The organism is Duganella sp. CF458 (genome assembly GCF_900113115.1).
Lineage (GTDB): Bacteria > Pseudomonadota > Gammaproteobacteria > Burkholderiales > Burkholderiaceae_D > Rugamonas.
Genome location: NZ_FOOF01000001.1, coordinates 285,983 through 399,968, shown reverse-complemented (window position 1 = coordinate 399,968; position 113,986 = coordinate 285,983). Strand labels below are relative to the sequence as shown.

102 protein-coding genes, 2 tRNA genes and 1 pseudogene (2 of these 105 cut by a window edge) are annotated in these 113,986 nt (G+C 63.5%); 65 read left to right on the top strand and 40 right to left on the bottom strand.

What is annotated here, in order from left to right; translation table 11 throughout:
• The 4 genes from accB to BM269_RS01760 form a co-directional block, all read right to left on the bottom strand.
• A protein-coding gene (accB, locus tag BM269_RS01775) for an acetyl-CoA carboxylase biotin carboxyl carrier protein (RefSeq protein WP_090435075.1) crosses the window boundary here: on the bottom strand, window positions 1–248 show its 5' portion. It extends 208 nt beyond the left edge of the window; 248 of the gene's 456 nt are visible here — the first part of the coding sequence; it begins with the start codon at window positions 246–248; its stop codon lies beyond the left edge, outside the window.
• Between the two features lie 94 nt (window positions 249–342).
• Window positions 343–780: a type II 3-dehydroquinate dehydratase gene (aroQ, locus tag BM269_RS01770; RefSeq protein ID WP_090435072.1), complete on the bottom strand. Its 438-nt coding sequence runs from the start codon at window positions 778–780 to the stop codon at window positions 343–345.
• A 115-nt stretch (window positions 781–895) separates the two neighbouring features.
• Window positions 896–1,441: a TlpA family protein disulfide reductase gene (locus tag BM269_RS01765; protein ID WP_090435069.1), complete on the bottom strand. Its 546-nt coding sequence runs from the start codon at window positions 1,439–1,441 to the stop codon at window positions 896–898.
• Window positions 1,438–2,049, bottom strand: coding sequence for a hypothetical protein (locus tag BM269_RS01760; protein WP_090435066.1), 612 nt, complete (start codon window positions 2,047–2,049; stop codon window positions 1,438–1,440). The genes BM269_RS01765 and BM269_RS01760 overlap by 4 nt, the downstream gene beginning before the upstream one ends.
• Window positions 2,050–2,192: 143 nt before the next feature.
• Here BM269_RS01760 and mpl point away from each other — a divergent pair, with 143 nt between their 5' ends.
• From mpl to pbpC, 14 genes are all read left to right on the top strand, one after another.
• Entirely contained in the window at window positions 2,193–3,560 is a 1,368-nt protein-coding gene (mpl, locus tag BM269_RS01755; protein WP_090435061.1) for a UDP-N-acetylmuramate:L-alanyl-gamma-D-glutamyl-meso-diaminopimelate ligase, read from the top strand.
• A complete protein-coding gene (locus BM269_RS01750; RefSeq protein WP_090435059.1) occupies window positions 3,560–4,141 on the top strand; it encodes a YqiA/YcfP family alpha/beta fold hydrolase in 582 nt (193 codons plus the stop codon). Before mpl ends, BM269_RS01750 begins: the two co-directional genes overlap by 1 nt.
• A complete protein-coding gene (locus tag BM269_RS01745; RefSeq protein ID WP_090435054.1) occupies window positions 4,138–4,722 on the top strand; it encodes a chorismate--pyruvate lyase family protein in 585 nt (194 codons plus the stop codon). The genes BM269_RS01750 and BM269_RS01745 overlap by 4 nt, the downstream gene beginning before the upstream one ends.
• Complete coding sequence (locus tag BM269_RS01740; RefSeq protein WP_090435051.1) at window positions 4,719–6,752, top strand: RNB domain-containing ribonuclease; 2,034 nt, start codon at window positions 4,719–4,721, stop codon at window positions 6,750–6,752. Before BM269_RS01745 ends, BM269_RS01740 begins: the two co-directional genes overlap by 4 nt.
• Window positions 6,753–6,797: 45 nt before the next feature.
• Entirely contained in the window at window positions 6,798–7,679 is an 882-nt protein-coding gene (locus BM269_RS01735; protein WP_090435048.1) for an energy transducer TonB, read from the top strand.
• Window positions 7,679–8,500 (top strand): shikimate dehydrogenase, encoded by an 822-nt coding sequence (gene aroE / locus BM269_RS01730; RefSeq protein WP_090435045.1) that lies wholly within the window; start codon window positions 7,679–7,681, stop codon window positions 8,498–8,500. The genes BM269_RS01735 and aroE overlap by 1 nt, the downstream gene beginning before the upstream one ends.
• Window positions 8,497–9,189 (top strand): monofunctional biosynthetic peptidoglycan transglycosylase, encoded by a 693-nt coding sequence (mtgA, locus tag BM269_RS01725; protein ID WP_090435042.1) that lies wholly within the window; start codon window positions 8,497–8,499, stop codon window positions 9,187–9,189. The genes aroE and mtgA overlap by 4 nt, the downstream gene beginning before the upstream one ends.
• Window positions 9,186–9,563, top strand: a complete 378-nt coding sequence (locus BM269_RS01720) for a hypothetical protein (RefSeq protein WP_090435039.1) — start codon at window positions 9,186–9,188, stop codon at window positions 9,561–9,563. Before mtgA ends, BM269_RS01720 begins: the two co-directional genes overlap by 4 nt.
• A gap of 103 nt (window positions 9,564–9,666) precedes the next feature.
• Window positions 9,667–10,632 carry a magnesium/cobalt transporter CorA gene (corA, locus tag BM269_RS01715; protein ID WP_090435036.1) on the top strand — a complete coding sequence of 322 codons (966 nt, stop codon included), beginning with the start codon at window positions 9,667–9,669 and terminating at the stop codon, window positions 10,630–10,632.
• Between the two features lie 166 nt (window positions 10,633–10,798).
• On the top strand, window positions 10,799–11,491 hold the full coding sequence (locus BM269_RS01710; RefSeq protein WP_139232643.1) for a hypothetical protein: 693 nt from the start codon (window positions 10,799–10,801) through the stop codon (window positions 11,489–11,491).
• Window positions 11,492–11,493: 2 nt separating this feature from the next.
• Window positions 11,494–12,354 carry a hypothetical protein gene (locus tag BM269_RS01705; protein ID WP_090435029.1) on the top strand — a complete coding sequence of 287 codons (861 nt, stop codon included), beginning with the start codon at window positions 11,494–11,496 and terminating at the stop codon, window positions 12,352–12,354.
• 298 nt (window positions 12,355–12,652) lie between these two features.
• Window positions 12,653–13,771: a sensor histidine kinase gene (locus BM269_RS01700; RefSeq protein WP_090435026.1), complete on the top strand. Its 1,119-nt coding sequence runs from the start codon at window positions 12,653–12,655 to the stop codon at window positions 13,769–13,771.
• 72 nt (window positions 13,772–13,843) lie between these two features.
• Window positions 13,844–19,717 carry an alpha-2-macroglobulin family protein gene (locus BM269_RS01695; protein WP_090435023.1) on the top strand — a complete coding sequence of 1,958 codons (5,874 nt, stop codon included), beginning with the start codon at window positions 13,844–13,846 and terminating at the stop codon, window positions 19,715–19,717.
• Window positions 19,717–22,008, top strand: coding sequence for a penicillin-binding protein 1C (gene pbpC, locus BM269_RS01690; RefSeq protein ID WP_090435020.1), 2,292 nt, complete (start codon window positions 19,717–19,719; stop codon window positions 22,006–22,008). Before BM269_RS01695 ends, pbpC begins: the two co-directional genes overlap by 1 nt.
• Window positions 22,009–22,094: 86 nt before the next feature.
• On the opposite strand, the gene hemL is transcribed toward pbpC, so the two are convergent.
• Entirely contained in the window at window positions 22,095–23,378 is a 1,284-nt protein-coding gene (gene hemL, locus BM269_RS01685; RefSeq protein WP_090435017.1) for a glutamate-1-semialdehyde 2,1-aminomutase, read from the bottom strand.
• Window positions 23,375–24,184 carry a bifunctional hydroxymethylpyrimidine kinase/phosphomethylpyrimidine kinase gene (locus BM269_RS01680; RefSeq protein ID WP_090435014.1) on the bottom strand — a complete coding sequence of 270 codons (810 nt, stop codon included), beginning with the start codon at window positions 24,182–24,184 and terminating at the stop codon, window positions 23,375–23,377. Before BM269_RS01680 ends, hemL begins: the two co-directional genes overlap by 4 nt.
• Window positions 24,185–24,280: 96 nt before the next feature.
• Between BM269_RS01680 and BM269_RS01675 the strand changes: the two genes are divergently transcribed.
• The 6 genes from BM269_RS01675 (at window position 24,281) to BM269_RS01650 (ending at window position 34,529) form a co-directional block, all read left to right on the top strand.
• On the top strand, window positions 24,281–24,433 hold the full coding sequence (locus BM269_RS01675; RefSeq protein WP_090435011.1) for a rubredoxin: 153 nt from the start codon (window positions 24,281–24,283) through the stop codon (window positions 24,431–24,433).
• A gap of 148 nt (window positions 24,434–24,581) precedes the next feature.
• Complete coding sequence (locus BM269_RS01670; protein ID WP_055929366.1) at window positions 24,582–24,980, top strand: response regulator; 399 nt, start codon at window positions 24,582–24,584, stop codon at window positions 24,978–24,980.
• Between the two features lie 25 nt (window positions 24,981–25,005).
• Entirely contained in the window at window positions 25,006–25,371 is a 366-nt protein-coding gene (locus BM269_RS01665) for a response regulator transcription factor (protein WP_055929369.1), read from the top strand.
• A 3-nt stretch (window positions 25,372–25,374) separates the two neighbouring features.
• A complete protein-coding gene (locus tag BM269_RS01660) occupies window positions 25,375–25,923 on the top strand; it encodes a chemotaxis protein CheW (protein WP_090435008.1) in 549 nt (182 codons plus the stop codon).
• Window positions 25,924–25,980: 57 nt separating this feature from the next.
• The gene (locus BM269_RS01655) at window positions 25,981–28,308 is read left to right on the top strand and encodes a methyl-accepting chemotaxis protein (protein ID WP_090435005.1); all 2,328 of its coding nucleotides are present in this window, start codon (window positions 25,981–25,983) and stop codon (window positions 28,306–28,308) included.
• Between the two features lie 35 nt (window positions 28,309–28,343).
• Window positions 28,344–34,529 (top strand): hybrid sensor histidine kinase/response regulator, encoded by a 6,186-nt coding sequence (locus BM269_RS01650; RefSeq protein WP_229204456.1) that lies wholly within the window; start codon window positions 28,344–28,346, stop codon window positions 34,527–34,529.
• 47 nt (window positions 34,530–34,576) lie between these two features.
• On the opposite strand, the gene BM269_RS01645 is transcribed toward BM269_RS01650, so the two are convergent.
• Window positions 34,577–35,941, bottom strand: coding sequence for a cryptochrome/photolyase family protein (locus BM269_RS01645; protein WP_090435003.1), 1,365 nt, complete (start codon window positions 35,939–35,941; stop codon window positions 34,577–34,579).
• A gap of 184 nt (window positions 35,942–36,125) precedes the next feature.
• Here BM269_RS01645 and BM269_RS01640 point away from each other — a divergent pair, with 184 nt between their 5' ends.
• From BM269_RS01640 to BM269_RS01610, 7 genes are read left to right on the top strand one after another with little or no spacing between them, the layout of a single operon-like run.
• Window positions 36,126–36,701 carry a YqgE/AlgH family protein gene (locus BM269_RS01640; protein ID WP_229204455.1) on the top strand — a complete coding sequence of 192 codons (576 nt, stop codon included), beginning with the start codon at window positions 36,126–36,128 and terminating at the stop codon, window positions 36,699–36,701.
• Window positions 36,702–36,753: 52 nt separating this feature from the next.
• Window positions 36,754–37,092 carry a Holliday junction resolvase RuvX gene (gene ruvX / locus BM269_RS01635; RefSeq protein ID WP_229204454.1) on the top strand — a complete coding sequence of 113 codons (339 nt, stop codon included), beginning with the start codon at window positions 36,754–36,756 and terminating at the stop codon, window positions 37,090–37,092.
• Window positions 37,079–37,600, top strand: coding sequence for a bifunctional pyr operon transcriptional regulator/uracil phosphoribosyltransferase PyrR (gene pyrR / locus BM269_RS01630; protein WP_090434997.1), 522 nt, complete (start codon window positions 37,079–37,081; stop codon window positions 37,598–37,600). Before ruvX ends, pyrR begins: the two co-directional genes overlap by 14 nt.
• Entirely contained in the window at window positions 37,593–38,558 is a 966-nt protein-coding gene (locus BM269_RS01625; protein WP_090434994.1) for an aspartate carbamoyltransferase catalytic subunit, read from the top strand. The genes pyrR and BM269_RS01625 overlap by 8 nt, the downstream gene beginning before the upstream one ends.
• A gap of 2 nt (window positions 38,559–38,560) precedes the next feature.
• Window positions 38,561–39,865, top strand: coding sequence for a dihydroorotase (locus BM269_RS01620; protein WP_090434991.1), 1,305 nt, complete (start codon window positions 38,561–38,563; stop codon window positions 39,863–39,865).
• Window positions 39,846–40,643, top strand: coding sequence for a lysophospholipid acyltransferase family protein (locus BM269_RS01615; RefSeq protein ID WP_229204453.1), 798 nt, complete (start codon window positions 39,846–39,848; stop codon window positions 40,641–40,643). The genes BM269_RS01620 and BM269_RS01615 overlap by 20 nt, the downstream gene beginning before the upstream one ends.
• Complete coding sequence (locus BM269_RS01610) at window positions 40,640–41,125, top strand: hypothetical protein (RefSeq protein ID WP_090434988.1); 486 nt, start codon at window positions 40,640–40,642, stop codon at window positions 41,123–41,125. The genes BM269_RS01615 and BM269_RS01610 overlap by 4 nt, the downstream gene beginning before the upstream one ends.
• Here BM269_RS01610 and BM269_RS01605 read toward each other — a convergent pair.
• Window positions 41,122–41,967, bottom strand: a complete 846-nt coding sequence (locus tag BM269_RS01605; protein WP_090434986.1) for a symmetrical bis(5'-nucleosyl)-tetraphosphatase — start codon at window positions 41,965–41,967, stop codon at window positions 41,122–41,124. The genes BM269_RS01610 and BM269_RS01605 overlap by 4 nt on opposite strands.
• Window positions 41,968–42,179: 212 nt before the next feature.
• On the opposite strand from BM269_RS01605, the gene BM269_RS01600 reads away from it, so the two are divergent.
• The 8 genes from BM269_RS01600 (at window position 42,180) to BM269_RS01565 (ending at window position 50,939) form a co-directional block, all read left to right on the top strand.
• Complete coding sequence (locus BM269_RS01600; protein WP_090434983.1) at window positions 42,180–43,277, top strand: MraY family glycosyltransferase; 1,098 nt, start codon at window positions 42,180–42,182, stop codon at window positions 43,275–43,277.
• Window positions 43,278–43,327: 50 nt separating this feature from the next.
• Complete coding sequence (locus tag BM269_RS01595) at window positions 43,328–43,642, top strand: H-NS histone family protein (protein WP_090434979.1); 315 nt, start codon at window positions 43,328–43,330, stop codon at window positions 43,640–43,642.
• Between the two features lie 41 nt (window positions 43,643–43,683).
• Entirely contained in the window at window positions 43,684–45,063 is a 1,380-nt protein-coding gene (locus BM269_RS01590) for a phosphomannomutase/phosphoglucomutase (protein WP_090434976.1), read from the top strand.
• The gene (waaC, locus tag BM269_RS01585; protein ID WP_090434973.1) at window positions 45,064–46,029 is read left to right on the top strand and encodes a lipopolysaccharide heptosyltransferase I; all 966 of its coding nucleotides are present in this window, start codon (window positions 45,064–45,066) and stop codon (window positions 46,027–46,029) included.
• Window positions 46,030–46,031: 2 nt separating this feature from the next.
• Window positions 46,032–47,315, top strand: coding sequence for a lipid IV(A) 3-deoxy-D-manno-octulosonic acid transferase (gene waaA, locus BM269_RS01580; protein ID WP_090434970.1), 1,284 nt, complete (start codon window positions 46,032–46,034; stop codon window positions 47,313–47,315).
• 93 nt (window positions 47,316–47,408) lie between these two features.
• The gene (locus BM269_RS01575) at window positions 47,409–49,205 is read left to right on the top strand and encodes a CIA30 family protein (protein ID WP_090434967.1); all 1,797 of its coding nucleotides are present in this window, start codon (window positions 47,409–47,411) and stop codon (window positions 49,203–49,205) included.
• Between the two features lie 10 nt (window positions 49,206–49,215).
• Window positions 49,216–50,337 carry a sensor histidine kinase gene (locus BM269_RS01570; RefSeq protein ID WP_090434964.1) on the top strand — a complete coding sequence of 374 codons (1,122 nt, stop codon included), beginning with the start codon at window positions 49,216–49,218 and terminating at the stop codon, window positions 50,335–50,337.
• Window positions 50,334–50,939: a response regulator transcription factor gene (locus BM269_RS01565; RefSeq protein ID WP_090434961.1), complete on the top strand. Its 606-nt coding sequence runs from the start codon at window positions 50,334–50,336 to the stop codon at window positions 50,937–50,939. The genes BM269_RS01570 and BM269_RS01565 overlap by 4 nt, the downstream gene beginning before the upstream one ends.
• Here BM269_RS01565 and BM269_RS01560 read toward each other — a convergent pair.
• Genes BM269_RS01560 through glyQ form a run of 6 tightly spaced genes read right to left on the bottom strand, consistent with a single transcriptional unit; the run spans window position 50,936 to window position 56,849 of the window.
• Entirely contained in the window at window positions 50,936–51,640 is a 705-nt protein-coding gene (locus BM269_RS01560) for a phosphodiester glycosidase family protein (RefSeq protein ID WP_090434958.1), read from the bottom strand. The two genes, BM269_RS01565 and BM269_RS01560, sit on opposite strands and share 4 nt — an antisense overlap.
• Window positions 51,640–52,578 carry a M48 family metallopeptidase gene (locus BM269_RS01555; protein ID WP_090434955.1) on the bottom strand — a complete coding sequence of 313 codons (939 nt, stop codon included), beginning with the start codon at window positions 52,576–52,578 and terminating at the stop codon, window positions 51,640–51,642. The genes BM269_RS01560 and BM269_RS01555 overlap by 1 nt, the downstream gene beginning before the upstream one ends.
• Window positions 52,524–53,264 carry a lysophospholipid acyltransferase family protein gene (locus tag BM269_RS01550; RefSeq protein WP_090434953.1) on the bottom strand — a complete coding sequence of 247 codons (741 nt, stop codon included), beginning with the start codon at window positions 53,262–53,264 and terminating at the stop codon, window positions 52,524–52,526. The genes BM269_RS01555 and BM269_RS01550 overlap by 55 nt, the downstream gene beginning before the upstream one ends.
• A 13-nt stretch (window positions 53,265–53,277) precedes the next feature.
• On the bottom strand, window positions 53,278–53,835 hold the full coding sequence (gmhB, locus tag BM269_RS01545; RefSeq protein WP_090434951.1) for a D-glycero-beta-D-manno-heptose 1,7-bisphosphate 7-phosphatase: 558 nt from the start codon (window positions 53,833–53,835) through the stop codon (window positions 53,278–53,280).
• A gap of 1 nt (window position 53,836) precedes the next feature.
• Complete coding sequence (gene glyS / locus BM269_RS01540; protein ID WP_090434948.1) at window positions 53,837–55,939, bottom strand: glycine--tRNA ligase subunit beta; 2,103 nt, start codon at window positions 55,937–55,939, stop codon at window positions 53,837–53,839.
• 13 nt (window positions 55,940–55,952) lie between these two features.
• Window positions 55,953–56,849, bottom strand: coding sequence for a glycine--tRNA ligase subunit alpha (glyQ, locus tag BM269_RS01535; RefSeq protein ID WP_090434946.1), 897 nt, complete (start codon window positions 56,847–56,849; stop codon window positions 55,953–55,955).
• 173 nt (window positions 56,850–57,022) lie between these two features.
• Between glyQ and BM269_RS29335 the strand changes: the two genes are divergently transcribed.
• On the top strand, window positions 57,023–58,072 hold the full coding sequence (locus tag BM269_RS29335; RefSeq protein ID WP_090434943.1) for a Yae1 family protein: 1,050 nt from the start codon (window positions 57,023–57,025) through the stop codon (window positions 58,070–58,072).
• Here BM269_RS29335 and lnt read toward each other — a convergent pair.
• The 3 genes from lnt to BM269_RS30095 form a co-directional block, all read right to left on the bottom strand.
• Complete coding sequence (gene lnt / locus BM269_RS01525) at window positions 58,069–59,607, bottom strand: apolipoprotein N-acyltransferase (RefSeq protein WP_090434941.1); 1,539 nt, start codon at window positions 59,605–59,607, stop codon at window positions 58,069–58,071. The genes BM269_RS29335 and lnt overlap by 4 nt on opposite strands.
• Window positions 59,607–60,485 carry a CorC family transporter gene (locus tag BM269_RS01520; RefSeq protein ID WP_090434938.1) on the bottom strand — a complete coding sequence of 293 codons (879 nt, stop codon included), beginning with the start codon at window positions 60,483–60,485 and terminating at the stop codon, window positions 59,607–59,609. The genes lnt and BM269_RS01520 overlap by 1 nt, the downstream gene beginning before the upstream one ends.
• A 70-nt stretch (window positions 60,486–60,555) precedes the next feature.
• A complete protein-coding gene (locus BM269_RS30095; protein WP_307152298.1) occupies window positions 60,556–60,894 on the bottom strand; it encodes a hypothetical protein in 339 nt (112 codons plus the stop codon).
• Here BM269_RS30095 and BM269_RS30090 point away from each other — a divergent pair.
• Window positions 60,860–61,030, top strand: a pseudogene (locus tag BM269_RS30090) (CorA family divalent cation transporter); the annotation flags it as partial. The gene BM269_RS30095 and the pseudogene BM269_RS30090 overlap by 35 nt on opposite strands.
• Here the strand turns inward: BM269_RS30090 and ybeY are convergent.
• From ybeY to miaB, 3 genes are read right to left on the bottom strand one after another with little or no spacing between them, the layout of a single operon-like run.
• Entirely contained in the window at window positions 61,027–61,485 is a 459-nt protein-coding gene (gene ybeY, locus BM269_RS01510; protein WP_090434932.1) for an rRNA maturation RNase YbeY, read from the bottom strand. The pseudogene BM269_RS30090 and the gene ybeY sit on opposite strands and share 4 nt — an antisense overlap.
• Window positions 61,469–62,536, bottom strand: coding sequence for a PhoH family protein (locus tag BM269_RS01505; protein ID WP_090434929.1), 1,068 nt, complete (start codon window positions 62,534–62,536; stop codon window positions 61,469–61,471). The genes ybeY and BM269_RS01505 overlap by 17 nt, the downstream gene beginning before the upstream one ends.
• Window positions 62,533–63,867, bottom strand: a complete 1,335-nt coding sequence (gene miaB, locus BM269_RS01500; protein ID WP_090434926.1) for a tRNA (N6-isopentenyl adenosine(37)-C2)-methylthiotransferase MiaB — start codon at window positions 63,865–63,867, stop codon at window positions 62,533–62,535. Before miaB ends, BM269_RS01505 begins: the two co-directional genes overlap by 4 nt.
• A 94-nt stretch (window positions 63,868–63,961) precedes the next feature.
• Here miaB and BM269_RS01495 point away from each other — a divergent pair, with 94 nt between their 5' ends.
• Entirely contained in the window at window positions 63,962–64,264 is a 303-nt protein-coding gene (locus tag BM269_RS01495) for a hypothetical protein (protein WP_090434924.1), read from the top strand.
• A 205-nt stretch (window positions 64,265–64,469) separates the two neighbouring features.
• Complete coding sequence (locus BM269_RS01490; protein WP_055929479.1) at window positions 64,470–64,814, top strand: hypothetical protein; 345 nt, start codon at window positions 64,470–64,472, stop codon at window positions 64,812–64,814.
• 13 nt (window positions 64,815–64,827) lie between these two features.
• Here BM269_RS01490 and BM269_RS01485 read toward each other — a convergent pair whose 3' ends face one another.
• Together BM269_RS01485 and BM269_RS01480 are read right to left on the bottom strand one after the other, a co-directional pair.
• Window positions 64,828–65,673, bottom strand: a complete 846-nt coding sequence (locus BM269_RS01485; RefSeq protein ID WP_090434920.1) for an HDOD domain-containing protein — start codon at window positions 65,671–65,673, stop codon at window positions 64,828–64,830.
• Complete coding sequence (locus BM269_RS01480; protein ID WP_090434917.1) at window positions 65,670–66,008, bottom strand: hypothetical protein; 339 nt, start codon at window positions 66,006–66,008, stop codon at window positions 65,670–65,672. Before BM269_RS01480 ends, BM269_RS01485 begins: the two co-directional genes overlap by 4 nt.
• Before the next feature lie 118 nt (window positions 66,009–66,126).
• On the opposite strand from BM269_RS01480, the gene BM269_RS01475 reads away from it, so the two are divergent.
• The 3 genes from BM269_RS01475 to BM269_RS29330 are packed head-to-tail and all read left to right on the top strand — an operon-like array spanning window position 66,127 to window position 68,553.
• Window positions 66,127–67,722: a sensor histidine kinase gene (locus BM269_RS01475; protein WP_090434914.1), complete on the top strand. Its 1,596-nt coding sequence runs from the start codon at window positions 66,127–66,129 to the stop codon at window positions 67,720–67,722.
• 52 nt (window positions 67,723–67,774) lie between these two features.
• A complete protein-coding gene (locus BM269_RS01470; RefSeq protein WP_090434911.1) occupies window positions 67,775–68,320 on the top strand; it encodes a DUF1697 domain-containing protein in 546 nt (181 codons plus the stop codon).
• 59 nt (window positions 68,321–68,379) lie between these two features.
• Window positions 68,380–68,553 carry a hypothetical protein gene (locus tag BM269_RS29330; protein WP_170860251.1) on the top strand — a complete coding sequence of 58 codons (174 nt, stop codon included), beginning with the start codon at window positions 68,380–68,382 and terminating at the stop codon, window positions 68,551–68,553.
• On the opposite strand, the gene BM269_RS01465 is transcribed toward BM269_RS29330, so the two are convergent.
• Together BM269_RS01465 and BM269_RS01460 are read right to left on the bottom strand one after the other, a co-directional pair.
• Complete coding sequence (locus BM269_RS01465) at window positions 68,548–68,757, bottom strand: tautomerase family protein (RefSeq protein ID WP_090434908.1); 210 nt, start codon at window positions 68,755–68,757, stop codon at window positions 68,548–68,550. The genes BM269_RS29330 and BM269_RS01465 overlap by 6 nt on opposite strands.
• A gap of 14 nt (window positions 68,758–68,771) precedes the next feature.
• A complete protein-coding gene (locus BM269_RS01460; protein ID WP_090434905.1) occupies window positions 68,772–69,503 on the bottom strand; it encodes an SDR family NAD(P)-dependent oxidoreductase in 732 nt (243 codons plus the stop codon).
• Between the two features lie 101 nt (window positions 69,504–69,604).
• Here BM269_RS01460 and BM269_RS01455 point away from each other — a divergent pair, with 101 nt between their 5' ends.
• The gene (locus BM269_RS01455; protein WP_090434902.1) at window positions 69,605–70,504 is read left to right on the top strand and encodes a LysR family transcriptional regulator; all 900 of its coding nucleotides are present in this window, start codon (window positions 69,605–69,607) and stop codon (window positions 70,502–70,504) included.
• On the opposite strand, the gene BM269_RS01450 is transcribed toward BM269_RS01455, so the two are convergent.
• Window positions 70,501–71,049 carry a CGNR zinc finger domain-containing protein gene (locus BM269_RS01450; protein ID WP_229204452.1) on the bottom strand — a complete coding sequence of 183 codons (549 nt, stop codon included), beginning with the start codon at window positions 71,047–71,049 and terminating at the stop codon, window positions 70,501–70,503. The genes BM269_RS01455 and BM269_RS01450 overlap by 4 nt on opposite strands.
• Before the next feature lie 103 nt (window positions 71,050–71,152).
• Here BM269_RS01450 and BM269_RS01445 point away from each other — a divergent pair, with 103 nt between their 5' ends.
• The 6 genes from BM269_RS01445 to BM269_RS01420 all read left to right on the top strand — a co-directional run bounded on the left by BM269_RS01445 (window position 71,153) and on the right by BM269_RS01420 (window position 76,157).
• Window positions 71,153–71,992 (top strand): alpha/beta fold hydrolase, encoded by an 840-nt coding sequence (locus tag BM269_RS01445; protein ID WP_170860250.1) that lies wholly within the window; start codon window positions 71,153–71,155, stop codon window positions 71,990–71,992.
• 31 nt (window positions 71,993–72,023) lie between these two features.
• Complete coding sequence (locus BM269_RS01440; RefSeq protein ID WP_090434892.1) at window positions 72,024–72,842, top strand: ChaN family lipoprotein; 819 nt, start codon at window positions 72,024–72,026, stop codon at window positions 72,840–72,842.
• A gap of 41 nt (window positions 72,843–72,883) precedes the next feature.
• Window positions 72,884–74,461 (top strand): aldehyde dehydrogenase (NADP(+)), encoded by a 1,578-nt coding sequence (locus BM269_RS01435; RefSeq protein WP_090434889.1) that lies wholly within the window; start codon window positions 72,884–72,886, stop codon window positions 74,459–74,461.
• 32 nt (window positions 74,462–74,493) lie between these two features.
• Window positions 74,494–74,823, top strand: a complete 330-nt coding sequence (locus BM269_RS01430) for a thioredoxin family protein (protein ID WP_090435572.1) — start codon at window positions 74,494–74,496, stop codon at window positions 74,821–74,823.
• A gap of 70 nt (window positions 74,824–74,893) precedes the next feature.
• Window positions 74,894–75,232, top strand: a complete 339-nt coding sequence (locus BM269_RS01425) for an ArsR/SmtB family transcription factor (protein WP_090434886.1) — start codon at window positions 74,894–74,896, stop codon at window positions 75,230–75,232.
• A complete protein-coding gene (locus tag BM269_RS01420) occupies window positions 75,216–76,157 on the top strand; it encodes an acyl-CoA desaturase (RefSeq protein ID WP_090434883.1) in 942 nt (313 codons plus the stop codon). The genes BM269_RS01425 and BM269_RS01420 overlap by 17 nt, the downstream gene beginning before the upstream one ends.
• Here BM269_RS01420 and BM269_RS01415 read toward each other — a convergent pair.
• Window positions 76,149–76,225, bottom strand: a tRNA-Met gene (locus BM269_RS01415). The two genes, BM269_RS01420 and BM269_RS01415, sit on opposite strands and share 9 nt — an antisense overlap.
• 340 nt (window positions 76,226–76,565) lie before the next feature.
• On the opposite strand from BM269_RS01415, the gene BM269_RS01410 reads away from it, so the two are divergent.
• From BM269_RS01410 to BM269_RS01400, 3 genes are read left to right on the top strand one after another with little or no spacing between them, the layout of a single operon-like run.
• Window positions 76,566–81,746: a VCBS domain-containing protein gene (locus BM269_RS01410; RefSeq protein ID WP_090434881.1), complete on the top strand. Its 5,181-nt coding sequence runs from the start codon at window positions 76,566–76,568 to the stop codon at window positions 81,744–81,746.
• A gap of 25 nt (window positions 81,747–81,771) precedes the next feature.
• The gene (locus BM269_RS01405; protein WP_090434877.1) at window positions 81,772–83,478 is read left to right on the top strand and encodes a type I secretion system permease/ATPase; all 1,707 of its coding nucleotides are present in this window, start codon (window positions 81,772–81,774) and stop codon (window positions 83,476–83,478) included.
• On the top strand, window positions 83,475–84,815 hold the full coding sequence (locus tag BM269_RS01400; RefSeq protein ID WP_229204451.1) for an HlyD family type I secretion periplasmic adaptor subunit: 1,341 nt from the start codon (window positions 83,475–83,477) through the stop codon (window positions 84,813–84,815). Before BM269_RS01405 ends, BM269_RS01400 begins: the two co-directional genes overlap by 4 nt.
• A gap of 62 nt (window positions 84,816–84,877) precedes the next feature.
• Here the strand turns inward: BM269_RS01400 and BM269_RS01395 are convergent.
• The 4 genes from BM269_RS01395 to BM269_RS01380 form a co-directional block, all read right to left on the bottom strand.
• Window positions 84,878–84,954, bottom strand: a tRNA-Met gene (locus BM269_RS01395).
• A 47-nt stretch (window positions 84,955–85,001) separates the two neighbouring features.
• Window positions 85,002–85,955, bottom strand: a complete 954-nt coding sequence (gene miaA, locus BM269_RS01390) for a tRNA (adenosine(37)-N6)-dimethylallyltransferase MiaA (RefSeq protein ID WP_090434874.1) — start codon at window positions 85,953–85,955, stop codon at window positions 85,002–85,004.
• Between the two features lie 7 nt (window positions 85,956–85,962).
• Window positions 85,963–87,897 carry a DNA mismatch repair endonuclease MutL gene (gene mutL / locus BM269_RS01385; protein WP_090434871.1) on the bottom strand — a complete coding sequence of 645 codons (1,935 nt, stop codon included), beginning with the start codon at window positions 87,895–87,897 and terminating at the stop codon, window positions 85,963–85,965.
• Between the two features lie 119 nt (window positions 87,898–88,016).
• On the bottom strand, window positions 88,017–88,922 hold the full coding sequence (locus tag BM269_RS01380; protein ID WP_373994370.1) for a peptidylprolyl isomerase: 906 nt from the start codon (window positions 88,920–88,922) through the stop codon (window positions 88,017–88,019).
• Window positions 88,923–89,033: 111 nt separating this feature from the next.
• On the opposite strand from BM269_RS01380, the gene BM269_RS01375 reads away from it, so the two are divergent.
• Window positions 89,034–89,678, top strand: a complete 645-nt coding sequence (locus tag BM269_RS01375; RefSeq protein ID WP_090434868.1) for a VTT domain-containing protein — start codon at window positions 89,034–89,036, stop codon at window positions 89,676–89,678.
• A 66-nt stretch (window positions 89,679–89,744) separates the two neighbouring features.
• Entirely contained in the window at window positions 89,745–90,821 is a 1,077-nt protein-coding gene (locus tag BM269_RS01370) for a carbonic anhydrase (protein WP_090434866.1), read from the top strand.
• Here BM269_RS01370 and BM269_RS01365 read toward each other — a convergent pair.
• From BM269_RS01365 to tsaE, 3 genes are read right to left on the bottom strand one after another with little or no spacing between them, the layout of a single operon-like run.
• Window positions 90,805–91,545 carry a D-hexose-6-phosphate mutarotase gene (locus tag BM269_RS01365; RefSeq protein ID WP_090434864.1) on the bottom strand — a complete coding sequence of 247 codons (741 nt, stop codon included), beginning with the start codon at window positions 91,543–91,545 and terminating at the stop codon, window positions 90,805–90,807. The genes BM269_RS01370 and BM269_RS01365 overlap by 17 nt on opposite strands.
• A 9-nt stretch (window positions 91,546–91,554) precedes the next feature.
• Entirely contained in the window at window positions 91,555–93,024 is a 1,470-nt protein-coding gene (locus tag BM269_RS01360) for an N-acetylmuramoyl-L-alanine amidase (protein WP_090434860.1), read from the bottom strand.
• Window positions 92,988–93,473 carry a tRNA (adenosine(37)-N6)-threonylcarbamoyltransferase complex ATPase subunit type 1 TsaE gene (gene tsaE / locus BM269_RS01355; RefSeq protein ID WP_090434857.1) on the bottom strand — a complete coding sequence of 162 codons (486 nt, stop codon included), beginning with the start codon at window positions 93,471–93,473 and terminating at the stop codon, window positions 92,988–92,990. Before tsaE ends, BM269_RS01360 begins: the two co-directional genes overlap by 37 nt.
• Before the next feature lie 41 nt (window positions 93,474–93,514).
• Here tsaE and queG point away from each other — a divergent pair, with 41 nt between their 5' ends.
• A complete protein-coding gene (gene queG / locus BM269_RS01350) occupies window positions 93,515–94,603 on the top strand; it encodes a tRNA epoxyqueuosine(34) reductase QueG (RefSeq protein ID WP_090435569.1) in 1,089 nt (362 codons plus the stop codon).
• 52 nt (window positions 94,604–94,655) lie between these two features.
• Entirely contained in the window at window positions 94,656–96,080 is a 1,425-nt protein-coding gene (locus tag BM269_RS01345; RefSeq protein WP_211482647.1) for a GGDEF domain-containing protein, read from the top strand.
• On the opposite strand, the gene BM269_RS01340 is transcribed toward BM269_RS01345, so the two are convergent.
• The 4 genes from BM269_RS01340 to BM269_RS01325 are packed head-to-tail and all read right to left on the bottom strand — an operon-like array spanning window position 96,067 to window position 100,014.
• A complete protein-coding gene (locus tag BM269_RS01340; RefSeq protein WP_090434851.1) occupies window positions 96,067–96,909 on the bottom strand; it encodes a CPBP family intramembrane glutamic endopeptidase in 843 nt (280 codons plus the stop codon). The genes BM269_RS01345 and BM269_RS01340 overlap by 14 nt on opposite strands.
• Before the next feature lie 4 nt (window positions 96,910–96,913).
• Window positions 96,914–97,369 carry a MarR family winged helix-turn-helix transcriptional regulator gene (locus BM269_RS01335; protein ID WP_090434849.1) on the bottom strand — a complete coding sequence of 152 codons (456 nt, stop codon included), beginning with the start codon at window positions 97,367–97,369 and terminating at the stop codon, window positions 96,914–96,916.
• Window positions 97,370–97,428: 59 nt separating this feature from the next.
• Window positions 97,429–98,016, bottom strand: coding sequence for a response regulator transcription factor (locus BM269_RS01330; protein ID WP_090434845.1), 588 nt, complete (start codon window positions 98,014–98,016; stop codon window positions 97,429–97,431).
• Between the two features lie 21 nt (window positions 98,017–98,037).
• Window positions 98,038–100,014 carry a sensor histidine kinase gene (locus BM269_RS01325; RefSeq protein ID WP_090434842.1) on the bottom strand — a complete coding sequence of 659 codons (1,977 nt, stop codon included), beginning with the start codon at window positions 100,012–100,014 and terminating at the stop codon, window positions 98,038–98,040.
• Between the two features lie 122 nt (window positions 100,015–100,136).
• Here BM269_RS01325 and BM269_RS01320 point away from each other — a divergent pair, with 122 nt between their 5' ends.
• The 5 genes from BM269_RS01320 (at window position 100,137) to BM269_RS01305 (ending at window position 104,436) form a co-directional block, all read left to right on the top strand.
• On the top strand, window positions 100,137–101,129 hold the full coding sequence (locus BM269_RS01320) for a TRAP transporter substrate-binding protein (RefSeq protein ID WP_090434839.1): 993 nt from the start codon (window positions 100,137–100,139) through the stop codon (window positions 101,127–101,129).
• A 324-nt stretch (window positions 101,130–101,453) separates the two neighbouring features.
• The gene (locus BM269_RS01315) at window positions 101,454–101,978 is read left to right on the top strand and encodes a methylated-DNA--[protein]-cysteine S-methyltransferase (protein WP_229204450.1); all 525 of its coding nucleotides are present in this window, start codon (window positions 101,454–101,456) and stop codon (window positions 101,976–101,978) included.
• On the top strand, window positions 101,954–102,856 hold the full coding sequence (gene xerD / locus BM269_RS01310) for a site-specific tyrosine recombinase XerD (RefSeq protein WP_090434837.1): 903 nt from the start codon (window positions 101,954–101,956) through the stop codon (window positions 102,854–102,856). The genes BM269_RS01315 and xerD overlap by 25 nt, the downstream gene beginning before the upstream one ends.
• Window positions 102,857–102,913: 57 nt before the next feature.
• The gene (locus BM269_RS29325; protein WP_170860239.1) at window positions 102,914–103,087 is read left to right on the top strand and encodes a hypothetical protein; all 174 of its coding nucleotides are present in this window, start codon (window positions 102,914–102,916) and stop codon (window positions 103,085–103,087) included.
• The gene (locus BM269_RS01305) at window positions 103,087–104,436 is read left to right on the top strand and encodes a hypothetical protein (protein WP_090434834.1); all 1,350 of its coding nucleotides are present in this window, start codon (window positions 103,087–103,089) and stop codon (window positions 104,434–104,436) included. The genes BM269_RS29325 and BM269_RS01305 overlap by 1 nt, the downstream gene beginning before the upstream one ends.
• 51 nt (window positions 104,437–104,487) lie before the next feature.
• Here BM269_RS01305 and BM269_RS01300 read toward each other — a convergent pair whose 3' ends face one another.
• On the bottom strand, window positions 104,488–107,607 hold the full coding sequence (locus tag BM269_RS01300) for an efflux RND transporter permease subunit (protein WP_090434831.1): 3,120 nt from the start codon (window positions 107,605–107,607) through the stop codon (window positions 104,488–104,490).
• Window positions 107,608–107,618: 11 nt separating this feature from the next.
• Window positions 107,619–108,821: an efflux RND transporter periplasmic adaptor subunit gene (locus BM269_RS01295; protein ID WP_090434828.1), complete on the bottom strand. Its 1,203-nt coding sequence runs from the start codon at window positions 108,819–108,821 to the stop codon at window positions 107,619–107,621.
• A 201-nt stretch (window positions 108,822–109,022) separates the two neighbouring features.
• Between BM269_RS01295 and BM269_RS01290 the strand changes: the two genes are divergently transcribed.
• Complete coding sequence (locus BM269_RS01290) at window positions 109,023–111,455, top strand: sensor domain-containing protein (protein WP_170860249.1); 2,433 nt, start codon at window positions 109,023–109,025, stop codon at window positions 111,453–111,455.
• Between the two features lie 17 nt (window positions 111,456–111,472).
• Here BM269_RS01290 and BM269_RS01285 read toward each other — a convergent pair whose 3' ends face one another.
• A complete protein-coding gene (locus BM269_RS01285; protein WP_090434825.1) occupies window positions 111,473–112,432 on the bottom strand; it encodes an endonuclease/exonuclease/phosphatase family protein in 960 nt (319 codons plus the stop codon).
• Window positions 112,433–112,470: 38 nt separating this feature from the next.
• On the opposite strand from BM269_RS01285, the gene ybaK reads away from it, so the two are divergent.
• The 3 genes from ybaK to BM269_RS01270 form a co-directional block, all read left to right on the top strand.
• Entirely contained in the window at window positions 112,471–112,962 is a 492-nt protein-coding gene (ybaK, locus tag BM269_RS01280; RefSeq protein ID WP_090434823.1) for a Cys-tRNA(Pro) deacylase, read from the top strand.
• A gap of 88 nt (window positions 112,963–113,050) precedes the next feature.
• Entirely contained in the window at window positions 113,051–113,674 is a 624-nt protein-coding gene (gene plsY, locus BM269_RS01275) for a glycerol-3-phosphate 1-O-acyltransferase PlsY (RefSeq protein ID WP_090434821.1), read from the top strand.
• 6 nt (window positions 113,675–113,680) lie between these two features.
• Window positions 113,681–113,986: the start of a DsbA family oxidoreductase gene (locus BM269_RS01270; protein ID WP_090434817.1), read on the top strand. The gene runs 345 nt beyond the window's last position; 306 of the gene's 651 nt are visible here — the first part of the coding sequence; it begins with the start codon at window positions 113,681–113,683; its stop codon lies beyond the right edge, outside the window.

Here is a 113,986-nt window from a genome sequence, read left to right as displayed (position 1 = left end):
ACCATTGGGGACTTGACAACGTGGCCGGTTGGCTCGGCGGCAGCTGGGGCGGCGGCAGGCGCGGCGACCGGCGCGGCGACAGGTGCGTAATGGGTTGGCGCTTGCGGCGGCATCATCACCACCTGGTTTGGTGCCAGACCGCCGGACTTGACGATGCGAACCTTGCTTTCGCCTTCGGTCACTTCCAGTTCAGCGATGTCCGACTCTGCTACCAGGTCGATCAGCGTCTTCAGCTTGCGTAGATCCATTTGTTGGCTCCCTTGTTCTATCTATTATGTTGACGGTGTCTTTGATGTCGCCTTATGGGCGGCATCGCGTTAGATGCGCGCAGATCGCGGTAGATTACTTGCTTTTTAAGGCAAAGTCGATGGCGAGACGATATCCCTCGATACCAAGCCCGCAGATCGTCCCCTGTGCGATTGCGCTGAGATAGGAATGGTGGCGGAATTCCTCCCGCCGATAAATATTCGAAATGTGTACTTCAATAAAAGGGATTGCTACGCCGGCCAATGCATCGCGCAGTGCGACGCTGGTGTGGGTATAGCCTCCCGGGTTGATGACGATGAAATCCACGCCCTCGGTTCGGGCTGCGTGGATGCGGTCTATCAACGCTCCTTCGTGGTTGCTCTGGTAACAGGCGAGCCGGGCACCGGCTGTGTTGGCCTGTGCCTGCGCAGCCTGTTCAACGTCTGCCAGGGTGCTGGCGCCGTAGGTTTCAGGCTCGCGCGTCCCCAACAAATTCAGGTTGGGGCCATTGAGTAGCAGCAGGTTCGATGCCATGATTCCCTGACCATTTTCCGCGAAAGTTCCGCATTTTGCCGCCATCTACGAGCATTGGCAAGAGAAAATAACTTGGCGGAAGTTAATAGAACGGTCGTTCGGCGACCGGCTTCTACTAGTTTAAGGCCGCCAGGTCGGCCTTCAGGTCATCGAATTTCAGGCGTGCCAGGTAGGTCTTCTTGACCGTACCGTCAGCGCCGATCAGGACCGTGAACGGCAGGCCGCCTTGCGTATTGCCGAACTGGCGCGACAGTTCGGTGCCGCTCATGCCGGCCACGTAGATGGGGTAGGCGACCTTCACCTTCTGTGTGAATTCTGCAATATTGGAAGGCGAATCGATGCCGATGCCAAGCACCTGGACCTTCTTGCCGAGTTCGGAATTTTGTAGTTCCGACAATTCCGGCATCTCTTCCACGCATGGCGCGCACCAGGGGGCCCAGAAGTTGACCAGCAGGTTCTTGCCTTGCCATTTCGATAGCGCCTCCTTGACGCCTTTATCGTTTGGCAGCGATTCGGCCAGCATGGCGGCGACCGGGCCGCTGACGCCGGCCGGAGCGGTGGTGGTGATCGGTGCAGGCGCTTCTTTTTTATGGGTGCCGTACCAGGCGCCGGCGCCGGCAAACAGGACGGCGACCACGGCGTACATTGCAAATTTTTTCATTGTCGGGCTGGGTGAGAGCTGTTGGTGAGGATGGTGCGCAGTTCCTGGAGATCGGCACGCAGCAGCTTGTCGCCGCTTTTCTTTTTCGCGCCGCGCAAGTCGTCCTGCTCATACAGTTCGACGTGCACGCCCACGTTCTTCCACATGAAGCTGACCGTTTCGACATCGTCGAAACGGGGGCCGCGGAAGTGGGGCGATTCGGAAATCTCGATTTGCAGGTTCTTGTTCAATAGATAAATCTCCACTTCCTTGGCGCTGTCCACGAAGACTTGCAGGCGGATGTCGTCGTGCATGCCCGCCGTGCCGTGCAGTACGGGGCCGGTCAGGAAGGGTTGGTATTGTTCCAGCATTTCCATCACTTGCAAAGCCAGGCCGCGCAATCTGAATAAATGCGCTGGGTGGGTATCGGCGTTATATAGAGCGTGGTATAGGCGGACTTCTTCTTCGATCTGCTCGTTGTCGGGGAGGATGTCGGGCAGGTCGCGGGCCTGCGACTCGCCCAGTATCTGGCGGGCTGCCTTGCGTTTGGCGCTGCCGTAGTCGGCGCCATCCTGCGCGATCATGCGGGCGGCGGCGGCGGCGATTTCGGTCTTGATCTCGGGGTTCATGATTGCATCATACCTAAAACCGGTAATTCGGGGTCTGACCCACAGGCCTGGAAACCATTGGGGGTCTGACCCTGCGGGTCAGACCCCGGTTTCCCGGTTCTAATCAGGTAAAATCCGGCTCTTGATTCTTTTCTATCTGCACCATGCACATCCACATCCTAGGCATTTGCGGCACCTTCATGGGCGGCCTTGCCGTTCTGGCAAAGGAAGCCGGCCACCGCGTAACGGGTTGCGACGCCAACGTCTACCCGCCGATGAGCACGCAGCTGGAAGCCCAGGGGATTGAGCTGATCCAGGGTTTCGGCCCCGAGCAGGTGGCATTGAATCCCGATCTTTATGTGATTGGCAACGTGGTCTCGCGCGGCAATCCCCTGGTCGAAGAGATCATGAACCGCAACCTGCCGATGATCTCCGGCCCGCAATGGATCGGCGATCACATCCTGAAAGACAAATGGGTGCTGTCGGTCGCCGGCACGCACGGCAAGACCACCACCTCGGCCATGGTGGCCTGGATCCTGGAGCACGCCGGCTACGCGCCCGGTTTCCTGATCGGCGGCATTCCGCAGAACTTCGGCATTTCGGCGCGCCTGTCCGGCCCCGGCGCCAACTCGGAATTCTTCGTCATCGAAGCGGACGAATACGACACCGCCTTCTTCGACAAGCGCAGCAAGTTCGTGCACTACCACTCGAAGACGGCCATCCTGAACAACCTGGAATACGACCACGCCGACATCTTCCCGGACATTGGCGCCATCGAAACCCAGTTCCACCACCTGGTACGCACCGTGCCGGGCATCGGCCGCGTGATCGCCAATGCCGACGAGGCGAGCCTGCAGCGCGTGCTGAAACGCGGCTGCTGGAGCGAGAAGGAAACCTTTGGCGGCGCGCAGGGCGCCGACTGGACCATGGCAGAACATGCCGACGGCAGCTTCGACGTCATCTTCAAGGGCGCCAAGGCCGCCACCGTGCACTGGCAGTTGACCGGCAGGCATAACCGCAGCAACGCGCTGGCCGCGATTGCCGCCGCCCGCCACGTGGGCGTGCCGATCGACGTCGCGGCCCAGGCGCTGGACAGCTTCCAGAGTGTCAAGCGCCGCATGGAAGTGCGCGGCACCGTCAACGGCGTGACCGTGTACGACGATTTCGCCCACCACCCGACTGCCATCGAAACCACTGTCGGTGGCCTGCGCCAGAAGATCGGCAAGGATGTGCGGATCCTGGCCGTGCTGGAGCCGCGCTCCAACACCATGAAGCTGGGCACCATGAAAGATGCTTTGCCGGGCAGCCTGCAAGAAGCCGACCTGATATTCGGCTTCGGCAGCGAAAAAGCCCTGGGCTGGAACCTGGGCGAAGCGCTGTCGCCGATGGGCGACGTCGCCTCGGCCTACGAGGACCTGGACGTGATGGTGCAAGCCATTGTGGCGCGGGCCAGGACGGGCGACCATATTATTGTGATGAGCAATGGCGGCTTCGGCGGCGTCCACCAGAAATTGCTGGAGGCGTTGAAGTAATGATCTTGTACCTGCATGGCTTCCGTTCCTCGCCGCTGTCGATGAAGGCGCGGCTGACAGGGGAGCGGATGGCGCAGCTTGGCCGCAGCGATGAATTCCTTTGCCCGCAATTGCCGGCCAGCCCCAAGCTGGCGATGGAACTGGCATTCGGCCTGGTCGAAGGCGTGCCTGCCGAGACGCTGACCATCGTCGGGTCTTCGCTGGGCGGCTATTACGCCACCTGGATGGCGGAAAAGCTGGGCTGCCGCGCGGTCCTGCTGAATCCCGCCGTGGTGCCCATGCTGGACCTCGACCAGCACGTCGGCGTCACCACCGCCTACCATTCGGACCAGCCGTTCGAGTTCAAGCGTGAATATATAGAGGAGTTGCGCGCCCTGGCAGTGCCGCAAGTCGCGCAGCCTGGGCGCTACTTCCTGCTGGCCTGCACTGGCGACGAAGTACTGGACTACCGCGACATGGTGGCCCATTATGCCGGCGCGCGGCAGAAGGTGGTGCAGGGCAGCGACCACGCGATCAGCGAGTACGCCGACTACCTCGGCGAAGTGCTCGCGTTCTGCGGTGTCACGGGCGAGGTTCAATGAAAGGTCAATCGCTGCGCCAGGCCAACTGGCATGGTCACGTGCTTGCGACGAACGCCCCGCACCCTTACCGCCACTGGCTGACCAGCGGCGGCTCGCTGACCAATAAGCTGAAAGCGCACAGCAATGCCTTCCGCGTGCAACTGCTGCACCAGGACACGGCAATCTGCCTGGCCGACGAAGCCAACATCATCGGCTATCATCGTCCCGGCCGCGTGTGGGAGAGGGAAGTCCTGCTGCGGTGTGATAATACGCCTGTCGTCTTCGCCCACACCGTGGTGCCGCTGTCGGCCGATGCCTCGGACTGGCCGTTGTTCAGTGCCCTGGGCGAACGCTCGCTTGGCAGTACACTGTTCGGCGACCCGCAGGTGCGGCGCGGCGAACTGGAATTTGCGCGCCTGCGCGCGACGCATCCACTGGCGCGGCGCGCCCGCAGCGCCCTGGCGGCGCGCGGCGCCGACGTCCCGGATGAGGCTTTACTGTATGCACGGCGCTGCCTGTACCGGCGCCACGAAGGAACTTTGCTGGTGACCGAGGTCTTCCTGCCCCCGGTCCTCAAGCTTGAACGGAATAATGTGAAATGAATGTATTTTTTGAAGAATCCGGCGATTTCAAAGTAGGCAGCGTGCTGTCGCAAGCAGGCGAGGCCTACCAGGTTGAAATGGCCAGCGGCAAGCGCAACAAGGTCAAGACCAAGGATGTGATGCTGCAATTCGACAAGCCGGCGCCGGCTGAATTGATGGAGCAGGCCAAGGCCATCGCCGCCGACGTCGACCTGGACTTCCTGTGGGAAGTGGCGGGCGAAGAGGAATTCGGATTTGCCGAACTGGGCGCCGAGTATTTCGGCCATGCCCCGCAGCCGGCCGAGGCGGCCGGCCTGATCCTGAGCCTGCATGCGGCACCGATCTACTTCCACAAGAAGGGCCGCGGCCGCTACAAGAAAGCGCCGGAGCAGACCTTGAAGGCGGCCCTGGCCGGCATCGAAAAGAAGAAGCAGCAAGCCGTCATCCAGGGCCAGTACGCCGAGGAACTGAAGGCGGGCACCCTGCCGGCTTCGATGCACAACATCGTCAGCCAGCTGCTGTTCAAGCCGGACAAGAACACCATCGAATACAAGGCGCTGGAGCAGGCCGCGAACGAGGCGCACACCACGCCGGCGCGGCTGATGCTGTCGGCCGGCGGCATCAAGTCGCCGAAAGAGCTGCATATGGCCAAGTTTCTGTTCGAGAACTTCCCGAAAGGCCATGGCTTCCCGGAACTGCCGGTGCCGTCGGCGCCGGCCAACCTGCCGCTGGCGGCAGTGGAAGCGTTCTCGATCGACGACGTGACCACCACCGAGATCGACGACGCCTTCTCCGTGGTGCACCAGGCGGACGGCAAGGTGCGCGTCGGCATCCACATCGCCGCGCCAGGCCTGGGCATCAAGCCGGACGACGCCATCGACAAGATCGCGCGCGGCCGCATGTCCACGGTCTATATGCCGGGCGACAAGATCACTATGCTGCCGGACAGCATCGTCGATGCGTTCACCCTGGCCGAGGGCAAGACCTGCCCGGCGCTGTCGCTGTACGCCGTGCTCGATCCAGCCGACTGGACGGTGATCTCGACCGAAACCAAGGCCGAGCTGGTTCCGATCGCCAACAACCTGCGCCACAACACCCTGGACGAGCTGGTCAACGAGGAAACCCTGGCCAGCGGCGCTGGCGACTACCCGCGCAAGGCGGAACTGACCCTGCTGTGGGGCTGGGCCCAGCACCTGGAAGCCGGCCGCATGGTCAAGCGCGAGGCGTTCGGCCTGAAGCCGGAGCAGAACAACCGGGTCGACTTCAACTTCTACGTGGAAGACGACGTGGTCACCATTTCCCGCCGCAAGCGCGGCGCGCCGCTGGACAAGATCGTGGCCGAGCTGATGATCTTCGCCAACAGCACCTGGGGCAAGCTGATGCACGACCATGGCGTGCCGGGCATCTACCGCACCCAGGGACAGGGCGCTGGCGGCTGGGCCGCCAAGATGCAGGTGCGCATGATGACGCAGGCCGCGCCGCACCAGGGCCTGGGCGTGGACCAGTACGCCTGGTCGACCTCGCCGCTGCGCCGGTATACCGACCTGGTCAACCAGTGGCAGATCCTGGCCTGCGCCTCGCATGGCGTGACCGCGCCGATGGTGGCGCCGTTCAAGCACAAGGACGCCAACCTGTTTGCCATTGTGTCGGCCTTCGATGCGGCTTACGCGGCCTACGCGGACTTCCAGTCGAATATGGAACGCTACTGGTGCCTGCGCTGGCTGGGCCAGGAAGACGCCAAGGTTGTCGAGGCCGTGGTGCTGAAGGATGAAGTGCTGCGCCTGTCCGATATTCCGCTGATCGTGCGTATGCCGGGCATGCCGTCTGTTGCGCGTGGGTCACACGTGAAGCTGGACGTGCTGCGCTGGGATGAAGTCGACCTGGCGCTCGAGACGCGGCTGCAGGAAGGTTCGATTACCCTGCCTTCCGAGCCCGAGGCGGAACTGGACGAGGAAGAGGCGCCGGCCGACCCGGCGCAGCCGACCGAGGCCGAGGCGGAGGAGGCTGCGCTCGCCAGCGAGACGGTTGTTACCGAACCCGGCCCACAGTGAAGTAGAATTCAAGATTCTCAAAAGCATCATTTCTGATTCCAGCGCGTGAAGTATTTCAAAGAAAACCAGTTCCTTGTCATCGCCTCCGCCGTCTCGGTGGTGTTCCACGCCGTGGCGCTGACGGTGCATTTCGTCGCCCCCAAAGACTTCAAGGTCGAGCCAACCGACCCTGGCCTTGAAGTCATCCTGGTCAATGCAAAGCATGCCTCCAAGCCGCTGAAGGCCGATGCACTGGCGCAGGCTGACCTGGACGGCGGCGGCAATGCCGATGCCGGCCGAGCCAAATCGCCGCTGCCCGACATGCGCCGCATGGAAACCGGCGAAAGCATCAAGGCCTCCCAGCGTTATATGCAGGAGCTTGAAGAGCGCCAGAAAAACCTGCTGACCCAGGTGCGGAAGAGTCCTTTGTCCGCCGCCCCGGTGACGGAAAAGAACCAGACCGACCCGAGCCGCACTGGCGCCGACCTGATTGAGAGCAGCAAGGCGATCGCGCGCATGGAAGCGGAAATCACGCAAACCATCGAGGACCAGAACAAGCGGCCGAAGAAGACGTTCCTGTCGCCGAGCACGCAGGGCGTCGGCTACGCCATGTATTACAACGCCTTCCGCCGCCGGGTGGAGGATATCGGCACGCTGAATTTCCCGCAGAAGGATGGGCGCAAGCTGTACGGCGTGGTGGTGCTCAGCATTCCGATCTTCCAGGACGGTAGCGTGTATGAAAAAGAAGGCGGCACCGTGGTCGAGCGCAGCTCCGGCAACCCGGCCCTGGATGCGGCGGCCATCAGCATCGTGCGCCGCTCGGCGCCGTTCGGCAAGTTCCCGCCGAATATGCGCTCCAAGGATCGCGACGACCTGTGGGTGATCGTGCAGAAGTTCGTATTCACGCGGGAAGAGAAGGTCCAGGTCTCCTACGGAAGCCCGGAATAATGGACAGGTACTGCGTCTTCGGCAATCCGATTGCCCACAGCAAGTCGCCTGACATCCACGCGGCTTATGCGGCGCAGACCGGCCAGCAACTGAGTTACGAAAAATCGCTGGCAGCACTGGACGGCTTTGGCGCCGCAGTGCGGGCCTTCATTGCCGCCGGCGGCAAGGGTGCCAATGTCACCGTGCCGTTCAAGCTCGAAGCGCACAAGCTGGCCACATCGCTGACCGTGCGCGCCCAGGCTGCAGGCGCGGTGAATACCCTGGTGTTCGACAGCGACGGCAGCATCACGGGCGACAATACCGATGGCGCCGGCCTGGTGGCCGACATCGTGCAGAACGCCGGCGTGCCGATCACCGGCAAACGCGTGCTGCTGCTCGGTGCCGGCGGCGCGGCGCGCGGCGTGGTGCTGCCTATCCTGGAACACCGTCCCGCCGCACTGGTGATCGCCAACCGCACCGTCGCCACGGCGGAAGCGCTGGTCGACCAGTTCGGCGCGCTGGCCGGCACCGGCGTGCTGTCGGCCTGCGGCTTTGCCGACGTGCTGGGTGCGTTCGACATCGTCATCAACGCCACCTCCGCCAGCCTGAGCGCCGACCTGCCGCCCGTACCGGCCACGGTCTTTGCGCCGGGCGCGCTGGCGCTGGACATGATGTACGGCGCCCAGCCGACTGTCTTCATGGCGTTCGCCGCCAGCCACGGCGCTGTCACGCGCGACGGCCTGGGCATGCTGGTCGAGCAAGCGGCCGAAGCCTTCCTGGTGTGGCGCGGCGTGCGCCCGCAGACGGCCGAAGTGCTGCAGCAGCTGCGCGCCAAGCTATGATCAGGAAGTTCAAGTGGTTCATCATCGTGCCCATCGCGATCTTCCTCGCGGTGCAGCTGTATTTTTTCGTGCAGATCTGGTGGTGGGTCGACCATAACCCGACCATGACGGCCTTCATGCGCGAGCAGCAGGCGGCCATGCAGGAAAAAGACCCGAAAGCGCGCGTGCAGCAGGCGTGGGTCGGCTACCAGGCCATTTCGCCCAACCTGAAACGCGCGGTGATCGCTTCGGAAGATGCCAACTTCGCCGAGCACGAGGGGGTGGACTGGGAGGCGATGCAGAAAGCCTACGAACATAACCAGGAAAAGAAGAAGGGCAAGAAGATCCACGGCGGCTCGACCATTACCCAGCAACTGGCCAAGAACCTGTTCCTGTCCGGCTCGCGCAGCTACCTGCGCAAGGGCCAGGAACTGATCATCACCTATATGCTGGAAACGCTGATGGACAAGCGCCGCATCTTCGAGATCTACCTGAACGTGGCGGAATTCGGGCGCGGCATCTACGGCGCGGAAGCGGCGGCGCGCCACTATTACCGTATTCCGGCGTCGAAGCTGGGGCCGGAACAGGCGGCGCGGCTGGCGGTGATGCTGCCGCGCCCTAAATATTATGATGCGCACCGCGAATCGGCCTACCTGGCGCGGCGTACCGGCATCATCATGCAACGAATGAACTCGGCGGACCTGCCATGAAAAAATATCAATCCGGCATCAGCTTGATCGCGGTGGCGCTCATCATGGGCGTGCTGGGCGGCATCGCGGCCTTCGCGCTGATCTCGATGCGGCAAGAGCGCAACCTGTTTGCCGAAGGGCTCAACCAGGTCGGCGCCAAGGCGGCGGCGGCAGCTGCGCCCGTGGTGGCGACGGTGACGCCGCCGGCGGCGCCGATGCGCAAGTGCGTCATCAATGGCAAGACCATCATTTCCAATACCGAGTGTGGTGAAAAAGGCAAAGTGATCGAGATCCACGACTCGCGCGGGATCGAGGCGCCAAAGGAGCCGCCCAAGCCGCCGCCACAGGCGCTGCCGGGCCCGAAAGAGCGCGCCATGGAGCAGGCGACGCGTTAAAAAATATGCAGCGCCGGGGTGGCAGGCGCCACCCCTTTGCGGGTACACTTGCGAAGTTTTTTAGAACCCGCGCTCTACACCTCCTGTCCGGCTGAGATTGCCTATGATCAATGTTTTCGTTTTACAAAATGGCCGGCTCAACCAGGTGCCTATTGAGACGCGCGAAGACCTTGAACAAGCGGCGCCGGTCTGGGTCGACCTGACCGATCCGACGGAAGACGAACGCGCCTGGGTCAAGTCCATCTATGGCGTGATCCTGCCTGGCGAAGACGAAGTCAAGGACATCGAAGCCTCCGCCCGTTACTACGAAGCGGAAAACGGCGACCTCCACCTGCGCACCGACTTCCTGCTGGAAGAAGATGAAGGTCCGTCGCGCGTGGTCACGGTGGCGTTCATCCTGGCCAAGAAGATGCTGTTCTCGGTGCATACCGACGACCTGCCGGTGTTCCGCCTGGTGCGCATGCGCGCCCGCTCGCGCCCCGGCTCGATCGCCGACTACATGGATGTGCTGCTGGACCTGTACGCCACCGACGCCGAGTACTCGGCGGATGCGCTGGAAGGCATCTACCAGAACCTGGAAGAAGTCTCCGGCCGCGTGCTGCAGGAAGAATTCACCGACAAGGACGCGGCCGACGCCCTGAGCGCCATCGCGCACGAGGAAGACTTGAACGGCCGTATCCGCCGCAACATGATGGACACGCGCCGCGCGGTGTCGTTCCTGATGCGCGGCCGCCTGCTGAATTCCGACCAGTTCGAGGAAGCGCGCCAGATCCTGCGCGACATTGAATCGCTGGACGGCCACACCTCCTTCCTGTTCGATAAGATCAACTTCCTGATGGATGCCACCGTCGGCTTCATCAACATTAACCAGAATAAGATCATCAAGATCTTCTCGGTGGCGTCGGTGGCCTTCCTGCCGCCGACCCTGATCGCCTCGGTATACGGCATGAACTTCGACTTCATGCCCGAGTTGAAGTGGCAACTGGGCTATCCATGGGCCTGGGGCCTGATGATCGTCAGCGCTGCCGCGCCATTGTTGTATTTCCGCCGCCGCGGCTGGCTCAGGTAAGCCAAAATGCCGCGGTGCGGCCCCAGGGCGCGAAGCCGGGCCGGTAGCGGCGATGCCTGGCGTCGTTGACGTTGAGCAACATATTTATTTGCCAAGTCCCTTTTGATAGGTAAAATTTCGCCGCAACTCCCGGTTGCGGAAATTTTAATGACACGAAAGGGCTGAGATGAGATTCCGAGTTGGATTGCTGGTTGCCGTTGCCGCAGCATTCCTGGGCGGCTGCGCCACCACGCCTCAAGCACCGGTATCGATGCCATACAGGCCGTTTGCGGAACCGGGCCTGCGCATCGGCGTCGCGATGAGCCAGTTGCCCAAGGTCGAAACCAGCTTTCCCGGTGCCGAGTGGCCGCTGTGCCGCGCGGCCGCCGCGCTGGCCAACGCCAAGCTGACGGCCCACACCCGCACGTTGCCGGCGGACGAGCTGGCCGGCCTGAAGGACGACATTGCCGACGTGCTCAAGCGGAAGCGACAGGTAGCGGTCGTGATCGACGAGCCGATTGCCGTGGACCAGCTGCCCAAAGCGAGCGGCACTGCGCGCAATGCGCCTGCCAGGGATTATGCTTCGCTCAAGGCGCGCTACCAGTTGGATAAGTTGCTGGTGGTGGAGGTGACGGAAGTGGGCATCAGCCGTCCCTATTCTTCGTACATTCCCATCGGCGAACCGAAGGGAATCGTCAACGCCACCACCTATATGATCGACTTCAGGGACAACTCCTACGATTGGTACGTGCCGGTGGTGCAGCAAAAGAGCGCGCAGGGCGACTGGGATGAGGCGCCGGCTTTCCCTGGCTTGAGCAATGCCTATTTCCAGGCGATCGAAGCGGCCCGCCAGGCCATCCTGCAGCCGCTGGCGAACTAAACATGGCCCGACATCACTTCATTACGCTGGCTTTGCTGCTGGCTTGCATGCCGGCCGCGCAGGCGCTCGAACCGGCGCCGGCCGATGCGGCCTGGTCGCTCAGTTTGCCGGCCAGGGAAAACGTCGACTTCCGCGGCCAGGTCAATTTTGACAAGGCGGGACAGGAGCCTGGCACCATGTTGTACCCGACGCCAGGCCTGGCCGGTTTTATCGTGGCCTTGGCCACGCACGCCGCCGTGGTCAAGGGCCAGATGAAAGAGCAGCGCAGCGAGATCGAAGCGGATGCGGAGCGGATCCTGGTGCCTTTCCGGAAGACGCTGGAGACCTTCAGCCATGGCGAACTGGCTGAGCGGGCCTTTCCGGCGGCATCGGGCGTGCCCTGGCTCGGTAGCGGTGGCCGGCCGCAGTCAGGATGGCTGATTGCCAGTTCACCGGTGTTTTACATGACGCAGGACCAGAGTGCGCTGATCGTCGACAATACCGTGTCCGTGTTCCAGGCGGGCAGCCAGCAGCCGGTCTACAGCAATACGGTGCGGGTCGTGTCGCGCGCCGTCGAGGTGGAGAACGAGGCCGTATTCTGGCTGTGGAATGGCGGGGCGCGGTTGCGCGAGACGAGCGCCGCGCTGTTCCGCGCCTCAGTCGAAATCGCGCGAGCGCATGCGCTGGCGCCCGCGGCAGCGGCGGCCGGCGGCCAGCGCACTTTCCGCTACCTGGAAGGCAAGAGCGACGCGGTCGAGCGCGCCGAGCCGATCAGCGAGCACTGCGGCCGGGCGCTGGTCAGGAATTTGCGGGGCTGGTTGATGTCGATCCCGCTCAAGCGCGCGCGCCCGGCAGCGCCCGGCTGCGAGGCGCCAGCGCTGTAGCCAGCCCGAGCGGGCGCAATCAGCAAATATGCAACAGCGGATGTAACCAAAAGGTTCAAGCGCGAACAGGGATTCCGGTGGCCCGGCGGCTGGCGCCGCCTGCGCCCAGGGTCCAGGAGGACGCCCGGAGCGCCGCCGCGCAGCAGTGTAAACCGCTGGTGGCTGCCTACGTTGCGTCCCTGGGCCGATTCCAGGAATTGTACTTGTCAATCATAGAAGGCATTTGTGCCACGTATTGACACGAAAGTCTCTGCGTAACATTCTTTCGATTCACAATTCACATTTTCCCGGAGGCTGAATGACTGAGGTCGGTTTGTCTCCTTCATCGCACGCTATGCTGGCCCTGCGCGACCAAGTGATCGGGGCCTGGTGCCAGGCGGCGCGGCAGACGCTGTGCAAGGCCGGCGAGCTGCCCGATCCGATCTTGCTGAACACCTTGCCGACTTTCTACGAGCACCTGGCGCGCCTGCTGACGCACGAGTATTACCAGGCCAGCGGGGTCGACGTGGCGGTGATCGCCCAGGAGCATGGCGGCGAACGGGCGCGCCTGAGCGGCTACGACACCACTACCCTGATCCGCGAATACCAGTTGTTCCGGCAAGTGCTGTTCAAAATGCTGCACCAGGGCGGCGTGTCGCTGACGCATGAGCAGCACGAAGCGATTGCCACCTCGATCGACAGCGCCATCCGCGAAAGCGTGACGGCGTTTGCGCTGATCCAGTCGGCCCTGCGCGAGCAGTTCATCGCGGCGCTGACCCACGATTTGCGCACGCCGCTATCGACTGTCAGCGTGGCGGCGCAAGTGATCGAGTCCAAGGCGCCGAGCGAGGATATCCGCCGGCTGGCCGAGCGCATCGTGGTGAACGCGCAGCGCATCGAGACCATGACGCGCGACCTGCTTGATTGCATGGTGTTCGAAGGCGGCCAGCGCCTGCCATTGCACCTGGAGGAGTTCGACCTGGCCCTGTTGGCCTATGAGGTCGCGCAGCAGACCATGGAGCGCAGCATGGTGCAGGTGCAGGTGAAGTTCGAATCGGCGGTGGGGCATTGGTGCCGTGCCTCGCTGCAGCGGGCGCTGGAGAACTTGCTGGGCAATGCCATCAAATACCGCGCACCAGCCACCCCGATCCTGGTATCGGTGGAGAGCCGCGGCCAGCGCGTGCAATTATCGGTGCATAACGAAGGCGAGCAGATTCCGCCGGAAGAGCTGGAATCGATCTTCCAGGTCTATCGCCGCGCGCGCGGCGGCAAATGCACCAAGGACGGCTGGGGCGTCGGGCTGCCGTATGCGCGCCGGGTGGCCGAGAGCCACGGCGGCAGCATCATCGTCACCAGTTCGGCGGCGCTGGGCACCACCTTCCGCATCGACATCCCGATGGACGCGCGGCCTTTCAGCGGCGCGCCGGTGGCCGGCTAGCGCACTGGATGAAATAGCCCGCTCCGTATAGAATCCCCGGCAAATCTTATCAATTTGTCTAAGGGGAGCCGGATGAAGCGCATCTGGAATCTGCTCGTACGCGTCGCCGCCACCGTTTTCGGCAGTGTGTCCTGGTCTCCTCCCGCATGGCTGCGCGGCATCGGGCAGCGCTTGTTGCCGCTGCGCGCCTGGGCCGGGCGCCATCTGCGCGTGATGGCGGCGCTGGCCGTGGTGATGGTGGCCGCGCTGGCCGCCTCCCCCTATCTCAAGAACCGCATGCCCTATCTCAAGCCGGACAAGGTCGCCTCCAGCGATGCCGGCGTGCGCATCGTTGCCCCCGGCCGCACCGAACTGGAAAACGAGGGGCTGCCGCAGCCGCTGCGCATTGAATTCAGCGCATCGGCCGCACCGCTGGCGCGGGTCGGGCGCGAGGCGACGGACCTGCAGCTGTCGCCTGCGATCGCCGGCAAATGGACCTGGAACAGCGACCATGAACTGTCGTTCCAGCCGGCCCAGGATTGGCCGGTCGGCCAGAAGTTCACGCTCAGGTTCGGCCCCAAGGCGCTGGCCGCCCAGGTCAGGACGGACAAGGAATACGCCTTCGAAACCGCGCGCTTTGCCGTCACGCTTGCCAATGGCGAGTTTTACCAGGACCCCACCCAGTTCAACCTGCGCAAGGGCGTGTTCGAGGTGAAGTTCACGCACCCGGTGGCGCCGGCCGAATTCGAAAAGCGCATGCGCATGGAGCTCGATGGCAAGCCGGTCAAATTTACGCTGACCTACGATAAGTGGAAAGTCGGCGCCACCGTCCAGTCCGAGCCGCTGGCCATTCCGCAGGACACGGCGGCGCTCACGCTGCGTATCGATGCCGGCGTGCGGGCTCAGCGCGGCGGCGATGGTACGCCCGAAGAAATTGCCAAGGCGGTGTCGGTACCCGGCCTGTTCGGGCTGGAAGTGCAGGCGATCGAGACGCAGATCGTCACCGGCCAGACCGGCGACATGGAAAACGTGCTGCGCATCGCCACCGGCATGTCGGTCACCGAAAAGGAGGCGGCGCGCACGGTCAGCGCCTGGGCGCTGCCGGCGGCCAGCAATGAAACGAAGAGCTGGGACGATCCGGCCGAGGTCACCGAGGCAGTGCTGAAAAACGCCAGGCGCCTGGCGTTGACGGCGTTGCCGCAGGAGCGCGACAACAGCGAGCTGCATGCCTTCAAGTTTGACGCCGAGCCGGGCAGCTTCATGTTCGTGCGCATCGCAGCAGGAATGAAGTCGGTCGGCGGCTACCAGCTCGGCCAGAAACGGGAAGCGATCCTGCAGGTGAAGGCCTCGGCGCCGGAATTGTCCATCATGGGCAGCGGTGCGCTGCTGGCGCTGAATGGCGAACGCAAGCTGCCGATCATGGTGCGCGATATCCCGGGCGTGAAGATCGAGATCGGCCGCGTGCTGCCGCACCAGTTGCATTTTTTGGCGACGCATTCGGCCGGCAGCTACGCCAGGCCTGAGTTCTACCAGGGCCTGGCGCCGGACAGCCTGACCGAGCGCTTCGAGAAGAAGCTGCCGTTGCAACTGGCGCCCGGCAAGACGCATTTCGAGACCATCGATTTCGCGGAGTACCTGAAAACCGACGGCGGCGAGCGGCGCGGCATTTTCCTGGTCAAGATCAATGGCTACGACCCGTCCAGGTCGGACGACGGCCGGCCGCCTGCCGCGCAATACAACCAGGAAGAGGGCGCGGGCGAGGGCATGCCGGAGGAGCAGTACGACGGCGAAGCGGGCGCGCTGTCGGACAGCCGCCTGATCATGCTGACCGACCTCGGCCTGGTCAGCAAGCGCGCGCTCGACGGCTCGCAGCAGGTGTACGTGCAGTCCATCGCCGGCGGCACGCCGGTGGCTGGCGCCACGGTCGAAGTCTGGGGCCGCAACGGCCTGGTGCTGCATAGCCAGGCCACCGATGCCGGCGGCACGGTGCGCCTGCCGGACTTGCGCGGCTACACCCGCGAAAAGCAGGCGGTGCTGCTGGTGGTGAAGAAGGCCGGCGATACCGCCTTCATGGCGTTGAACCGCAACGACCGCGCGCTGGACATGTCGCGTTTCGACGTGGGCGGCACCCATAGCGGCGGCCTGCCGAACCAGATGCGCGCCTACCTGTTCTCGGACCGCGGCATCTACCGCCCCGGCGACACGATCCAGGCCGGTATCATCGTCAAGAGCGGCGACTGGAGCCAGAACCTGAAGGACCTGCCGGTGGAAGCCGAGGTGGTCGATGCGCGCGGCCAGACCGTGCGGCGCGAAAAGCTCAAGCTGGGCCCGGCCGGGATGGCGGAAATCGCCCACCCCACGCTCGATAGCGCGCCAACCGGCAACTACACGATTTACCTGAACCTGCCGCGCGATGGGGCGCAGGGGGAAGCGCTGCGGCTGGGCTCCACTACCGTCAAGGTGCAGGAATTCCTGCCCGACCGCACCAAGGTCGCGCTCAAGCTGTCGGCCGATGCCGGCGAGGGCTGGATCAGCCCGCAGTCGCTGACGGCGCAGATGAATGTGCAGAACCTGTTCGGCACGCCGGCGCCCAACCGCAAGGTGGAGGCGGTGGTGACCCTGGCGCCGGCCTATCCGGCTTTTGCGTCCTGGCCGGGCTACAGCTTCTACGATCCGCAGCGCGCCAAGGAGCGCTTCAGCGACACCATCGCGGACCAGAAGACCGACGACAAGGGCGATGCCAGTTTCGACCTTGGGCTGCACCGCTACCAGTCCGCCACCTACCAGTTGCACGTGCTGGCCAAGGCCTTTGAACCGGAGGGCGGCCGCAGCGTCAGCGCGGAAGTGCAGGCGCTGGTGTCCGACGCGCCCTACCTGGTCGGCTACAAGGCCGATGGCGACCTCAATTACATCAACCGCGGTGCGGCGCGCGGCGTGCACCTGATCGCGATCGATCCGAAAGCGCGCAAGATGGCCGTCCCGGGCCTGACGCTGGAGCGCTACGAGAACCGCGTGCTGTCGGTGCTGGTCAAGCAGGCCAATGGCCTGTTCAAGTACGAGTCGCGCGGCAAGGACGTGCTGCTGAAGAGCGAGCCGTTTGCCATTGCGGCCGCCGGCGCGCAGCTGGTGCCGGCCACCGATACGCCGGGCAACTTCACCTATGTACTGAAAAATGCCCAGGGCGCGGCGCTGGCCCAGTTCCGCTACAGCGTGGCCGGCACCGGTAACGTCACGCGCAGCCTGGACCGCAACGCCGAGCTGCAGCTGACCTTGAACAAAAAGGATTACCAGCCCGGCGAGGAGATCGAGATCAGCGTGCGCGCGCCATACACCGGTTCCGGCCTGATCACCATCGAGCGCGACAAGGTGTATGCCTACAAGTGGTTCAAGGCCGACAAGAACGCCTCGGTGCAGAAGATCACGCTGCCCAAGGACTATGACGGCAACGGCTACGTGATGGTGCAGTTCACGCGCGACCCCTCGTCCGACGAAATTTACATGAGCCCCCTGAGCTATGGGGTGGCGCCGTTTGCCACCAGCCTGGAACGGCGCACCACCCGCTTCGCGCTGAAGGCGCCGGCGCTGGTCAAGCCGGGGCAGACGGTGCAATTCCACCTCGATTCGGCCAAGCCGGTGCGGGCCGTGGTGTTCGCGGTCGATGAAGGCATCCTGCAGGTGGCGCGCTACCAGACGCCCAACCCGCTGCAGTACTTCTTCCAGAAGCGCGCGCTGGAAGTGACGACGGCGCAGACGCTGGACCAGATCCTGCCGGAGTTCCGCAAGCTGATGCAGGGGGCGGCCCCCGGCGGCGACGCCGACAGCGAAGCTGGCAAGCACCTCAATCCGTTCAAGCGCAAGCGCGACAAGCCGGTAGCCTATTGGTCGGGCATCGTGGACGTGCAGGGTGGCCGCGATTTCAGCTACACGGTGCCGGAATACTTCAACGGCAGCCTGCGTGTGATGGCGGTGGCGGTGGACGATACGTCGGCTGCCGCGGCCAGTGCCAGGACCACGGTGCGCGGCGACATCGTGCTGCTGCCGAACGTGCCGGTGGCGCTGACGCCGGGCGACGAGGCGGAAGTGGGGATCGGCGTGGCCAACAACGTCAAGGGTTCGGGCAGGGGCGCCCCCGTGGCGCTCACGCTGCAGGTGGCGCCGGCGCTGGAGGTGCTCGGCAAGAGCCAGGTGACGCTGGCCATCAACGAAGGCGGCGAGGCGACCGCACGCTTCCGCGTACGTGCCCGCAGCGGCGCCCAGGCGCAACTCGGGTCGGCCAGCGTGGTATTCAACGCGCAATACCAGGAGCGCAAGGCCAGGCTGTCGACCGACCTGTCGGTACGGCCGGCATCGGCGCTGGTCACTCTGGTGCAGAGCGGCCGCTTCAAGGGCGGCGGTGAAATCGCGGCGCAAGGCCAGTTCTATCCGCAGATGCAGCGCAGCGAACTGTCGGTGTCGGCCACGCCGTGGTCGTTGGCCTCGGGCATGCTGCGCTACCTGCAGGAGTACCCGTACGGCTGCACCGAGCAGATGGTCAGCCAGATGATGCCGACGGTACTGCTGGCCAACCGGCCGGATCTCGCCAAGGAATTGCAGGCGGCCAAGGCCGCTGGCGGCGCGGCGATCGATCCGAAGAAAGGCTTCGAGCGCACGCTGGCCGTGCTGCGCTCGCGCCAGACCGGCGATGGCGGCTTTGGCCTGTATGCGCCGGGCGAGTCGGCGCATCCATTTGCCACTGTGTATGCGGCGCAGATGCTGCTGGAAGCGCGCGAACACAAGCTGCAGGTGCCGGAGGACATGCTGGCGCGTTCGCTGGCCTGGCTGCAGAACTACGCCGCGCGCGGCAGCGATGACCGTTACAGCTGGCGCACCCGCGCCCAGGCGGCCTACCTGCTGACCCGCAGCGGCGCGGTGACGACGGCGGCGCTGGTGAACCTGCGTGGCGCGACGCCCAAGGATGCGCGTGCAGGGCAGGCGGCCGATGTCGACATCGGCAACGGCTACCTGGCGGCCAGCTACCAGATCCTGAAGCAGGACCAGGTGGCGGGACAGCTGATCGACCCGCTGTGGAAAGACATGCTGGCGCGGCTGGCGAAGAAGGAACAGTTCAAGAGCTGGGGCTGGTATTACGACCCGCTGGTGCATGACGCCACGCTGGTGACCCTGGTGGCGCGCCACTTCCCGAACCGGCTCAATGAATTGCCGCCGGAAGTGTTCGACCGCCTGGCAGCCTGGATGAGCGAAGGCTGGTACAGCAGCCTGTCGTCGGCCGCCGTGGTGACGGCCGTCGATGCCTACAGCAACGCGGCCGCCAACGGCGCCGCCGGCGCCATCACGGCCAGGGCGATCGACCGCCAGGGCAAGGAAAAGGCGCTGGAACTGGGCGCGTTGAAGCTGATCGCCAAGGCGGCGGTGCCGGCCGATGCCGCGCGGCTCAAGATCGGCAGCAGCGGCGGCCTGCCGCTCTACTACTCGCTGGCGGAGACCGGCTTCGAGCGCAATATTCCCGCCACGGCCGCTTCCAACGGCATCGAAATCATCCGCGAATTCGTCGATGGCGCAGGCAAGCCTTTGGCGGAAGTCACGCTGGGCGATGAAGTGACGGTGCGGGTGCGGGTGCGTGCCGTCGGCCGCAGCGAAGTGCAGCAGGTGGCCCTGGTGGACGTGCTGCCGGGCGGCCTGGAACCTGTGCTGAGCAGCCCCTCGGACGAAGACTCCGACGCGCCGCTGTGGCAGCGCCGGGTCGGCACCAAGGGCTGGAGCTGGAACGTCGATTATGTCGACATGCGCGAAGACCGCGTGATCATTTTCGGCAACGTGGGCAGCAGCCAGACCGAGATCACCTACAAGGTGCGCGCCACCAACGTCGGCGAATTCGTGGTGCCGGGCGCATTCGGCGAAGCGATGTACGAGCGCAAGGTGTTCGGCCGCTCGGCCGGCTCCAGGCTCGCGATCCGGGACCGCAAATAATGTGGCCAGGGCGGCAAGGCCTGCGCGCCCTGGCCGGCGCCTGTGCGCTGGCCATGCTTGCATTACGCGTCTGGCCGCATGAGCCTTTGCTGGCCGGCCAGGCCTGGTCGCACGCCGTGCATGCCAGCGGCGGCGAGCTCCTGCGCCTGACGTTGGCGGCGGACCAGCAGTTCCGCCTGCCGTTGCGGTTGGCGGACATGCCGGCCGCGCTGCCGGAATCGGTGCTGCTGTATGAAGACCGCTGGTTCTACTGGCATCCCGGCGTCAACCCGCTGGCGCTGGTGCGCAGCGCCTGGGCCAGCGCCACCGGCACGCGGCGCCAGGGCGGCTCCACCATCACCATGCAGCTGGCGCGCCGCCTGTACGGCATCGACAGCCGCAGCGTGGGCGGCAAGCTGCAGCAAGCCGCGGCCGCGCTGTGGATCGAAGCGCGCTACAGCAAACGCGACATCCTGGAAGCCTACCTCAACCTCGCGCCCTACGGCGGCAATGTGGAAGGCGTGGGGGCGGCCAGCGTGGTCTACTTCCGCAAGAGCGCCGGCGCACTGGTGCTGCCGGAGATGCTGGCGCTGGCGGTCATCCCGCAGAACCCGCGCCAGCGGCTGGCGGGCGTTGCGGCCCCGCTCGCGCTGCGTGCCGCGCGCGCCCGCCTGTGGCAGCTCTGGCAGGAGCGCCATCCGGACGACCGCCGCTGGCAGGCCGACATGCAGCTCGCCCTGCACACGCAAGGCAAGGGCAGCCTGCCGTTCCTGGCGCCGCACCTGGTGGACCTGCTGTTGCGCGAACAGCAGCAGGCGCAGGATGTGCAGGGCGTCATCGATTCCAGCCTCGATTTGCGCGCGCAGCGCGTGCTGGAGCGCGTCATCGGCGATTACCTGCGCTCGCGCGCCGAGACCGGCGTGGTCAACGCCAGCGCCATGCTGGTGGACAGCGCCACCATGCAGGTGCGGGCGCTGGTGGGTTCGGCCGATTACGGCAACGCTGCGATTGCCGGGCAAGTCAACGGCACCCTGGGACGCCGTTCGCCCGGCTCCACCCTCAAGCCCTTCATCTACGGCCTGGCGCTGGACCAGGGCCTGCTGCACCCGAAAACAGTGCTGCGCGACACGCCGTCCGCCTTTGGCGCCTTCACGCCGGAAAATTTCGATGGCCGCTTCGCGGGGCCGCTGCCGGCGGAAGACGCCTTGATCCGCAGCCGCAACGTGCCCGCCGTCGCCGTGGCGGCCAGGCTGTCGCGCCCCGACCTTTACGACTTCCTGCAGCAGGCCGGCGTGGCGCACATGGACACGCGCGAGCATTACGGCCTGGCGCTGGTGCTGGGCGGCGGCGAGGTATCGATGGAAGAACTGGTGCAGATGTATGCCATGCTGGCCAACGGTGGCCAGTGGCGTCCCGTCACCTATCGCGGCGCGGCGGCGCCGGAGCAGCAGCGCCGGCTGCTCAGCGAGGAGGCCGCCTACATCACGCTCGACATGCTGCGCCGCAATCCGCGCCCCGACACCGCCGTCCCCGGCCAGCCGGCGATCGCCTGGAAGACCGGCACCTCATGGGGCTTTCGCGACGCCTGGACGGCCGGCGTGTTCGGCCGCTATGCGCTGGTGGTCTGGCTGGGCAATTTCGACGGCGCCGGCAACCCGGCGCTGGTAGGCGTCGACATGGCCGCGCCGCTGTTCCTGCGCATGGTCGACGCCTTGCGCGCCGAACGGCTCGACCCTGGTCCGGTGCCGCGCGCGCTGCCGGCCGACCTGCGCCTGGTCGACGTCTGCGCCGCCAGCGGCGACCTGCCGGACCAGGCCTGCCCGCGTGTCGTGCCTTCCTGGTTCATCGCCGGCAAATCGCCGATCAAGCGCAGCACGCTGCACCGCCAGGTCTGGATCGACAAGGACAAGGGAACGCTGGCTTGCCGGCAGGGGCCAAATACGGTGGCCAGGACGGTCGAAGCCTGGTCTTCCGACGTGCAGCAGCTGATGCGCCAGGCCGGGCTGCCCTTGCGCGACAGCAGTGCCTGCGGTCCGACCGATACCGACAGCGCGCCGCGCATCCTGCAACCGCTGCGCGGGGTGCGCCACCTGCTGCGCGCGGCGCACCCCGAACCGATCCTGCTGGTCGCGCAGGCGGCGGGCGAGGTGCGTGAATTGTTCTGGTTTGTCGATGGCGCCCTGGTGGGGCGCGCCGCGCCCGGCGCAACCCTGGCCTGGAAGCCGTCCGGCCCCGGCCACTACACAGTGCGCGTGGCCGACGGCAACGGCCACGCCGACACGCGCGAAATCGACATCGACCTGGTGCCTTGAGCTTAGATGATGAAAGTCGGGGTCAGCTCTGGCAATCGGACATTTCGCTTGCGAAATGTCCGATTGCCAGAGCTGACCCCGACTTTTTAAATGGAAGCGAAGACTTTTTTGGCGGCGGCGATGGTGGCGTCGATCACGGCGTCGTCGTGCTGGGCGCTGACGAAGCCGGCTTCGAAGGCGGCGGGGGCGAAGTAGACGCCTTCGTCCAGCATCTTGTGGAAGAACAGGTTGAACTTGTCGCGGTCGCCGGCCATCATTTCAGCGTAGTTGTTGGGCGGGGTGGCGCTGAAGTAGAGGCCGAACATGCCGCCTTCGGCATCGGCGCAGAAGGTCACGCCGGCTTCTTTCGCCGCGGCGGTCAGGCCGTCGGCCAGGCGGCGTGCGCTGCGGGCCAATCCTTGGTAGAAGCCCGGCTGCTGGATCAGCTTCAAGGTGGTCATGCCCGCTGCCACCGCCACCGGGTTGCCGGACAGGGTGCCGGCCTGGTACACCGCGCCCACCGGCGACATCTGCGACATCAGTTCTTTGGAGCCGCCAAAGGCCGCTACCGGCAGGCCGCCGCCGATCACCTTGCCCAGCGCGGTCAGGTCGGGCTTGATGCCGTACAGTTCCTGCGCGCCGCCCAGGCCGACGCGGAAGCCGCACATCACTTCGTCGAAGATCAGGATGGCGCCGTGCTGGGTGCACAGCTCGCGCAGCGCGCCCAGGAATTCCGGGCTGCCCTTGATCAGGTTCATATTGCCGGCTACCGGTTCCACGATGACGCAGGCGATCTGGTCGCCGAATTCGGCAAACGCGGCGCGGATTGCCGCCACGTTGTTGTAGTCCAGCACCAGGGTGTGCTTGACGAAGTCTTCCGGCACGCCGGCCGAGGTCGGGTTGCCGAAGGTGAGCAGGCCGCTGCCGGCCTTCACCAGCAGGGAGTCGGCGTGGCCGTGGTAGCAGCCTTCGAACTTGACGATCTTGTCGCGGCCGGTGGCGCCGCGCGCCAGGCGCAGTGCGCTCATGGTCGCTTCGGTGCCGGACGAGACCAGGCGTACCTGCTCGATCGAAGGCAGCAGGCGGCAGATCTCTTCCGCCATCTCGATTTCCGCTTCGGTCGGGGCGCCGAAAGACAGGCCGCGCGTGGCGGCGTCCTGCACTGCCTTTACCACTTCAGGATGGGCGTGGCCGACGATGGCCGGGCCCCAGGAGCCGATGTAGTCGATATAGCGCTTGCCGTCCGCATCCCAGAAGTAAGGGCCTTCGGCACGGGTGATGAAGCGCGGCGTGCCGCCCACGGAGCGGAAGGCGCGCACCGGCGAGTTGACGCCGCCCGGGGTGGATTTCTGGGCGCGCTCGAACAGGATGTCGTTTTTCGAAGTAGTCATAGCTTGAAGAAGCGATTGGGGACAAAGCGCCCCATGCCATAGCGTTGGGCATGGAGCAGGGTCTGGTAGGTGTATTGCTCGGCGCGCTCGACCGCTTCCGGCACGGCCAGGCCGTGCGCCAGCCAGGCGGCGATGGCGGCCGACAAGGTGCCGCCGGCGCCCACGAAGGGGCCCGGCAGGTGCTGCCATTTATCGTGGCGCAGCACGCCGTCGGCGCTGTACAGGGTATTGGCGCGCTGGCCGCTGCCGGCATTGGTGCCGGTCACCAGCACGTATTCGCAACCGAGGTCGATCAGGTGTTCGGCGTCGTCGGCCATGGTTTCGCCGTTGCCCAGCTCGCGCCAGGTTTCGGCCATGCGCGCCAGTTCGACTTCGGACAGCATCAGCAGCGTGCCCTGCGGCACCAGCAGCTGGCGCAGCACGGTCAGCAGTTCTTCGGGATCGTCTTCGTCGCCCGGCGGCGGCAGCTGGCTGCCGAAGGGGTCGAGCACCAGCGGCGCATCGGGGTAATCGGAGACGATTTCGGCCAGGGTGGAGACATGTTCCAGGTGGTCCAGCGCGCCGACCTTGAAGGCTTGCACCGGCACGTCTTCCAGCACCATGCGGGCCTGGTCGGCCACCCAGTCGGGATCGACGTGCTGCTGGTCTTCGACGCGCGCGCTGTCGCCGACCAGCAGGGCGGTGGTGGCGGCCAGGCCGCGGCAACCCAGGGCATGGAACACGGCCAGGTCGGCATGCACGCCAACCGCACCGACCGGATCGGCCACGCCAAATGTCAGGATCAAGGGAGATGTTTGGTTTTGCACGGCGGGTAGATTAAGATACCTAATTCAGCATTTTACTTGATTAGAAGGTGACTCAACGTGAGCAGCAATGAACCAAGCCAGGAATTCCAGAGTTGGATGTGCCTGATCTGCGGTTGGATTTATGACGAAGCCGCCGGCTTGCCGGAAGAAGGCATTGCGCCGGGCACCCGCTGGGCCGACGTGCCGATGAACTGGACTTGCCCCGAATGCGGCGCGCGCAAGGACGATTTTGAAATGGTGGCGCTGTAAAGTTATTTGAGTGGAAACTGAATTACTTATCAATTAATGAATGTTTCCAAGTTTTCAAATAAATAAGTGTTTCTTTTCAGCAGCATGATCTGCCACAGGCCCTCCCCCTGTGCTATCGTAGCGAGACTATTGAGCGAATACTTTAGAAATGACGAATAAACCGCAAGGAACCGGACTGAAAATCATGGTGATCGACGATAGCAGCACCATTCGTCGGTCTGCAGAAATTTTCCTGACCCAGGCGGGATACCAGGTAATCCTGGCCGAGGATGGCTTCGACGCGCTGGCCAAGATCAATGACCAGCAGCCCGCGCTGATCTTCTGCGACATCCTGATGCCGCGGCTGGATGGTTACCAAACCTGCGCCCTGATCAAAAAGAGCGCCAAGTTTCATTCCACTCCAGTGCTGATGCTCTCATCCAAGGATGGCCTGTTCGACCGGGCGCGCGGCGCCATGGTCGGTTCGGCGGCCTACCTGACCAAACCGTTCACCAAAGACAGCCTGTTGGCTGCGGTGCGAGAGCACACCGCCGCTGCCAGTGCATAAAACATCGTAATACAGAGAGTAAAGCATGGCTATTCAACGAATCCTGATCGTAGACGACTCGCCTACCGAGCGTTATTACCTGACCGACATCCTGGTGCGCAGCGGTTTCACCGTTTCCACCGCTGAAAACGGCGAAGAGGCGATGGCCAAGATCAAGGCCGACAAGCCGCAATTGATCCTGATGGACGTGGTGATGCCTGGCCAGAACGGCTTCCAGGTCACCCGCGCCATCGCCAAGGATCCTGAGCTGCAGGACGTGCCGATCATCATCTGCTCGTCCAAGAACCAGGAAACCGACCGTATCTGGGGCATCCGCCAGGGCGCCAAGGATTACCTGGTCAAGCCGGTCGATGCGGCCGAGCTGTTGGCCAAGATTGCCGCACTCGGTTAAGCGATGACGACCGAACAGCAGGCGCCGACCGGCGCTGAACGCCGCAGCCGCCTGCGGCAGTACCAAGTGACGCTGCTGGAGCGCATGCAGGCCGCCAAGGCCGGCACGGGCAATGCCGGGCGTGAGCTGGGCGTGCTGCTGGGCGGCCGCCGCTGCCTGCTGGACCTGACCCAGGTTGGCGAAATCGTGCCGTTCCAGGCCGTCACGGCGGTGCCGCTGTCGCAGGACTGGTATCGCGGCCTGTCCAATATTCGCGGCAACCTGGTCGGTGTGGTCGACCTGGCGCGCTATATGGGCGAGGCGGGCACGCAGCCGGGGCCGGACAGCCGCCTGGTGACGTTGGCCACCCACCTTGGTTTCAACGTTGCCATCCTGGCCGGGCGGGTGCTCGGCTTGCGCAACCTGGACGAAATGGTGGAACAAGCAGTGGCTGACAACGGGCAGGCCGCCTGGGGTGGCCAGCAATTCCAAGACCGTGACGGGCAACAGTGGACCAGGCTGGACCTGGGTGGACTGGTGCACGATGCGCGGTTCCTGCAAATCGGCCTGTAATCACGCGCTGCCATCGGGCAGGCGCAACTCTATCGAAAGCTATCGGGGGACGTAGTAATGGCATTTAAATTCTTGTCGCGCTCCGCACCGGAGGCCAGCGCCGAGCTGGGTTCCAATTCGGAGTTTGCCAGCTTTAACAATTCTCAGTACGAGGGCACGCCGCCGGATGCGGCGCTGGCCACTGCTGAACAACCGGCTGCGACCGAAGGTGTCACCCCGGAAGCGGCGGAAGGCACCCGTGGCCTGCTGCAGCGCCTGCGTACCAGTTCGGTGGGCGAAGCGGCCGCCAACGTCAAGCTGCCACTGATCGGCCACCTGCCAAGCGCACGCCAACTGAGCCTGCTGTCGACCACGCTGGGTGTGTCCCTGCTGCTGTCGGTGGTGTTCGTGGCGTGGAACGCGTACAACAGCGGCGTGACGTCGACCCGTACCCAGATCGCTTCGGACGTGCTGATGCACTCGCAGCGTATCGGCAAGGCGGCGCCTAACGCGATTAAGGGTAACCAGCAAGCGATCAAACAGCTGGAGGACAGCCGCAGCGAACTGAATCGCGCGCTGCTGGCGCTGGCCGACGGCGGCCGCTATGCCGGCCACTCGGTGCTGTCGGCACCGGGCGCGGTGCTGCCGACCCTGAACGATGCCCGCAAGAAGTGGACCGCTTCCGACAAGGCCGCTGCCACGATCGCCAAATACAAGTGGGACTTGGCGGGTCTGGACGAGACCTTGCAGAAGCTGAACGCCATGTCGCCTGACCTGCTGTCGCTGACCGAGGAAGTCTCGTCGGCGCGCCTGAAGCAGGGCGGCAGCGCCAAGGAACTGGCAGCGCTGGGCAAGCTGGGCATGCTGACCCAGCGCATGAGCCGTAGCGCTTCGGCGTTCCTGACCGAGGGCGGCATTTCTTCGTCCGAGACCGCCTTCCAGCTGGGCCGCGACGCGACCGTGTTCCGCCAGACCGTGGACGGCTTCCTGGCCGGCAGCGACCAGCTCGGCCTGCCCGCCGTGAAGGATGGCGAAACCCGCGAAAACCTGCAGGCGCTGAAAAAAGGCTTCGAAGACTACGACAAGCTGGTCAAGTTCATTCTGGACCGTCTGGAAAAATTCTCCGCGGCGAAGAGCGCGGAACGACTGCTGTTTAACGAGAATGAAGACGTGCGTGCCAGCCTGGCGACCCTGCAGACCAAGCTGCGTGAGCAGCAGGACTCGCTGGGTATCTCGTTCTGGCTGATGGTGGTCGGCCTGGTGGTGACCCTGGTCTCCGCCGCGGCGATCGGCCGCGTGCTGCTGCTCGATTCCCAGAACCGTGGCCGCGCTTCCGAGCGCCGCCGCCAGGAAGCGGAAGCCATGCGCCAGAAAGCGCAGCAGCAGGAAGAAGAAACCAAGGCCATTAACGAGCAGAACCAGGCCGCAATTTTGCGCCTGATGAACGAACTGCAGGAAGTGGCGGACGGTGACTTGACCGTGCAGGCAACCGTGTCGGAAGACATTACCGGCGCGATTGCCGACTCGGTTAACTACACGGTGGAAGAGCTGCGCGGCCTGGTAGGCCGTGTGACGATTACCGCGGAACAGGTTACCTCCGCATCCAGCCACGCACAGGGCATCTCGAATGACCTGCTGGCAGCATCGGCAGCGCAGTCGAAAGAGATTCAGGACGCATCCAACACCGTTGTGAAGATGGCCAACGAAATTACCGACGTGTCGCGCAGTGCGGCGGAATCGGCGGACGTTGCGCGCCAGTCGGTTGATGCGGCGCGCCAGGGTGCGGATGCGGTGCAGAATGCGATCAAGGGTATGGATGAGATCCGCGAAAACATCCAGGAAACCTCGAAGCGCATCAAGCGACTGGGTGAATCCTCGCAGGAGATTGGTGAGATTACCGAGCTGATTTCCGACATTACCGAACAGACCAACGTGCTGGCGCTGAACGCGGCGATCCAGGCGGCATCGGCAGGTGAAGCAGGCCGAGGCTTCTCGGTGGTTGCGGAAGAGGTGCAGCGACTGGCGGAACGTTCGGCCGAAGCGGCCAAGCAGATCGGTGCGCTGGTGAAGACCATTCAGACCGACACCCACGACGCGGTAGCCGCTATGGAAAAATCCACGCAGGGTGTGGTTGAGGGTGCCAAACTGTCCGACGCGGCAGGTACCGCACTGCAGGACATCTCGCAGGTGTCGAACCGCCTGGCGGAACTGATTCAGGGCATCTCCTACGCGACCGGCATGCAGGCGACGTCGGCAAACGGCGTGGCGCACAATATGCAACACATCCTGCAGGTCACGCAGCAAACCCAGGACGGTACCCAGCAAACCGCCAGTTCGGTTCGCAAACTGACCTCGCTGGCGCAGGAGTTGAAGAACTCCGTGTCGCGATTCCGTGTTGGTGCCTGATTAGTGCCCAAGTTGCCGCTTAATTTTTAGAATCTATGAGCAAACCTGATCTTTCGTTCACCGCTTTGCCGCAATACGACACCGGCCCGCTGTCCTGGGTCATGGGTGAAATCCGCGAAGCGCTGGCCCGTTCCCGTACGGCGCTGTTCGAAGCCGGCGGGCGTGACGCGGAAGACCAGACTACGGCGCTGATGCACGCCAAGTCGCACCTGCACCAGGCGCACGGCGCCTTGCAGATGGTGGACGTGGACGGCGTCGCGCTGCTGACGCAATTGGCCGAAGTGGTGCTGGACCGCATGCGTGACGGCACCCTGAAATGCACGTCGGACCACGCCCAGTTGCTGGCCAATATGTACCAGGCACTGGTGGAATTCCTGGAGGAGCTGTTGTCCGGCGCCCCATTCCAGCCGGTGCGCCTGTTCCCGTTCTTCCGCGATATCCAGGATTTGCTGGGCATCGACCGGGTCCACCCGGCCGACCTGTTCTTCCCCGACGTATCGTACGTGCCGGAACTGCCATCGGCCTTGCCTTCGACCGGCGCGCCAACCGGCGCACCGGACTACAAGGCCTTGCGCCAGCGTTTCGAACGCGCGCTGCTGCCTTACCTGAAGGCAGCCGATGCCGGCAGCCAGGCCATCCACGCCGCGGCGCTGCAGGCAGCCATCACCGACGTGGCCGACCAGCAGGGCGAGCACAAGGCGCGCGTGTTCTGGCGCGCCATGCAAGCCTTCGCCGAGCTGGTGGTGGGCGGCCAGCAGGAAAGCAACCGTTACGTCAAACAGCTGTTCGGCCTGATCAACCTGCAACTGCGCCGCCTGTCGGCCGGTGCGCCTGAACTGCCGGACAATGTTCTGAAGGAAGCGCTGTTCTTCGTCGCCTCGGCCGATCCGGAGCACCTGCCGCCGTTGGCGCGCCAGCTGCGCGCCGGTTATGCGCTGGACGGCATGGTGCCGCACGATTTCGAAACGCGCCGCTACGGCCGTATCGACGATGGCTCGCTGGCTGCGGCGCGCGAGGGCATTGCCCATGCGCGTACGGTGTGGCAGCGCATCGAGCAGAACGAGAACAGTACGGAACTCGACAACGATTTCGGCCAGTCCCTGGCCAAGGTCGCCGTGGCAAGCGAAATGCTGGGCCTGGGCGCGCTGGCGGCGCTGCTGCGCCAGTTGGCGGAATCGGCCCGCAGCACCGTGGGCACCCGCCGCAGCGAGGCGCTGGGGCTGGAAATGGCGACGGCGCTGCTGTTCGCCGAGCATGGCATCGCTCAGATCCGCCACCTGCCGGACGATTTCAACGCCCACGCCGACACCATCGCGGCGCGCCTGCAGGCCCTGGCCGCCGGCGGCGCGGCGCCGGAGCCGGCGCAATGGCAAGGCGGCCTGGCCCGCCAGTTGCACGAAGAAGACACCGTAGTCGCCCTGGCATTGGAAATGAAGACCGGCTTGCGCCAGGTCGAGAAGATGCTGGACGAGTATTACACCGACCCGGCGCGCCGCGCCGAACTGTCGGACCTGGACAAGGTGCTGCACCAGCTGCACGGCGCCTGCGCCATCCTGGACCAGGATGACGCCATGAACGCGGCCGCGCACGTGCGCATCGAGATCGGCCGCCTGGCATCGGGCCAGTTCGATGAAGCGCACGAAGCCAGGGCGCTGGACGACATTGCCCAGAACGTGGGTGCGCTGGGCTTCTTCGTCGACATGCTGGCGCAGAATCCATCCGGCGCGCGCGAGCGTTTCGCCTTCGATCCTGAACACGGGACCTTCCGTGCCGTGCCGTTCAAGAAAATTTCCGGCCCTGAATCGATCCCGGTGCTGGAAGAAGCACTGCCGGAGCCGGAAGCGGCTCCTGAACCGGTGTTGACCGCACCGGTCCCGGAAGCCGGCGCCGCCGGCGACGAGGCAGTCGAAGCAGAACTGCTGGAGATTTTCATCGGCGAAGCACAGGAAGTGCTGGCCTTCGTGCGCGAGACGCTGGCGCGCCCGCATAGCGAGATCTCCAACCTCGATATCCTGACCATGCTGCGCCGCTCCTTCCACACGCTGAAGGGCAGCAGCCGCATGGTGGGCCTGAACCGCTTCGGCGACGGCGGCCACGCGATCGAGAAAATCATGAACCTGTGGCTGGCGGAAGAGCGCCGCGCCTCGGAAGACTTGTTCGCGCTGCTCAATTACGCGAGCGAAGAGATGTCGGCCTGGGTGGAAGAACTGGCCACCACCGGCAACTCGGCACGCCAGGAAAAACCGATCGTCGACGCTGCCACGCGCCTGCAGGAAACCGGCGTGTTCGAACGCCCGGCCGTTGGCACCCAGGCCGCTGCCGCGCCGAGCGCGCCGGTTGTCGCCGAACCTGTCGCCGAACCTGTCGCCGAACCTGTCGCCGCCGCGAGCGAAGCGCCTGCCGAAGAGCCGGTGCTCGCCGACGTGAGCGAAGCACTGGAAGCAACCGTCCCGGCAATCGAGGCCGAAGCCGTCGAAGTTGCCGAGGCGGCGCCGGTGGCAGGCGAACCGGTGGTGGACGCGGTGGAAGCGCTGTCCGATGACCTGTCGTTCGACCTGGAGGCGATCGAGGTTTCCGAACCCGAGGCCGCCCTGACGCTGGACGAACCGCTGCTGGTCGAGGCACTCGTAGACGAGGCAGCACCGGCCCGCCCGACCAACGTCATCGATTTCCCGACCGCTACCGCGCCGACGCCAGCGGAGCCGCCGGCCGAAGACAATATGAAGTTCGTGGGACGCCTGGCGATCCCGCTGCCGCTGTACAACATCTATATGGCGGAGGCCGACGAACTGATACGCCTGCTGTCGCAAGATTTCGGCGAATGGCGCCACGAGCAGCGTCCGGTCAATCCGGAAGCGCTGCAGGCGGTGCACACCCTGACCGGCACTTCCGGTACGGTCGGCTTCAAGGCGCTGCGCGAGCTGTCCTACGCGCTGGAAATTACGCTGCAGGAGCTGCAGCCGCCGGCACCGCACCTGGACGATGCCCAGCACGACCTGTTCGACTTCACCATCGAGCGCGTGCGCCAGATGCTGCAAAGCTTCGCCACCGGCGAATTGCCGCCGGAGCAACCGGAACTGATTGAAGCGCTGCACAAGCTGCGCGATGCATTGGCGCACCCGCCGGAAGTAGGCGAAGCGCTCGACGATCGCCTGGACAGCATCGTGGGTGAGCCAGGCGGTGAGAAGCTGGAAGAGCGTCTCGACAACCTGTTCAGCGACACGTACCACAGCCTGGTGACCGAACCGCCGGCTGCAGTCGACAGCGCGGCGCAGCCGCAACCGGATGTGGCCGCGCAAGAAGGCACCATCGACAACCTGTTCGAAGCCGCCTTCGATGACGCGTTCGATGCGCCGGAGCTCACGCAAGCCGCACCGGTCGTCGAGGAAGTCGCCGCACCGGTCGTCGAAGAAATCGCCGCACCGGTCGTCGAAGAAATCGCAGAACCAGTCATCGAGGAAATCGCTGCGCCGGTCGTCGAAGAAATCGCAGAACCAGTCATCGAGGAAATCGCTGCGCCGGTCGTCGAGGAAATCGCCGCACCGGTCGTCGAAGAAATCGCCGCACCGGTCGTCAAGGAAATCGCAGAACCAGTCATCGAGGAAATCGCTGCGCCGGTCGTCGAGGAAATCGCTGCACCGGTCGTTGCCGAGGCCGAACCGGAGTTGGCTGCCGAAGACATTGAAGTGGCAGCGTTGCTGGCCGAAGCGGAAGCCGCAAGCGCCGAAGCTGCAATCGAAGTCGACGCCATCGATGCCACCGCACTGGCCGCCGGCGAAGCCATCGAGGAAGACGCGGTCGACCTCGACCACGCAGCCCCAAGCGAAGTGCAGGTGGTCGAACTGCCGGAAACCCCGCACCTGCTGGGAGCCAGCCCGTCCGACATCCACGACGAGCTGGACCCGGACCTGCTGCCGGTATTCCTGGAAGAAGGCACCGACCTGCTGCCGCAGATCGGCGAATCGCTGCGCGCATGGCACGCCAAGCCGACCGATTTCAGCCACGCCCACAGCCTGCAGCGCGTGCTGCACACCGTGAAGGGCAGTGCCCGCATGGCCGGCGCAATGCGCCTTGGCCAGCACGCGCACGAAATCGAGACGCACATTGAAAACATGGTGCACGCAGGTAGCGCGTCCCAGCACTCGTTCGACGAGCTGATGGCGCACTACGACCACGCGCTGCTGCTGTTCGAACAACTGCAAAATCCGGAAGCCTACGCTGCTGCCATGGCCGCTGCGCAAGCGGCAGCGGCCGCACCGTCCGCCGAAGCCGGCGCGCCGGCCGCCCCTGGTGCAGCGCAGCCTTCGCTCAGCGCCCTGGCCGCGCGCCTGGCTGCAGCGCCTGCAACGGCAGCTCGCGGCGACGAAGCGGAAGCCGCCAAGGCCTCGCCGCTGGTGCGTGTGCGTGCGGACATCCTCGACCGCCTGGTGAACCAGGCCGGTGAAGTGTCGATCACCCGTTCGCGCCTGGAAAACGAAGTGACCTCGCTGCGTACTTCGGTGTCCGACTTCCAGGAAAACTTGAATCGACTGCGCCGCCAGCTGCGCGAAGTCGAGATGCAAGCGGAATCGCAGATCGCCTCGCGTATGTCGATTGCCGGCGAACGCGAATTCGACCCGCTGGAGTTCGACCGCTTCACCCGCCTGCAGGAATTGACCCGCATGATGGCCGAATCGGTGAGCGACGTGGCCTCTTTCCACGAAGGCCTGATCCGCTCCATCGACGGCGCCACCGGCGACTTGACGCAGCAAGCGCGTATGACGCGCGACCTGCAGCGTGACCTGATGCGCGTGCGCATGGTGCCGTTCAACAGCGTCTCCGAGCGTCTGTTCCGCGTGGCCCGCCAGGGTGCGAAGGAAACCGACAAGCGCGTCAACCTGGACATCCGTGGCGGCGGCGTGGAAATGGACCGTAGCGTTCTGGAACGCATGGCGGCGCCATTTGAACACTTGCTGCGTAACGCCATCGTGCACGGCATCGAGTCGCGCGAGCGCCGCGTCGAACACGGCAAGGGCGAGACCGGCGAACTGCTGGTGCAGGTCAGCCAGCAGGGTAACGAAGTGGTGCTGGAGTTCAGCGACGACGGCGCCGGCCTGGACCTGGAACGCATCCGCGCCAAGGCGCGCAGCGTCGGCCTGCTGGCCGAAGACCAGGTGGTCAGCGACGCCGAGGCGTCCAACCTGATCTTCCATCCGGGCTTCTCGACCGCCGATACGCTGACCGAACTGGCCGGCCGCGGCGTGGGGATGGACATCGTGCTGTCCGAGGCACAAGCCCTGGGCGGCCGCGTGGAAACCTTCACCGAGGCTGGCAAAGGTTCCCGCTTCACGATTCGCCTGCCGCTGACGCTGGCCGTGACCCAGGTGGTTCTGATCTCCGCCGGCGGCCGCACCCATGCGGTGCCGGCGCTGATGGTGGAGCAGGTGCTGCAACTGAAGGAAGGCGCGCTGGCCGAAGCCACCGCCAAGGGCGCCGTGGTGCACCACGGCCAGCACGTGCCGCTGCGCTACCTGGCCACGTTGCTGGGCGACGGCGATGCCCGTCCGCTGCTGCAGCGTTCCTCCCCGGTCATGATGCTGCGTAACGGTACCGACCGCGTGGCGCTGCACGTCGACGAAATCGTCGGCAACCGCGAGGTGGTGATCAAGAACATCGGCCCGCAACTGTCGCGCATGCCCGGCATCGCCGGCGCAACCGTGCTCGGTTCGGGCGAGATCGTGCTGATCCTGAATCCGGTGGCGCTGCAGCTGCACGTGGCGCAGCATCCGGAACTGGCGCCGCGCACTGCCGCCACCCCGGCGCCGGCCCCGGCCGGCGGCGTTGCCGAGGCAGTGGAGCAGACCCGCGCCCATGGCACCGTCATGGTGGTGGACGATTCGCTCACCGTGCGCAAGGTGACCCAGCGCCTGCTGGAGCGCGAAGGCTACCAGGTGATGCTGGCCAAGGACGGCGTGGATGCGCTGGAGCAGTTGCAGGACCGCTTGCCGGAACTGATGCTGGTCGATATCGAGATGCCGCGCATGGACGGCTTCGACTTGACCCGCAACGTGCGCGGCGACGAACGCACCAAGGAGATCCCGATCATCATGATCACCTCGCGTTCGGCGGACAAGCACCGCAACTACGCGCTGCAACTGGGCGTGAATGCCTACTTCGGCAAACCGTTCCAGGAAGACATCCTGCTCGGCGCCATCGCCGGCCTGCTGCCGCAACGCGTTTGAGGCGTGCAGTAGCGAACTAAAGGGCAGGCCGCAGCGCCTGCCCTTTTTTATTTCTTGACGACTTGGTAGCGTTCGAGGGTGCGCTTGCGGGCTTCGTCGTGGTCGACGATCGGGTTGCGTGGCAGGTGGATTTCCTTGGCCGACAGGCCGGCCAGCTGCGGCAGGTAGCGCTTGATGAACTTCCCTTCCGGGTCGAACTTTTGCGACTGCGTGACAGGATTGAAAATGCGGAAGTAGGGTTGCGCATCGCAGCCTGACGATGAGGCCCACTGCCAGCCCCCATTGTTGGACGCCAGTTCGAAATCGTTGAGGTGCAGCGCGAAGTAAGCTTCGCCGCGGCGCCAGTCGATGCCGAGGTCCTTGCACAGGAACGAGGCCGTCACCATGCGCAGGCGGTTATGCATATAGCCGGTGCGGTTCAGCTGCAGCATGGCGGCATCGACCAGCGCGTAGCCGGTGCGCCCTTCGCACCAGGCGGCAAACAGCTGGTCGGCCCCGGGCCCGGTTTCCCATTCGATCTTGTCGTAGGCCGGCTTGAAGGCGCCATCGACCACATGCGGATGGTGGTACAGGATCTGCATGTAGAACTCGCGCCAGATCAGCTCCGACAGCCAGGCCGCGCCGCCTTCGCCGGTGGCGCCGCGCGCCGACATGGTCATCACGGTGCGCACCAGGTGGCGGATCGACACGGTGCCAAAGCGCAGGTGCATCGAGAGATAGGACGGACCTTTGATGGCCGGGTAATCGCGCGCCACGCCGTAATCGGCGATCCGCTCAAGGAAGGCGTCGAACAGCTGCGCGCCATCGCCGATGCCCAGTTCATGCAGGTTGGTGCGCTCGAAACCGAGGCTGGCCAGCGAGGGCAGCGTGCTGCGGCCGGGCGCAAAGCGGCCGGCTTCCACGGTCCAAGGCGCCAGCACCGACGGATCGGCCTCCAGCTTGCGCAGCCAGGCGTTCTTGTAGGGTGTAAACACGGAAAACGGCTGGCCGGCCTGGGTCAGCACCTCATCGCGCTCGAACACCACCTGGTCCTTGAACGTGCGCAAGGCGCGGCCGGCAGCGCGCAGGCTGCGCGCCACCGCCGTGTCGCGCGCCACGGCAGCCGGCTCGTAGTCGTGATTGGCAAAGACCACCTCGACGCCGAGCTCGGCGGCCAGCTCGGGAATTGCTTTTTCGGCAAAGTCGTGCCGGACAATCAGGTGCCCGCCAGCCGCTTCGAGCTCAGCAGCAAGAGCCGTGAGCGTATCGACAATGAACTCGAGCCGCCGGTCCGCCGGCGGCAGCGGCGCCAGGATGGCGCGGTCGAAAACAAAGGCAACGTACACTGTCCCTGCAGAGGCCAGCGCGTGATGCATGGCGGCATGATCGAACAGGCGCAGGTCGCGGCGCAACCAGACGAGGGCGTTTTTCATGGCTGGATCAGCAATTCATAGTAAACTGTGGGTATATCCGGCAGTTGCAGCGCGGATATTACAGTAAAGAACTCTTAACAGTCCTGCATAGAGAGCAATCATGAAAAAAGTCAAATTGACCAGAAGCATGCCTGTGCCGGGATTGTTACCGGAAACTAGTGAACTGAAGGAGCTAAAGGCACATATGACTGCCCCTGCGCTCAACCTGGCAAATCATTTCCTGATTGCCATGCCATCCATGCATGACCCGATCTTTGGCGGCACGGTCGTGTATGTGTGCGAACACAACGAGAACGGCGTGCTGGGCGTCGTGATCAACAAACCTACCGATATGACCATGGAAGTGCTGTTCGACCGGATCGACCTCGAAGTGTCGTCCGCCGCCGAGCGCCACCTGGAGTCGGAGCCGATCATGTTCGGCGGCCCGGTGCAGGATGACCGCGGCTTCGTGCTGCATACCCCGGGCGCACACTATTCTTCTTCGCTGACGGTGACCAATGACGTGGCCTTCACCACCTCGATCGACGTGCTGGAAGCGGTGGCCCGCGGCCAGGGGCCGGAACGCATGATGGTGTCGATCGGCTACGCCGGCTGGAGCCCGGGTCAGCTGGAGGACGAGCTGGCCCGCAATGGCTGGCTGACGGTGGCCGCCGACCCGCGCATCGTGTTCGACGTGCCGATCGAAGAGCGCTACCAGGCCGCTATCAAGTTGCTGGGCTTCGACCCCCTGATGCTTAACTCTGAAGCGGGTCATGCATAGTCCGGAAACTGTCTTAGGCTTCGACTTCGGCATCAAACGCATTGGTGTCGCAATGGGAAACACGATGATCGGCCAGGCCAGCCCCCTGGCCGTCGTTCAATCCGCTGTCAACGATATCCGCTTCGCCGAGATCAAGGCCCTGATCGACAAATGGGGGCCGACCAGGCTGATCGTGGGCCTGCCTTTCCACCCGGACGGGGCAGAGCATGACATGACGGCGCGCTGCCGCAAGTTCGCCAATCAGCTGAACGGCCGCTTCAATCTTCCCGTGGTGCTGGTCGACGAGCGCTACTCGTCGGCGATGATTGCCGCCAAGCGCGGCGAAATCATCGATGACCGCGCCGCCGCCATCATCCTCCAACAATACTTTGACGAATATGTCCCACACTGATCCCCACCAGCTGGAAGCGGAAGCGCTGTACGCCAGCCTGCTCGAGCAGGTCAAGGCCGGCATCGCCGGCGCCAACGAAGCGGCCATCGTCGGCATCCACTCCGGCGGCGCCTGGATCGCCGAGCGCCTGGCGCAGGACCTGAACCTCAGCGCACGCCTCGGCGTGCTGGACGTGTCCTTCTACCGCGACGATTATGCGAAGAAGGGCTTGCCGCACGATGTGAAGCCAACCCATATCGGCTTTGACGTGAACGGCGCCACCATCGTGCTGGTGGACGATGTGCTCTACACCGGCCGCACCACGCGCGCCGCCATCAACGAATTGTTCGACTACGGCCGCCCGGCGCGCATCATGCTCGCCGCGCTGGTGGACCGCGGCGAACGCCAATTGCCGGTGGCCGCCGATTTCGTGGCGGCCCATACCCGCTGTGCGCCAGGCCAGGCGCTGCGCCTGCAGCAGGGCGGCGACGGAAAGTTTTCCCTGACTATTGAACAGAACCATGCTTAATCCGCAACTCAACAAACACGGCGAGCTTCAGCACCTGCTGTCGACCGAGGGCCTGCCCAAGGCCATCATCAACCAGATCCTCGATACCGCCTCCTCCTTCGTGTCCGTGTCGGACCGCGAAGTGAAGAAGGTCCCGCTGATGCGCGGCAAGAGCGTTTTCAACCTGTTCTTCGAGAATTCCACCCGCACCCGCACCACCTTCGAGATCGCGGCCAAGCGCCTGTCGGCCGACGTGATCAACCTGAACATCGCCGCGTCTTCCGCCAGCAAGGGCGAGTCGCTGCTGGACACCATCGACAACCTGTCGGCCATGCACGCCGACATGTTCGTGGTGCGCCACTCGCAGTCCGGCGCGCCGTACCTGATCGCCAAGCACCTGCACGACACCAGGCAGAACCACGTGCACGTGGTGAACGCGGGCGACGGCCGCCACGCGCACCCGACGCAGGGCCTGCTGGACATGTACACCATCCGCCACTACAAGAAGGACTTCACCGAGCTGCGCGTGGCCATCGTGGGCGACATCCTGCACAGCCGCGTGGCCCGTTCCGACATCCACGCCTTGACCACCCTGGGCGTGCCTGAAATCCGCGCCATCGGCCCGCACACCCTGCTGCCGGGCGGCCTGGAACAGCTGGGCGTGCGCACCTTCACCAACATGGACGAAGGCCTGAAGGACGTGGACGTGATCATCATGCTGCGCCTGCAGAACGAGCGCATGAGCGGCGCGCTGCTGCCGTCCGCCGGCGAGTACTTCCGCGCCTACGGCCTGACGCCGGAGCGCCTGGCGCTGGCAGCACCGGACGCCATCGTGATGCATCCGGGCCCGATGAACCGCGGCGTGGAGATCGACTCCGCCGTGGCCGACGGCCCGCAAGCGGTGATCCTGTCGCAGGTCACTTTCGGTATCGCAGTCCGCATGGCGGTGATGAGCATCCTGGCAGGCACGCAAGCATAAAAATGAACGTACATATCCAAAACGGCCGACTGATCGATCCGGCCAACAAGATCGATTCCAAGCAAGACCTGTACATCGTGGATGGCAAGGTGGCCGCGATCGGCAGCGCGCCGGCCGGCTTCAAGGCCGGGCGCACCATCGACGCCGCCGGCAAGGTGGTGGCGCCGGGCCTGGTCGACCTGTCGGCGCGCCTGCGTGAGCCGGGCTTCGAATACAAGGCCACGCTGAAGTCGGAAATGCAGGCGGCAGTGCAGGGCGGCGTGACCTCCCTGGTGTGCCCGCCCGATACCGACCCCGTGCTCGACGAGCCGGGCCTGGTGGAAATGCTGAAGCACCGCGCGCGCGGCCTGAACCAGGCCCACGTGCATCCGCTGGGTGCGCTGACGCACGGGCTGAAAGGCGAAGCGCTGACCGAACTGGTGGAACTGACCGGCGCCGGCTGCATCGGCTTCTCGCAAGCCGAGACCCCGATCAAGGACACCACGGTGCTGCAGCGCTGCATGCAGTACGCCGCCACCTTCGGCTTCACCATCTGGCTGCGCCCGCAGGACGCCTACATCGGCCGCGGCGGCGTGGCCCACAGCGGCCCGCTGGCTTCGCGCCTGGGCCTGTCCGGCGTGCCGGTGATGGCCGAGACCATCGCCCTGCACACCATCTTCGAACTGATGCGCGCCACCGGCGCCAAGGTCCACCTGTGCCGCATGTCGTCCGCGGCCGGCCTGGAACTGGTGCGTGCCGCCAAGGCGGAAGGCTTGCCGATCAGCTGCGACGTGGGCGTGCACCACGTGCACCTGACCGACACCGACATCAACTTCTTCGATTCCAATGCGCGCGTCGACCCGCCGTTCCGCACCCAGCGCGACCGCGAAGCGATCCGCGCCGGCCTGCTGGACGGCACCATCGATGCGATGTGCTCCGACCACACCCCGTGCGACGACGATGAAAAGCTGCTGCCGTTCGGCGAAGCCTCGCCGGGCGCCACCGGCCTGGAACTGCTGCTGTCGCTGGCCATCAAGTGGGCCGACGACTACGCTGCCGCCCAGGGCAAGGACGACGCCCTGTCGCGCGCCGTGGCACGCGTGACCTGCGACGCCGCGCGCGTGGCCGGCCTGGCGCAAGCCGGCCAGCTGGGCGTGGGCAGCGTAGCCGACGTAGTCGTGTTCGATCCGGCCGCACGCTGGACCGTCACCGGCAGCGCCCTGGCCAGCCAGGGCAAGCACACCCCGTTCCTCGGCTACGAACTGGCGGGGCAGGTGCAGGCGACCATCGTTGCAGGCCAAGTCGCATATGAACGCAAACCCGGCTAAACGCAATCTCGACTGGCGCCTGATGCTGCGCATCGGGCGCATGGTGCTGCACCTGCTCGCTGGCATGGCGACTTGCGCTTTCATCTTCCCTTTTATCGGGACCGAACAGCGCAACGGCCATATCCGCCGCTGGTCGCGCCAGCTGCTGGCGATCTGCAACGTCAGCGTGCAGATGACGCCGGGCAGCGCGGTGCCGCTGGAGCGGGGCATGATTGTCTGCAACCACGTCTCGTGGCTGGACATCTTCGTCATCAATGCACTGTATCCTTGCCGCTTCGTGGCGAAGTCGGAGATCCGCGACTGGCCGCTGGCCGGCTGGCTGGCGGCGCAGGCCGGCACGGTGTTCATTGCGCGCGGCAACAAGCGCGAACTGCGCAATATCTTCAAGGGCCTGGTGCATGCCTTGCAGGATGGCCAGCGCGTAGCATTCTTCCCCGAGGGGACCACGGCGGCGCAAGGCACGCTGCTGCCGTTCCACGCCAACCTGTTCGAGGCGGCAGTGGATGCCAAGGTGCTGGTGCAGCCGTTCGCTTTATCCTATGTCGATCCAGCGGGCCAGGCGCATCCCTCGGTCGACTTCATCGGCGACATGACTTTCGCGCAAAGCGTGATCAATATCCTCGATGGCAAGCCGGTGCGGGCACGCCTGGCCGTGCTGGCAGCGATGCCGGGCGAAGGCGCCCATCGCCGCGAACTGGCGGCGGCAAGCCATGCGGCGATCGGCGCCGCGCTGGGCATCGTGCCGGAGGCGCAATCTTTACAGGAGCAATCAGCATGACCAGGATCAGTGTGCTGGCAGCCTGCCTGCTGTTGGCGGCCTGCAGCGGCGACACCTTCACCAATGCCAAGACCCTGCGCACGCAGGCGACGGAAAGCCTGGCGCAGAAGAACTATGGCATCGCGGCCGACAAGGCGTACGCCGCCACGCTGAAGGCGCCGAAGGAAGCGGAGTCCTATTTCCTGCTGGCGCAGGCGCAGGCGCAACTGGGCCGCAAGAATGCCGCCATGGCTGCGCTGGAGACGGCCATCGTGAACGGTTTCACGGATGAAGAGGCGATCAAGGGCAGCAGTAACCTGGAGCCGCTGCGCAAGGCGGAAGCCTACCGGGAACTGATGGCGGCCACGTTTGCGCCGGCCGCTGCAGCGCCGGCCGACGGCGCAGCGCCCGCCGCAGCGGAAGGCGGCGGCGAAACAGGCCAGGCCGACGGCCAGGCACAGTCGCAGGCTTCAGCCCCGGCCGAAGGCACCTCCAGGCATTAAACCGAGCGGTATTCCGGGCAATCGACCTGCAGCAGGCTGCGGTCGTCGAGGCAGACGGCCGACAGCTTGCCGCCCCACACGCAACCGCTGTCGAGTGCGATCAGGCGCGGCATGATGCGCAGGCCCAGCGCCGACCAGTGGCCGAACACCACGCTGGTATCGCTGGTGCGGCGGCCCGGCACGTCGAACCACGGCATCAGGCCGGTCGACGGGTCGGCATGCGCCGATTCCTTCATCTTGAAGTCCATCACCCCTTCGGCGCTGCAAAAGCGCATGCGGGTCAGGGCATTGACGATGCAGCGCAGGCGCGCGGCGCCGCTCAATTCATCGCTCCAGCGGTCCGGCTGGTTGCCGTACATCTCGCGCAGGAAGCCGACCCACTGCTCGCCGCGCAATGCCGCCTCCACTTCGCCGGCCAGTTGCAGGGTCTGCTGCGCCGTCCATTGCGGCAGTACGCCCCCGTGCACCAGCAGGTGGCCAAGGCGCATCATGGCCATCGGGCGCAGGCGCAGCCAGTGCAGCAAGGCGTCGCGGTCGGCCGCAGCCAGGATATGCTCGATGGTGTCCGAGCTCGATTCGGGGCGGATGCCGTTGGCCACCGCCAGCAGGTGCAGGTCATGATTGCCCAGTACCGCGTCGATGCGGCCGTCGCTGCCCTGGCTGAGCGCCTGGACGTAGCGCAGGGTGGACAGGGAATCGGGACCGCGGTTGATCAAGTCGCCGCAAAACAGGATGGCTGGCGGTTCATGGCCGGCGGCATGTTCGGTGTCCAGGATCTTTTCGACCAGGCTGACGGTCTCGCCATGGCAACCCTGCAGGTCGCCCACTACATAGGTTTTCATCCCCATAGGATAGCGCAGGATCAGCGCGGCCGGCGGTACGCAGCGCCCGACTAAAAGTATCAATTGGTAAGTAAAGGCCCCGATCACAACGGCCCAGGCTAGAATTTCCCGTCCCGCCCCGTGCATACGGTACAATCGCCGCTTAGCGTGCGAGCAATCTTTCTTGCTGCGCTGCGACAATGGCGGCTGGCTCACTATACTGATAAGAACAAATGTTTTCCTTCCTCGTGAGCTTTTTCACGTCAGCACTCTTGACCCTGTGGGTTATCAAGGAAGTGCGCTTGCATGGCCCCGCGCTGGACACTGATTTCGGCGGCGTGCAAAAAGTGCATGCCCACCATGTGGCCCGGATCGGCGGCCTGTCGATTTTCCTGGCGGTTGCGCTGAGCGCCTGCGTGTCGGTGTGGCGCGTGCCGGTCATGACAAGCTGGATGCTGTCGCTGATCATGTGCGCCATGTTTGCCTTCCTGGGCGGCATTGTCGAAGATTACACGGGCAAAGTCAGCGCGCGCCGGCGCCTGCTGCTGACCATGTTTGCCGCCTTGCTCGCCTATTTCCTGATGGATGCGCGCATCGACCGCATCGACTGGATGTTCTCGACCTCGCCGCTGCCCTACCTGTGGCTCACGCTGCCGCTGACGGTGCTGGCGGTGGCCGGCATTGCCAACGCCGTCAATATCATCGATGGTTTCAATGGACTGGCCAGCGTGGTGACGATTTGCATGCTGCTGTCGCTCGGTTATGTCGCGCTGCAGGTCAATGATATGTTCGTGCTGGTGGCGGCCTTGATGGTGGCCGGCGCCACGGCCGGCTTCCTGATCTGGAATTATCCGGTCGGCCTGATATTCCTGGGCGATGGCGGTGCCTACTTTATCGGATTTATGCTGGGCGAATTGGCCCTGTTGCTGGTAATGCGCAATCCACAGGTTTCTACTTGGTACGCGGTATTGCTATTAATATATCCGACCTTTGAAACCCTGTTCAGCGTATATCGCCGATTCTTCATTCGCGGCACTTCGCCGGCAATGCCGGACGGTATTCACCTGCATAGCCTGATTTTCCGGCGCGTGGTGCAGTGGGCGGTGGGCCGCAAGGATGCGCGCGCCCTGGTGCGCCGCAATTCCATGACCTCGCCCTACCTGTGGATGTTTTCGCTGATGGCGGTGATTCCGGCCACGGTATTCTGGCGCTACACCTGGGTCTTGATGCTGTTCTGCCTGTTATTTATAGCGAGTTATGTCTGGCTATATGCGCGCATCGTCCGATTTAAAGCGCCGCGCTGGATGATTCGACATAAGAAAATCCGATAAGCCGATTTCGTGTATATTCCCAAACATCGAAATTCAATAAAGGATATATCATGGACCTGTCGAATCTGGCGTCCCCTGAATTGCGCAACCTGCAAGAACAGATTAAGCGCGAGTTAAAGCAGCGCGAGGGCATGGATAAGCAAAAGGCACGCGAGAAGATTTTCGCGATTGCCCAGCAGGCAGGTGTGCCGCTCAAGGAATTGCTGGTTGGCTACCCAGGCACCCGCAACAAGGGCGGCAAGGTGGAAGCGCGCTATCGCAACCCCGCCAATACATCCGAGCAGTGGACTGGCCGCGGCCGCCAGCCGAAATGGGTCAAGGACTGGGTCGAGGGCGGCAAGTCGATTGACGACCTGCGCATCTGAGCCCGTTATTATTCTTCAATATTCGTCGTTTTCAGTTCTCTATGGTTGCTCTCTCTAAATCCATCTTCAAGGCTTACGATATTCGCGGCATCATCGGCAAAACACTGGACGAAGGCGTGGCGCGCGCGGTTGGCCATGCTTTCGGCCTGGCTGCCGCCGCCAAGGGAGAGCGCAGCGTCGTGATCGGCCGTGACGGCCGCCTGTCCGGTCCCGGACTGGTTGCCGCACTGGCACAGGGCCTGCAGGCCGCCGGCGTCGACGTGATCGACCTGGGCGTGGTGGCCACACCGATGGTGTATTTCGGCACCCAGGTGCTCGACAGCCGTTCCGGCATCATGGTCACCGGCAGCCATAATCCGCCGGACTATAACGGCTTCAAGATGGTGCTGAAGGGCGAGGCAATCCATGGCGATGCCATCACCGCCCTGTACCACGCCATCGAAGCGGGCTTGCGGCCGGCCGCCGCTGCCGGCAAGTACGGCAGCTACGATATCCGCGCGCAATACCTGCAGCGCATCATCGGCGACGTGAAGATTGCGCGCCCGATCAAGATTGCAGTCGATTGCGGCAACGGCGTGGCCGGTGCCTTCGCGGGCGACCTGTACCGCGGCATGGGCTGCGAAGTGGTTGAACTGTTCTGCGAAGTCGATGGCACCTTCCCGAACCATCATCCGGACCCGGCCCACCCGGAAAACCTGCAGGACCTGGTCAAGGCGCTGCAGGACACCGACGCTGAAATCGGGCTGGCGTTCGACGGCGACGGCGACCGCCTCGGCATCGTGACCAAGGATGGCCAGATCATCTTCCCCGACCGCCAGCTGATGCTGTTCGCGGAGGATGTTTTGTCCCGCAACCCGGGCGAGCAAATCCTGTACGACGTGAAATGCACGCGCCACCTGGCCGCGTACATCGAGAAAGCAGGCGGCAAGCCGCTGATGTGCAAGACCGGCCATTCGCTGGTGAAGGCCAAGCTGAAGGAAACCGGCGCCCCGCTGGGCGGTGAAATGAGCGGCCACGTGTTCTTCAAGGACCGCTGGTACGGCTTCGACGACGGCCTGTATGCCGGCGCACGCATGCTGGAGATCCTGACGCGTCATGCCGATCCTTCCGCGCTGCTGAATGCACTGCCCAAGTCGGACAGCACGCCGGAGCTGCAACTGCAACTGGACGAAGGCGAAAATTACGCGCTGATGGCCAAGCTGGCCGCCGAAGCAAAGTTCCCGGGCAATGAGCGCGTGATCGATATCGACGGCCTGCGCGTGGAGTATGCCGACGGCTTCGGCCTGGCGCGTTCCTCCAACACCACCCCGGTGATCGTGATGCGCTTCGAGGCCGAATCGCCGGCTGCGCTGGCGCGCATCCAGGGCCAGTTCCGCGACGTGATCCTGGCAGCCAAGCCGGATGCGAAGCTGCCGTTCTAAATGAATATCCTCCTGGTACGCGTCTCTTCGCTGGGGGACGTGCTGCACAATATGCCCATCGTGGCCGACATCAAGCGCCACTTCCCCGACGCGAACATCGACTGGGTGGTGGAGGAAGGTTATGTCAGCCTGGTGCGCCTGAACCCGATGGTGCGCACTATCCTGCCGTGGGGCCTGCGCCGCTGGCGCAAGAGCCTGGGCAGGAAGGAAACCCGCGCCGAGATCGGCGCCTTCTTCAGCAAGCTGCGCGAGGTGCAGTACGACTATGTGTTCGACACCCAAGGCCTGCTGAAGACCGGCATCGTCATGGGCGCTGCGCGCGGCAGGAACAAGGTCGGCCTGGCCAACGGCAGTGAAGGCTCGGGCTACGAAGGCATCTCGCGCATCTTCCACAGCAAGAGCATCCCGCTCGACCCGCGCACGCATGCGGTGGCGCGCGGCCGCCTGGTGGTCGGTGCCGCGCTGGGATTCAAGGTCGACTATCCGGCCGACTTCGGCCTGCCGGAAGTGCCGGCCGACCAGCCGCGCCCGGATTGGATGGGCGAAACGCCGTATGCCGTGTTCTTCCATGGCACGGCACGCGACGCCAAGAAATGGGCGCCGGCCAACTGGATTGAACTTGGCAAGGCGCTGGCGCCGATGCCGGTGCTGCTGCCATGGGGCTCGGACAAGGAAAAGGCGGAGGCCGAAGCGCTGGCCGCCGGCATGCCGAATGCCCGCGTGCTGCCGAAGCTGTCAATGTCCGACGCCGTGATGCTGGCGCGCCGCGCCGCGCTGGCGGTGGGCGTGGATACCGGCCTGACGCATATCGCTGCGGCTTTCTCGCGCCCCGTGGTGGAGATCTATGCCGATTCGCCGCGCTGGAAAACCGAAGGCAACTGGTCGCCGCGCATCATCAACCTTGGCGACAAAGGCGCGCCGCCCGGCGTGGCTGACGTGCTGGCTGCGGCCAAGAGCCTGCTCTGAGCATGCGCCTCTTTTACACTTTCATGTGGTGGTTGGCCTTGCCGCTGGTGCTGGGCCGCCTGTGGTGGCGCGGCCGCAAGGAACCGGGCTACCGCCAGCATTGGGGCGAGCGCCTGGGCGTGTATGGCGCGCGCGCCGCCAACGACGAACCTGCCACCATCTGGGTGCACGCAGTCTCGGTCGGCGAGACGCGCGCCGCAGAACCGCTGGTCGATGCCCTGTTGAACAAGCACCCGCAGGCGCGCATCGTCCTGACCTGCATGACCCCAACCGGCCGCGCTACCGGCAAGAGCCTGTTCGGCAAGCATGGCGCGCGCGTGGTGCAATCCTACCTGCCATACGATATGCCGCCGCTGGTAGCGCGCTTCATCCGCCATTTCGAGCCGCGCGTCTGCATCCTGATGGAGACCGAAGTGTGGCCGAACCTGATCCTGCAATGCCAGCGTGACAAGGTGCCGGTGGTGCTGGCCAACGCGCGCCTGAGTGAGCGCTCGCTGGGCAAGGCGCAGCGCTTCGGCAAAGTGATACGCGATGCAGCGCAGGGCATCACCCTGGTGGCGGCACAGACCGAAGCCGATGCGCTGCGCATCCGCGAACTGGGCGCCGCCAATGTGAACGTGACCGGCAGTATCAAGTTCGACGTGGTGATTCCGCAAGCCGCGCTGGCAACGGGCGCGCAACTGCGCCGGCAGTTCGGCGTGCGCCCGGTCTTCCTGTGCGCCAGCACGCGCGAAGGCGAGGAAGGCATGATCCTGGAAGCGTTCCAGGCGGCGCGCGCATCGCTGCCGCCGGACTTGCTGCTGCTGATCGTTCCGCGCCACCCGCAGCGCTTTGACGAAGTGGCGGCAATGGTGGCGGAACGCGGCCTGTCGCTGCGGCGCCGTTCGTCGCTGACGGCAGCCGGCGCCAGTGTTGATCCTTCCGTCGAAGTGGTGCTGGGCGATTCGATGGGCGAGATGTTTGCCTATTATTCGGCCTGCGACCTGGCGTTCATCGGCGGCAGCCTGCAGCCGCTGGGCGGCCAGAACCTGATAGAGCCGGCTGCGCTGGGCAAGCCGATCATCGTCGGCGAGCATACCTTCAATTTCGCGCAGGCCACCGAAGACTGCCTGCAGCAAGGCGGCGCAGTGCGGGTGCCGAACAGCGATGGCCTGATGCACCAGGCCGCGCGCCTGCTGGCTGATAGCACCGCACGCGGTGCGATGGGCGCGCATGCCCTGACCTTTGCCAATACCCACCGCGGCGCCACCGCACGCACGATTGCATTGCTTCCGGATTTGAAGTGACAAATGTCATGACGAAGTCATGGCATTTGATTCTGGTGCGAGCGAACTGCAGGCCGGATACTGCGTTCACCTGAACACAAGGAGACCGCAAAAATGCAATCGTTCCGCAAGCTGTTGATCGCCGCCAGTCTGGCCAGTGCCCTGCCTGCCATGGCAGCCGAAACCACCCTGATCAAGGACGTCCGCGTTTTCGACGGGCAGAAAGTGCATGCCATGCGCAGCGTGCTGCTGGAAGGCGGCCGGATCGCAAACGTCGATTTCAAGGGCAAGGCGCCCGCTGGCGCGAAAGTGGTCGAGGGCTCCGGGCGCACGCTGATGCCGGGCCTGATCGATTCCCACACCCACAGCTTCCAGCACCTCGAGCTGCCGTTGGTGTTCGGCGTGACCAGCGAGCTCGATATGTTCACTGCCGTGCCGCTGTTGCAGGAAATGAACGGCCGCATGCAGCGTGGAGAAAACAAGGATCGTCCGGACATCATCTCGGCCGGCATACTGGCCACCGTGCCGGGGGGGCATGGTACCGAATACGGCATGCCGATCCCCACCCTGAGCAAGCCGGAAGAAGCGCAGCCCTGGGTCGATGCCCGCATTGCCGAAGGCTCTCACTTCATCAAGATCGTGATGGAGCCGGGCCGGACGGGACATCCGGTGCCGAGCCTGGAGCGCGCCACCGTGAAGGCGCTGATCGCGGCTGCCCACAAGCGTGGCAAGCTGGCGGTGGTGCACATTTCCAATCCGGAGGATGCGCGCAGCGCACTGGAAGAAGGCGCCGATGGCCTGGTGCACCTGTTCGGCGGCGAGTCGATTGCGGACGCCGACCTCAAGTCCTTCGTCAAGCTGGCGCACGATCGCAAGGCCTTCGTCATCCCGACCTTCAGCGTGCTCGAGAGCGTATCGGGCCTGAAGGAAAAGGACGTACTGGAAGACAAGCAGATGATGGCCCTGCTGACAAGCGACCAGATTGCGCCGCTCAATTCCCCGTACGGGAAAAAGGAAATGGCGCAACGCCTGAACGCGACCAGGTCGGCGGTCGCCGCACTGCGAACGGCCGGCGTGCCGGTGCTGGCCGGCACCGACGCCGGCAACGGCGGGACCCAGGCCGGGGCCAGCCTGCACCATGAACTGCTGTCCTTGACCGAGGCCGGCTTGACGCCGCTGGAAGCGCTGCGCGCCGCCACGTCGGTGCCGGCCAAGGCTTTCCGCCTGGCTGACCGCGGCACCATTGCCAAAGGCGCCAAGGCCGACCTGGTGCTGGTTGAGGGCGACCCGAGCCGGGACATCACGGCCACCCGCAATATCGTGGAGGTGTGGAAGGATGGCGCCACCGTGTCGGCACGCCGCAAGGCGCAGCAGGAATTGGTGGCCAAGGAGCTGAACACGCCGAAAGGCGCGCCGCTGGCGCTGCCTGCGGACGGCATGATCAGCATGTTCAGCAAGGACAAGCTGGCCAGCCCGTTCGGCTCCGGCTGGGTGCCGTCCAACGACGCCTTCCTGGGCGGCAAATCGACGGTGAACCTGGAATACGCAGGCGAGAACGCGGTCAACGTGAAGGCGAGCGTGCAGCAGGGCTTCGCCTTTCCATGGGCCGGTATCGCTTTCATGCCCGGCAGCCAGCCGTTCCAGGCGGCGAACCTGAGCGCCGCCAAAACCTTGCGCTTCCGCGTCAAGGGCGACGGCCAGGGCTACCAGGTGGGGATCATGCACGGCAGTGCGCGCATTCCGGTCTACCAGCAGTTTGCCGCCGGTGCGGACTGGCAGGAAGTAGCGATGCCGATGGCCAGCTTCGCCGGGGTCGATACCAGCGCGATCACCCTGATCATGTTCAATGCGGGCCCCAAGATTGGCGACTATCAGTTCCAGATCGCCGACGTGCGGTTGACCAACCAGTAAAGGAATCAGCATGCTCCAGGCAAGGCGGTGGCTCAAAGGTCCCTGGGTGCCGCCGCACCTTGGCAAGGCGCCTTACCTGTGGCTGCTGTCGCTGAACTTCTTCCTTTGGAAGTACTTCTACATCCAGCCCACGCTGCTGGAGCTGGGCATGCTGGCACTGTCGATCACCGTCTTCGTACCCATGTATTTCGCCAGCTACTGGCTACGCAACCGGCGCGCCGTTGCGCTGTTGCTGGCGACTGTCGCCCTGGGATTCGCCTGGGCACCATTCAATTTCGGCGCCTGCACCTTTTTCATCTTTGCCTGTTCGATGTGTGCGGCGCTGGAGCAGCCGCGTCACGCCTACTTCGGGATAGGAATGATCCTTGGCGGCGCCGCGCTGGTGTCGCTGGCAGTCGAGTTGCCCCTGACTTTCCTGCTGCCGGCACTGGCGGTGGGTGCGCCGGTGGGCATCGCCAGTGTGATGGATGCGCGCGTGCGCCGCTCGGGCCAGCAGCTGCTGCGCAAGCAGGAAGAAGTCGAGCACCTGGCCCGCATCGCCGAACGCGAGCGCATCTCGCGCGACCTGCATGACCTGCTGGGCCACACCTTGTCGCTGATCGCGATCAAGGCCGAACTGGCAGGGCGCCTGCTGGAGCGCGATGCGGCGGCGACGGCGAAGGAGATCAAGGATATCGAAACCACCGCCCGCCACGCGCTGGCCGAAGTGCGCAGCGCCGTCACGGGCTTTCGCCAAAGCGGTTTCGCCCAGGAGCTGGCGCAGGCGCGCGCAGCGCTTGCCGCCGCCGGCGTGGAGCTCGATGCGGACGTGCATTCCTTCCCGATGCCTGCGACGGTGGAAAATGTGCTTGCGCTTTCCTTGCGCGAGGCTGTCACCAACATCCTGCGCCATGCCAGGGCTACCCGCTGCCAGGTCAGCGTAAGACAGGGGGGCGGGCAGGTCGTCTGCCATATCAGCGACGACGGCAGCGCGCCGGTCGACCGCGATGCGCTGGCGAGCGGCAATGGCCTGCGCGGCATGCGTGAGCGCGTCATGGCAGCGGGCGGACGCCTGGCCCTGGAGGCCGGGCCAGGCGGTCCCGCGGGCGGCTTGGCGCTGGAATTACATTTACCGATGGGAGCTGTTGCATGATCCGGGTACTGATTGCCGAAGACCAGTCGATGGTGCTGGGCGCCCTGGCTGCGTTACTGAAGCTTGAGCCGGACCTCGATGTGGTCGGCCAGGCGCGCAACGGACAGGAGGCGTTGGCGCTGTGCGAAGCGCTGCATCCCGATATCGTGTTGACCGATATCGAGATGCCGTTGATGACTGGCCTCGAACTGGCAGCCGTACTGGCCGAGCGTGGCGCTGCGGCGCGCGTGGTGATCGTCACGACCTTTGCCCGCTCAGGCTACCTGCGGCGGGCCATGGCGGCCGGCGTGCGCGGGTATCTGCTGAAGGACGCACCGTCCGAATCGTTGGCCGCCGCCATCCGGAACGTGCATGCCGGCGGCCGCGCCATCGCGCCCGAACTTGCGCTGGAGAGCTGGGGCGGCGGAGCAGATCCATTGAGCGAACGCGAACGGCAGGTGCTGCGCATGGCCGGCGAAGGCCGCAGTGGCGCGGAGATCGCACGGCAATTGAGCCTGTCGGAAGGCACGGTGCGCAACTACCTGTCCGAAGCGATCAGCAAGCTCAATGCCGGCAACCGCGTGGAAGCCTTCCGCCTGGCCCGCGAGGCCGGCTGGCTTTAGTTTGCCACGACCCCGATGATCGGCCCCAGGTTGGCGCGGCTGTCGTTGCGGCCCAGCGCCGGGGAGTACAGCGAGGAAATCGAACCGTCCAGGTAGAGGGCGTCGCGGCACTGCAGGGTGTCGCGGAAATACCGCGCAAAGTCATGCAAGTTGACCGGGTCTTCGCTGATGACGAAGATTGCCTTGCCATCGATGGCGCATACGCCGTTGCGGATATGGCGCGAACTGGAGCCGGGCACGAACAAGGGGTTGATGATTCCATGCGACACCAGCATCGGCCCCGACTGCGTTGCCAGCTGCGCCGTCGGCGACAAAGCCGGGTATCCGGACGACTCCACGACGTGGGCGCCGGCTTCATTGACCAGGAATACGCCGTTGGGGCGCATGAAGAAGTTGCCCTTGCCCGGCGCCAGGTTCAAAGGGGCGAGTTCGATGCCGTCGGCGACCAACAGTCCCACCGGCGCGTAGTCCGCATGGTACATGCCGGCATTCATGCCGAATGCGAGGCGCTGGCCGCGCTTGCCCAATGCGGCAGCGAGTCGCTCCAGCCGCTTGTACGGCCGGCCCTGTTCATCGTTCAGGAACAGCTGCAGCCGTTCGCGCAGCGGGTCGACCGTGACGACGGTAAAACGCGGCTCGCCGGCGCGGATCGTGCCGCAGGCTGCCAGCGATGCAAGCAGCAGGGTGGCTGGCAGGCGCACTACGTGAACAGGGGAGGGAGCTCCGCGGCGCGCTTGCGCAGCAGCTGCTTGGCTTCCTCGTATTGCGGATAGATGCGCCCGACATTGGCCCAGAAACGCGCGCTGTGGTTCATTTCCAGGATGTGCGCCAGTTCGTGTGCCACCACGTAATCCACCAGCGGCAACGAGAAGTGCATCAGCTTCCAGTTCAGGCGGATGGTGCGCTGTGCGGTGCACGAGCCCCAGCGCGTGTCGGCCGAGGACAGCGAGAATCCCGCATACTGCACGCCGAGGCGCGCCGCATACAGGTCCAGCCGCTGCTGGAACAGGCCTTCCGCCTGGCCCTTGTACCAGTTCTTGACGCGCTCCTTGAGCAATTGCTCGGTGGCGCCTTGCACCAGGCCCATGGACAGCTCCATCGCTGCCGGGTCGAACTCGGTGCGGTTGCGCGGGGCCTGGTACAGGCGCAGCGTGATTTCCTCCCCCAGGTAGGGCAGCCTGGCGCCGTCATCCCACACGATGGGGGGCTTCTCCAGGCGCGCGGCACGGCGTTGGCGGCGCTCATCGAGCTTGGACAGGATCCAGTGCTGCTTGGCGCGGATGGCATTGTCGATATCGGCCAGCGAGCAACGCTTGGGCGCCGTTACATACAGGCCGGTATCGTCGACGGTAAAACCGATCGAGTGGCGCGCCGAGCGCTTCAGCACATATTCGAGGATGTATTCGCCGACCAGCAGCTGCCGCTTGTCCTGGTCACCGGTCAGCGGCGGGGTGGTCGATTCGGGACGGCGCAATTGCACCGGAGGGCGCAGCAGGTTCACTGCCGCGGGAGCGGGAACGGGAAACGGAGACGAAGGCGCGGCCGCTGGCGGCGGCGCCTCCTGTTGCGCTTCAGCCTTTTCGGCTAGCCAGCGCTGTAGGCGTGGGGCGAAATGACGCGCATTTCTGATTCGATCCACTGTTCCACCTGCTCCATCAATTCGTCCGGAGATTTACCTTCCGACGAAATCGGTTTGCCAACCGACACCGTGACGGTGCCCGGCTTCTTGATAAAGGAATTCTTTGGCCAGCATTCGCCCGAGTTCAGGGCGATCGGCACGACCACTGCACCGGTTTCCACTGCCAGGCGCGTGCCGCCGCTTTTGTACTTGCCTTGCTGGCCGACCGGAATGCGGGTCCCTTCCGGGAACATGATAATCCATTGGCCGTCTTTGAGTCGACGCTTGCCGTGCGCTACAACGGATTTGAACGCATTCTTGCCCTGCTTGCGGTCGATCGGGATCATGCGCAGCAGCGCGATGCCCCAGCCGAAGAAGGGGATGTACAGGATTTCTTTTTTAAATACAAACACCAGCGGGCGTGGCAGGTTCGCCAGCAGGAAGATGGTTTCCCACGCCGACTGGTGCTTGGACAGGATGATGGCCGGGGCATCCGGGAAGTTCTCATAGCCCTTGAACTGGTAGTTGATGCCGCAGATCCATTTGGCACACCAGACGATGAAGACATTCCAGCGTGAGGTCACGAAATAGCGTTTGTTGTATGGCAGCGGCGCTGCCAGCATGCAGACTGCAGACCAGATGACCGTGGCAACGGCCATCACAACCATGAACAGGGCGGAACGCAGGAACAGAACGAAATTACGCAACGACAGTCTCCAATCAATCGGCTTTTAAGATGTAGTCTACAGTGGCCGCCAGGTCGGGAAAGACCTGGGTGCCGGGTGGCAGGCCGCCGGTGGCATGGGTCTTTTCGCCCTTACCGGTCAGCACCAGGAAAGGCACGCAGCCGCTGATGAAGCCGGCCTGCAGGTCGCGCAGCGAGTCGCCCACGGTCGGCACGCCTTTCAGGCTGATCTCGAAGCGTTTCGAGATTTCCGTGAACATGCCAGGTTTTGGCTTGCGGCAGTCGCAGTTGTCGGCCGCCGCGTGCGGGCAGAAAAAGATGGCGTCGATATCGGCGCCAACCTGCTGCGCCAGGCGGTGCATTTTCTGGTGGATCGCGTTCAGGGTGTTGATGTCGAAATACTGGCGGGCGATGCCCGACTGGTTCGACGCAATCACCACGCGATAACCCGCCTGGTTCAGGCGGGCGATCGCTTCCAGCGAACCGGGGATGGGGATCCACTCGTCCGGCGACTTGATGAAGTCGGGGGAATCGTGGTTGATCACGCCATCCCGATCCAGGATGATCAGCTTGGTCGGCTGGCTCTGTGGCATATCAGGCCGCCAGTTTGGAAATGTCGGCCACGCGGTTCATCATGCCGTGCAGGGAAGACAGCAGCGCCAGGCGGTTGTTGCGCAGGGCGATGTCTTCGGCCATGACCATCACGTCGTTGAAGAAGGCGTCGACTTCTTCCTTCAGCTGCGCCAGGGTCTTCAGGGTGGCGCTGAAGTCGCCCTTGGCCCATGCCGCGTCCACTTCCGGTGCCACGCGGCCCATCGCCGCATGCAGGGCTTTCTCGGCTGCGTCCTGCAGCAGTTCAGCCTTGACGGTGCCTGCCTGCGCCAGCGCTTCCTCGTTTTTCTTCAGGATGTTGGTGATGCGCTTGTTGGCGCCGGCCAGCGAGACCGCTTCCGGCAGGGCGGCAAAGGCTTGCACGGCTTCCAGGCGCTGCACGATGTCGTCCAGGCGGTCGGGGTTCTGCGCCACCACGGCTTCGATCTCGTTCACGCTGAAGCCGCGCTCGCGCAGCATGCCGCGCAGGCGGTCCATCATGAAGGCCGTGACCTCGGCGGTCGGATCCTTGAAGTTCGGCACGGCCGCGAACTGCGCGGCGGCGTCGCCCAGGAGGGCCGAGATCGACAGCGGCAGGCGCTTTTCCACCAGCATGCGCAGCACGCCCAGGGCGTGGCGGCGCAGCGCGAACGGGTCCTTGTCGCCGGTTGGCTGCAGGCCGATGGCCCAGATGCCGACCAGGGTTTCCACCTTGTCGGCCAGCGCCACGGCGGTGCCGGTGGCGGTGGACGGCAGGCTGTCGCCGGCGAAGCGCGGCTGGTAGTGCTCGGAGGCGGCCAGCGCGACATCTTCGTGCTCGCCGTCATGGCGGGCGTAGTAGGTGCCCATGACGCCTTGCAGCTCAGGGAATTCGCCCACCATATCGGTCAGCAGGTCGGCCTTGGACAGGCGTGCCGCGCGTTCGGCCAGCGCCTTGTCGCCGCCCAGGCGGCCGGCGATGGCCGCTGCCAGCGAGGTGACGCGCTCGGAGCGTTCGGCCTGGGTGCCCAGCTTGTTGTGGTAGACCACGTTCTTCAGCAGCGGCAGGCGCGATTCCAGCGACTTCTTCTTGTCCTGCTCGAAGAAGAATTTGGCGTCGGACAAGCGCGGGCGCACCACGCGCTCGTTGCCGCCGATGATGGCTGCCGGCGTGTCGGTCGCAATGTTCGACACGATCAGGAAGCGCGAACGCAGCTTGCCGTTGGCGTCGGTCAGGGCGAAGTATTTCTGGTTGGTCTGCATGGTGAGGATCAGGCATTCCTGCGGCACGGCCAGGAATTCTTCCTCGAAATGGCACTCGTACACCACCGGCCATTCAACCAGGGACGACACTTCCTCCAGCAGCGCCTCAGGCATCAGCACCTGGTCGGCGCCCGCTTTTTCGAGCAGGGCAGCGCGGATGGCGTCCTTGCGCGCGTCGAAGCCTGCGACCACCTTGCCGGCATCCGCCAGGGTGGCTGCGTAGGATTCGGCGTCGGCGATAGTCACGTCGCGTTTGCCCGGTGCGGTCAGGAAGCGGTGGCCTTCGGTCTTGTTCGATGCGGTCAGGCCCAGCAGGGTCAGTGGCAGCACGGTAGCGCCATGCAGGGCGATCAGTGCGTGGGCTGGGCGCACGAACTGCACGGTCTCGCCGTCCGGGCGCTGGTAGCTCATGATCTTGGGGATCGGCAGCCTGGCGATGGTTTCGTCCAGCGCCGCTTGCGCACCAGTTTGCAGGGCGGAGCCGGCGGCTAGTTTGGTGTAGAAGAAGCTTTCGGCCTTGCCGTCCTGGGCGCGTTCCATGTCGGTCACTGCAATGTGGGCCAGGCCCATGGCAGCCAGCTTCTTGGTCAGCGGAGCGGTCGGATTGCCGTCGGCGTCGAGCGCGATGGCGACCGGCAGGATTTTTTCGCGTACCTGCTTGTCGGGCGAGGTGGCGCGCACCTTGGTGATCGACACGGCCAGGCGGCGCGGCGTGGCATAGGTGGTGGCGACGCTGTCCTCTTCCAGGAAGTCGCGCGATTTCAGGCCGTTGACGATGCCGGCGGCGAAAGCGGCGCCCAGCTTGGACAGGGCTTTCGGCGGCAGTTCTTCGGTCAGCAGTTCGATGAGCAGGGTCTGATTCATGTTCGGTATTCTTTTATTTGGCGACCATCGGGAAGCCGAGGCGTTCGCGGGACTCGTAGTAGGCCTGGGCGACCATGCGCGACAGGGTGCGCACGCGGCCGATATAGGCGGCACGCTCGGTCACGGAAATGGCGCCGCGGGCGTCCAGCATATTGAAGCTGTGCGAGGCTTTCATGATCTGCTCGTAGGCCGGCAGGACCAGTTGCAGTTCGATCAGGCGCTTGGCTTCCGATTCGTGGTTGGCGAATTGCGCGAACAGCAGGTCGGTGTTGGCGTGCTCGAAGTTGTAGGTGGATTGCTCCACTTCGTTCTGGTGGAACACGTCGCCATACTTCAGCTGCTTGCTAACCCCACCTTCTTGCCATTCGGTCCAGACCAGGTCGTAGACGTTTTCAACGCCCTGCAGGTACATGGCCAGGCGCTCAAGGCCGTAGGTGATCTCGCCCAGCACCGGTTTGCAATCGAGGCCGCCGACTTGCTGGAAGTAGGTGAACTGGGTCACTTCCATGCCGTTCAGCCAGACTTCCCAACCCAGGCCCCAGGCGCCCAGGGTCGGGCTTTCCCAGTCGTCTTCCACGAAGCGCACGTCGTTCTGCTTCAGGTCCAGGCCCAGCGCGGCCAGGGAGCCCAGGTACAGGTCCAGGATGTTTTCCGGCGCCGGCTTCAGGACCACCTGGTACTGGTAGTAGTGCTGCAGACGGTTCGGGTTTTCGCCGTAGCGGCCGTCTTTCGGACGGCGCGACGGCTGGACGTAGGCCGCACGCCAAGGCTCAGGGCCGATGGCGCGCAGGAAAGTACCGGTGTGGAAGGTGCCCGCGCCGACTTCCATGTCGTACGGCTGGAGCAGTGCGCAGCCCTGCTTGTCCCAATAGGTTTGCAGGGTCAGGATAATTTGTTGAAATGTCAGCATCGTGGTCGTTGGTGGCGCCCTGGGCGCGAGCGTTATCGGTTCGCTAAAACGGCTCATTTTAGCGGTTTTTGCGGCGAACCTGTAGAGTTTTGCCCGGCCCGCTGGGCGTTTGATCCATATCAAAGCTCGTGCCTGCTGGCCGAACCTGGTACCCGCCTGGCCGTCCAACCCGCATGGACACGCCGAATGCCGACTACGACTCCGTCTGGAAACAGGCAATCGAACGCTACTGGCCTGATTTTACGGAACTTTTCCTGCGCGAAGCGTGGGGCTGCCGCGCTGCGCCTGAGGGGATGGACCAGGAGCTGGACAAGTGCACCCGCGACAGCAAGCTGGGCCTGTTCCGGGTCGACAAGCTGCTCCGAGCGCCCGGCGCCGATGGCCAGCCTTGCCTTTGGCATCTCGAAATCCAGGTCGCCCGGCAGCGGGGCTTTGTCGAGCGCATGTTTGTTTGTCAATATCGGCTCTACGACCATTTCCACCTGCCGGTACGTAGCATTGCAATCCTCGGCGACCCCAGCCCGACTTGGACGCCCAACCGCTTTGAGCTTTGCTCGGGCGGAACCCGGCTTTCATTCGAGTTTGACATTATCAAACTGCGCGATTTTGATGAGCGATTGGCTGAACTTCTGCTTAGCGATAATGTGTTTGCCTGGTTGACGGTGGCGCATTTGCTCACACTTCGCACACGCCGGGAACCTGAGGACAGGATGCTTGTCAAAGGTAGTCTGCTGACCGGTCTCCGCTCGTGCGGTTGGGAAGAGCAGAAGTTTCGCGATGTATTTGATCTCATCGACCGAATGATGAGATTGCCGAAAGTGCTGCAGTACATGCTTGAGCAGCAGCAGGAATTTTTCGATGGGAGGCAGGACATGGCCTGGAAATATCTATGGGAAGAGCGCGCCGAGGAACGCGGGCTGCAGCGAGGAATTGCAGCAGGCTTGGAGCAGGGGCTGCAGGCGGGCCTTCAAGAAGGCCGGCAAGAAGGCTGGCAAGAAGGCAGGGAAGAAGGCAGGGAAGAAGGCAGGGAAGAAGGCAGGGAAGAAGGCCGCCTGGAAGGCCGCATGATTGCCATGCGGGAATTGCTTTGTGCGCAGCTGAGCCAGCGCTTCGGACAATACGATGAGGACGTGGATAGTCGCATTGGAAATGCGACTATCCAGGAATTGGAGGGCTGGATCCTGGCGGTGGTGACCGCCGGGACCATCGACGAGGTGTTTTAGGCGCGGCGCTGGCGCGACCACAGCCAGGCTGCCCCGATTGACAGCGCGGCAAGCGCGAGGAACAGCTTGTTCTGCAGCTTGATGTAAGGCGTATCGCCCGACATGCCTTGCACCGTTGTGCTCAACACACCCGGTTGGCGGTAAGGCAGCGCGTGCGCCACCTCGCCGCGTGGGGAGATCACGACCGTGGCGCCGGTATTGGTTGCGCTCAGCATTGGCCGGCCCGTTTCGAGCGCGCGCATCTGCGACATCTGCAAGTGCTGCGGAATGGCGATCGACTCACCGTACCAGGCCAGCTCGGACACGTTCAGCATGACGGTGGCGCCGGTCAGCGAAATCTGTTCCGCAATTTCTTCGCCGAACACATTTTCGTAGCAAATGTTCGGCAGCACTTTCTGGTCCTTCACCGGAAACGGCGCCTGGATGACCGCGCCGCGCGTCTGGTCGCCCAACGGGATCTGCATCAGGTTGGTGAACCAGCGGAAACCGGTAGGAATGAATTCGCCAAACGGCACCAGATGGTGCTTGTCGTAACGGTAGGTGCTTGCCGCCAGCGTCGGCGGCAAGCCCAGCACGCTGTTCGAATATTCCATTCCATTCGTCATTGGGATGCCCAGCACGATATGGCTGCCGGTGCGGCGCGCGAACTGGCCGTAGGAATCCAGGTAGCCCGGCGGCAGTTGCGAGGCGAACAGCGGCACGCCCGTTTCGGGAATGGCGATCAGGTCGGCCGGTGCCGCAGTTACCTGTTGCTGGTACATGCGCAGGATATCGCCCAGATGCTTGATATCGAACTTGTTCTGGAGCGCCACGTTGCCTTGAACCAGGCGCACCGACAGCGGTTTGCCCGACGGCGCGGTCCATGCGATCCGGCCCAGCGCAAAGCCGCCGATCCAGATGGCCGCTACCAGGGCAGTCGCCTTGTAGCGCAAAGGATGCATCAGCAGCGGCAGCGCGCCGGCGCTGATGGCAGCCAGCCAGCTGATGCCATATACGCCCAGCACGGGAGCGTAGCCGGCCAGCGGCGAGGTATTGTGTGCGTAGCCCGCGGTGACCCAAGGGAAGCCGGTAAACAACCAGCCGCGCAGGAATTCAAACAAGGCCCAGAAGGCCGGCAGCACCAGCAAGGTGGCAGCCGGCAGGGGGAGCGGCCAGCGCTTGCGCAGCCAGGCGGTAGCCGCCACGGCGCCAGAAGCATACAAGGCCATCGCCGCTGCCAGCAGGGCGATCGATAGGGCAGCGAGAGGCGCCGGCATGCCGCCGAAACGGTTGATCGCGATGTACAGCCAGTGGAAACCGGCCAGGCACCAGCCGAAACCGAAAGCCCAGCCGACCAAGGCGGAAGCGCGCACGCCATCGGCGCGCAACGCCTGGTACACCAGCACCGCCAGGGAAAGGATCTGCAGCGGCCACCAGCCGAACGGCGCAAATGCAAACACGCCAAGCGCGCCGGCGATGGCTGCGATCAGCATGCGGCTACGGGTAGAGCGGGGTGGGGCAGGCGGTTCGCCTGCCTTGGTCTTACGCCAACGCATCAGTCCTGCTCGTCCAGGGAGGCGGGCAGTTTCTCAACCGTCAGCACATGGACCTGGCGCGCGTCGGCGCGCAGCACTTCAAAGCGCAAGTTGGCGATGTCGAATGTATCGCCCTTGTGTGGCATGCGGCCCAGGTGTTTGGCCACCAGGCCGCCGATGGTGTCGACATCCTCGTCGGCCAGGTCGGCATCCAGCTCTTCGTTGAACTGTTCCAGTTCGGTCAGCGCCTTGATGCGCCAGCGCGGGCCGATCTTGCCTTCCTTGATGGAGAGGATATTGTCTTCTTCTTCGTCGAAGTCGTATTCGTCCTCGATATCGCCGACGATCTGCTCCAGCACGTCCTCGATGGTGATCAGGCCGGCTACGCCGGAATACTCATCGACCACGATGGCCATGTGATTGTGGTTGGCGCGGAAATCGCGCAACAGCACGTTCAGGCGTTTCGATTCGGGGATGAAGATTGCCGGGCGCAGCATGTCGCGCACGTCGAACGATTCTTCCACGTAGTAGCGCAGCAGATCCTTGGCCAGCAGGATGCCGACCACCTTGTCGCGCTCACCTTCGATGGCAGGGAAGCGCGAGTGGGCCGTTTCCAGCGCCAGCGGGATCCATTCCTCGATCGGTTTGGTGATATCGATGACGTCCATCTGCGAGCGCGGGATCATGATGTCGCGCGCCGACAGGTCCGACACCTGGAACACGCCTTCGATCATCGACAGCGCGTCGGCATCGATCAGGTTGCGTTCATGGGCGTCGTGCAGGACTTCAAGCAGCTCCGAGCGGCTCTCGGGCTCAGGGGAAATCAGGGCGGTGAGTCGCTCGAACAGCGACCGGTGTGGTTTAGCGTCATTCCTGACGCTACTAGAGTGCTCTTGCATAATTGGCATGAAAGCCGTCGTTCCGAAGTGCTATAGCATACACTAAACGGCCGAGTCCCGGCCGAAATTATCAGATTGGAAACTCATGCAGATCAGTGCAGTCACGTATGGCTCCGACCAGCGCGGCCTCGTCTGCGGTTACCTGTTCGGGCGCGGCCCGCAACCGCTGCCGATCGAAGCCGCCGAGGCCGAACAGTGGCTGCGTGACCCTGCCAATCCACCTGGTGAATTCCTCTGGCTGCATTTCAATCTTGCCAACACCGCCAGCGAAAAATGGATGCGCGAACATGCCGTGCTGGCCAATGAATACTACGACAGCCTGCACGAAGAGGGCGCGCGCTCGACCCGCATCGTGCGCGACGCCAGCGGCAAGGATCGTGACGGTGCTGGCGCTGCCGATCAATATCATCGCGGGCTTGCTGGGGATGAATATCGGCGGCGTGCCACTGGCAGGCGACCAGGCCGGCTTCTGGATCATCGCCGGCATCGCTTTGCTGTTTACCGTGGTGGCGGGCGCCTGGCTGTTGCGCCAAAGGAGCGATTAGTAAGGATCGGCATAACCGAGACCGGTGACAATCTCGGTCTCGATGCCTTCCATCTCGGCCGCTTCCTGGTCGTCCTCGTGGTCGTAGCCCTGGGCGTGCAGTACGCCGTGCACGATCAGGTGGGCGGTATGTTCTTCCACGGTTTTCTTCTGTTCTGCGGCTTCACGCTGCAGCACGTCGGTGCACAGGATGATGTCGGCGCGGGTCGGCTCGTCCTCGGCCACTTCCTCGCCTTCGTTGTAGGCGAAGGTCAGCACATTGGTGGCGTAGTCCTTGCCGCGGTAGTCGCGGTTCAGTTCCTGGCCTTCTGCCGCAGCGACGAAGCGGATGGTGAGTTCGGCCGGTGCGAACAAGGCGGCCTTGACCCATTTGCGGATCATCGGGCGGGTGATTTCCTGCTGCAGGCGCGGGTCTGCGTATTGGACGGAAAGGGTCAGTTTATTTTTTTCGGACATTGCGCACAGCTTTCACAGCGGGTTTGACGGTTTGCAACAGGGGAGCGATTTCGGCGCTGGCTTCCTGCGCGCTCTCGTAGGCATCGACGATGCGCGCCACCAGCGGATGGCGCACCACGTCGGCGCTGGAGAACTGGCTGAAGGCGATGCCGCGCACATTGCGCAGCACGTGCATGGCGTCGACCAGGCCGGACCTCTGGTGCTTGGCCAGGTCGACCTGGGTCACGTCGCCCGTCACCACGGCCTTGCTGCCGAAGCCGATACGGGTCAGGAACATCTTCATCTGTTCGACGGTGGTGTTCTGGGCCTCGTCCAGGATCACGAAGGCGTGGTTCAAGGTGCGGCCGCGCATGTATGCCAGCGGCGCAATCTCGATCACCTGCTTCTCGAACATTTTCTGGGTGCGGTCGAAGCCGAGCAGGTCGTACAGCGCGTCGTACAGCGGGCGCAAATACGGGTCGACTTTCTGCGCCAGGTCGCCCGGCAGGAAACCCAGGCGCTCGCCCGCTTCCACGGCAGGGCGCGTCAGGATGATGCGCTTGACGGCGTCGCGCTCCAGCGCATCGACGGCGCAGGCTACAGCCAGGTAAGTCTTGCCGGTGCCGGCCGGACCAACCCCGAAGCTGATGTCGTGGTCGAGGATGTTGCGCAGGTAGCGGATCTGGTGCGGCGTGCGGCCGCGCAAGTCGTTGCGGCGCGTCTTCAGCAGCGGGCTGGTGATGTCCGGCTCGTGGAAGGGCGGTTCTTCGCCGGCCGGACCGAAATCGTCCGGCGCTTCGCTGGCACGCTGTTCGACCAGGGCCAGCTGCACTTCCTCCACCGGCACCACCTTGTCGGCGACGGCGTAGAAGCGCTCGAGGATGGCAACGGCGCGTTCGGCGTTGGTGCCGCTGACGATGAACTTCTCGCCGCGGCGGAAAATGGTCACGTCCAGCGCCGCGGAAATCTGGCGCAGGTTCTCATCGAGCGGGCCGCACAAATGGGCCAGGCGCGTGTTGTCCAGCGGTTCTGGAACGAAGTAGTGCGGTTGCACCGGGGTTTTTGTTTTCAAAGTATCGCTTCTCCGCGCAGGGAGTAATCCAGGCTTTCAGTGATGCGCACGCTGACCAGCTGGCCAACCAGGGCTTGCGCATTGGCGCCGCCGTCGAAGTGGACGGTGCGGGTATTGCTGGCGCGGCCCTGCATGTCATTGCCGCCGCGCTTGGACGGGCCTTCCACCAGCACCTGCATGGTCATGCCGACCATGGCGGCGCTGTGGCGCCTGGTGTTCTCGTCGAACAGGGCTTGCAGGCGCTGCAGGCGGGCCGACTTCACGTCGGCCGGCGTATCGTCGGCCAGGTTGGCGGCCGGGGTGCCGGGGCGCTTGCTGAAAATGAAGCTGAAGCTGTTGTCGAAGTCGACGTCCTGAACCAGCTTGACCATGGCTTCGAAATCCTCGTCGGTCTCGCCGGGGAAGCCGACGATGAAGTCCGAGGAGATCACCACGTTCGGGCGCACCGCGCGCACCTTGCGGATGATGGACTTGTATTCGATTGCCGTGTAGCCGCGCTTCATCGCGCCCAGGATCCTGTCCGAGCCATGCTGGGCCGGCAGGTAAAGCTGGTCGGCCAGTTTCGGGATCTTCGCGTAGCAGTCGATCAGGCGCTGCGTGAATTCCTTCGGGTGGCTGGTGACGAAACGGATGCGCTCAATGCCCGGGATCTCGGCCACGTATTCGATCAGCATGGCGAAATCGGCGATGCTGCCGTCGGCGGTCACGCCGCGGAATGCATTCACGTTCTGGCCAAGCAGCATGACTTCCTTGACACCCTGCGCCGCCAGGCCGGCGACTTCGGTCAGCACGTCTTCGAAGCGGCGCGACACTTCCTCGCCGCGGGTGTAGGGCACCACGCAGTAGGAACAGTATTTGGAGCAGCCTTCCATGATCGAGACATAGGCGAAAGCGCCCTCCACGCGTGCCGGCGGCAGGTGGTCGAACTTTTCGATCTCGGGGAAGCTGATGTCGATTTGCGGCTTGCCGGTGTGGCGGCGCAGTTCGATCATCTTCGGCAGGCGGTGCAGGGTTTGCGGGCCGAACACCACATCCACCAGGGGCGCGCGCTTGACGATGGCTTCGCCCTCTTGCGAGGCGACGCAGCCGCCCACGCCGATCACCAGTTCCGGCTTGGCTTGCTTGAGCTTCTTGAAGGTGCCCAGGTCCGAAAACACCTTTTCCTGCGCTTTTTCGCGCACGGAGCAAGTGTTCAGGAGGATAACGTCGGCGTCTTCCGGGGATTCGGTGCGTACCAGTCCCTCGGACGCGCCGAGCAGGTCTGCCATCTTGTCCGAGTCGTACTCGTTCATCTGGCAGCCGAAGGTTTTAATGAATACTTTTTTCTGCATACCCGCAAGTTTACCGTAAATCGCCAAGCAGCCCTTGAAATCGGGCGCTGCGGGTCCTAGAGTTAAAAAAGCAATTTTCTGCGGGAGCTACGTCATGGCTATCAACGGAGTAGGACCGACCACCCAGAACTTCCAGGTCAACAATGCCGCGGCCGAGCGACGCCTGGCTGAACAGCGCCAGTTGCAGCAGGAAGAGCAGCGCATCCGTGAACAGCAGACGGCGCGCAGCGAGCAAACCAGTACCCGCCGCGAAGAAACCCGTGCCTTGGAGCAATCGCAGTCGGCCGACCTGCAAGACTTCCTGACCCGGCAAGACCTGCTGGCCCAGAACGCCCAGGCCAACCGCCCGACCCCAGGCACGCCGGCACCGGGCAGCATTATTTCCGTTACGGCCTGAAATATCCGCGCAACACAATTTCCGTGTGGTTCTTTCGTGCGACACAGGAATAATGACTGTGTTGAAATGGCATTGTTGTCAAGATTTTCGGCAAATCATCGCCAAGTCTTGATGTTGAACAAGGTTCGCTTCGCAGAGCAGCATGAGAATTTAGCAAGACTGCAAGGCCCTTTCCTCAACACTCCACTGTCAAGAGAGGATTATCATGGCACACCACGCTCTCGCTTCGCAGGAAAGCTACAACCCGAACCACCTGCTGGACATCCTGCTCGGCAAAATGCAATTGAAGAACGACGCTGCGCTCTCGCGCATGCTGGAAGTTGCTCCACCTGTAATCAGTAAGATCCGTCACCACCGCTTGCCAGTCGGCGCTTCGCTGCTGATCCGCATGCATGAAGTGACAGGCATGAGCATTCGCGAACTGCGTGACTTGATGGGCGACCGCCGCACCAAGTACCGCCTGTCGGATGCCCAAGGCCGCCCGAAACCGGAAGACAAGCCAGTCGGCGCGTCGACCCAGGGCGGCATGCCGCAGGCCAGCGCGCACTGAGCGTGCCGGCGCCTTAGGCCATTAGCACCAAGGCAATTTCTTCATATTGCAGTTCCGTTTCGCGGAACAGGTGCAGGAAAGTGTCTTCGCTCAGGTTGAGCGCTTTCCAGGCAATCGGGGAAACGGGCGGCACCAGGTCGTCCGGTTTCCGCACCAGGTCGAGCGCATGCACCAGCGCGTCGGCCACGTGCACGATGGCGGCCAGGAAGCCGGCTCCCGGCGTTCCTGGTTCATGATGGCCGGCAATTGCCAGCCGCATCGTATCGGAAAAATTCCAATGTTCGGCCAACGCCAGTCCGGCTTCGACATGATCGATGCCGAGCACGGCGCGTTCCGCTTCCAGCGGATAGCAATCATGCTCCTGCTGGTAGGCGATCACTGTCGCATACAGGTCCGGGAAGGTCGAGACCAGCACCAGGCGGCCGATATCGTGCAGCAGGCCTGCCGTGAAAGCGTAATCCTGGTTGAAGCGCACGTGGCGCGCCAGCACTTTGGCGCAGGCCGCCGTGGCGATCGAGTGGCGCCAGAACATATTGTGGTCGAAGCCGGGACACATTTTGTCGGCAAAGCAGCCGGTAACGGCAGCTGCCGTAATCAGGTTGCGCGTGCTCTGGAAACCGAGAAAGGTAATCGCTTGCTGGATCGTGGTCACCTTGACCTGCAGCCCGAACAGCGAAGAGTTGGCAAGGCGCAGCGTCTTGGCCGTCAGGGCCTGGTCATGCGATACCTTCCTGGCCAGCACCGCGATATCGATTTCTTCCTGGTCTACGCTGTTAAGCAATTCCATCACCACTGCGGGCAGCGACGGCAGGTCCTCCAGGTTTTTCACCACATCGTCATAACTGAGCTGTTCGCTCATGCAACCTCCTTGCCGACGCGGAATTCGGTGACCAGGGTGTGCAGTACCTGGGCCGCCCAGTCCTCGGCATTGGCGGGATCGTGGCGGCGGAACAGCACGCCGATGCGCGCCAGTTGGGCTGCGCGTTCGGCGGCGCTCTGCGCCGGGTCGGGCGGCGTGTCGTCCACCACGGCCAGCGATTCGATGCCGTGGTCCTGCAAGCGCGCCAGCATGCGCTCGCTCAGCACGGCGCCCGCCGGCAGCAGCACCTGGCCATGCGTGTCCAGCAGTTCGTCTGAAAGCACCATGCCGGGCTCGACTTTAGCGAGGGGCAGGTGGCGGTAAGTGCCCGTCATTTCGTTCTCCATGGTATGCACAACAAATCTTACCTCAGTGATGGAAAGCCATCACCCTTAAAATCTTGCCAAGCAACACTCCATCCCGTACATTGGTGGGAATTCGGGGAGGGAGTGAATGTTTGGTATCCAAGGCCGGCTGACCGCACTGTTCGTGGTGATCGTCACCGTTGTGCTGGGCATTTCCGGTACTTACGCGCAGTACAGCCTGGGCCATGAACTGGAAGTGGCCAACCAGCGCTTGCGCGAAGGGGTGCTGACCCGTTTGCAGACCAGTTTGCCATCTGCCCTGTGGGACCTCGACAAGGCCAAGGTCGACAATATCGTGGCGGCGGAGATGCTGCCGCCGGAACTGGTCGCGATCCGTGTCTATGACACCTCGGTCGGCTTGTTCTCCGGCAAGCGCCGCAAGGACGACGGCAGCATCGCCCCGATCGAATCCGAAACCACCGTGCCGGGAGCGCCGGTGGTGGCCGACCTGGCCTACCGCGATGCCGGCGCCGCCGGCAGTGCATTGAAGCCGGTCATCGTCGGCCGCGTCGTGGTCAATTTCAGCCGCGCCCAGATCGATGCCACGCTGGCCGCCGAAGTGCGGCGCAAGGTGGTGGAAGTACTGACACTGGACCTGATCCTGGTGGTGGCGCTGGCGTTCTCGCTGCGCATCGTGTTCGATCCGCTGAAGAAGCTGCGCGACGGCTTGTTCGAACTGGCCACGCGCGGTTCCGATGAAGTGGAGGAACTGCCGGAAAAGCGCAGCGATGAACTGGGCGATGTGATCCGCGGCTTCAACGCCATCCAGCGCAAGGTGAAGTCCATCATCAAGCGCACGCGCGAAGCGGAAGACCTGGCGCGCCGCTCGGCGCAGGAAACGGCGCAGGCGCTGGACGACCTGCAGCGCACCCAGGAATCGCTGTTGCAGGCCGAGCGCCTGGCGTCCCTGGGTTCGCTGGTGGCCGGTGTGGCGCATGAAATCAATACGCCGGTCGGCATTGCGCTGACCAGCGCCTCGGTGCTGATGGATGCCACCACCGCCGTCGACGAGTCGATGAAGGCCGGCCAGGTGAAGAAGTCGGAGATCCAGAAGTACATCGACACGGCCGGCGAGAGCGCGCGCCTGATCATGAACAACGCCTACCGCGCGGCGCACCTGATCCACAGCTTCAAGCAGATCGCGGTCGACCAGGTCAGCGAAGCGCGCCGCCGCTTCGAGCTGAAGGAGTACATCGGCGAAGTGGTGTCCAGCCTGCAGCCCAAGCTGAAGAAGACCCGCATCGTGGTCGCGATCAACTGTCCCGACGACATCATGCTGGACAGCTACCCCGGCGCCCTGGCCCAGGTCATCACCAACCTCACGCTGAACTGCGTCGAGCACGCCTTCGAGCCTGAGGGCGCGGGCAATATCGATATCAACGTCATCCCCGAAGGCGACAGCATCGAAATGCAGGTGGTCGACAACGGCAAGGGGATCGCCCCCGATATGCTGGACAAGGTGTTCGATCCCTTCGTCACCACCCGGCGCGGGCAGGGCGGCACCGGCCTTGGCCTGAACATTGTCTTCAACCTGATCGTCAAGCAGTTCGGTGGCACCATTTCGGTGTCGAGCACGCAGGGTAAGGGCGCCAGCTTCGTGCTGCGCATCCCGCGCGTGACGCCGGGCGAAGAGAACGGAGACAAGCATCCGGATGCCCCGCTGCACGCCCCCACGGTGAGCTGAGCGCCGCCGCTGGCGCGTCTGCCCCATACTGGGGCCTGCAGGGGGGAAAGTTATGGAAAAGCAGCGCCTGATCGCCTTGCTGCGCGGCATTAATGTCGGACGCGCAAAACGCGTTGCGATGGCCGATCTGCGCAAGGTGCTGAGCGATATGGGTTTCGGCGATGTGCGCACGCTGCTCAACAGCGGCAACGTCGTGTTCGATTGCAGCGCCACCGATGCGGCCGACTGTGCCGCACGCATCGAGGAAGCGCTGGTGCTGAAGCTCGGCGTGCCCGCCAAAGTCACCGTGATCGAGGCCGCCCGGTTGGCTGAGATCGTCCTCGAAAACAGCCTGCAGAACGTGGCCAACGATCATTCGCGCCTGCTGGTGGCGGTCCTCAATAAACCCGACGAAGACCGTGGCAAGCTGGAACCGCTGGCGCGCCAGAGCTGGCATCCGGAGGCCTTCGCCCTGGGCCGCCACGCCGCCTATATCTGGTGCCCGGACGGCGTGCTGGCCAGCCGCGCTGCCGCCGCCATGGGCAAGGCGCTGGGCGACGCGGTCACCTCGCGCAACTGGAGCACCATCAGCAAACTGCACGCGATGGCAAATAATTAGTTGTCGAGTGCCGCATTGAGCGTCTAAAATCGCTTGTCCATGAATTTGTCAGATAAACAATGAGAATTAACGATTCGATAAGGGGGGCGCTGATTCTCGGCGCCGTGGTGCTGGTGCTGGTCATCGGCGGCTTCGCCGTGGCCGACAATGGCTGGCAGAAAGTCAGTTGCATTGGGCGCGCCATTGTCGGTGGTGTCGCATTCAGCAATATCCACAGCGTTTGCGGTTTATGACTCGCGCGCCCGTCGCTCGGTCACCGATTCAACTCCCACTCCCCAGCTATCGGTCTCCACTTCGTCGATGATGACGAAGGTGGTGGCCGGGTCCTTGTCCAGCACCTCCTGCAGCATGCGGGTGGTGCGGACGATCAGTTCCTTCTTCTGTTCCCTGGTCGGGCCGCCTTGTTCGCGGGTGACCTTGATGTTCACGTAGGGCATGTCGCTCTCCTTGCTTACCAGTTGCCGGCCGCGGCGCCATCGTCGACCGTCAGCACATGGCCGGAAATGAACGTGGAATCGGTCAGGTAGAGCACCGCGTCGGCGATGTCTTCGGCCGTGCCCATCTTGTGGGTCGGTACCAGGCCTTTCAGGAATTCCTGGGTACCGGCATCCGGGCTATGCAGCGGGGTGCTGATGATGCCTGGCGCCACCGCATTCACCTTGATGTTCTTGCTGGCCACTTCCAGCGCCAGGGCGCGGGTGGCCATGTTCAGGCCGCCCTTGACCAGTACCGGCAGCAGGGCGCTTGCCTTGGCTGGCGTCACGCCCAGGCTGGCGGTGATGTTGACGATATGGCCGCCGCCGTTGGCTTCCATGTGGCGCACCGCCGCCTGCGCCGGGAACAGGAAGCCCTTCAGGTTGGTCGCCACCAGGGCATCGGTGTCGGCTTCGGTGTAATCGACGGTCGGCTTGGCGATGAAGATGCCGGCGTTATTCACCAGGATGTCGACCTTGCCGAAACGTGCGGCGGCTTTCTCGAACAGGTCCTTGGCGGTGGCAGGAGCGGCAATATCGCCGGCCACCGGCAGGAAGTTGGCCGGATTGCCCAGTTGTGCCGCCGCGCTTTGCAGGCGGTCCATGGTGCGGGCGTTGCCCACCACGTTGTAGCCGCGCGCCAGGTAGGCCTTGGCGATGGCGAAACCGAGGCCGCTGGATGCGCCGGTGACGATTGCTGTCTTGGTCATTTGAAACTCCATGAGTTGGGTTACGGTGAGTCCACTATACTTATGACGCATAAGCGAATAAATACGGCTTCCAGCAATTGACTTGATACATGGGGTAATGAATGCAACGCCACTTCGATGATATGCAGTTGGGCAGCATCGAGCTGTTCGTGCTGGCGGGGGAGCAGGGGAGTTTCACCGCCGCCGCGGCAATGGCGGGCGTGACGCCGGCGGCGGTGAGCCGGTCGATCTCGCGGCTGGAGGAGCGCCTCGGTGTGCGCCTGTTCGTGCGCACCACGCGCCAGATCCGCCTGACTGATGGCGGCAAGGTGTACTTCGAGCAGTGCCGGCAAGCGCTGTCGCAGCTGGTGGAAGCCGAGCGCGAGGTGACGGGGCAGCAGGCCGCGCCATCAGGCAAGCTGCGCATCAGCGTGCCGACGCCGTATGCGCATTACCGTCTGCTGGAACGCATCGCGGCATTCCGCCTGCAGTTTCCGGAGGTGCAGGTGGAAGTCCACATCAGCAACCGCAATATCGATTTCGCGGAAGAGGGCTATGACTTGGCCGTGCGCGGGCGCGCGCCGCAGGATTCGACCCTGATCGCGCGCAAGCTGGAAGATGCGGCGCTGGTGCTGGTTGCATCGCCGTCTTACCTGAAGCGGCGCGGCAAGCCGAAATCGCTGGAGGAGCTGGCCCGGCATGACTGCATCCAGTTCGTGCTGCCCAGCACGGGGCGGCTGATTCCCTGGCAGTTCATGCGCGACGGCGCGCAGATTGAACTGGCAGGCGGCGACGCCATCGTGTGTGCGGAAGACTTCCTCGGCATGGGCACGCTGGCCGTGCATGGCGGCGGTATCGCGCAAACCTATCGCTTCTGCGTGGAGCGCGAACTGGCCAGTGGGGCGCTGCTTGAATTGCTGCCGCAGCATGGCGGCTGTGCGCGTCCTTTCTACCTGATTTACCCGCACGCGCGCCATCTATCGCTGCGGGTGCGCAGCTTCGTCGAATTCCTGCTGCGCTAGCCTTCCTGCTGGCGCTGGCGGAAAGCCGCGACCTTGTTGCGGTTGCCGCATAGCGCCATACTGCACCAGCGGCGCCGATGCGACTTGGTGCGGTCCAGGAACCACAGCGTGCAGGCGTGGTCTTCGCATTTGCGCACCAGCTTGAAATCGGCGGTGGCCAGCAGTTGCGCCGCCGCTTCCGCCAGGGGAGCCAATAACTGCTGCGGCGTGCGGGCAGCGTAGCGGGCCTGCAAGGACAGTCCAGCCCCACTTTCCTCCACCAGCACCATGTGACGCTCGGCGTGCGCCAGCGCCGTGTTCAGCGCGCCGGCGTCGAACCGCGTGCCACCCTTGCGCGCCGCCACGGCGGCACGGACTGTCTCGCGCAGGGCGCGCGCCGCCGCCAGCAGCTCGCCCGGCTTGCCGGGTGCGCCTTCCGGTGCCGTGCTTTGCCCGGCCGCCGCCAGCCATGCCATGACGTCCGCATCGTCATGCCAGGTTTCCTCGCCCTGCACGACGGTATTCAGCAAATCCAGCGCGGGATGGTCGCCATAGAACTCGATCATTTTCCTGTCCTCCTGGTCTATTGTAACCATCAAAATAATGCTTGACAAGTTACGCGGCAGGAGTAATCTGGTAACCATCAAAACAAACTTTAAAAGGTTAATTATGAACCGCACCATCCAGGCCGACGGCGTCAACGTTTTCTACCGCGAAGCGGGCGCGCCGGACGCACCGGCGATCCTGCTGATGCACGGTTTCCCCACCAGTTCCCACATGTTCCGCAACCTGATCCCGTTGCTGGCGACTAAATACCGCGTCATCGCTCCCGACCTGCCAGGCTTCGGCTTCACCGAGGTGCCTGCGGAGCGCCATTACGAATACACCTTCGATAACCTGGCCCGCACCATGGAAGCCTTCCTGCAGGCCATCAAGTTGGATAAATTCGCGCTGTACGTGTTCGACTACGGCGCCCCGGTCGGGCTGCGACTGGCCGCCGCCAAACCGGAACGCGTTACCGCCCTGATTTCACAGAATGGCAATGCCTATCTGGAGGGCTTGAGCGATGGCTGGTCCCCAATGCGCAAACACTGGGCTGACCCGAATGAAGAAAACACCAATGTGATGCGCGGCTTCCTGACGCCGGATGCAACCAAATGGCAATACACCCACGGTGTCGCCGATCCCGCCAGCGTGGCGCCCGAGTCCTACACCCTGGACTCGGCCTTGATGGCGCGCCCCGGCAATATCGACATCCAGCTCAAACTGTTCTACGACTATCGCAAGAACCTCGAGTTGTACCCGGTGTTCCAGGAGTTTTTCCGCAAAGCGCAGCTGCCTACGCTGGCGATTTGGGGCCGGAACGACCCGTTCTTCACCCCACCGGGCGCCGAGGCCTATCGCCGCGACAACCCGAACGCCATCGTGCAATTGCTGGACACCGGCCATTTCGCGCTGGAGACCCACGCCGAGGTGATCGGCAAAGCCATCCATGCCCTGTTAGACTAGACGCTTTCGAGGATAGCCTGACCACGCATCGATGAAGCCATACACCATCGCACTGCTGCTGGCCGGCCTGGCTTTGGCCGGCTGCAGCAGCAAACAAGCCGTTACCTACACGGCCCCCACCACCGCCTCCAACCCGCAAGTGCTCTTGCTCGGAGAGGTGCACGACAACAAGGAAGGCCACAAGCTGCGCTTCGAGGATTTGCGCCAGCGCGTGGAAGCCGGCTGGCGCCCGGTCATCGCGATGGAGCAGTTCGACCGCGAATCGCAAGGCCTGCTGGATGAAGCGCAAAAGGGCTGCCTCGACGCTTCCTGTGTGATCAACGTCATGAACAAGAAAGGGTGGGACTGGCAGCTTTACCACCCGATCATCCAGCTCGCGCTGAGCAACCACCTGCCGCTGGTGGCCGTCAACCTGTCGCGCACCGATGCGTCGAAAGTGGTGCGCGACGGCGTCGCCTCCAGTTTCGATGCCGCCACCGTTGCCGCCTACAAGCTGAAGGACCCGCTGCCGTCGGACCTGCGCCGCGGCCAGGAGAAGGCGATCCAGGAAGGTCATTGCAATATGGCGCCGGACATGATGTTGCCCGGCATGGTCAACGCCCAGGTGGCGCGCGATATCTGGATGGCCAAGCTGATCCGCCAGCAGCAGCCGCGCGATGTGGTCCTCATCGCCGGCAATGGCCATGTGCGCAAGGACATCGGCGTGCCGCGTTGGCTGAACGCTATTGAACCGAAGCTGAACGTGCGCACCATAGGCTTCATCGAGCCGGATGGCCTGCAAGGCAGCTATGACGAAATCCGCAAGGTAGCTGCGCAAAAGCGCACAGACCCCTGCGCCAAATTCAAGTAAACTTTCGGCCCTGCCGACCCCAATCAATCAAGGAGCAAAGAATGCAGATCGCAGGTGAAATGTTGATCGGACGAGCCGCCATCAAAGGCAGCGCAGGCCCGATGAAGGCCACCGACCCGGCCCGCAATATCGAAATCGAGCCAGCATTCGGCATGGCTACGCCGGGAGACCTGCAGCGCGCCTGTGAGCTGGCAGCGCAAGCATTCGACTCCTACCGCGAAACCACGCTGGAAAAGCGTGCGCAATTCCTGGAGCAGGCGGCGCAAAACATCCTCGACATCGGCCCGCAACTGATCGAGCGCGCCATGCAGGAATCCGGCCTGCCGCAAGCTCGCCTGGAAGGCGAGCGCGGCCGCACCGTCACCCAGCTGCGCCTGTTCGCCAAGGTGGTGCGCGACGGCCTGTTCCTGGGCGCGACGCTGGACTCCGCGTTGCCCGAACGCGTGCCGCCACGCTCCGACCTGCGCATGCGCAAGATCGGCGTCGGCCCGGTCGCCGTATTCGGCGCCTCCAATTTCCCGCTGGCGTTCTCGGTAGCCGGGGGCGATACGGCGTCCGCACTGGCCGCCGGCTGTCCGGTAGTAGTGAAAGCCCACCCTGCGCACCTCGGCACCTCTGAGCTGGTGGGCAAGGCGATCCAGAAGGCCGTGGCCGATTGCGGCCTGCATGAAGGGGTGTTCTCGCTGGTGATCGGCGATGTGCAGATCGGTGGCGACCTGGTGGCGCATCCGGCCATCAAGGCGGTCGGTTTCACCGGCTCGCGCGGCGGCGGCCTGGCCCTGGTGCGTATCGCCCAGGCCCGCAAGGAGCCGATTCCCGTGTACGCAGAAATGGCATCGATCAATCCCGTATTCCTGCTGCCGGGCGCGCTGAAAGCTGGCGCATCGCGCATCGCGCAAGGCTTTGCCGATTCGCTGACCTTGGGCTCCGGCCAGTTTTGCACCAATCCGGGCCTGCTGATTGGCCTGGAAGGTCCCGAGTTGAACGAGTTTGCCGCCGCTGCAGTGGCGGCGGTCCAGGCCAAGCCATCGACCACGATGCTGACTCCAGGCATCCACAAGTCGTACGAAGCAGGCGTTGGCAAGCTGTCCTCGCTGGACAAGGTGGAGCTGCTGGCACAAGGCGGCGCGGGCAGTGCCGCCTGCGCGGCACGACCGCACCTGTACAGCACTGACGTCGACACCTTCCTGTCCACGCCAGCGCTGGAAGATGAGAACTTCGGCCCGAGCTCGGTGCTGGTGCGCTGCCGTGACGCGGCCGACCTGCGCCGCATCGCCGAACACGTGGAAGGCCAGTTGACCTCCACCGTGCACGCCACCGCCGACGACCGCGAAATCGCCGCCGGCCTGTTGCCAACGCTGGAGCGCAAGGCTGGCCGCATCCTGTTCAACGGCTTCCCGACCGGCGTTGAAGTGGCGCACGCCATGGTGCACGGCGGCCCGTTCCCGTCGACTTCCGATCCGCGCAGTACCTCGGTCGGCGCTACCGCCATCGACCGCTTCCTGCGTCCGGTGTGCTACCAGGATGCGCCGGAATGGGCGCTGCCATCGACCCTGGCCAACAGCAATCCGCAAAACGTGCCGCGCGTGGTCGACGGCAAGATCCAGCCGGGCGCATAGGCCCGCCGGATCATGGTAAGGTGGGCCGCATGATGGAAACTGTGTACAAGACAGAGCAGCCCACCCGGGCAGGCATTGATGCGCTCACCGGACCTGCGGTGCTGGAATTCGGCACCAACTGGTGCGGCTATTGCCGTGGTGCCCAGCCGGCGATCGCCGAAGCATACCGCGAGTACGCCAACATCCCTCACTTCAAGGTGGAAGACGGTCCTGGCCGCGTGCTGGGCCGTGCCTTCCGCATCAAACTTTGGCCGACTGTGATCTTCCTGAAAGACGGCAAAGAAGTTGCGCGCGTTGTCCGGCCTGAAGACGCCGATGAGTTGCGCGAAGGCTTCGGCCGGATCGCCGGCATTGAACCCTGATTAATTCAAGCGACTTGACTTCGGCCCCAAAAACGATTTAACTATTAACGAATTAGTTAATTTTGTAATTATGGAACTCGATAAAGTCTTTGAAGCGCTCGCGTCGAAACCGCGCCGCCAGATCCTTGCGTACTTGTCTGAAGTTGAGCTTTCCACGTCCGACCTTGCCGAACGATTCGGCATCAGCGCGCCGGCAATTTCGAGGCACTTATCGGTGCTGGAAAACGCTGGCCTGGTCAGCAGCGAAAGGCGAGGGCAGTTCGTGTTCTACAAACTGAACGGCGACAACCTGGTGAACACGTTGACCGGCTACGCGCTGGAGGTCTGTCCGGTAGGGCGTCCGCTCAAACGCGAATCGCGGGCGATGGCTGTGGCAAAAAAGGGAGGCCGGCATGAGAAGGATTCGTAACGTCATAAGAAATCATCGCATCGCAAGCGAGGATCTGGCAGAGGTGTGCGCCGGCCAGGTGCGTTATTCGCCGGTGAAATCGCTCTGGCTGGTGGCGATGTGGGGCGGCGCGGCATTCGGGGCGATCGCGTATCCACAGTTGCCGGCGATGGCGCTGTTTGTCGCTGCCACAGTCTTCGTACTGCTGTTCGGACACTCGCTTGGAAGCCATCGCAAGCTGATTCACAACAGCTTTGCATGTCCCAAATGGCTGGAGTACCTGCTGGTCTGGACTGGTGTGCAAGTGGGCCTGGCCGGACCGATTGGCTTGCTGCGCCAGCACGAGCTGCGTGATTACGCGCAGCGCCAGCGCGACTGCCACCCATACTTGAGGCATGGCGCGGGATTCGGGCGCGATGCCTGGTGGCAGTTGCATTGCGATCTGGTGCTGGACAACCCGCCGGCAATCCACATTGAGCCGCGTATCGCCGGCGACGTGTTCTATCGGTTCCTCGAACGGACATGGATGCTCCAGCAGTTGCCGTTGGCTGTGCTCTTCTATGTATGGGGCGGCTGGGCGTTCGTTTGCTGGGGCGTTTGCGCCCGCGTCGTCGCCGGCGTGACAGGCCATTGGCTGATCGGCTACTTCGCCCATAACCACGGCGATATGTCGTATGAAGTGGACGGCGCAGCAGTCCAGGGCCGCAACATCCGTTGGACGTCGCTATTGACGATGGGGGAGAGCTGGCATAACAACCATCACGCCTTCCCGCATTCGGCGCGGCTTGGGCTGGCGGAAGGGGAGTGGGATCCTGGCTGGTGGGCCTTGCGAGCCTTGGAACACTTTGGATTGGTGAGGGATTTGCAGTTGCCGGACAGGCTGGAAAACAAAAATGGCCTGGACCGTTGCCGGTTCAGGCCACTTCTGATGAATCTTTGGTGGTGATAGGTGGACTTGAACCACCGACCCTAGCATTATGAATGCTATGCTCTAACCAACTGAGCTATATCACCAGAGCCATGCATTATGCGGTGGTTCACATATGTTGTCAATGGTTGATTAATTGGTAATTCAACGTACGGATCATGGCGCCTGCCAAAGTTTTGCCTAGCAAGAAGATTCCTGTGCGAAACGTGACAAAAGCCCTGCTCCCAACACCCTATTGATGGGCTCTCACACCTAGCGAGAAGAGGGCAATGTACTCATGCGCTTGTGCAAACTCGGCTGTTAAATTGTTATCGATGAGGATAGGAAATATAAATGCCTCTCGATCAATTTAGCTGGATGAAAAGAATCAATATTTACGATTAATCATCTATCGCCGGTCAAACGGCGAAGTCTAGGGAGAAGACCATGGGCACCATTACCGGATCCAATGGAAGCGACACGATTACCGGCACCAGCGGGAGTGACATTATCAACAGCGGCAACGGTGATGATCTTGTCAATGGCGGTGCTGGTAGCGACCAGGTCAACGGGGGCGCGGGAAACGATACGCTTATCTACACCGTCTCGGAAAATCTGGGGGGCTTCAAGGATGTGTACACCGGCGGCTCCGGCATCGACACGGTTCGGCTGCAACTGAGTTTCGAACAATGGAACGATCCAGCGGTGCGCTGGGAGTTGGAACGGTATGTGAAGTTTCTTTCTACCGTCAAGGTCAGCCCCCAGGGTGAAGTATCGAACGGATCGGCCAGCGATTTCGTATTCAACTTTGGGACGTCCACGCTGACAGTCCAAATGATGGAGAAGCTGGCAGTTTGGGTGAAACCTGAGTCGGGCGGCAACTACGCCCAGGTTGATTACCTTACGTCACTGATCACCGGCAATGCTGCAGGCACCGCCGTCGAAGCCGGGGGTGTCGGCAATTCAAATCCCGGGGTGCCAACTGTCAGCGGCTTGCTCAAGTCTGACGACTTGAACGGCACTGACAATCTCTTTCAATCCGTGGATGCCGGCAAGGCAGCAAAGTACGGTACTTACAGCGTATCCGCGAATGGCGAGTGGCATTACACGCTAAACAACGCCGACAGTCGCGTGCAGGAACTGGCGGCCAACGATACCCTGAGCGACAGCTTCACCGTGACCAGTGCTGATGGGGCGGTTAAAGTCATTACCATCACCATTGTGGGCAGCAATGATGCGCCGGTGGTGACGGGAGCGGTGACTGGCGGTGCGACCGAGGACGGTGCGGTAGTAACGCTCAACGCACTAGCCAATGCGTCGGATGTGGATGCCGGCACGACTTTGGCGGTGGTGTCAGTACCAGTTGTCCTGCCGGCAGGTGTCAGCTACAACGTCGGGACACACAGTTTCACGCTGGATCCCAGCCATGCGGATTATCAGAGTTTGGCAGCAGGCCAGGCGAAAGAGGTGACGGTCAGCTATCAGGTGTCCGACGGCATCACGAGCACTCCAGCATCGGTGAAGTTCACCGTCACCGGCACCAACGATGCGCCGGTGGTGACGGGTGCGGTGACTGGCAGTGCGACTGAGGACGGTGTGGCAGTGACGCTCAATGCACTGGCCAACGCGTCGGATGTCGATGCCGGCACGACACTCATGGTGCAATCGGTGCCAGCTGTTCTGCCGGCAGGTGTCAGTTACGATGCAGGGACGCACAGCTTCACGTTGGATCCAAGCCACTCTGACTATCAGAGCCTCGCTCAAGGCCAGTTGAAAGAAGTAACGGTTAGCTATCAAGTATCCGACGGCATCACGACCACTCCAGCATCAGTGAAATTCACCGTCACCGGCACCAACGATGCGCCGGTGGTGACGGGTGCAGTGACTGGCGGCGCGACTGAAGACGATGTGATGGTAACGCTCGATGCGCTGGCTAATGCATCGGATGTCGATGCTGGCACAACACTCATGGTGGAATCGGTACCGGCTGTTCTACCGGAAGGTGTCAGCTACGACGCCGGTACGCACAGCTTCACGCTGGACCCAAGCCATGCGGACTATCAAAGCCTCGCGCAAGGCCAGGCGAAAGAGGTAATGGTCAGCTATCAAGTCTCTGACGGCATTACGACGACTCCTGCATCGGTGAAGTTCACCGTCACCGGCACCAACGATGCGCCGGTGGTAACGGGCGCGGTGACTGGCAGCGCGACTGAAGACGATGTGATGGTGACGCTCGATGCACTGGCTAATGCATCGGATGTCGATGCTGGCACAACACTCATGGTGGAGTCTGTACCGGCTGTTCTACCGGCAGGCGTTAGTTACGATGCAGGGACGCACAGCTTCACGCTGGACCCAAGCCATCCAGACTTTCAGAGCTTGGCCCAAGGTCAGACTAAAGAGGTGATGGTCAGCTATCAAGTCTCTGACGGCATCACGACCACTCCGGCATCAGTGAAATTCACCGTCACCGGCACCAACGATGTACCAATGGTAACGGGCGCGGTGACTGGTAGCGCGACTGAAGACGGTGTGATGGTGACGCTCAATGCGCTGGCCAACGCCTCGGATGTGGATGCCGGCACGACACTCATGGTGGAATCGGTGCCGGCCGTACTGCCGGCAGGTGTCAGTTACGACGCTGGGACGCACAGCTTTACGCTGGATCCAAGCGATGTAGGTTATCAGAACCTAGCGCAAGGCCAGTTGAAAGAAGTAACGGTCAGCTATCAAGTGTCCGACGGCATCACGACCACTCCAGCATTAGTGAAGTTCTCCGTCACCGGCACCAACGATGCACCGGTGGTGACAGGTGCAGTGACTGGCAGTGCGACTGAAGACGATGTGATGGTGACGCTCAATGCACTGGCCAACGCGTCGGATGTCGATGCTGGCACAACACTCATGGTGGAATCGGTGCCGGCCGTACTGCCGGCAGGTGTCAGTTATGACGCCGGGACGCATAGCTTCACACTGGACCCAAGCCATTCTGACTATCAGAGCCTAGCGCAAGGCCAAGCCAAAGAGGTGATGGTCAGCTATCAAGTCTCTGACGGCATCACGACCACTCTGGCATCAGCGAAGTTCACCGTCACCGGCACCAACGATGTACCAATGGTAACGGGCGCGGTGACTGGTAGCGCGACTGAAGACGGTGTGATGGTGACGCTGAATGCGCTGGCCAACGCCTCGGATGTGGACGCCGGCACGAATTTGACGGTGGATTCAGTTCCCGCTGTACTGCCCGCAGGTGTCAGTTATGACGCCGGGACGCACAGCTTCACGTTGGATCCAAGCCATTCTGACTATCAGAGTTTGGCGCAAGCCCAGACTAAAGAGGTAACGGTCAGCTATCAAGTGTCTGACGGCATCACGACCACGCCGGCATCAGTGAAATTCACCGTCACCGGCACCAACGATGCGCCGGTGGTGACGGGTGCGGTGACTGGCAGTGCGACTGAAGACGGTGTGGCAGTGACGCTCAATGCGCTGGCCCACGCGTCGGATGTAGATGCCGGCACGACACTCATGGTGCAATCGGTTCCGGCTGTACTGCCGGCAGGTGTTATTTACGATGTCGGGACGCATAGCTTTACGCTCGATCCAAGCCATGCGGACTATCAAAGCCTCGCACAAGGCCAGACTAAAGAAGTGATGGTCAGCTATCAGGTATCCGACGGCATCACGACCACTCCGGCATCGGCGAAATTCACTGTCACCGGCATCAATGATGCGCCGGTCCTGAATATGGCGGCATCTCCTGTCATGACAAATGTTGTCGAAGATGCCGGGGCCCCAATCGGCGCGGTGGGCACGCTCGTTTCAGGCCTGGTCAATCTGAATCCACCGCTTGGCGGCCTCGATAATGTGACTGATGCGGATACTGGTGCACTCACCGGTATCGCGTTGACTGGTACTAACGCCACTAGCGGAACATGGTGGTATTCCACCAACGGCGGTGCCAATTGGGCGACGGTTGGCACGGTGTCGAATTCGTCTGCGTTGTTGCTGTCCGCGGATGCGAACACCAGAATCTACTTCCAGGGCAATTTGGACTTCAATGGAACTGTCAGCGACGGCCTGACTTTCCGTGCCTGGGATCGTAGCAGCGGAACGGCGGGAACAAAGGTCAGCACAACCACGAATGGTGGCAGCTCGGCCTTCTCTGCGGCTACCGACACTGCCGCCATCACCATCATTGACGACAACTTTGCTCCCGTTTCCGCTGGCGACCGGATCATCGTCTCAAGCAACACTAACGTCACGATTTCAACGAGCGCGCTGCTGGCAAACGATATCGATATTGACGGTTCCGCGTTGACGATCACCAGCGTGAGCGCCGCATCTGGGATCAGCAACTTATCGTTGACCAGCAACGGCATTACCTTCAAAAGCGGCGGTGCGGCCGGCACATCGGTTGGCAGTTTCCAATACACGGTGTCGGATGGCCGGGGTGGAACCGCGACAGGTACGGTATTGATCGACGTGAAGGCAGTCACCAGCAGCGGCGGTGGCGACACGATTGATCTCAGCGGAGCTGGTAACTACCAGGCTTCCTATATTGATGCCGATAACGGGGCGGATACCCTGACCGGCGGTGCGCCAGGCGACAGCTTCTACGGTGGGGCCGGAAATGCGGTAGATACGTTGAGGGGATTCGGCGGCAACGATCTTCTGGTCGGCGAAGGTGGCAACGACGATTTGTCTGGTGGGGCCGGCAACGACATTCTGCGCGGAGGCAGCGGCGACGACGCGATTGACGGCGGCGACGGCAGCGAGGACATGCTCGACATGTCCGACGGCAGCGCGCTGACCAATTTCACGCTGGTTCAAAGTATCAACGCTACGAACACTAGCGGTGCGGGTGGCCTTGGCAATGACTTGTACAAGAACGTGGAGGGCGTCATCGGTAGCTCCTCGAACGACACCATCAACGGTAGCTCCGGCAATGACATCATCCGCGGTGGTGCGGGTAACGACACGCTTGACGGTAAAGGCGGTAAGGACCTGCTTGACTTTTCCGATGCTACGGCGGGTATCACTTTTACGATGGGTCTTAATGGTGCCGGAACATTCAGCGCAGCGGGCCTTGGCAACGATACATACGCCAGTTTCGAGGGTGTGATTGGCACGGCCTTCGCCGATACCTTGACAGGGTTGGCGACCGCTGATGAACTGCGCGGTGGCGCAGGCAACGATACGATCAATGGCCAGGCAGGCGCCGACCGCATCGTCGGCGGCGCTGGTGCCGACACGCTCACCGGCGGTGCCGACAACGACACTTTCGTCTTCGATACGGCACCCAACGCCGTCGATTCGATTACGGACTTCAATGCATCTGGTTCGGCTGCGAGTGGAGACATGATCGAATTGTCGCTGGCAGTGTTTGCAGGAATCACGACAACGGCGGGCAATGGCCTGTCATCATCCGAATTCGCTATGTCTGCCGGCGGTGGTGTCACCGACCTGGTGGGCGCCGGCGTAAGAGTGATCTACGACAGCGTAACGGGCAACCTTTACTATGACTCGGATGGACAAGGCTCTGGAGGCCGCTCCCTGGTCGCGAAACTGGTGCTGACAGATCCGTCTGACACCTTCGACTACAACGACATCAAGGTTGGTTCATGAACTGCTAACAGCACGGGTGAATCTCATGAAATCGCTCTTTCAACTCCTTAAGCGTCCGCTCTTCGTTGTCGCAGGCTTCTCTTTTCTCGTCAACCTGCTGCTCTTGGCGCCCGCGTTTTTCATGCTGCAAGTGTTCGATCGCGTGTTGACCAGCCAGAGCAAGGAAACGCTGCTGGTACTGTTGCTCGGCATGGTAGTCGCGTTGGCCTTGATGCTGATGCTCGACTACCTGCGCAGCCGCTTGCAGGGTGTGGCGGGCAACATGATCGCCGAACATCTTTCGCCTGTAGTCGCCAAGGTAATGCTGGCAAAGACGGCGCGCCGCGCGGAGAGCGTTCCATCGGAGGGACTGCGTGACGTTGCGTCCTTGCGCAGCCTGTTTTCGGCGCACGGCCTGCTGGCGTTGTTCGATACGCCATGGGCAGTGGTTTACATCGCAGTCATCTGGCTGGCCCACCCGGTGCTGGGTGCGGCGGCGGCCTGCGCCTCGGTTCTGATGCTGGTACTGGCTGTGCTCAACGACCGTATCACGCGTCGAGATATTGAAGCATTGCAGAAGGAAGCCGCGAAGGCCACGCGCTATCTTGAGTCATCGATTCACAATGCCGAAGTGGTGCAATCGCTCGGCATGGGTGATGCCTTGATCTCACGCTGGCAGGCATTCAACGCGCGGGTCTCCGAGTTGCAGGGGCCGACCGCGCGCAAGTCGGTGGCGATGGCGGCTTTCACGCGCATGGTGCGGCAGATGGTGCAGATCCTGATGCAGGCGCTGGGCGCCTACCTTGTGATCAGTGGCGAAGGCACGCCAGGCATCCTGGTTGCCACCACTGTCTTGTTGGGACGGGCGTTGTCTCCGGTTGAGCAGGTGGTTGGCAGCTGGCGTGTGCTGGCCGAGGCACGTCTCGGATTTGCACGGTTATCCGAATTGCTGAATGCTGAGGATCGCCAACCGGAACGCATGAAGCTGCCGGCACCCGCCGGAAGGCTGACGGCGCAAGGATTGGTCTTCCGCGCGCCGCAAAGCGAACACCCGATCCTGGTCGGCGTGTCGCTCAACCTGGAGCCGGGCGAATCGCTGGCCATCATCGGTGCCAGTGGTGCCGGCAAATCCACCCTGGCGCGCCTGCTCACCGGATTGTGGACAGCCAATACCGGCACCGTGCGGCTGGACGGCGTGGACCTGGCCCAGTGGCCGCGCGAGGACTTTGGCCCCTGGCTGGGATATTTGCCGCAGGATGTCGAGTTGTTCCCTGGCAGCGTGGCAGACAATATTGCCCGCCTGGGTGCCGTTGATGCCGAGCAGGTAGTGCTGGCCGCGAAACGCGCCGGGGTCCATGCGCTCATACTTGGGCTGCCGCAAGGCTACGACACGCAGATCGAGGGCATGGGTGGGATGCTCTCGCCCGGCCAGCGCCAGCGCATTGCCTTGGCGCGTGCCTTGTATGGCGATCCCAAGTTGCTGGTGCTGGACGAGCCCAATTCCAACCTCGATGGCGCAGGCGAACTGGCGCTGGCCGATGCTTTGAAGCAGCTGAAGGGGCAGGTAACGGTGGTCGTCATCACGCATCGCAGCACCCTGGTGCAGCACATGGACAAGATGCTGGTACTCGACTCCGGCCGCGTGCAGCATTTTGGCACGGTACCGGAAGTCATGCAGGCGATGCAGTCGGGCCAGGGCAGGGCGGGGGCGCAGGTGGTCCCCATGCCGCGAGCAGCTGAAGGGAGGGCATGATGGAAAGCGCACTGCAACAGATGGTGACGAACGATTCCATGCAGCTGCACCTGGGCGAGGCGCGCCGCCTGGCAAATTGGGGCATGGCGGTGGTGATCTTCGGGCTGCTGCCGGTAACGGCCTGGATGACGTTTGCGCCCTTGTCATCGGCGGTGGTGGCGCAGGCGTATGTAAAAGTGGACCTGAATCGCCGTCCGGTGCAGCATGCCGAGGGTGGCATGGTGCGCCAGGTGCTGGTGCGCGATGGCCAGCGCGTGAAGCAGGGAGAACCCTTGCTGGTGCTGGGCGACGTGTCGGTCGATGCCGACAAGAACCGGCTGGATTACCGCGTCAAGACCGAGCGTGCCAGCCTGGCGCGGCTCGATGCTGAGCAAGGCATGCAGCAGTCGCTCGGTTTCCCGGCGGACGTGGTTGAAGCCGCGCAAGCGGATCCGCGCCTGGCCGAGCAGCTCGCGAAGGAGCGTGCGCTGTTTGCCGCGCGGCGCGATGCCCTGGTGGCGCAGGTGCGGCTGTTGCATGCGCAGCGGGACAAGGTGGCGGAAGAAGTCGTGGCCCTGCGCGCGCAACTCGCGCAGGCAGGCGAATCGATGAAGTTCCAGAAGGTCGACCTGGACACCCACAACAAGCTGCGCAAGGATGGCTTTGTTTCCGCCACCCGCATCGCCCAGATCGAAGGCGCGCTGGCCGATTACGGCGTCAAGCTCGAAGAGCGGCGCTCGGAGCTGGCGCGCGCCCAGCAGCGCATGGTCGACATCGACCTGCGGGTAAGTGCGCTGGAAGGCGAATACAGGCAACAGGCGAGCGACCAGCTCAAGGTGGCGACGGCGCGCTTGTCCGAAATTGAACAGGAGCAGCGCAAGTCGGTGGATGCGTCGGCGCGCCAGGTCATCAGCGCGCCGGCCAGTGGCGAAGTTATCGGCCTGAGATACCCCGTGCCCGGAACGGTGATCCCGCCGCGCGAAACGATTGCGGACATCGTGCCGGACGACACGCGCCTCGTGACCGAGGCCCGGATCCGGCCGGATGACATCAGCCGCATCGTGCGTGGCCAGCCCGCCGACATCCGCTTCACCGCTTTCAAGTACCGCACGACGCAACTGGTGCGCGGCAAAGTGATTTACATCTCCGCCGATCGACTGGTCGACCGCGCCACGGAGGCTCCTTATTACTCGGTTCTGGTGGAAGCCGATCCGGCATCCCTGGCCAAGGCGGGCGATCTGAAACTGCTGGCCGGGATGCCGGCGGAGATTTTTATCGAAGGGGAGAAGCGCACGCCACTGCAATACCTGCTCGAGCCGGTCAGCCAGGTGCTGCGTCACGCGGGGCGTGAGCGCTGAGCGCCTGGAAAACGAAAAACCCGCAGTGCATCGCGTGCAGTGCGGGTTTTCGCTGAATCCTTTGGTGGTGATAGGTGGACTTGAACCACCGACCCTAGCATTATGAATGCTATGCTCTAACCAACTGAGCTATATCACCGCAAGGCCAGCATTATCGATGCCGGCCGAGGATCTGTCAAGGACAGATTAGGCTGTAGCTATTTTTGCAAGCACTTGTTGTTGCAATTGCAGGCTGGCGCCAGGGGCGCAGCAGTCGACCACGATCCGTTCCGGCATGGAGCGCAGCCAGGTTAGCTGGCGCTTACATAACTGGCGGGTCGCGATGATGCCGGTTTCGCGCATCGCCGCATGGTCGATGGTGCCGTCCAGGTATTCCCAAGCCTGGCGATAGCCCACGCAGCGAATCGACGGCAGACCAGGATGCAGGTCGCCGCGCGCGCGCAGGGTTTTCACTTCGTCCAGGAAGCCGGAATCGAGCATGATGTCGAAACGGCGCGCTATCCGTTCGTGTAGCCAGGCGCGGTCGGAAGGCTCAAGCGCGAACGACACCAGGTCGAAGGGCAATTCTTCCTTTTCGCGCTGGGCCAGCAATTCCGACATCGGCTGGCCGGACAGGGCATGGATTTCCAGAGCGCGCTGGACCCGCTGGGAGTCGTTGGGCTTAAGGCGGGCGGCGGTGTCGGGGTCGACCTGCGCCAGGCGCGCGTGCATGGCGGGCCAGCCGATGCGGGCCGCCTCTGCGTCCAGTTGCGCGCGCAGGGCGGCGTCGGCGCCGGGCAGGTCGTCCAGGCCGTCGGCCAGGCCTTTGTAATACAGCATGGTGCCGCCCACCAGCAGGGGGATTTTGCCGCGCGCGCCGATTTCAGCGGCCAGGCGCAGCGTATCGGTGCGGAACTGGGCCACCGAATAGGCATCCAGCGGGTCGATGATATCGATCAGGTGATGCGGCACGACGGCCAGTTCTTCCTTCGAAGGCTTGGCGGTGCCGATATCCATGCCGCGATATACCAAAGCGGAATCGACGGAGATGATCTCGCACGGCACCTGCTGTGCGATGGCCAACGCGGCGGCGGTCTTGCCGGACGCGGTCGGCCCCATGATGGCGACCGCCAGCGGGCGCTTGTTGGACTGCTGGTTCATTATCTATTTACTGCCCGCGCAGGAAGAGTTTATCCAGCGCGTTGATGTCGATCTGCACCCAGGTCGGGCGGCCATGGTTGCACTGGTCGGCGCGCTCGGTGGCTTCCATATGGCGCAGCAGGGCGTTCATCTCCGGCACCGCGAGGATGCGATTGGCACGCACGGCGGTATGGCAGGCGAGGGTGCCCAGCAGTTCATTGCGGCGCTCGATCAGCACGCGCGAGCCGCCGTATTCGCGAACGTCGCGGATCACGTCGCGCGCCAGGGCCTGGGCGTCGGCGTTCTTCAGCAAGGCGGGAACGGCGCGTACGGCCAGCGTGGTCGGCGACATCACGGCGATGTCGAATCCCAGTGTTTTCAGGGTATCGCCGTGTTCCTGCACGGTGCCCACTTCCACCGCATCGGCGTAGAAGGTGACGGGGATCAGCAGGTTCTGCACGGACATTTCAGTGCCGTCGATCTGGGCGTCCAGCGCGTTCTTCAGCTGCTCGTACAGGATGCGCTCATGCGCGGCGTGCATGTCGACCAGCACCAGGCCTTTGCTATTCTGGGCCAGGATGTAGATGCCATGCAGTTGCGCCAAGGCGAAACCGAGCGGGAATTCTTCGCCGGCCATCTGCGCCGAGGAAGCGGTAATCGACGTGGCTTGCGGCAGCGTGTAGTCGGCGGAGGCGCGGAAGCCATTGCCGCCGTCAGCTGCCGTTGCGCCCGGAGCAAAATTGTCGCGCGGGTCGTTCGACCACAGCGCGCCGTAGCGCTCCGTGTTCTGGGCTACACCCCCATTGCCCGCAGCGCCGAAAGGCGATGGCGAGAAGGTCGGGCGATATTCCGGATTCAGGATCGAGCCGAAGCTGGTCTGCTCCTGCGGGCGCCACATGGGGCCCGATGCCTGCAGCTTGTCCGCGGCCGGCAGCGGCGAAGGCACGCTGCCGTGCGAGGTGGCCGAGGTTGCGGCCAGCGCACGCTGCACGGCGTGGAACACGAACTGGTGCACCGCGCGGCCGTCGCGGAAACGCACCTCGATTTTCGACGGGTGCACGTTCACGTCGACCAGGGCCGGGTCGAGGTCGAGTGCCAGCACATAGGATGGATAGCGGTCGCCATGCAGCACGTCTTCATACGCGGCGCGCACGGCGTGCACCAGCAGCTTGTCGCGCACGAAACGGCCGTTGACGTAGAAGTACTGGCTGTCGGCGCGACCCTTGGAGGCGGTCGGCAGGCCGGCAAAGCCGTGGATGCGCAGCACGCCGGAGCCTTCGTCCAGCGCCAGGCGCGCCTCTTCGAAATTGCTGCCCAGGATCTGGGCGCTGCGCTTGGCCATGTCGCTGACCATCCAGTGGTCGACGGTCTTGCCGTTGTGGCTGAGCGTGAACGAAACATCGGGACGCGCCAGTGCGATGCGGCGCACCACTTCCGCGCAGTGGCCGTATTCGGTCTGCTCGGACTTCAGGAACTTGCGCCGCGCGGGAGTATTGAAATACAGGTCGCGCACGTCGATCGTGGTACCGGGGGCGCCGGACGAGGGCACCACCGTTCCTTGGTGCGAGCCTTCCAGTTCCCAGGCATGGGCGCCGTCGGCGGTGCGGGAGGTCAGGGTGACTGCCGCCACGGAGGCGATCGAAGCCAGGGCTTCGCCGCGGAAACCGAGGGTGCCGACGTTTTCCAGGTCATCCAGCGAAGCGATTTTCGAGGTCGCATGGCGCGCCAGGGCCAATGGCATCTGGTCGGGCGGAATACCGCGGCCGTTGTCAGTAATGCAAATGCGTTTGACGCCGCCTTCCTCCAGCCGCACGGTGACCTGGGTCGATCCGGCATCCAGAGCGTTTTCCAGCAGCTCTTTGACAACTGCCGATGGACGTTCCACTACCTCGCCGGCGGCGATCTGGGAAATCAGTTGGTCTGGGAGGGCCCGGATCGGGCGTGGTGGGGTCGGCGCGTTCATTGCCACATTATAATAAATGTCCGCTCGGGGTCAGGAACGAAAGTGGACATTTAGTGTTCAAGCGCAAAAAATGTCCCTTTCGTTCCTGACCCCGAGGGGGACAAAAATTACTTATTTACTTACTTCGCTTCGCGGACGGGGATGGGGACGTTGCACAAGTCCACATGGCCGGCCGCATGCTTGGTCCATGGGCCGCCGCGATTGCGCTGCGCCTCGATCACGGACTTGAAGCTGGCCGACTCGGTGCGCATCACTTCATACTTCGAGCGCTCCGCCTCCGGCACATCGGCCGCCAGCTTGACCGACTTGATCGGCACCCACTGTTCCTCTTTCTCAAACATGCCCATCGGCGCCGGGCCGCGCGGCAGCACGGACAGCAGCGGCATGCCGCTCACGATACGCCCCACCACGGTGATATTGCGGTCCAGGTGGCGCGGCGAGTTGCCGATCACAGTGTACAAGGTGCCGCCGTTGCCGCTGTCGGATTCATTGCCGCGCGCCACGCCAACCATGCCGTAGCAATGCGCCAGCCAGGTCTGGCCGGTTTTCGGGTCGCGCGCGGAAGGGAAGCCGTTGGAGTGGCCCACCTGCGGCGCATAGCCATCCTTGTCGGGCAGGCGGGTGAATTGGGTGTCGTTCTTCATCGGCACGCTGAATTCCTGTTCCAGCTTGGCCTTGGCCGTCCCGATAGCCTTCGGCTTGTCCTCGCGCGGATCGCCCCACTGCACCACGAAATTGTCCTGCGTGCGATAGATCCACAGGCCGTCCCAGTAGCCTTCCTTGGCCATGGTGCGGATATTGGCCGCGTGGTTCGGCGCGAAGGCCGGCGCCAGCTCGATGATCACGCGTCCGCCAGCCAGGTCCATGTACAAGGTGTTGGCCGGGTCCAGCTGGCGCCAGTCCGCTTGCGGGGATGCCTTGACGATGTCGCCGACAGTCGGCTTGGGCGGCAATTCTTTGGTGGACGCGCCCATGGCGGCCAGGGGCAGGGCCAACGCGAGAACGGCGGGCATGGTGGCTTTCACTAATGTCTCCTTTATGGGGTTCTAAGCAGGTTCTAAGATGCCGGGGAATTTTAGCCTGTAAGATGGACAGTTTGGTATGATTCCCGCCGCAACCTTTTGGGACTTTAATAAATGGATTTCGTTCAATTGCTGGACATGCTGGTGCACGTGGATCGTGCAATGGGTACCCTGATCGCACAATATGGCGTGTATGTCTATGCGCTGCTGTTTGCCATTGTGTTCTGCGAGACCGGCCTGGTCGTACTGTTCTTCTTCCCTGGCGACACGCTGCTGTTCATTGCCGGTGCCTTCTGCGCCACCGGCGAAATGAACCTCGGCCTGCTGATGTTCCTGTTGACTACTGCCGCAATTTTGGGCAATACGACCAACTACTGGATCGGCGAGGCGATCGGCCAGCGCGTGTTTACCCATGATTACCGGTGGATTAACAAGGATGCGCTGAACCGCACCCACGAATTCTTCGAAAAGCACGGCGGCAAGACCATCATCCTGGCGCGTTTCGTGCCGGTGGTGCGCACTTTCGCGCCGTTCGTGGCCGGGGTGTCGGACATGACCCATGGCCGCTTCCAGCTGTTCAACGTGGTCGGCGCCGTGGCCTGGGTGGTGTCGCTGTGCGTGGCCGGTTATATCTTCGGCAACACCCCTTGGGTGCGCGATCATTTGAGCGCCATCGTGCTGGTGGGCGTCAGCGCGGCCGTGGTGCCGATGGCACTGGGCGGTGCCTGGAAACTGGGCCGCCGCATGCTCGGGCGTTAAGCCGCTCTCAAGTTTTCCCGCAGCGCAACCGTTAACCGGAGTAACAGTCTCTCCTCCGGATTTAACATGCGTAACTTGATCGCCCTGTCGGCCTGTTGTCTTGTCATCGGGACAGCAGGCGCCGCCGATCCCGCCACCGCGCCCTCGAAAGGCGTGCCGAGCATTCGCCCCAACCTGGCCGCTGCCGCTGCGGCGGACAAGGCGAATATTGAAAAAGAGGCCAATTCGAGCGCCGGCCCGAAGTACGTCCCTCCCGTGCGCAAGAATGCGGCGGCATCTGCCGCTGCCCAGCGCGAGGAGGAAGCGCGCGCCGAGGCCGAGCTGTCGGAAAAGATCGCCCAGCGCCTGGCCGAAATGCGCGCCAACCAGGCCGCCCGCATCGCCGCTGCCGAGAAGGCGCGCAAGCAGAAAGCCGTCAAGGCTGCCGCCGCGGAAGTCGCTGCCAAGGCCCCGCCGCCGCGCGTATACGGCACCCATTGGACCTATGAGGGCGAATCCGGCCCGGCCAATTGGTCGAGGATCAATTCGGATTGGGCGAAATGCTCGACAGGCAGCCGCCAGTCGCCGATCGACATCCGCGACGGCATGAAAGTGGACCTGGAGCAGATCTCATTCGATTACCGGCCATCCGGCTTCAATGTGACCGATAACGGCCATACCGTGCAGGTGATGGTCGGTCCGGGCAATTACCTGAGCGTGGCGGGCCGCACTTACGAGCTGCAGCAATTCCACTTCCATCGGCCGGCCGAGGAGCGTGTCAACGGCAAGGGGTTCGAGATGGTGGTGCACCTGGTGCACAAGGACCCCGAAGGCAGGCTGGCGGTGCTGGCGCTGCTGCTGGAGCGCGGCAAGGCGCAACCGACCATCCAGACCGTGTGGAACAACCTGCCGCTGGAGAAGGGCGACACGGCTACGCCGAGCATCGTGCTCGATCCGAACGACATGCTGCCGCAGCGCCGCGATTACTATACCTTCATGGGTTCCCTGACCACGCCGCCCTGCACCGAAGGCGTGCTGTGGCTGGTGATGAAGGAGTCGGTGCAGGCTTCGCCTGCGCAACTGGCCTTGTTCAGCCGCCTGTATCCATTCAATGCACGTCCGATCCAGGCCAGCTCCGGCCGCATGATCAAGGAATCAAACTGATGGTGTGAAGGCCGGTCCATTCGGCACCGGCCTGCAGCACCTGCTTGTCTACCCGGGCAGGTTCAATGCAGACAAAGCGGCGGTGGTCGCTGTCGTCCATGTCGGCGGTGGCCGTCGCGCCTTGCGCTCCCGGATTCCATACCACCCATTCCGAAAAGCCTTGCTGTTCCAGTTGCAGCGTGCCGGCGCCGGTATCGAGGCGTAGTTGCGGGGTGGCGGGGCGGATGTCGTCCAGCGCACCCTTGAACGGCATGCCGTCGACTTTTGCCTGGTCGAATTCCGCCACCGCGAAATATGTGTGCAGTGCGCCGGCCCAACTGAAGTCCTGCTGGCCGGTGTTGCGTACGGTGTAGCGGACGGCCAGCGCATCAGCCTTCAGTTCAAAGCGCAGGCGCAGTTCGAACGCGCGCGGCCAGGATTGGAAATGGTTGCGCTGCAGGTCGCTTTGCGCCAGTGCCAGTTCGGCCCAGTCATTGGCTTGTTCGACGAGGCGCCAGGTGGCAGTGCGGGCGAAGCCGTGGCGCGGGCCGTCGCCGCGCGTGGCGAACTGGGGGAAGATCACCGGCACGCCGCCGCGCACGGCCGCGCTGCCGTCAAGCGCTGAACGCTGGCTCAGGAACAGGCGTTCCTTGCCGTCCGCAGTCTTCCACGACATCAAATGTGCACCGAACAGGGAAATGGTGGCCTCGGCGCCTTCGGGTGTGGAGATGCGGACTTCGTTCATGCGCTTTCCTTATGTGAGCCGGTTCTTCGAAAGTGGCGGGTTCTTGGCGAAATAGCGGCGGATGCCCTTGACGATGGCGTCCGCGATCTTGTCCTGGTATTCGTCGTCCAGCAGGCGCGCCTCTTCCTCCGGATTGGAGATAAAGGCGGTTTCGATCAGGATCGACGGGATGTCGGGGGCTTTCAACACGGCGAAGCCGGCCTGCTCGACCGAACCTTTGTGCAGCTTGTTGATGCCGCCGATTTCGCCCAGCACCGCCTTGCCGACCTTCATGCTGTCGTTGATCTGGGCGGTGGTGGAGAGATCGAACAGCACGCTGGCCAGTTGCGGGTCGTGGCCCTTGGCGTTGGCGCCGCCGATCAGGTCGGCCTGGTTTTCCTTGTCGGCCAGCCAGCGTGCGGCGCTTGAGGTCGCGCCCTTTTCCGACAGCACGAAGACCGAGGAGCCGCGAGCGCTCGATTTCACGAAGGCGTCGGCGTGGATCGAGACGAACAGGTCGGCGTCGACCTTGCGGGCCTTCTCCACACGCTTGCCGAGCGGGACGAAATAGTCGCCGTCTCGCGTGAGCATGACGCGCATGTTGGGGTGGTCTTCTATCTTGTCTTTCAGGCGCTTGGCGATTGCCAGCACGATGTCTTTTTCGCGACTGCCGCGCGCGCCCATCGCACCGGGGTCCTCGCCGCCGTGGCCGGGGTCGAGGGCGATGGTGAGCATGCGGACCATTTTCTCCTGCCCGGTTTTCTGGCCCGGCTTGTGGTGCACCGGTGCCGGCTCCGGTTCGCCAGCGCCCGGCTTGCCGGATTGGGCGGCGACGGCGGGCGGTTGGCCGGGTGCGGTGGTGCCGGTGCCCGGCGCGGACGCCGTGGACTGGCTCGCCACGCCTTGGGCGTTGCTGCCTGCGCCGCCCTGGCCGGGCATTGCCGGCTGGCCGGCCAGGACTGGTTGCCCGGTAGCGGGGGCGGTGCCGTCGACTGGCTTGTCATCCTGCGACCATTCACCTTTTTCGATCAGCGCCGCGATCGGGTCGGCGGCCTTGACCGGATACAGGTCGAAAATCAGGCGATGCTTGTAAGTGCCGACCGGCTCCAGTGTGAATACCTGCGGCGTGACTTTTTCTTTCAGGTCGAACACCAGCCGCACCACATTAGGGCGGTTCTGGCCGACGCGCACTTCCTTGATGTACGGGTCGTTCGACTCGATCTTGGCGACCAGGCTTTTCAGCGTGGAGTTCAGCACCAGGCCTTCAATGTCGACCACCAGCCGGTCGGGATCCGGAACCAGGAAGTGCTTGACCTTGAGGTCGGTGTCGTTTTCCAGCGTGACGCGCGTGTAATCCTCCGCCGGCCACACGCGCACAGCCAGGATCTGCGCAGCTTGCGCATTCATGGGGGCGAGCACGGACAGCAGCAGGGTGCCGCCGGCCTTGAGCACCGTGCGGCGGCTTACAGGTTTGGAGCGAATTGGAGGCGTTGCAGGCATGACGTACCAAGAGCGGAAGACGGCTGCAATTCTACATCACGTCCGGACCCGGCTACAGAGAGGAAAACATGAAGATCGGGCGGCGGCAGCACGCCATCGGCCTTTTCCGGCCATTCGACGATGCAAACGTTCTCGCGATTGAACTCTTCGCGGAAGCCGGCGTCGAGGAATTCCTCCGGACTGCCCATGCGGTACAGGTCGAAATGCACCACATTGGCCAGCTTGCCGTCGACTTTCACGCGGTAGGGCTCGGACAGGGTATATGTCGGGCTTTTCACCGGCCCCACATGGCCGGCCGCGTGCAGCAGCGCGCGCGTCAGCGCCGTCTTGCCGGCGCCCAGGTCGCCGTGCAGATAGATCGCCATGCCTGGCAGCAGGGCGCGCGACAGCGCTGCGCCTAGCGCCGCAGTACCGGCTTCGTCGTGAAGATGGGATTTAAAGTGCTGCATCGAATAAAATGATGGTTTGGATTTCCCCGCATTGTAAGGCCGTGTCACTGTCCCAAGCCAATTTAGACGAATTAGCCAGCCGCATCAAGGCGTGGGGGCTGGAACTCGGCTTCGCGGAGGTGCGGATCGCCGATATCGACCTGTCGGCTGCCGAAGCGGGGTTACAGGCCTGGCTGGATGCCGGCATGCACGGCGATATGGACTATATGGCAAGCCATGGCATGAAGCGCGCGCGTCCGGCGGAACTGGTGCCGGGCACGGTGCGGGTGATCACGGCGCGCATGAATTACCTGCCCGGCGCCGCCGACGAGCGCTGGCGCGAGCGCGAAACGGCGCGCCTGTCCGATCCTACCCAGGCTGTGATCTCGGTGTATGCCCGTGGCCGCGATTACCACAAGGTGTTGCGGGCGCGGCTGCAGCAGCTGGCCGACAGGGTCAGCGCGGCCGTCGGGGAGTTCGGATATCGCGTGTTTACCGATTCGGCGCCGGTGATGGAGCTGCCGCTGGCGGAAAAATCGGGCCTGGGCTGGCGTGGCAAGCATACTTTGCTGATCAACCGCAGCGCGGGCTCCATGTTCTTCATGGGCGAAATCCTGGTTGACCTGCCGCTGCCGGTGGACGAACCGACCGGCGCCCACTGCGGCCAGTGCAGCGCCTGCATCGACATTTGCCCGACCCAGGCCATTCTCGGGCCGGGCAAGCTGGATGCGCGGCGCTGCATTTCCTACCTGACTATTGAGCTCAAAAGCGCGATCCCGGAAGAACTGCGGCCCTTGCTGGGCAACCGCGTCTACGGCTGTGACGATTGCCAGACAGCCTGCCCCTGGAACAAGTTCGCCCAGCGCGCCACGCTGCCGGACTTCGATGAGCGCCACGCCCTGGGCAGCGCCGGCATGATCGAGCTGTTTGCCTGGACCGAAGAGGAATTCAACCGCCGCATGGAGGGCAGTCCGATCCGCCGTATCGGCCATGAGCGCTGGTTGCGCAACCTGGCGGTCGGCCTGGGCAACGCGGCGCGCATGGGCGGCAAGGGCGATCCGGCCGTCCTGGCCGCGTTGCAGGCGCGCCGCAACCATCCGTCGGAACTGGTGCGGGAACATGTGGCATGGGCGCTCAGCCAGCACCACTAAGCACCACTAAGGCATAATTGACCTGTCCAGGTCAACAATCCCGAGTGACAAATTGTCTCCATTTGCGGAAGCCGTTCAGAGTTATCGCGAATTGTCGCCCTTGAACGTGTGGCGGCATGGCAGTGCGGCAGAACAGCGCGCCATCTTTGGCTGCTGGCTGCTGTTGCTGCTGCTTTGCGTGGCGCTGGGCGTGGCGACGGTCAAATGGAACTGGTCCGGCATGCCCGTCAACATGGGCGGCGTCACCGCCTACGTGACCGTTTATCCCCCGCTGCCGATCTGCCTGCTGCTGACGCTCACACTGGGCTGGTGGTGGGGTGCGATTCCTGCATATTGTTCGACCCTGGTGCTGGCGCTGTATGCCGGCATGCCCCTGCATTGGGCGCTGTTGTTTGCCTGCGCCAACCCGCTCGGATTCAGCATCCTGGCGATCGGCTATCGCGCCATGGTGATGCGGCGCGACTTGCGCCAACTGACATCGCTGCTGTTTTATATCCAGCTTTGTTTCGTGGCCAGCATCTTCGGTTCGTCCGGCGCCCTGATCTGGAGCTATACCAGCCACATGGCAGCGGGGGCGCAACTGCCGGTCTGGCAAGGCTGGTGGCTGGGCTCCTTCCTGCAAAGCGTGCTGATTGGCGGTCCGGCGATGGCCATCCTGTGGCCACGCGTGGATCGTTGGCAGTTGCTGCGCCAGAAGCTGATGCGCAAGCGGCGCGGCGGTTCGCGCCGTTCGGTGCTGCGCATGCTGGCAACGGTGGCGGCCGGCGTGTTGATGTACGGTTTCGTCACGATCCGCCTGGCGGAGGCCGATGCCGCCCACGCGCCGGAGATATTCCGGCAGACGGTGTGGATCTTCTATTGGGTGTTCGCCGCGATCATCATCTTCATCGCATTCTTCGGCTACCAGTTGTTTTCGCACTGGCAGGATTCGACCGATGGCCTGTTGAGCGAGATGCAGCGCATGAATATCGACCTGGAGCGCCTGGCCACCACCGATGCGCTGACCGGCCTGCTGAACCGCCGGGCCGCCGACGGCCACCTCGATGCCGAGTGGCACCGTGCGCGCCGTTCCGGTCACGTCTCGTCCCTGGTGCTGCTCGATATCGACCACTTCAAGCAGGTCAACGACAAGTACGGCCATCCAGGCGGCGACGCGGCGCTGCGCATGCTGGCTTCCTGCATCCGCTCAGTGATGCGCGAAGTCGATGTCGCGGCGCGCTATGGCGGCGAGGAATTCCTGGTCGTGCTGCCGGAAACCGGGCGGGAAGGGGCGTTCGTCTTTGCCGAACGCCTGCGCGAACGCGTGGCGGGCTGCGAGATCAACCACGACAACCGGCTTTTCCGCTGTCAGGTCAGCCTTGGCATCGCCGTCAGCGACAAGCACGAGGCGAGCTTCGAACACTGGGTGCGGCGCGCCGACGAGGCGATGTACCGCGCCAAGCAGGGCGGCCGCAATCAGGCTGTCATGGGCGTTTGACACCCCGGCGCAGCATCAGGGCGGCCGCTGCGCTCCACGCAAGGAAGGTCACCAGCGAACCTTCCACCCCGTAGGCGCCGCCGCCAAGCCATTCCGGGCCGGCCATCTGCACCTGCAGCCAGCCGCGCGCGGCATGGCCGGAGACCGGAATGCCCAGCACGCCGTCATACAGGTAATTCCACGCGAAGTGCACGCCGACCGGCAGCCACAGGCTGCGCGTCAGCATCCAGGCCGCGCACAAGGCCAGTCCGGCGATCCCGGTGTTGAGCACCGCCAGCGCGGTAATGTGCTCATTGGGCAGGTGGGCCAGTGCGAATAGCAGCACGTTGACCAGCAGGGAAGTGCGTGTGCCCCAGCGGGCTTCGACAATGCGGAACAGGACGGCGCGGAACAGGAGTTCTTCCATCACTGCCACCATGGCCTGCTCGGACAGCGGCTTCAGGATGGCGCTCCAGCCGCTGCTGCCGGTGACAACCAGCGCGCCTGCCGCCGCCAGGACTGCCGCGACAACGACGCTGAGCGCGGCGCCGATGCCGAGACCGCGCAGCAGGCCGGGTCCCGCGCCCTGCAGCGCAGCTTCGCCGGCGTCGCGCTGCTCGAAGCGGCGCACATAGAAGCGGTAGCCGGCCAGGCACAGTGCCGCCGCCAGCAGGTGGTGCCAGGCGATGCGCATCTCTTTCGGCACCAGCGCCTGGACCAGCATCATGGTGGCGACCAGGGGCACGGCGACGCAGGCGGTGCCGGCAACGATGCGGACCAGGGGATGACGGGCCAGTCGGGCACGCAGGGGCAAGGCGTGCGGCAGGGAGGATGGGATGGCTTGTTGCATCGTTCTATTCCTTTGCTTTGCGAATGCGTTCGTTGAAAGATTGCTGCTCCAGCGCCGCGATCGCGCGGGCCAGCGTTTCGGAAAGGGGATAAGGCAAATCGGCGTCCAGCGATTCGGCTGCGGCGGCAGTGGCGCGCCAGCAAGCCTGCAGCTTGGGCAACAGGCGCTCGCCCTGCTCGCTGAGCCGCAGCAGTTTCTGGCGCGCGTCGGTAGGGCTGGACTGGGCCACCAGCCAGCCTTCCTTCAGCATCAGGGCCACGGTCTGGGTGGCGGCGGGCTGGGTGATGCCGGCGCTGTCGGCGATCTGGCCGACGCTGCATGGCTGCCCGCCGGCCAGCGCGCGCATCACGGGCGTGTAGCGCGGCCGGTAATTGAGGCCGGCGTCAAGGTACGACTGCTGCACGGCGCCGTCCAGCAGTTCGATCAAATGGCGCAATTGGGTTCCGAGTCCTTGTTTCATGGACCCATCTTAGCACAATATATAAGTGCTTATATATTATTTTTTTTGCCAGTCCGGCATCACTTCAGCAGTCCGGCCAATTCCACCGCGGTCTTGACCTGCATCTTGTCGAAGATGTGGGCGCGGTGTACTTCGACGGTGCGCATCGAGATGCCCAGTTCGTCGGCCACCACCTTGTTCATCTTGCCGGCCAGGATCAGGTCCAGCACTTCGCGCTCGCGGCTCGAAAGGGTGGCGAGGCGCGCCTGCACCGCTGCCTTGGCGCTGGCCTGGCGCGAGGCGGCCAGGCCTTCCTGCACGCGGTCCATCAACTGGTTGTCGTTGAAGGGCTTTTCGAAGAAATCGAAGGCGCCGCGCTTGAGCGTATCGACAGCCATCGGCACGTCGCCGTGGCCGGTCAGGAAGATGACGGGCAGGCGCGCCGTCAGGCCGCGCGCCGCCAACTGGTCGAAAGCGGCCACCCCGCTGATCTCCGGCATGCGCACGTCGAGCAGAACGCAGTCGCCTTCCGGATCGAAAGCACCGCCTTGCGCAAAGGCCAGGAAGGCAGCCGCGCTTTCGTAGGTGGTGGCGGCGATGGCGCGCGAGGAAGCGAGCCAGGACAGGGCATCGCGCACCACGGCTTCATCGTCAACGATATGTAGCATTCTGGATCTCCCGAATCTGCTCTATTGGGCGCCGCCTGCGACCGGCAGCGTAAAAGTGAATATGGTACCGCCTTGCGGGTTGCCGCGGTGGGTCAACGTGCCGCCGTGGAACTCGATCGCGGTGCGGCAAATGTTGAGGCCCATGCCCATGCCTTCCGCCTTGGTCGAGAAGAAGGGCGAGAACAGCCGTTCGGCCACGTCCTGCGGAATGCCGTGCCCGTTGTCGATCACCTGCACCACCACCATGCCGGCCAGCGGGTCGTTTGCCGCGACCACCCGCAGTACACGTTTCAGCGGCTGCACGTCGGCCATGGCTTCGATGCCGTTGCGGGTCAGGTTCAGCAGCACCTGCTCGATCAGCATGCGGTCGGCGCGTACCAGGGGCAGTGAATCCGGGATCTCGATTTGCAGCGACACGTGATGCTGGCGGGCCTGCAGCTCGATCAGCACCAGGATGGCATCGAGCATCGATTGCAGCGCCACGTCCTGCCGCTCCGATTCGCGGTTCTTCACGAATTCGTGCACGCTGCGGATGATCTGGCCGGCGCGCTGCGCCTGGGTGCCGGCCTGTTCCAGCGCCGGCTTCAGCAAGCCGGTGTCGCCGCCGCGCGCAAGGATATTCAAGGCGCCGGTGGTGTAGCTGGAAATGGCCGCCAGCGGCTGGTTCAGTTCATGCGCCAGCATGGAGGCGATCTCGCCCATCGTTGCCAGGCGCGCGCTGGCCTGCAGTTTTTCCTGGTGCTGCCGGTTCAGGTCCTCCATCCGTTTGCGGTCAGAGATGTCGAGGATCGAACCCATGAAGCCGGTGTGGCGGCCTTCCTTGTCCACCAGCGGCGCTTCGAACACCAGCACCGGGATGCGGGTGCCGTCGGGACGCTGGAACAGGGTTTCGAATTCCGGCGTGACGGAGCCGGCCAGCACACTGGCCAGGCGGTGCTGGTATTCCTCCATGACGTCCGGCGCCCAGTAAGGCATGGGCGGCAGGCGGCCGATCAATTCTTCGGCCGGGTAGCCCACCATCTGGCAGAAGGCGGGGTTGACGTAGGTGATGCGGCCCTCCAGATCGCGCGCGCGCAAGCCGGTCACCAGCGAGTTTTCCATCGCCGTACGGAAGGTCATTTGCTGGCGCAGTTCGCCTTCCGCTGCCAGGCGGCGCGAGATGTGGCCCCACAGCGCGAACAGGCTCCATAACAGGGCCAGCGACAGGGCGATGACCGAGCCGACCAGCAGGTTGGGCAGCAGCTTGGGTTCGCTTTTCACGCTGTCGGTCATCAGGATGATGGTGGCACCGGGCAGGTCGAGCGGGCGCTTGTGGGTGTAGACGCCGTGGCCCGGGCCGGCCGAACTGCGGCGCGCCAGTACCTTATCGTCGCGGTCGAGAAGCGAGATCTGGTTATCCTGCGCGAACCACCACGGCACCATTTCATCCAGCAGGCTGCTGAGCTGGAAAGTCGCCACCAGGCTGCCCAGCCATTGCTCGCCGCGGTAGATCGGGAAGTGCAGATCCATTTTCAGCTCGCCGGGCGTGCTGCCGCCGGCAAGCGGCTCCGGCTCGGCATAGACCGGGGCATGGGTGCGGCGCGCATGGTCCTGCGCCGCCAGCGAGGCCGCGCCCAGCACGGCGCTGCCGGCCGGGCTGGCCGGCGCGCCTTCGCTCGCCACCACAATGCGGCCGTCGGGGTCGACCTGGATCACGCGTTTGAGTTCGGCGCCATTTTTCAGCATGCGGCCCATGCGTTGCTGCACGTCGGCCGGGGCCGGGTGGCCGGTGGCGATTTCATTGGCCAGGCCGCGCAGGCTTTCTTCGTGGCGGCCGAGCTGGAAGCGGATCGACTGTTCAACCCACAGCGTATCGGCGATCAACTGCTCCTGCCGTTCATTGCTCTCAAGCTGGCGCGCCTGCCAGGGCAGCCAGAACACGATGGCGACAAACAGCAGCACCAGCACCACCGGCAGCAGCCAGCGTATGGAAAAGGGCAGGGAAAGGCGTTTTAACATGCTCCGAGGGTATCGAATCCGGTTGCCGCTTGTATTGTGGGTTTCCACAGTTGTGTGCCACCATTCCGCTGACCACAATATAAAGTGAGAATAATAATGCACCAGAATCGCCGGGAGACCTTATGCATTTGAAGTCCCTCCTGGCCGCCTTCGGCGCGGCCGCACTTGTCACGTCCGCGGCCTTGGCGCAGGCGCCCATCGTCATCAAATTCAGCCACGTTGTTGCGCCCGACACCCCCAAGGGGCAGGCGGCGGAGCGTTTCAAGCAGCTCGCGGAAAAGGCCACGGGCGGCCGGGTCAGGGTCCAGGTCTACCCGAACAGCCAGCTGTACAAGGACAAGGAAGAGCTGGAAGCGCTGCAACTGGGGGCGGTGCAGATGCTGGCGCCCTCACTGGCCAAATTCGGCCCGCTCGGCGTGAAGGAATTCGAAGTGTTCGACCTGCCGTACATCTTCCCCAACAAGACCGCGCTGTACAACGTGACCGAGGGCCCGATCGGCAAGTCGCTGCTGAAGAAGCTCGAGACCAAGGGCATTACCGGCCTGGCGTATTGGGACAATGGCTTCAAGGTCATGTCGGCCAACCGCCAGTTGCGCGTGCCGGCCGACTTCAAAGGCCTGAAGATGCGGATCCAGTCTTCCAAGGTGTTGGACATCCAGATGCGCGCGCTGGGCGCGATCCCGCAGTCGCTGGCCTTCTCCGAAGCGTATATGGCGCTGCAGACCGGCGTGGTGGATGGCACCGAGAACCCGCCATCGAATATGTACACGCAAAAGATGCACGAGGTGCAGAAGAACCTGACCATTTCCAATCACGGCTACCTGGGCTATGCGGTCATCGTCAACAAGAAGTTCTGGGACGGCCTGCCGGGCGACATCCGCGGCAAGCTGGAAGCTGCGATGAAGGAAGCCACCACGTACGAAAAAGCCATCGCCCAGCGTGACAACGATATGGCGCTGGAAGCGATCCGCAAGTCCGGCAAGACCCAGATCTATAACCTGAGCGCCCAGGAACAGGCCTTGTGGCGCAATGCCCTGCTGCCGGTGCAAAAACAGATGGAAGAGCGCATCGGCAAGGACTTGATCCAGTCGATCAACCGCGAAACAGCAAAATGAAATCCTGTCAAGTTGCCAAAAATAAATAACGATATTCGGAAAAAGATCGGTTACTATGGCGACGCCCCCGAACGGTGCGACTTGCACCATGATGGTTACGGGCACAGGATTTAGTGGGGAGTGAAGAAGAAGAACTAGCGGCCCGGCCGCGGATCTAGAGGAGACACGCTGCCCGACAGTATGCTGTTGGCCGCCGCCACAAGCGGGGTTAAATGGCCGGGGTGGTGAAAAAAAAGATTCAAGACGCACCTGAGGGTGCGTTTTTTTTTGCCCTATCCTGGCGCGCTGGTGTAGCATGATTGCCACAGTTTTATTGGAGTAAGCGTGACCGAAAAACAACATGTTGGCAGGGACTTCAGCGCCATCATCCACCTCCCGTTTGGCGCCATGGGCGTCGGTACGGCCGGCGCAGTCGTGACGGAAATGTTTTACCTGCCCGGCGACACGCCGGAACAGGCGCCGAGCAACGCGCTGGCCGAACAGGCCGTGCAGCAGTTGCTGGCGTATTGCGACGATGCCGACTATGTCTTCGACCTGCCGCTGGCGATGCGCGGCAGCGAATTCCAGCGCCGCGTGTGGCAAGCGCTGCGCGAAATCCCGCGCGGCCAGGTCCGCACTTACGGCGAACTGGCCAAGCACCTCGATTCCGTGGCGCGCGCCGTGGGACAGGCTTGCCGCAGCAATCCCTTCCCGCCGCTGGTTCCCTGCCACCGGGTGATGGGCGCCAACAGCCTGGGCGGCTTTGCCGGCAGCGACGACCAGCACGGCTTCACCCTCGGCGTGAAGCGCTGGCTGCTGGCCCATGAAGGACATCAAGAGTATCAATGGCAGCAGGCAACCTTGCTCTGATCGACGAGTTTTGCGACAGCCTGTGGCTGGAGGACGGGTTGTCCAGGAATTCCCTTGACGCCTACCGGCGCGACCTGACCGCCTTTGCCAAGTGGCTGGAAACCGCGCGGCCCGCGGTCGGCAGCCTGTACGCAGCCGGAACCGCCGACCTGCAAGCCTATTTCGCGGCGCGCCATGCAGACACCAAGGCCAGTTCGGCCAACCGCCGCCTGTCGGCCCTCAAGCGCTTCTACCAGCTGGCGCTGCGCCAGCGCCATATCGCGGAAGACCCCTGCCTGCGCATGGCCTCGGCCAAGCAGCCGCTGCGCTTTGTGCATACCCTGAGCGAAGGGCAGGTGGAAGCGTTGTTGGCCGCACCGGACTTGCGCACCCCGCTGGGCATTCGCGACCGCACCATGCTGGAGCTGATGTATGCCAGCGGCTTGCGGGTGTCGGAGCTGGTCGCCCTGAAGACGCTTGAGCTGAGCATGAACGATGGCGTGCTGCGCGTCACCGGCAAGGGCGCCAAGACGCGCCTGGTACCGTTCGGCGAGCAGGCGCGCCTGTGGATCGAACGCTACCTGCGCGAGGCGCGCGGCGTGATCCTTGACGGCCAGCAGGATGATGCGCTGTTCATTACCGGCCGCGGTGGGCCGATGACGCGGCAAATGTTCTGGGTGGTGGTGAAAAAGCATGCGCTGAAAGCCGGTATCAGCGCGCCGCTGTCGCCGCACACCCTGCGCCACGCGTTTGCCACCCACCTGCTGAACCATGGCGCCGACCTGCGCGTGGTACAGTTGCTTTTAGGCCACTCTGACATATCTACAACACAGATTTATACCCACGTTGCCCGCGAGCGTTTGAAGCAGATTCATGCGTTACATCATCCCCGCGGATAATTTCGTTTGCGCAGCGCCGCCAATCGGCTTACCTTGAGGCCAGGAGGGTCACACACCATGGCAAAAACAAATTTCCAGTACGAAAAACGGCAACGCGAGTTGGAAAAGAAACGCAAGGCAGAAGAGAAAGCCCAGCGCAAGCTGGAGGCCAAGAACCGCTCGCCGTCAGAGCAGTCAGCCGATGAGGCCGGCTATGAAACCACCGAGACGGATATCACAACACCGGAATAATGACACGACGCGCCCTCGCCACACTCATCTTTACCACCGCATTCCTCGCTATCCCGCCAGCCATTGCCGTCGAGGGCAGCTTATCCCCGCCAAAGTGTGCAGCGCAATCCGATAACGCAGCTCCCGCGCTGGCCTATATCATCGCAAGCTCAGCCGCTGTGCGGGCGGCGCCATCGGCAACGGCTGAGCTACTTGCCTATGCGCCGATTGCCAGACCCCTCAACCTGTTTTGCCAGCAAGACGGTTGGGTCAAGGTATCGGTGATCGGACCGGTGGGCGCGAACGGCTGGCTGCGCGCCGACCTGGCGGGGCCGGAACTGCCGACCCGGGATGCCGCCCTTGCCGCGTTGCGCAGCGCCCAGGCGACAAATTTCGCCGCCTTGCGCACCCACTCCGAGCGTGTGCTGGCCTTCGATCCCCTGGATGAAGACAACTTCGAAGCCGTGCTGCAAGTGGTGCGCAACGCAGGCGATGCGGAATGGACGCAGAAGCTGGAGCGCCGCCTGGCGGCGCTGCGGGCGCCCGCGGTGGCACAAGGAAGCGATGAGCCGAAGGTGCTCTTCATCGCGAGTAACGGCTCGATGAGGCCTCTCGCCCGCCTGGATGGCGGCAAACTGTCCACCTTTCCCTCGATCGGCGGCAGTGGCGAGGCGTACGACAAAGGCTACCGCAAATACGTGGCGCGCTATTTTGCACCTGGCCGGGCCTATCATTTCTACACGCGTGGCGGTGTCGAAGGCATGGCGATCGTGCAGCGATTCAGCGATGAGCTGGAGCAGCCGATGGCCACCATCAGGCGTGTCGCCGCCAAGGCGCCGGAGGCCAACGGCCTGTTGGCGAACTTCACGCTCACCGAGAGGCAGCCGGACGGCGAACTGGCGGTCAGCCCTGGCCAGCAAAAGGCGGCGCTTGAGTTGGCACGGTCCGTGCTGAAATCCAGGAGCGTGCAGCGGGCGGATATTGCCCGCATCCTGGAAAGCCAGAACGTCGCGATCAACGCCATTCCGGGCCAGGATGGCGCAGCACCGGTGCTGGTCATGACGGCCAACCTGGAAATTCCGCCAGAGAAGCCGGAACAAGAGGCCCAGGTTTTCCGCATCTATACATTGCTGCTGGTGATGGAAGCAAACAACCAGGGCAAGTACGAGCTCACGCACCAGGTATTCAAGAAGGCCTCGGCGGAAGGCGAGGGCGCCACCCTGGACTTTCTGACCCATGCCGATGTCAACCAGGATGGCAAAGCCGACCTTGTGTTGCGCGAAGGTTTTTACGAATCCAACGGCTACTGGATCCTTGGCCGCCAAGGCAAGGGATGGAAAGAACTGGTGGAATCGAACCGCGGCAACTGATTGGCCGCCGTATCGTCCCCGCCAATGCGGGGACGGGTAAGGCGACCTTTGTTACGCGGCTTCGGCCACGTCGGGCTTGTCGGCCGGCGCATCGTCGTGGTGGCCGCGGCGCAGCCAGCGCTTGGCGCGCTTGCCGAAGGAGTCGAGGTAGGTGTAAGCCACCGGCACCACCACCAGGGTCAGCAAGGTGGAGGTGATCACGCCGCCAATCACCGCACGGCCCATCGGCGCCTGGGTTTCCCCGCCTTCACCGAGGCCGATCGCCATCGGCAGCATGCCGAAGATCATGGCCAGGGTCGTCATCAGGATCGGCCGCAGGCGCACCTGGCCGGCGGCCATGATGGCGTCGAACTGGCTCATGCCGTCGCGCTGGCCGTGGTTGGTGAAGTCCACCAGCAGGATCGCGTTCTTGGTCACGAGGCCCATCAGCATGATCACGCCGATCACGGAGAACACGTTCAGCGTGGAGCCGGTTGCCAGCAGCGCCACCAGCACGCCGATCAGCGACATCGGCAGCGATACCATGATCGCTATCGGCTGCAGGAAGCTGCCGAACTGCGAAGCCAGCACGATGTAGATGAATACCACCGCGATGCCCAGCGCCGTAGCGGCGCCGTTCATGGTCTCGGCCATCTGCTGCGCATTGCCGGCCACGTCGAAGCGCACGCCGTCCGGCAGCGTCATCGAATCCATGGCCTTTTTCACGTCGGCATCGACGTCGCCGGCCGGGCGGCCTTCGGTGCCGGCGTAGATCGCCACGCGGCGCTGCAAGGCCTGGCGTTTCAGTACTTGCGGGCTGAAGCCGGGAACGAAGTCCACCACCTGGCGCAGCGGCACCATCAGCGGGTTGCCGTCCGGGCCGGTCTTGCTCGAAGTGAGCGACAGGTCGGCCAGGTCGGCGATGCGCTGGCGATCCGATTTCGGCAATTGGACATTGACTTCATAGTTCTGGCCATCGGCAGCCAGCCAGTAGCTGGCCGTGTCGCCCGCCACGAAGGGACGCATGGCGCTGCCGATCTGCTGCACGCTCAGGCCCAGGTCGCTGGCCAGCTCGTTGTTGATCTTGATCAGCGTCGACGGGTTGGCGCCTTCCTGGCTGTATTCCAGGTCGGCCACGCCCTTGATGTTGCGCATCTTGGCCATCAGGGTCTGCGCGGTCTGTTCCAGCTTTGCTTCGTCGGTGCCCAGAATGGCGATGAAGATCGGCTTCTGGCCTACCGACAGGGTAATGCCGGGAATGCGCTCGATGCGTTTGCGGATCGCGCCTTCCAGCTTTTGCTGCGATTGGCGGTGAGTCAGCTTGACATCGGTCAGCTTGATGCGCAGGAAGGAGATGTGGCGGCCGGCGGGGTCGCCCACGTTGGCCGTGATGGCGTCGACTTCGGGAAATTCCTTCAGCGCCGCTTCCACCTGCTTCACCTTGGCGTCGTTGTATTCAAGGCTGGAGCCGACCGGCACCTTGAGTTGCAGGACGATCTGGCCTTGGTCGGTTTCCGGGAACATTTCGCCGCCGATCATCGGTACCAGCATCAGGCTGCCCGCGAACAGGCCGAAGGCGGTGACCAGCGTCAGCTTGCGCCATTTCAGCGCGAAGGCCAGCACCTTGCCGTACAGTTTGTGCACCTGCTCCACGCCGTGTTCGACCTTTTCCATGATGCGGCCCAGCCACGGCAGGTATTTGAAGCGGTCCTTGACCGGGTCATGCCAGAGCGACGACAGCATCGGATCAAGGGTGAAGGACACGAACAGCGATACCAGCACGGCCACCGTCACGGTCACGCCGAATTGCAGGAAGAAGCGGCCGATGATGCCGTCCATGAAAGCCACCGGCACGAATACGGCGACAATCGCGAAGGTGGTCGCCATCACGGCGATGCCGATTTCATTGGTGCCGTCTTCCGCCGCCTTGCGGTGGTGCTTGCCGAAGCCGAGGTGGCGCACGATGTTTTCGCGCACCACGATGGCGTCGTCGATCAGCAGGCCGATGCACAGCGACAGCGCCATCAGCGTCAGGAAGTTCAGCGTGAAGCCGAAGGCCTTCATGGCAATAAAGGAGGCCAGCACCGAGATCGGCAGCGTCAGGCCGGTGATGATGGTCGAGCGCCACGAATGCAGGAAGAAGAACACGATCACCATGGTCAGGATCGCGCCTTCGACGATGGTGCGCTTGACGTTGTCCAACTGGGCCTGCACGCGCTCGGACTGCGAATCCATCACCTTGATCTTGATGTCATCGGGCAGGGTGTTGCGCAGGTTTTCCACCACCTTCAGGATGCCGTTGCCGACCTCGACCACGTTGGCGTCCTGCACCTTGGTGATGTCGAGCGACACGGCGCGCTTGCCGTTGACGCGCGAGATCGATTGTTCCTCCGCTTCGCCGTCGATGACATCGGCGACCTGGTCCAGGTAGACCGGGCCGTTGGCGCGGCGTGCCACGATGATCTTGTTGAATTCCGCGGCTTCTTTCAGCTTGCCTTCCACCCGCACCAGGGTTTCGGTCACGTCGGCGGTCAGGCGGCCGGCCGGCAGGTTGGCGTTGGTGTTCTGGATGGCGCGCATGACTTCATCCACGCCGACGCCTTGCGCCCGCATGTCGGCGGGGCGCAGGCTGACCAGCATCTGGCGCTTGGTGGTGCCGAATACGCGCACCTGGCCCACACCGGGCACGCCCTGGAAGCGCTTGGCCAGGATCTGGTCGGTCATGGTGGACAGTTCGCGCAGGCTGCGCTTGTCCGAAGCGAACGACAGGCTGACGATGGGCTGGTCGTTCTCGCCTTCGGCACGTGCGATGAAAGGTTCCTTCGCTTCGCGCGGGAACTTCGGACGCACCAGCGCGATCTTGTCGCGCATGTCCTGCATCGCCTTGTCCATATTGGTGGACAGTTCGAACTCGAGATAGATGCCGGCCTTGCCTTCCCACGAGTTGGCGCGGATGGTCTTGACACCGGAGACGGTGTTGACGATGTCTTCGATCGGGCGCGTAATGTCGTTCTCGACCGCCTCAGGCGATGCGCCCGGGTACACCACCTCGATCGCGGCGAACGGGAAATTGACGTTCGGCATGGATTCCACGCCGAGGCCTCGGTAAGAGAAAATGCCAAGCACCATCAGCGCCACCATCACCATGGTGGCAAAGACCGGCTGGCGGATCGAGATTTTAGTGATCCACATGGTGGCGCCCCTTAGCCTTTCGCCGCAGCCAGCATGGCCGGCTTGGCGGCCGGAACGCCGGCCGGCGCCGCCAGTTTCACCTTGGCGCCGGGCTTGACGCCTTCCAGCTTGGATATGATGACGTTGGCGCCCTTGTCCAGGCCCCCGGTCACTTCGGCCAGGCCCGCGTCTTCGCTGCGCAGGCCAAGGCTGACCGGCTGCGCCACGATGACGCCGTTGGAAACCAGGTACACCACCTGCTTGCCCGATTCTTCGCGCAGCGCGGCCAGCGGCACCATCGGCGCTTCCTTGGTGCGCTCGGTGGTGATATTCCCTTTGGCGAACATGCCGCCGCGCAGCACGCCGTCGGCATTCGGTACCGAGATATAGACCAGCATGGCGCGCGAGCCGGCTTCCGTGGTCGGGTTGATGCGCGCCACCTTGCCGCTGAATTCGCGCTTGGCGAAGCCGTCGACGCGGAAGTTCACGTCCTGCCCGATTTTCACGCGCGGAATATCGGTGGTGGGCACTTGCGCCTCCAGCGTCAGCTCTTGCAAGCCGACGATGGTGTATACCGGCATGTCAGGCGCGACTTTATCGCCCGCCTGAACATGACGTTTGGAGATGATCCCGTCGATCGGGGCGCGGATCACGCTGTCGTTCAGCGCGATGCGGGCCAGCTCAACCATGGCGGAAGCGGATTTGACGCTCGCGCGTGCCAGCTCGACGGCATTGGCCGTGGTATCAAAGCTGGTCTGCGAGATGAATTTTTGCGACAGCAGCGCGCTCGCGTTGTATTCGTTTTTCTGGGCCATGCTGAGCTTGGCTTGTGCCTCGTCAAGCATGGCTTGCTGCTGGGCCAGGCGTGCCTTCAGGTCGGCCTGGTCGAGGCGGGCCAGCACTTGCCCCTCCTGCACCGACACGCCTTCGCGCAGCGCGGCCTCCTGCACCTGGCCCGATACTTTGGATTTGATGGTGGCCTGGTTAACCGGGATCAGCGAACCCGACAGTGGGAGGCCGACCGCCAGCGCGCGTGCATCGATGGCGGCAACGTCGGCATTGGCCAGCTCCAGCACTGGCGCGGGTTTGGCGGCCCCGGCCGTGGGCGTCTCGGCCGGCTTGGCTTGCGATTGCATCACGGTCCAGCCGCCACCCGCCAAGCCCAGTACCACGAGGCCGATCAGGGGAAGGCGCCAGCGTTTCGGGGCTGTCAGGTGCACGGCTTGTGGGCTCATTATTGTCTCTTCGTCAAAGTTGTCCGCTGGCGCGGGTGGCGATGGTGTCACTGTAGGTATTAACAAGTCCAGCAGCCACGGAAATGCGATAAAGCGTAAAAACGGCGACCTGAAATGCAAAAAGTGCGGATGGAGTGGGGCTTGTCAGGCACCTTTGATATAACGCAAACGCGAAAGCGCATGGCGGGCGAAAAATGTGGCATGCGCCCTCCCTCGCCCACCGACCTGACCCCTGTCCATGCAGCGCTGGACCTGATAGCGCGCATGGTGGGGGCGCTCGAGCTGACGCCCATGGTCGCCATCAGCAGTCTCGACCGCGACGGCAAGGTGACTTTCTGCAATTCCCAGTTTGAGCGCCTGGCTGGCCTGTCGATGCAGCAGGCGATCGGACGTCCCCTGGTTGAGCTATTGTCGCGCGCGGAACGGCAGGAAGAGCACGACGCCATGGTGGAAGAGGTGTGGCGCAGCGGCAAGCCTGGCCCGCTTGGCGACTGGCACGTTCGGTCTTTCTCCGGACGTGACTTGTGGCTGTACTCGACCAAAGTACCGGTCTGGCAGGATGGCGCGATGGCGCAGATCGTTTGCATGGATGTCGACGTCACCCAGCGCAAGGACGACGAATCTGCATTGCGCGCGGTCGGCGAGAACTTTTCCCTGATGTTTGGCCGATCCAGCGACGCTGTCCTGATCATGCGCGACGGCACGATTGCAGAGGCCAACCCTGCCGCGATGCGCCTGTTCAAATGCGATGCGGTGACGCGTTTGGCGGGCCACCGCCTGCACGAATTTTCGCCCTTGCGCCAGCCCGCTGGCGAATTGTCCGAAACTGCCGTGGTCAAGCGGGAGGAGGGTGCTTTTAGCGAGGGCAACAACCGTTTCGAATGGTGCTTTGCGGATTGCGAAGGCAAGACGTTCTGGGCCGAGGTACTCATGACCGCTTTGCAGCCGGGGCACTCGGACCTGCTGTATGTGGTCGTGCGCGATATTTCAGACCGCAGGCGAACCGAGCACGCGGTACGGCTCTCCGCCCAGGTGTTCGAGAACAGTCGCGACGCCATCGTCCTGACGGACCGCAGTCGCCACATCATTGCCAGCAACCGCGCATACGCGCAAACCACGGGTTTCACGGCAGAGGAGCTGTTGGGCCAGTCGATCAGCCTGTACCGCTCCGGGGTGCAGGACGAGTCTTTCTACCGTGAAGTATGGAGCCAGGTCGACGCGCGCGATCATTGGCAGGGTGAAACCTGGTCGCGCCGCAAGAATGGGGAGATTTTCCCCTGCTGGGTCAGCGTGACGGCGATCCGGGACCAGGCCGGCCTGGTCTCGAATTACATGGGCAGCCTGTCCGATATCACGGAGCGCAAGAAGTCGGAGGAATATACGCGCCACCTGGCCGAGCATGACTTCCTGACCGACTTGCCGAACCGCGTGCTGCTGCTCGACCGCCTCAACCTGGCCCTGGCCGCCGCCCGCCGCAGCAAGACTGCGCTGGCAGTGCTGTTCCTTGACCTGGACCGTTTCAAGATGATCAACGATACGCTCGGCCACGCGGTGGGCGACCGTTTGTTGAAGGAAGTCGCTGCCCGGCTGCTGAAATGCGTGCGCAGTGTCGACACGGTGAGCCGGCATGGCGGCGACGAATTCGTTGTCGTGCTGGCCGAAGTCGGCGGGCCCGAGCGGGCCGCGCACGTGGCCGACACCGTGCTGAAGGCGATCACGCAGGAATACGTGTTGGGCGAGCACCTGCTGCATATTTCGACTTCAATCGGGATTGCGATGTTCCCATCGGATGGGGCGGATATCGACAGCCTGGTCAAGCACGCCGATATCGCGATGTACCACGCCAAGCAGGCGGGGCGCGACCGCTACCAGTTCTTCGGACAGGAAATGAATGCACGCGTAGTCGAGCACGCCAGCCTGGAAAAGGGCTTGCGGCGTGCGCTGGACGAAGGGCAGTTCGAGCTGGCTTACCAGCCCGAAGTCGATATCGCCAGCGGCGAGGTGGTCGGCATGGAAGCGCTGCTGCGCTGGCGTCGCCCGGAGCAGGGCTTGTTGTTGCCGCAGCAATTCCTTGAGGTGGCGCAGGAAGCGGGGCTGATGCTGGCCATCGGCGGCTGGGTACTGCGCAGCGCCTGCAGCCGCGCACGCGGGTGGCAGGACGAGGGCCGGCAATTGGCCGTTTCGGTGAATATTGCGATCAGCCAGTTCATGCACAAGAACTTCATCGACAGCGTGGCCGATGCGTTGCGCGGCAGCGGCCTGGCGCCGCAATGGCTGGAACTGGAGCTGACCGAAGACACGATCATGCGCAGCGGACCCGGCGTGCTGGAGAAGCTGGGCGCCTTGCGGGAGTTGGGGGTACGGGTGTCGATCGACGACTTCGGGACCGGCTATTCGCAGCTATTGCAACTGAAAGCGTTCCCCATCCACAAACTCAAGATTGCCCAGTCCTTCCTCGACAATGGCACGGATGCCACCGCCATCCGCACCATCATCGCCATGGCGCGCAGCCTGGACATGACCGTTATCGCGGAAGGGGTCGAAACCGAGGACCAGCTTCAATTGCTGCGTGAGCTTGGCTGCGACCAGTATCAGGGGCAACTGGCGGAAAGCGCCGTGAGGTCGGCGCCGTGAGACGCATAGCCAGCAGGCTAACGCAACCGCAGCCGCACCAGCACCTGGCCGTGGTCGGAAGCTTCGGGGCGCTCCTGGCGCAAGTGGTCGTTGAAGTAGCTGACGTCCAGCACCTCGCCGATGGCGCGCGGGGAGGCGGGGTTGAATTCTTCCGACACCAGCACGTGGTCGATGGTGGAATAGTGGCCTTCGTGGATGCTGGTGTAGGCCACATGGCGCAAGTGGTCTTGCCGCAGCTGGATCTGGTTGGCGTCGTACATGCGGCCGCGGCGCTCGTCGCCGGGCATCATGCCGCCGCCATTGCCCAGCACGATGGTGGTGGTCACCGCGTCGGCTGTGTCGTTGAAGTCCCCCAGCACGATGCAGGGCCGGCGCGACTCGCGCATCATCTTGCTTAACAATACCCGCAAGGCCACCGCTTCGGTGCCGCGCCACACCAGCGAGCGCAGGCTGGCCATGGCCAGGTGCAGCGGGTCTTCCGACGTGTCGCCGCTGCGGTAGTCGGGGCGGCGCGATTTCAGGTGCACCACGATGACGTCCACCACCACTTCATTGGGCAGGACAATCTGCGCATGCAGGGGCGCGCGAGCGAAGCGGTCCGACTCCGGCAAGCCCGAATCGGCCGGCACGCCTTCGGGGAAATTGGCGTAGACTTCCGGCGCTGTCGCCAAAGGCAGGCGCGACACCAATGCCACATTGGGCGTCAAGCGTGCGGCGTGGGGATCGGGGTCGAAGCCGGCATGCACGGCTTCGCGGTACTTGCGGGTGCGCGAGAGTACGTCGCGCAAGGATTCCTGGGAGAAGATTTCCTGGAAACCGATCACGTCGGCATCGAGCTGGTCCAGTTGCTGCGCGGTCCATTCCGCCTTGGCCTCGTATTCCTGCTCCGTCAAAGGCTGCAGGTTGTCGTACAGTTTCGCCCCCGGCGGAGCAAGGTTGCAGACATTGAAGGTGGCAAAGCGAATTTCTTGCTGCATAATGAGGAACTCCTCTCTTGGCACTAGCGTATCACGGCATGGCAAAAAAAGAGCACATTTCCGAAACCCCGGCGACAGCCTTGCTGCGCAAGCACAAAGTCGCATTCTCCGAACATCCTTATGAGTACGAGGAGCATGGCGGCACCTCGGTCTCTTCGCGCGCACTCGGCGTCGACGAACACCAGGTGGTGAAGACCCTGGTCATGCAGGACGAAGCGGCCAAGCCGCTGATCGTGCTGATGCACGGCGACTGCAAGGTGTCGACCAAGAACCTGGCCCGCAATATCGGCTGTAAATCCGTTGAACCTTGCAAACCCGAGGTGGCGCAGCGCCATTCCGGCTACATGGTGGGCGGCACCTCGCCGTTCGGCACCAAGAAGGCGATGCCGGTCTACGTGGAAGAAAGCATCCTCGGGCTGGAAACGATTTATATCAATGGCGGCCGTCGTGGCTTTTTGATTGGTATCAAGCCAACGGTGCTGAGCGAAGTGCTGGCAGCCAAGCCGGTGCAGTGCGCATTGGCGGATTGATAAGATTACCTGGCCGCCGTACCGCCCGCGCCGGGCGCTATGGTGTATAGTCGCTGCCGCATATAAAAACAAGGAATCCTGGGGATTTATGATTACTCTGCTTCTGATGATTGCCGCTTACCTGATCGGCTCGATTTCTTTCGCCGTGGTGGTGAGCAAAATTTACGGCCTGGACGATCCACGTACCTATGGCTCCGGCAATCCCGGCGCCACCAACGTGCTGCGTAGCGGTAACAAGGGCGCGGCAATCTGGACCTTGATCGGCGATGCCTTCAAGGGTTGGCTGGCGGTGTTCCTGGTGGACCACTTCCAGCAGCAACTGGGCCTGGGTTACCAGGCGGACCAGGCGATTGCCCTGGTGGCCGTGGCGGTGTTCGTTGGCCACCTGTGGCCGGTGTTCTTCAAATTCGTCGGCGGCAAGGGCGTAGCGACCGCGCTGGGCGTGCTGCTGGCGCTGAATGTATGGCTGGGCCTGGCTACCCTGGTAACCTGGGCGGTGGTGGCGTATGCGTTCCGCTATTCCTCGTTGGCAGCCCTGATCGCTTCCGTGTTTGCGCCGTTCTACTACGGCCTGCTGTTCGGCGCCGAGCCGCAGTTGGCTGCGGTGCTGGCGATGAGCGGTTTGCTGATTTGGCGCCATGCCAAAAATATTGCTAACCTGATTGCTGGCAAGGAAAGCCGTATCGGCAGCAAAGCCAAGAAAAAGGCCTAGATAACCATGACTACCTCCCCGATCCGCATCGACTTCGTCTCCGACGTTTCCTGTCCCTGGTGTGCGATCGGGCTGAACAGCCTGGAAGTGGCGCTCGGCCGGTTGGGCGACAGCGTCCAGGCGCAAATCCATTTCCAGCCCTTCGAGTTGAACCCGCATATGGTTCCGGAAGGGCAGGACATCACCGAGCACCTGCGCCAGAAATACGGCGCCAGCCCCGCCCAGCAAGAACAAACCCGTGCAATGATCCGCCAGCGCGGCGCCGATGTCGGCTTCGACTTCGCCATGGGTATGCGTAGCCGTATTTACAAC

Excerpts from the sequence above, each read along its gene's own strand:
- aroQ (WP_090435072.1), bottom strand. The coding sequence starts at position 780 with ATGGCATCGAACCTGCTGCTACTCAATGGCCCCAACCTGAATTTGTTG.
- BM269_RS01765 (WP_090435069.1), bottom strand. The coding sequence starts at position 1,441 with ATGAAAAAATTTGCAATGTACGCCGTGGTCGCCGTCCTGTTTGCCGGC.
- BM269_RS01760 (WP_090435066.1), bottom strand. The coding sequence starts at position 2,049 with ATGAACCCCGAGATCAAGACCGAAATCGCCGCCGCCGCCGCCCGCATG.
- mpl (WP_090435061.1), top strand. The coding sequence starts at position 2,193 with ATGCACATCCACATCCTAGGCATTTGCGGCACCTTCATGGGCGGCCTT.
- BM269_RS01750 (WP_090435059.1), top strand. The coding sequence starts at position 3,560 with ATGATCTTGTACCTGCATGGCTTCCGTTCCTCGCCGCTGTCGATGAAG.
- BM269_RS01745 (WP_090435054.1), top strand. The coding sequence starts at position 4,138 with ATGAAAGGTCAATCGCTGCGCCAGGCCAACTGGCATGGTCACGTGCTT.
- BM269_RS01740 (WP_090435051.1), top strand. The coding sequence starts at position 4,719 with ATGAATGTATTTTTTGAAGAATCCGGCGATTTCAAAGTAGGCAGCGTG.
- aroE (WP_090435045.1), top strand. The coding sequence starts at position 7,679 with ATGGACAGGTACTGCGTCTTCGGCAATCCGATTGCCCACAGCAAGTCG.
- mtgA (WP_090435042.1), top strand. The coding sequence starts at position 8,497 with ATGATCAGGAAGTTCAAGTGGTTCATCATCGTGCCCATCGCGATCTTC.
- BM269_RS01720 (WP_090435039.1), top strand. The coding sequence starts at position 9,186 with ATGAAAAAATATCAATCCGGCATCAGCTTGATCGCGGTGGCGCTCATC.
- corA (WP_090435036.1), top strand. The coding sequence starts at position 9,667 with ATGATCAATGTTTTCGTTTTACAAAATGGCCGGCTCAACCAGGTGCCT.
- BM269_RS01710 (WP_139232643.1), top strand. The coding sequence starts at position 10,799 with ATGAGATTCCGAGTTGGATTGCTGGTTGCCGTTGCCGCAGCATTCCTG.
- BM269_RS01705 (WP_090435029.1), top strand. The coding sequence starts at position 11,494 with ATGGCCCGACATCACTTCATTACGCTGGCTTTGCTGCTGGCTTGCATG.
- BM269_RS01700 (WP_090435026.1), top strand. The coding sequence starts at position 12,653 with ATGACTGAGGTCGGTTTGTCTCCTTCATCGCACGCTATGCTGGCCCTG.
- BM269_RS01695 (WP_090435023.1), top strand. The coding sequence starts at position 13,844 with ATGAAGCGCATCTGGAATCTGCTCGTACGCGTCGCCGCCACCGTTTTC.
- pbpC (WP_090435020.1), top strand. The coding sequence starts at position 19,717 with ATGTGGCCAGGGCGGCAAGGCCTGCGCGCCCTGGCCGGCGCCTGTGCG.
- hemL (WP_090435017.1), bottom strand. The coding sequence starts at position 23,378 with ATGACTACTTCGAAAAACGACATCCTGTTCGAGCGCGCCCAGAAATCC.
- BM269_RS01675 (WP_090435011.1), top strand. The coding sequence starts at position 24,281 with ATGTGCCTGATCTGCGGTTGGATTTATGACGAAGCCGCCGGCTTGCCG.
- BM269_RS01670 (WP_055929366.1), top strand. The coding sequence starts at position 24,582 with ATGACGAATAAACCGCAAGGAACCGGACTGAAAATCATGGTGATCGAC.
- BM269_RS01665 (WP_055929369.1), top strand. The coding sequence starts at position 25,006 with ATGGCTATTCAACGAATCCTGATCGTAGACGACTCGCCTACCGAGCGT.
- BM269_RS01660 (WP_090435008.1), top strand. The coding sequence starts at position 25,375 with ATGACGACCGAACAGCAGGCGCCGACCGGCGCTGAACGCCGCAGCCGC.
- BM269_RS01655 (WP_090435005.1), top strand. The coding sequence starts at position 25,981 with ATGGCATTTAAATTCTTGTCGCGCTCCGCACCGGAGGCCAGCGCCGAG.
- BM269_RS01650 (WP_229204456.1), top strand. The coding sequence starts at position 28,344 with ATGAGCAAACCTGATCTTTCGTTCACCGCTTTGCCGCAATACGACACC.
- BM269_RS01645 (WP_090435003.1), bottom strand. The coding sequence starts at position 35,941 with ATGAAAAACGCCCTCGTCTGGTTGCGCCGCGACCTGCGCCTGTTCGAT.
- BM269_RS01640 (WP_229204455.1), top strand. The coding sequence starts at position 36,126 with ATGACTGCCCCTGCGCTCAACCTGGCAAATCATTTCCTGATTGCCATG.
- ruvX (WP_229204454.1), top strand. The coding sequence starts at position 36,754 with ATGGGAAACACGATGATCGGCCAGGCCAGCCCCCTGGCCGTCGTTCAA.
- pyrR (WP_090434997.1), top strand. The coding sequence starts at position 37,079 with ATGTCCCACACTGATCCCCACCAGCTGGAAGCGGAAGCGCTGTACGCC.
- BM269_RS01625 (WP_090434994.1), top strand. The coding sequence starts at position 37,593 with ATGCTTAATCCGCAACTCAACAAACACGGCGAGCTTCAGCACCTGCTG.
- BM269_RS01620 (WP_090434991.1), top strand. The coding sequence starts at position 38,561 with ATGAACGTACATATCCAAAACGGCCGACTGATCGATCCGGCCAACAAG.
- BM269_RS01615 (WP_229204453.1), top strand. The coding sequence starts at position 39,846 with ATGAACGCAAACCCGGCTAAACGCAATCTCGACTGGCGCCTGATGCTG.
- BM269_RS01610 (WP_090434988.1), top strand. The coding sequence starts at position 40,640 with ATGACCAGGATCAGTGTGCTGGCAGCCTGCCTGCTGTTGGCGGCCTGC.
- BM269_RS01605 (WP_090434986.1), bottom strand. The coding sequence starts at position 41,967 with ATGAAAACCTATGTAGTGGGCGACCTGCAGGGTTGCCATGGCGAGACC.
- BM269_RS01600 (WP_090434983.1), top strand. The coding sequence starts at position 42,180 with ATGTTTTCCTTCCTCGTGAGCTTTTTCACGTCAGCACTCTTGACCCTG.
- BM269_RS01595 (WP_090434979.1), top strand. The coding sequence starts at position 43,328 with ATGGACCTGTCGAATCTGGCGTCCCCTGAATTGCGCAACCTGCAAGAA.
- BM269_RS01590 (WP_090434976.1), top strand. The coding sequence starts at position 43,684 with ATGGTTGCTCTCTCTAAATCCATCTTCAAGGCTTACGATATTCGCGGC.
- waaC (WP_090434973.1), top strand. The coding sequence starts at position 45,064 with ATGAATATCCTCCTGGTACGCGTCTCTTCGCTGGGGGACGTGCTGCAC.
- waaA (WP_090434970.1), top strand. The coding sequence starts at position 46,032 with ATGCGCCTCTTTTACACTTTCATGTGGTGGTTGGCCTTGCCGCTGGTG.
- BM269_RS01575 (WP_090434967.1), top strand. The coding sequence starts at position 47,409 with ATGCAATCGTTCCGCAAGCTGTTGATCGCCGCCAGTCTGGCCAGTGCC.
- BM269_RS01570 (WP_090434964.1), top strand. The coding sequence starts at position 49,216 with ATGCTCCAGGCAAGGCGGTGGCTCAAAGGTCCCTGGGTGCCGCCGCAC.
- BM269_RS01565 (WP_090434961.1), top strand. The coding sequence starts at position 50,334 with ATGATCCGGGTACTGATTGCCGAAGACCAGTCGATGGTGCTGGGCGCC.
- gmhB (WP_090434951.1), bottom strand. The coding sequence starts at position 53,835 with ATGCCACAGAGCCAGCCGACCAAGCTGATCATCCTGGATCGGGATGGC.
- glyS (WP_090434948.1), bottom strand. The coding sequence starts at position 55,939 with ATGAATCAGACCCTGCTCATCGAACTGCTGACCGAAGAACTGCCGCCG.
- glyQ (WP_090434946.1), bottom strand. The coding sequence starts at position 56,849 with ATGCTGACATTTCAACAAATTATCCTGACCCTGCAAACCTATTGGGAC.
- BM269_RS29335 (WP_090434943.1), top strand. The coding sequence starts at position 57,023 with ATGGACACGCCGAATGCCGACTACGACTCCGTCTGGAAACAGGCAATC.
- lnt (WP_090434941.1), bottom strand. The coding sequence starts at position 59,607 with ATGCGTTGGCGTAAGACCAAGGCAGGCGAACCGCCTGCCCCACCCCGC.
- BM269_RS01520 (WP_090434938.1), bottom strand. The coding sequence starts at position 60,485 with ATGCAAGAGCACTCTAGTAGCGTCAGGAATGACGCTAAACCACACCGG.
- BM269_RS30095 (WP_307152298.1), bottom strand. The coding sequence starts at position 60,894 with ATGATATTGATCGGCAGCGCCAGCACCGTCACGATCCTTGCCGCTGGC.
- ybeY (WP_090434932.1), bottom strand. The coding sequence starts at position 61,485 with ATGTCCGAAAAAAATAAACTGACCCTTTCCGTCCAATACGCAGACCCG.
- miaB (WP_090434926.1), bottom strand. The coding sequence starts at position 63,867 with ATGCAGAAAAAAGTATTCATTAAAACCTTCGGCTGCCAGATGAACGAG.
- BM269_RS01495 (WP_090434924.1), top strand. The coding sequence starts at position 63,962 with ATGGCTATCAACGGAGTAGGACCGACCACCCAGAACTTCCAGGTCAAC.
- BM269_RS01490 (WP_055929479.1), top strand. The coding sequence starts at position 64,470 with ATGGCACACCACGCTCTCGCTTCGCAGGAAAGCTACAACCCGAACCAC.
- BM269_RS01485 (WP_090434920.1), bottom strand. The coding sequence starts at position 65,673 with ATGAGCGAACAGCTCAGTTATGACGATGTGGTGAAAAACCTGGAGGAC.
- BM269_RS01480 (WP_090434917.1), bottom strand. The coding sequence starts at position 66,008 with ATGACGGGCACTTACCGCCACCTGCCCCTCGCTAAAGTCGAGCCCGGC.
- BM269_RS01475 (WP_090434914.1), top strand. The coding sequence starts at position 66,127 with ATGTTTGGTATCCAAGGCCGGCTGACCGCACTGTTCGTGGTGATCGTC.
- BM269_RS01470 (WP_090434911.1), top strand. The coding sequence starts at position 67,775 with ATGGAAAAGCAGCGCCTGATCGCCTTGCTGCGCGGCATTAATGTCGGA.
- BM269_RS29330 (WP_170860251.1), top strand. The coding sequence starts at position 68,380 with ATGAGAATTAACGATTCGATAAGGGGGGCGCTGATTCTCGGCGCCGTG.
- BM269_RS01465 (WP_090434908.1), bottom strand. The coding sequence starts at position 68,757 with ATGCCCTACGTGAACATCAAGGTCACCCGCGAACAAGGCGGCCCGACC.
- BM269_RS01460 (WP_090434905.1), bottom strand. The coding sequence starts at position 69,503 with ATGACCAAGACAGCAATCGTCACCGGCGCATCCAGCGGCCTCGGTTTC.
- BM269_RS01455 (WP_090434902.1), top strand. The coding sequence starts at position 69,605 with ATGCAACGCCACTTCGATGATATGCAGTTGGGCAGCATCGAGCTGTTC.
- BM269_RS01450 (WP_229204452.1), bottom strand. The coding sequence starts at position 71,049 with ATGATCGAGTTCTATGGCGACCATCCCGCGCTGGATTTGCTGAATACC.
- BM269_RS01445 (WP_170860250.1), top strand. The coding sequence starts at position 71,153 with ATGAACCGCACCATCCAGGCCGACGGCGTCAACGTTTTCTACCGCGAA.
- BM269_RS01440 (WP_090434892.1), top strand. The coding sequence starts at position 72,024 with ATGAAGCCATACACCATCGCACTGCTGCTGGCCGGCCTGGCTTTGGCC.
- BM269_RS01435 (WP_090434889.1), top strand. The coding sequence starts at position 72,884 with ATGCAGATCGCAGGTGAAATGTTGATCGGACGAGCCGCCATCAAAGGC.
- BM269_RS01430 (WP_090435572.1), top strand. The coding sequence starts at position 74,494 with ATGGAAACTGTGTACAAGACAGAGCAGCCCACCCGGGCAGGCATTGAT.
- BM269_RS01425 (WP_090434886.1), top strand. The coding sequence starts at position 74,894 with ATGGAACTCGATAAAGTCTTTGAAGCGCTCGCGTCGAAACCGCGCCGC.
- BM269_RS01420 (WP_090434883.1), top strand. The coding sequence starts at position 75,216 with ATGAGAAGGATTCGTAACGTCATAAGAAATCATCGCATCGCAAGCGAG.
- BM269_RS01410 (WP_090434881.1), top strand. The coding sequence starts at position 76,566 with ATGGGCACCATTACCGGATCCAATGGAAGCGACACGATTACCGGCACC.
- BM269_RS01405 (WP_090434877.1), top strand. The coding sequence starts at position 81,772 with ATGAAATCGCTCTTTCAACTCCTTAAGCGTCCGCTCTTCGTTGTCGCA.
- BM269_RS01400 (WP_229204451.1), top strand. The coding sequence starts at position 83,475 with ATGATGGAAAGCGCACTGCAACAGATGGTGACGAACGATTCCATGCAG.
- miaA (WP_090434874.1), bottom strand. The coding sequence starts at position 85,955 with ATGAACCAGCAGTCCAACAAGCGCCCGCTGGCGGTCGCCATCATGGGG.
- mutL (WP_090434871.1), bottom strand. The coding sequence starts at position 87,897 with ATGAACGCGCCGACCCCACCACGCCCGATCCGGGCCCTCCCAGACCAA.
- BM269_RS01375 (WP_090434868.1), top strand. The coding sequence starts at position 89,034 with ATGGATTTCGTTCAATTGCTGGACATGCTGGTGCACGTGGATCGTGCA.
- BM269_RS01370 (WP_090434866.1), top strand. The coding sequence starts at position 89,745 with ATGCGTAACTTGATCGCCCTGTCGGCCTGTTGTCTTGTCATCGGGACA.
- BM269_RS01365 (WP_090434864.1), bottom strand. The coding sequence starts at position 91,545 with ATGAACGAAGTCCGCATCTCCACACCCGAAGGCGCCGAGGCCACCATT.
- BM269_RS01360 (WP_090434860.1), bottom strand. The coding sequence starts at position 93,024 with ATGCCTGCAACGCCTCCAATTCGCTCCAAACCTGTAAGCCGCCGCACG.
- tsaE (WP_090434857.1), bottom strand. The coding sequence starts at position 93,473 with ATGCAGCACTTTAAATCCCATCTTCACGACGAAGCCGGTACTGCGGCG.
- BM269_RS01340 (WP_090434851.1), bottom strand. The coding sequence starts at position 96,909 with ATGCAACAAGCCATCCCATCCTCCCTGCCGCACGCCTTGCCCCTGCGT.
- BM269_RS01335 (WP_090434849.1), bottom strand. The coding sequence starts at position 97,369 with ATGAAACAAGGACTCGGAACCCAATTGCGCCATTTGATCGAACTGCTG.
- BM269_RS01330 (WP_090434845.1), bottom strand. The coding sequence starts at position 98,016 with ATGCTACATATCGTTGACGATGAAGCCGTGGTGCGCGATGCCCTGTCC.
- BM269_RS01325 (WP_090434842.1), bottom strand. The coding sequence starts at position 100,014 with ATGTTAAAACGCCTTTCCCTGCCCTTTTCCATACGCTGGCTGCTGCCG.
- BM269_RS01320 (WP_090434839.1), top strand. The coding sequence starts at position 100,137 with ATGCATTTGAAGTCCCTCCTGGCCGCCTTCGGCGCGGCCGCACTTGTC.
- xerD (WP_090434837.1), top strand. The coding sequence starts at position 101,954 with ATGGCAGCAGGCAACCTTGCTCTGATCGACGAGTTTTGCGACAGCCTG.
- BM269_RS29325 (WP_170860239.1), top strand. The coding sequence starts at position 102,914 with ATGGCAAAAACAAATTTCCAGTACGAAAAACGGCAACGCGAGTTGGAA.
- BM269_RS01305 (WP_090434834.1), top strand. The coding sequence starts at position 103,087 with ATGACACGACGCGCCCTCGCCACACTCATCTTTACCACCGCATTCCTC.
- BM269_RS01300 (WP_090434831.1), bottom strand. The coding sequence starts at position 107,607 with ATGTGGATCACTAAAATCTCGATCCGCCAGCCGGTCTTTGCCACCATG.
- BM269_RS01295 (WP_090434828.1), bottom strand. The coding sequence starts at position 108,821 with ATGAGCCCACAAGCCGTGCACCTGACAGCCCCGAAACGCTGGCGCCTT.
- BM269_RS01290 (WP_170860249.1), top strand. The coding sequence starts at position 109,023 with ATGCGCCCTCCCTCGCCCACCGACCTGACCCCTGTCCATGCAGCGCTG.
- BM269_RS01285 (WP_090434825.1), bottom strand. The coding sequence starts at position 112,432 with ATGCAGCAAGAAATTCGCTTTGCCACCTTCAATGTCTGCAACCTTGCT.
- ybaK (WP_090434823.1), top strand. The coding sequence starts at position 112,471 with ATGGCAAAAAAAGAGCACATTTCCGAAACCCCGGCGACAGCCTTGCTG.
- plsY (WP_090434821.1), top strand. The coding sequence starts at position 113,051 with ATGATTACTCTGCTTCTGATGATTGCCGCTTACCTGATCGGCTCGATT.